The sequence below is a fragment of the Burkholderia sp. Leaf177 genome (genome assembly GCF_001424345.1).
Classification (GTDB): Bacteria; Pseudomonadota; Gammaproteobacteria; order Burkholderiales; family Burkholderiaceae; genus Caballeronia.
On the sequence record NZ_LMPF01000012.1, the window covers coordinates 115,344 to 229,865 of the forward strand.

Below are 114,522 nucleotides of genomic sequence, written 5' to 3' on the forward strand. Positions count from 1 at the left end.
AGATCTTGTCGAACATGGTTCTCGCCACAACTCGTCTCCCTTGCGTCTTTAATGACGGCTCAAGCCGTTCGTATGCCGCCCGCGCCCTGCCTCCTGCAACGCTACTTCGGCGGCTTGAGCGCTGGCAGCTTGACCAGCGCGTCCGCCGAATGCCACAGGTGTTGCTGCATGGCCTTGCTCGCGGCATCCGGGTCGCCGGCCAAAATTCCCGCGGCAATCGCCTCGTGCTCCGCAAGCGAGTTGCGCACGATCGCATCCACGCCAATGCGTTGACGCAACTGAATCATGAAAACGGGCAACTGGTATTTATCGATTAGTTCGCTTAACTGAGGGTTCTTGCACATGTCCACGATGATCCGATGGAACTGGCGGTTATCGACTACGAATGCCTGGAAATCCGGCTTCGTGAAATGCCGCCGTCCGCGCTCAAGCACTTCGGTGAAACGCGCGCGGTTGTCGCCTTCGTCGATGACCTCGGCGGCACGCCTCGCCGCGAACCCTTCGAGGGCTTCGCGTACCTGGTACAGGTTTGCGATTTCATCGACGGAAAGGTGGCGCACCACGGCGCCGCGATTCGGAATCAGATCGACGAGGCCATCCGCAACGAGTCGCCTGAATGCTTCGCGCAGCGAACCCCGGCTAATGCCGAGTTCCTCGATCAGGTCGCGCGAAATCAGCCGCTGCCCGGGGACGAGCCGCCCTTCGAGAATCTGCTGTTTCAGCAGATCCGCCGTCCGGTCGACCGTTTCCCCACTGCGCAACAAGGGTTCGATTGCGTTCTGTGCTGCTTCGTCGAAATGGTCGATTTCGTAGTTCATGGGTCGATGTTTGCAAGCCGTGCCGGCTCGCGCTGAATTTCGTAATCAAATGGAAAGCAAGCCGCGCTTCCAGAAAGTGTAGGACAAAAAGCCATTCCAACGATGAACCATTTGCGGTAGGAGCATGTGGCCTGCGGAGCAATCACCTTCAAAGCCTTATCTGCAAAGGAACGGTGCGTTTTTAGGTGTAAACAAGCATAGCGACCGATCAAGACCAGGAATAAAAGTATCCTACAATTTTTGGTGAAAATCGCCGATAAAAAGTTAAGACGAATCCCTCAGGAGACCCTCGATGAAGCTCTACCGCGCGCTGACGCGACTTGCCACGGTGACGACCCTACTTGGTTCCGTACTGGCCGCGCCCCAGGTCCAGGCCGCTACGCTGACAGTCACGCACTGGATCGACGGCATGTATGGCGTTCCCTTCGCGGTCGCGCTCGACAAGGGCTACTTCAAGCAAAACGGAGTGGATGTCACGGGATTCATTACGTCGGAAGGCGGTGGTACTTCGGTGCGAAATGCTATGGCGTCCGAAATACCCTACGGCGAAGTCGCATTGCCTGCGGCTATCGCGGCAATCAAGCAAGGCGTGCCGATCACGATTGTGCACAGCGGCGTCCAGAGCGTGGCGGATCTCTTGTGGGTACAGCTGAAAGCATCGAACGTGAATGGCATTGCGCAGATGAAAGGCAAGAGCATCGGCTATAGCAGCCCCAAGTCCATGACGGAGATGATCACGATCGTCGGCCTGGAACGTGCCGGATTGACGGGACAGGTGCAACGCAAACCCGTGGGCGCGTCAGGCACCATGATGATCGCGTTGCAGCAACATGCAGTCGATGTTGCCTACATGACCGAGCCTGCTTACAGCGCGCGCAAGGATGAGCTGAAGATTGCATTCCGCTCGACGGATATCGTTCCCGCCGAAACGCAGACTGTTGGCGTAGTGCGCACCGATTACCTGAAAGCGCATCCTGAAACGGTCAAGGCGATCATCGACGCACGCGCGAAGGGCGTGCAGTACATCGCCGCGCATCGTGAGGAGTCCGCTCAAATTCTCGCCAAGGCCTACAAGATCGACCTGTCGGTAGCGAAGTCGGCTATCGACAATTGTCTCGATACCGATCCGCACTACTGGAGCACCGGGCGTTTCAATTACACGAGCATGGACGAAGTGGTGAAAGGTCTCGTGCTGATCAAGGCGGTTGAACCGGGCACGTTCGACTGGCATACCATTGTCGATGAATCGATGCTGCCCGCGAGCGAGCGCTCAAAGTGAGGCAATCGATGAATCCCCTGCCCTTGTCCGTCGTACCGGCTGCCGGTGTCGAGCGCGTCGAGTCCGCGATTCACGCGACACTGACCGACGTCACGCGGTTCTATGCCGCCGAGCATGGCAAGCCGCCTTTTCACGCGCTCGGCCCGGTCAGTCTCAGCTTGCAGAAAGGCGAGTTCTTCTCGGTGGTCGGCCCGTCGGGCTGCGGAAAGTCGACGCTGCTCGATGTCATCGCTGGACTCAATGCGGCAAGCTCCGGCACGGTGACGTTCGAGGGCGCGCCGGTGCGGGGCAAGGTGCCGGAAGGCGTTGCGGTGGTGTTCCAGGAAGACGCCACTTTCCCCTGGCTCGATGTCTATGACAACGCCGCATTCGGTGCGCGCCGCGCGGGCGTATCTGAAAGCGAAATCCGCGAACGAGTCGAACACGCGCTTGCTTTCATGGGCCTGAAGGCGTTCACGCATTCATACCCAGTGCAGCTCTCGGGCGGCATGCGGCAGCGTGTTTGCATCGCGCGTGCAATGGTCGTGCGTCCGCGGCTCATGCTGCTCGACGAGCCTTTCGGCGCGCTCGATCAGCAAACGCGTCTGCTGATGGGCGAAGAGATGCTGAAGCTATGGCGCGAAACCGGCGCGACCGTGTTGCTGATCACTCATTCCATTGACGAAGCCGTGCTGCTTTCCGACCGGATCGGCATCATGTCGGCGTGTCCGGGACGTTTTATCGAAACGATCCACACCGGCTGGTCCCGGCATCGTGACAGCAATACCGCGCTCGATCCACGCTTCGGCGAGCTGACGGCGCGCGTGTGGGGACTGCTGCGCGCCGAAGCGCTCAAGGCGCTCGGGAGCCAGACATGAAGGTCGCCACGCGCTGGCGCTTCGCACTGGTCGTACTCTTCGTCGCGGCGCTGGAGGTGGCGAGCCGGCTCGCATGGATCGATCCGGTGTCGTTCATACCGCCATCGAAAATGGCCGAAGGTGCGTGGGCATTGCTGGCTTCCGGCGACTACACACACGACATTCTGCAGACGCTCGCGAACGCCACGCTCGCGGTATTGCTCGCGGTGACAGGCGGCTTCGCGTTCGGCGTGGGGTTGTTCCGGCTGCCGCGCTTGCGGCGTGTCATCGACCCCTTGCTGCTGTCGTATTACGCGGTGCCTATCTTTGTTGTGTATCCGGTCCTGATCGTGATCTTCGGCTTGAATCGCTGGCCGCTCGTTGCTATCGGCTTCCTGTTTGGCGTGGTTGCAATGGCAGCGAATACGCTCAATGGACTTGAACGTGTGCCGCGCGTGCTGCTGCGCTCCGCGCGCGCCATGCGCATGAGCGCGCTGGATGAAATTCGTCTGGTCACGCTGCCATCGAGCCTGCCGTTCGTATTCACCGGCATCAAGCTGACCGTGGTTTATGCGTTCATCGCCGTGATCGCCGGCGAATTCGTGCTGGCCGGATCGGGCTTTGGTTTTCGGATCGCTTACGCATACAACAACTTCGACAATCCCACCATGTACGGGCTGATGCTCTTGCTGCTGGTTTTTGTCGGCACACTGAACATGCTGCTGCATATGGCCGAACAACGGCTCTACAGCCGCACACGGAGGAGCCCGGCATGAGCACCATCGCGACGGCTGCGCTCAAGCCAAAACGTTCCGCCTCACGATGGAGCGACAGCGTGGTGTTGATCGTGGTTCTGCTCGCGTTGTGGCAGATCGCCAGTTCGTTGCTCGGCGACGACGTCTTGCCAGGTCCATGGGCCACCTCTGTCCGGCTCAAGGCAATCCTGCAAGACGAGGACTTTCCGGAGAACTTGCGGGTTACGTCGATTGCATTTTTACTTGGATTTGCGATCTCGTGCGTCGGCGGCATTTGCCTCGGTTTTGTCTTGGGCGTGAAGCGCTTGGCGGGTGACGTAATGGAGCCGATCCTGATGGCGTTTTATGCCATTCCGAAGATCACGCTCTATCCTGTCGTTCTCCTGATGTTTGGACTGGGACTCTACGCCAAGGTTACGTTCGGTGTGATCCACGGGATCATTCCCATCACGGTATTCACCATGGGCGCGGTGCGCAACATGCGGCCGGTTTTTGGCCGCACCGCGCGCGCCTGCCGATTATCGCCAGTTGCGTACGCGCGTTACGTGCTGCTCCCTGCCGCCATTCCTGAAGTGGTGGCGGGCCTGCGCATCGGTTTTTCGCTGACGCTGCTCGGTACGTTGATTGGCGAGATGTTCGCATCGCAAAGCGGAATAGGCCACATGCTGATGATCGCAATGGGACGCAACGACACGCGAACCATCATGGCGTTGGCCATTCTGTTATTTGTGTTCGCAACCGTAGTGAACCTGCTACTGCTGAGATGGCACCACAGCCTGGCAAAGTCGGACAACTGATTGATTGCCGGATTGATTGCCGGATTGATTTAACCCAATCGATTCCTGGGGAACGATGATGACCGAGACACTTAACGCAGCACGCATCAAGGTTTTCTGGCAGCCCGGATGTTCTTCCTGCTTGAGAACCAAGGAATTCCTGACAGAACAGGGCATCGAATTCGAATCGCTCGACGTGCACAACGATCCCGATGCGCGAGCGCAACTTCTCGAACTAGGCGTTCGCAGCGTGCCCATAGTGTCGATCGGCAAGCGTTATACGTTCTGCCAATCAATTAACGATGTCATCAAGTTCCTCGATCTCAAGACACGCGTGATGGACCCATTGCCTCCTGCGCAGCTTGTGGCGAAGCTCGACCTTCTCATGAGCGCGAACGCCCGCTACATTCGTCAGTTTACGCCCGATCAATTGAAGACGCCCTTTCGCAACAGGAACCGGACGCCGGCCGGATTGGGCTTTCATATGTTTCGTGTCGCCGAGATGGGCATGCAGGCCGCGCAGGGTATTCCATTGCGGTTCGAGTCGTTCGATGAACTTCCGCCCGACGACTGGAGCGGCGAAGACATTGCTGCCTGGGGCGAATCGGTGCACAGCAGATTCCTGGACTGGTGGGCCGCGCAAAGCGACCCCACGGTCAATTTCCGTGTCGAAACCTACTATGGCACCCGGCCGTTCCACGAGGTGCTGGAGCGCACCGCCTGGCATGCGGCGCAGCACACGCGCCAGGTGATGCTCATGCTGGAAAGTAACGGGATCGCGCCCAATGGACCGCTGAGCGAGGCGGACCTCGAAGGGCTGCCTGTGCCGCATGAGGTGTGGGACCGGTAGCATCCTCGGCCTGTCTGTCCGCGTTACGCAAGTTGGCATCGAGAATAAACGATGGCGCTCACAGGTGTTGAGACCTCGGCATCAGACAGGCGAGCGCATCACGCTCGCTCATTGGTTTGCCGAACAGGTAGCCTTGACCCGAGTTGCAGCCGAACGCCACCACGGCATCCCGCTGCTCATCGGTCTCGATGCCTTCAACCGTACATTCCACTTTCAATCTATGGCACATGTCGACAACCGTGCGGACAATATCCCGGCACGCCTTGTCAGACTCGATCCCTTCAATGAAGCTTCGATCGATCTTGATCTTGTCGAGCGGAAGCCGGTGCACGTAGCTCAGGCTCGAATGCCCCGAACCAAAATCATCGAGCGCAATACGCGCACCGAGTCTGCGCAAGGCGGCAATCGAAGCGCATGCCTGGTCGATGTCCGGCATGACCGTTGTCTCGGTCACTTCGAACTCGATGCGCTTCGCGTCGATGCCGCTTTCCCTGACAATGCCGATAATGCGATTCGTCTGCTCGCTCGACGAGAGATCGCGAACGGAAAGATTGAACGAAACGAAGATGTCCGACGGCCATGTCGCCAGCACCGCAAGCGCCTTGGTCAACAGATTCGTCGTCAGCCGATGAACGAGGTCGGAGCGCTCCGCGACAGGAATGAATTCGCCCGGGCTCACGACGCCGAGCTTGCAATTGGTCCAGCGCGCGAGCGCTTCGAATCCGACAATATGCGTAGTATGCAAATCCACGATAGGTTGAAACGCAAGCGTCATCTGGTCGTGATGCACTGCAAGCCGCAATTCCTGTTCGATGACACTTGCCCGTCGAATCTGCGTTTCGTGCATGGAGGAGAAAATCGCCGACGAACCACGAGCCGTTCGTTTGGCGAAATACATTGCGTAGTCCGCGCGTTCGAAAAGTTCTTCCGACGTCACGCCGGCATCGGGAAAAGTGGCGAAACCTACGGAGCCGAGCAGTCCGACCGTGGCATCCCGAATGAGTACGTCGTCCTTGAGCGTCGCGCAGATCAGGTTGCCGAGCATCAGCAGCTCTTCGCGCGTCATGTCCCGATCGATCAGGATGCCGAATTCATCGCCGCCCAATCTTGAAACCTGTGTATGGATGCACGCAATGCCGACCAGCCGGTTCGCCGCCTCCGAAAGCAACCGGTCACCGACCGAATGCCCATAGGCGTCGTTCACTTGCTTGAAACCGTCCAGGTCGATCAGACCCACGGCAAAACGGTTTCCCTGCGCCCGCGATCTGACAAGCATGGCGTCCAGCGACGAAAAGAAACTGCGCCGGTTAGGGAGGCCGGTCATGCTGTCGAGATTGGCAAGACGAAAATTGTCGTCGCTTAGTGTTTGTGTAGCGGCCTGTTGCCTGAGCAACTGCTTCTTCGAATCGATCAGGTTCGCAAAGTCGCGATAGTTGATGAACAAAATGACCATCATTGCAAATGCGACGAGCGCGATGTTCACGGCAATCGCGATGAATACCGGTTGTCCGCTCAGAACGAAGAAGATGGTCCACGGGATTACGACAATTGCCGTAAGGAGCAATGCGGCCGGTCGCAGGTGCATTAAGCAGAAAATACAGCCGATTACCGTGATCGACATATAAAACGCAATATGCGCTTGCGCGTAAGCGTCGCCATATTCGTACAGCTTTAGCGCCCAGGCGGTAAAGGCGATGCCAAACAGCGCAGTCAGGCGCACCGTTTTGCGCAGAAGTCCCACCGCTTTGTCGTGAGACAAACGAACCGCGCGCTGCTTCCACCAATGAATGGCGCGCCAGAAGCAGACGATGCAAAGCGATCCCGGTAAATACACGCTCAGCCAGATGGGCGCCAGACGAAAATGCGTGACGCACACCGCGATAGTATTAACCACGAGAATGAAGTACAGAAGCGGCAACTGTCGTCCAAGCGCCGAGAGTTGCGATCGGGTCAGTTCTGGATTGTCGTCGCAAACACGCAGCAGCGATCGAACCGAGTTCGAAGATCGCATGGGGTACTACCTCTCTCAGATTGCTTTATATATGTCGCCACTACTTTATGGCTTTCGATTGTGTTTACGGCAATTTCCGGCTTGATCTTGAGCGCCGCGGGCAGAATAGCCGTGTGGCAGGCGCTTAAAAGATGGCTGTGCATTCCCTTTGCTGCGTAGGCGGCCAAGCGCCGTGGCGCGTGTGTGATCCTTAGCCTGCTAGCTGAAAAATTGCGTAAAGGCTTCGACGTCTTGTCGTTCAGGGGCGAATCGGTTCACCACGGCCTCGGGGTCTGCGTAACCCAAAGCCATACCGCACAAGACCATTTCGTCACGCGGCACGTTCAGATGCTCATGCACGATTCCCGGCACTTCGGCTATGGAAGCCTGGGCGCACGTATGAAGGCCTCTGGCGCGCGCGGCCAAAGCGATGCTCTGCAGGAACATGCCGTAATCGATATAACTTCCCAACGCCATGCGCCTGTCGATGGTGAAGATCAGACCCACCGGCGCATCGAAGAAAACAAAGTTACGGGCGCGTTGCGCGGCCAGTCTGTCTTTTTCGTGCCGCTCGATGCCGAGAGTTGCATAAAGTCCCCAGCCGCAAGCGCGGCGCCGACTGAGGTACGGTTCTTCTACCGGGTTCATGTAGAAATCGTATTCGCGATTGACGTCGCCATCGTTTGACAGATAAGCATTTCGCATTGCCTGTGTCAGCTTGGCGAGCGACTCGCCCATCACGGCATAGACTCGCCACGGCTGGAAATTCGAACCGCTGGGTGCGTACGATGCCAGCCGCAAGATGTCTTCAATCTGCTCGCGCGTAACCGCCTCATTCAGAAAGGCACGCACCGAGCGTCGCGTCAGCAGCGCCTCGTCCACCGACGTAGCCGAATCCACCGATAACTTTTGGTGGTTCACTTCCATGATTTTCTCCTTTCCAGATTGCCGGCAGCGTGCAGGCCAGCCTAAAACGCGGTCAATAACAAAGCCCTTCCCGCAATAGTCCTTGGCGCCAGAAATACGCGAGGTGAAGCGCCATGCTAGCTAGTAGAAACGCGCCGTGCCACGCGCCAATTCAGGAAGGCGCCTAGCGAAAGCAGCACCGAGGTTCCAAGGAAAACCGCGCGCATGCCGATATGTCCGCCGACAAAGCCACCCATCAACGGCCCCGCGACTTGTCCGGCGAATTGCGCGGAGACGCAGTAGCCCAGGACGGTTCCCGCCATATGATCGGGCACGCAGCGCCGGATCGCCGCGATGACACAAGGCATCAGGCCGCCCAGCGCGAGTCCCATCAAAAACCGCAAGCCGATCAATTGCCAGCCGGCGGAAACAAACGCTTGTGGAATCATCAGCAACGCCGCCGTTACCAGTGCAAACACGATGACGCTGGAATATCCGATGCGGTCCGCCAGCTTGCCCAGCCGCGATGCCGACAAAATGCTCCCCAGTGCAGCGGCGGACATCGCAAGACCCGCAATCATGGTCACTTGCTTCGGATCACGTATCAATGTCCTCACATAAACCGTGATGATCGGTTCGATCGACATGTTGGCGAACATCAGCAATAGCGATGTCGCGAGCATGGCGATGACCACGGTCTTTGCAGAGATCTCGGACCAGCCGCGTTTCGGCTCCGCATGACTTTCCCTGGGGCGTCGTCTGGTTTCCTTGATCAGAAACGTGGTCGCTAGAAACGCGATAAAAATCATGGCGCCCGCACCCCAAAACGTTGCGCGGATGCCAATCAACGGCGGCAGCAGCCCACCAACCAAGGGTCCGAGCAGATTGCCCGCCATCACCCCAGACGACAGCATGCCGAGCGCCCATGCGGAGCGGTCACGCGGTGTCTGCGTAGCGACGAGAATCGTGGCGCCGGAAGAATATCCGCCTGCAACGCCCGCAAGCAGACGCAATCCGACAAGCTGCCAGACATTGGTGGAAAACCCGATCAGCGACATGACGATCGCCATGCCAAGGCTCGCGCGCACGAGCATTGGCTTGCGTCCGTAGCGGTCGCCGAGATATCCCCATAACGGCGCTACCACGCCCGCGGTCATGAACGTGGCGCTATAGGCGACCCCTGACCATTGCACGATTGCAGCATGCCCGTGCACGCCGAGTTGCTCCACGTAGATTGGCAAGAACGGCAGCATCAACGTCATGGCGAAGATGGTCGAGAACGATCCCAGAAGACACACGGTGAGGTTGCGCTGCCAATGTTCGTTGATTTCTGACATGAAGGTCGCGTGGACTAAGTCGTATCTGCCACAAGGGAAAGCCTAGGAAAGCCTTACTGGACTCTACTGGCAAGGCGCGCCAAAAAAAGTTATTCATTATCCACTGAATTAATTTCCCTAAGCAGGTAGGCTCGTCAGATTCGTCAGTTTCCTTTCAGAACCGTGAATGCGCCGATTCCCGATGCAAACGCATGCCGTGCCATACTTTCTGACCGTCACTTTCCATCGCCATATTGATGACCGCCCTTTCCGCGTCTATAGGCTTTAACTGCAACCCGCTCGACCGCCGCTCCGACAAACGCGACGATTCTTCCTTTATCGAGCGCCTGCGCAATGACGCAGCTTCGCGCTTTCTCGTCTTCAATGGCGACGTCCCGTTGCTTAAAAGCGCCCGCGAATATGACCCGTGGTTTCTTGCAAACGAAACCGCCGCTTTCGGCGATCCTCTTCAAAGCGTGTTCCTTGGAGAGGAAAGCGACGGAAGTGGACGCTTCGCACTCGGCTTCGCGCCCGTGCCGCAGGATTCATCGGCAAATCCGGATCATGAACGCATCGACCTCCGCTCTATCGCGACGCGTGGACTCGTTACCGATGCCACGCTCGGAATACTCGCTGAGGCGAAGTCGATGCTCGACTGGCATCGCCGCCACTCTTTTTGCGCGAACTGCGGTGCGGCCACCCGCATTGGTGCGGCCGGCTGGCAACGCATTTGCGATGTATGCGAAGCGCGCCATTTTCCGCGCGTCGATCCAGTCGTGATCATGCTCGTGATCGATGGCGATCGATGCCTGCTCGGACGCCAGCGCCAGTTCGCGCCGGGAATGTACTCGGCGCTTGCCGGCTTTGTCGAACCGGGCGAGACCTGGGAAGACGCCGTGGGTCGCGAAGTCATGGAAGAAGCACATGTGACGTGCGCGAAGGTTGTTTTCTTTGCATCGCAACCATGGCCCTTTCCTTCATCGCTGATGATTGGCTGCTTCGCGCAGGCGAGCGATACCCACATTGTGGTCGATACGAACGAACTCGAAGACGCCCGGTGGTTCTCACGCCAGGAGGCTGCGGCAATGCTCGCTGGAACACATGAAAGCGGCCTGTCAGCGCCCAAGCCATTCGCTATCGCTCATCATCTGCTGAAGGCCTACGTTGATAAAGGGGCGTCGGTCCTCGGCAGTTGAGCACATCGCCTCAACCTTGGCGTTGATCGTCACGGCACCAGCGCGCGGCGCGTTACGGCATGGGCCTGCTATTCACTATTCACGCGTCGCGCTTGTTCGGTGTCTCGCCCCGATGTGCCGGCATTCGCCATTGCACGTGCAGCAGATGGTCCCGCATACGTGCAGCAGCGGTTTCGCCATCGCGCTCGATCATTGCATCGACCACAACCAGATGCTGCTGGGCGAAGTGCCGCCGCGTTTCCTGATCGGCAGTTTTTTCACGCAGGTTCGGTTTTGCACGCATGCCGTTGACGGCTTCCATGAGCGCGATGATCGCCGCATTTCGCGTTGCCTGCGCAATAAGCAGATGAAAACGATGATCCCATTGCTGCCACTCGAGATCGTCGTTCGCAATGGCATTGCGCTTCGCGCACTTCTCCAGTTCGGCCAAATCCTCAGGGCTCGCCTTGCGCGTGGCGAGTTCAACGAGCGCCGGCTCGATCATGAGCCGCATTTCGGCAATATCGGCAGGACTCGAGCCTGTGCGCAAGCTGCGCATGGAGGTAGCGAACTTCAGCGGCCGTGAACCGAGATAAGTGCCGCGTCCGACACCGCGCCATACCCTTCCCGACGCCTCCAACGACGCCAGCGCACCGCGCAATTCGCGCCGGCTAATACCGAGCGCTTCGGCGAGTTCTCTTTCGGGCGGCAACGCGTCGCCGTCCCGCAAATTGCGTTTGACGATATAGCCAAGCACCGCGTCGAGTGTCTGATTTTCCATAGGCTTTTTGAACCAATTTTCATTGGTTCATTACATTAACACGCGCAAGAGCATTGCGTCTAAATTAACGGTGCAGTAATCTCGCAAAAAATCGCGCTTAAATGTTCTTCATTACATTGGATCCGCGGTTTTACTGAACCATCGTGCATTGGTTCGCACCGCTGGATCTTGATCCCGGAAACAGAAGTCTTATGGCTTTCACGACACGACCCGAGCTTATTGGCACCTTCGGCATGGTGGCATCGACACACTGGCTCGCCAGTGCATCTGCAATGGCTGTCCTCGAAAAAGGCGGCAATGCCTTCGATGCGGCGGCCGCCGCAGGCTTCGTGCTGCAGATCGTCGAACCGCATCTGAATGGCCCTGGCGGCGAGTTGCCGGCCGTGTTCTACAGCGCCAAAGAAGACCGCGTGCGCGTGCTCTGCGGTCAAGGCGTGACGCCCGCCACCATGACAATTGCGCGAATGCGCGAACTCGGACTCACGGTAATGCCGGGCACCGGACTGTTGCCCGCTGTCGTTCCCGGCGCGTTCGGCGGATGGATGACGATGCTTCGCGACTACGGACAATTGCCGCTCGAAGATGTCATGAGCTATGCAATCGGCTATGCGGAGAACGGTTATCCGGTGCTGCCGCGCATGGCGTCCTCGATTCTCGCGATCCAGGACTTCTTCAACACCGAATGGCACACATCCGCTGCGCAGTGGCTTCGCAACGGCGAGGCGCCCCGCCCCAATCATCTGTTCGCCAATCCCGCGATCGCCGAGACCTATCGGCGCATTTTGCGCGAGGCCGGCACGAGCGGCGATCGGGCGGAACAATGCGAGCGCGCGCGTGAAGTGTTTTATCGCGGATTTGTTGCCGAGGCGATCGATCAGTACTTCCGTACGACAGACGTGCTCGACACGTCGGGCCAGCGCAACCGCGGCTTGCTCGAAGGCTCGGACCTGGCGCGGTGGGAGCCGACGTATGAAGACGCGCTCTCGTACGAATATGAAGGATTCCAGGTGCACAAGACCGGGCCATGGGGACAAGGACCCATGTTCTTGCAGCAGCTTGCGTTGCTCAAGGGTTTTGATCTCGCGAGCATGGATCCTCTGGGTCCGGATTTCGTCCATACGGTGATTGAATGCGCCAAGCTCGCGTTCGCCGACCGGGACGTGTTCTACGGCGACCCCCGCTTCTCCGACGTTCCAATGGACATACTTTTGAGCGACACCTACAACGAAGCAAGGCGTCGCCAGATCGATCCGCGCCGTGCATCGTTCGAATTCCGGCCAGGGGAGTTGAACGACAGCGCCAGACGCAAAGCGCTTATTCTCGCCAATGCCGGACGCCAGCAGCCCGGTGGTTTTGGACAGGGCGAACCGACCTTCGCGCCGCTGCCCGAATTGCGCGGCGACACGGTGCATCTCGATGTCGTGGACCGGTGGGGCAACATGGTGTCGGCGACACCTTCGGGCGGCTGGCTGCAGGCATCGCCCGCAGTGCCTGGCCTTGGTTTCAACATCACCACGCGCGGGCAGATGTTCTGGATGGAGGAAGGCCTGCCTTCGTCGCTCGGTCCGGGACGCCGTCCCCGGACAACGCTTTCACCCACGCTCGTGACGCGCGACGGCAAACCCTATGCGGCATTCGGCACGCCGGGCGGCGACCAGCAGGATCAGTGGTCGGTCCAGCTCTTCCTGCGGCATGTGCACGGCGGCATGAACCTGCAGGCCGCGGTTGACTCGCCTTCGTTCCAGACCGCGCATTTTCCCGGTTCGTTCTACCCACGTGAAATGTCGCTCGGCAAGATGTCCGCCGAGGGCAGCTTTCCGCAATCCACACTCGATGAACTGCGGGCCCGCGGCCACGAGCTCACGATTGCGGAGCCCTGGACACTCGGGCGTGTGTGCGCCGTGGGTATTCGCCATGGCCTGATGCGCGGTGCGGCTACACCGCGCCAAATGCAGGCGTATGCAATCGGGCGCTGAAGCGAATTCCCGCTTTCCCTTTTCTGGAACCTCTCGACCATGTCTGCTATTGCCGCGCGACTCGAACGGCTGCCTCTTTCCGGTTTTCATCGAAAATTGCTGTTGATCGGCGGGCTGGGCTACATGTTCGATGGCCTCGACTCGTCGTCGCTCGCGTTCCTGCTGCCCGTTGTCAGCAAGCTGTGGCAGCTCAGCAGCGCGCAGACGGGACTGGTCGCGAGCAGTACCTACATCGGTTATTTCTTCGGCGCTTTTCTCTCAGGCGTGCTCGCCGATGTGATCGGCCGCCGCCGCATCATGATGAGCGCGCTTGCAATCTATTGCGTCGCTTCGCTCGGCAGCGCAACGGCACATGACTGGCACGTGTTTTTTGCATGGCGGGTTGCCGCGGGATTTGGTTCAGGCGCCGAGACGGTGGTGATCGCGCCGTTTCTCGCCGAGTTCGTGCCTCGCCGGTATCGCGGCATGTTCTGCGGCGCGCTTGTTGGCTTCATGTCGTTTGGCTATCTGAGCTCGTCGATACTCGGCTACACGGTGGTACGCACATTTCCGGATGGATGGCGCTACCTTGCCGTGATCACCGCACTTCCGGTGGTGATGCTGCTCTGGTGGCGGCGGACGCTCCCCGAATCGCCGCGATGGATGGAAAGCCAGGGGCAGACCGTGCAAGCCGGTCGCGTTCTGGACGAGATCGAGACGTGGTATTCACGTCGTGGCATCGCGCTCGCCCCGCTTGCGGCAGTTGAAAACGTCCCTACAGTCGCGCCGCGAAACGGCGGCGCGCTCGAAAACGTGATGATGCTCTGGTCGCGACCGCTCGCCAAGACAACGGCGGTAAGTTGGCTGATGTGGTTCTCGGTGGCGTTCGCCTACTACTCGTTCTTCTCATGGATCCCGAGCCTGCTACTCAAGGAAGGCTTGACGATGACCAAGAGCTTCGGCTTTTCCATCGCTATCTATGGTGCGCAGATTCCGGGCTATTTCTCGGCCGCGTGGCTCAACGAAAAGATCGGCCGCAAGGGCGTGGTCGCTTCGTACATGACACTGGGCGGCATTGCGGCCATCGTCCTTTCAATGGCGCATACGGGTCCCGAGATCATTGCGGCCGGCATCTTCCTGTCGTTCTTCATGAACGGCGCGTTTGCCGGCGTCTATGCCTATACGCCCGAGATTTTCCCGACCTCCGTGCGCACGACGGGCACCGGCTCGTCGTCGTCTTTCGGTCGAATAGGATCAGTCAGCGCTCCGATTCTGGTCGGCCTCGTGTACCCGGCATTCGGCTTTTTCGGCGTGTTCGCCATGACCACCGCCGTGCTGCTCGCGGGCGCTTGCGTGGTGTTTTTCCTCGGCATCGAAACACGCAACCGTTCGCTCGAAGACATCGAAGTCAATGGCGCAATTGAAGGCGAGGGACGCGGGGCACTTGCTTCTATCGACTTGCGCCGCTGACGCGTTGGTTGTCTCGTTAGTTACCCGAACAATTAGCCAAGCTTGATGACTCGTGCTTGCGAAACATCTCACATTGGAACGAACCGCACGTGACACGTCCGCTACAGATTCATGATCTCGAGCAGCTTTCAAGCGCCATGCGGCAACCCGGCCAGCCGATGACGCTATTTCGCGCGGTTGCGGCCGTCGCTGCGGAAACGATCGGCTATCGCCTTTTCACCATCATGGCTTACGACGCGCGTGAACACGAAGTGGAGCGTGTCTTTACCAACATGCCCGACGTATATCCGAACGGCGGCCGCAAGAAAAAGCACGGCACGCCGTGGTCGATGCAAATCCTGCAAGAGCTTCAACCGTTTCGCGGAGAGACGGTGCACGATATTCGCGCTGCCTTCGACGATCACACGGTGATGACGGAGCTGGGCCTCGGATCGATTCTCAACATACCCATCGCGTTCGATGGTCGATGTGTCGGCACCATGAACCTGACTCACGTCGAACACTGGTACAAGCGCGAGCACGAAGATGCGGGCTTGTTGCTCGGCTCGTTCCTGGCTTCTGCGCTGATCAACCTGGCCCATGGCATTTCATCGGGAAATCGACCATGAAACCGGTGTCGCGGGAAGCCCGGCGATGGCTCGTTGTCTTCGCGCTCGGTTATCTCGCGTTGCTGGTCGACGGAGCCGACGTGATGATGTACGGCCTCACGCTCACGCGCATCAAGAACGAGTTCGGGCTGAGCAACGTTGAGGCCGGCGCGCTTGGCAGTCTGACGCTCGTTGGAATGGCGGTGGGCGGAATTTTCGGCGGATGGGCCAGCGACGCGCTGGGGCGCGTGCGGGTCGTCGTATGGGCGCTCGCGCTGTTTTCGTTGGGCGCGGGCTTGCTGGGGTTCACGCACAGTTTCCTGCAGTTCGCCGTGGTGCGCTTCATCAGTTCGCTTGGTATTGGCTGCATGGTGCTTGTCACTACCCTGGTCGCCGAGTACGTGCCGACCGCGCGACGATCGCTGATACTCGGCATGCTGCAGACGGGCGTGTCGGCGGGTTATATCGTTGTCATTGCGCTAAGTAACTGGATACTCCCGGTCTACGGATGGCGAATGATGTTTTACATCGCGACGGTGCCGGTTCTGCTCGCATTCGTCATCTACCGGTTTGTACCCGAACCGCCGGGATGGCGTGCAAGCAAGATCGCGCGGCAACGCGGCCCGCGTCGTTGGCGCGATAACCGCTATTACCTCATTTTTTCGGATCGTCGTGCCCGCACCATGTTCGTGCTGTGGTCGCTCGCGTCGGTGTTTGCGTTATCGGGTTTCTACGGCTTGAACAACTGGCTGCCGACCTATCTGGAGAAGGAGCTGCATGTTCGCTTCGGCTCGATGGCAAGCTACATGATCGGCACTTACGTAGTTGCGTTCGTGGGCAAGATCGTCGCGGGATGGCTAGGCGATGTATGGAGCCGGCGCGCAGTGTACGTGCTCGGTTGTACGGGCGCGGCACTTTTCCTGCCGGTGATTGTCCTGTTCCACACGCGAGAAAACATAGTCTGGCTGATGCTTTTCTTCGGCTTCCTGTACGGATTTCCACTCGGCGCGATGGGCGCGTTCATGTCGGAAAGTTTCGCGACGCACGTGCGCGGCACCGCCGTGGGCGGTTCGTACAACATAGGCCGCTTCTGCTCGGGCGCTGCGCCCGTTGTGATCGGCTACATTGCCACGCAGTCATCGTTTGGCGTGGGTTTTCTCTTTGTCGGCGCGGTGTTTTTCATGAGCGGTATCTGCACGTTATTCATTCCAGATCGCCTATACGATGCAAGCGCGAAAGAGCCGGTTCCCGTCAATGTGCTGCCTGAACGCGATCTGACGGACACGGCCAAACCAGCGAACGCGCTGGATGCACGTTGATCGAAAGTCGAAGTCGCCGCGCAAGGCGAATGCCATGACGTCTGAACCTGGCGTAAGGCGCGAGCTTCGATACCTCGGTCATATTGCAATCGCTCGCGTGCGGCGCTCGTTCAATGGCGCAACTTGCTTCATTGATGCACGCGCCCGCTATTTCGTCTGCCTGCGCTGCGGCGTGCCGCGCTTCTCCGGCAGATCTTCGGTCGTGTTTGCGCGTGACGGTTTTGCGGTTGTTCGCGGCGGGATATTTACGAAAGCGACGATCTCGTTGTGATTCTGCCGGCCTCTGAACGGATAAATAACCTCCGCCTTCGAAAGTCGCAGAAACCGCTCGACCTTCACCTCTTTGCGCTCCCCGATAGCAACGGACTGATAGATAGTCCATTGCAAAGGCGCTGTTTTCTTGCAGATAAAAAAGATGCCCGATGCTGGGGCGATCAACTCGGGCTTCCAGTAATCGTTGATATTCTGCGAAGCATCCCCGCGCATTTTGTGCGCAGCGTTGTCGGCGTTAATACTTTGCAGATGCTGAAATCCCTGGGCCGCGTATGCAGCGTCGTTGGCATAGAGTCCGTTATTGTCGTGACAGAACTTGATCAGCCCTTGACCTGGATTGACGTAGATTCGCAGCGAACAACCATTCATGCCGGCGGTCAGCGCCGTAGCGCCTATACGCACGTCGTAGCCAATATCGCATTCACCGACACCGCTCTCAATGTACGGATACCAGTAGGTCGCGCCGTCACCACCCGGTGTAGTCGTCAAGGCCGAAACAGCAGTACCTATGCCATATTCAACTGATACATCAACATTCTTATTGCCGTTGCGGCCTATGGCGTCGATATGCCGGTCACCTTTGACAATACATGGGCCACCGACATTCGATGCGCCTAACTGCCGGAACACGAGGGATCTTTGCTTGAGCGTGCCGAGCGGCATGGCTTCGAACGTCCGCCAGTAAATCAAATTCTCCTCTTCTTCGCTCGGAGCGGGCATGGCGATTTCCTTACTAAGGTTTGGTTTGGATTTTCGCGTATCGCTTCGATAGTGCTCGCGCTCGCCTTCATCGCGTGAACGATGGGCGAGACGCAGCATGCAAGCATTTCAGGCGCGACTACGGAACAACAGCCGAAGCGTGCGTTCTATTCCATTCGCACGCAAAATTGATGAGCATGGAGCCAAGAGAGGCAAGTCAAGCGCAGCGGGATGCGCCCGATAAACCAGGCGGAGCCCAAAAACAAAACGAGCTCCGCCTATGTACCGCCAAGTTTTTAAGGCGCATCGGTCGAAAGTTCCAGGCGCATTTCACCGACGCTCAACACCTGCCCCGACGGTGAATTCGGCCCGTTCACACGCACGATCGAAATTACGACCTCACTAAGATTGGTCACACCGAGATTCTGCAGAACATCGGACGCAGGCAAGATCAGTACACCACCGTGATGATGGACCGCACTCGACACCTCGAACGGCCCGAACGTGCCCAGGAAATGCCCGGGGCTGTCAGCGTCCGCATCGCCTGCTGCTGGAAGATTCACGTAGATATTGTAGTAATACCCGCCGCCTTTCCCCGCGTTGGTCACAGCGACATTATCAAGAACAATGCTTGGATACTTGAACGCCTTCGTAGCGCCCTTGGCGTTCGGTGCGAGCGCATTGTTCTCGGATGCCGCGTTCGGCGACATTGCATCTTGCAACGAAGACATAGCCGATGCCTGCAACGGAATTCGCGCGCTGACCGACTTTTCGTTGAGCATCAGATTCGTGACGCCGCCAAGCGAACGCCGGTTCGTCGCGATGGAGCGCGCGGCGGTCGTTCCAAAGGTGCCGAGCGCAGGCCGCGCGAGGATCCGACCGGTTTGCGCCTGGACTCGGATGATGCGCCCTTCTTGTGCATTCATGGGCAACGAGGTCGGAACTTTATCGTTCGAATAATCATAGCCGAGCAACGACGGCATATACGTTTTCGATCTCGCCATGGTGAGGCCTGGCGCATAGTTGAACGTCCCCGCCCAATACGAACTGTTTTGCGCGGGCAGAATGGTAGGAGGCTGAAGCGCCCAGGCGTGCCAGAGCCGGTCGACATTGGCATGGTGAAGATAAAAGATCGGATCGGTTGGCGACTGCATATCAGCCATCCATCCGCCGATAATATTATGGACAGGGTTATGAGGCGCCGATTCGAAGAGGGCTTCGTACGAGTTCGACGTTCCTCGTTGGAAGTTGATGATGTTCTTCGCCCACGGCGCAATGGTCAGCGCCGAATAAACGTTCGAGTTGACCCGCCCCGCGACGTACAGCGGATTGCTGGTGGCGGGATCCGTGAATTCAGAGGGAATTGTCGGATATGTGAAGTAATCCCAATACGGCAAGGTGAGCGTGCTGTCACCGGAAACAGCGCGTAGTTGCTGTTCGAAGTAGTAGATGTATCCCCTGTGCCAAGCGAGAAAATACGGAGCCGTGTGCGGACAATAATTGACGTGCACATTCACCCAATAAGCCCAGGAGGTCGGCTTGGTTGCGTCTGTTACGGCTTTCATCAGTTTCACTGCGTTCAGAAACGCCGCATAGTGTGGCGTCGTCTTAAAAGCTTGCCACTCCAGACGAATAGACGTGGTGGTTGCGCTTATGGATGGTAGAGGAAGTGACATCAATGCAGCGGCAGACGCGGAACCTCTCAAGAAGGCGCGCCGATCAAACGGATTGGTTGTCATGCAAATTCTCCTCGGGTCGGAGAGGCGTTTGGGGAAGTTCCGGGATGGTGACCAAGGGATCGCTTTAGCCGGATCCCTTCTGCGTCGCTTCATAGCCCCCACGTACACGATAGGCGAGCACCTACTGAAGGCACTGAGCAATGTCTTGCGTTACGTGCGCAAGCTCACATAACGCCGCATCCAAACCACCATCGGCTGAATATACTTTTGCGACGTACCACCGTGACGCAATCGGCTAATACGGTTCCACTGGATGATCGATTAGTGCTTCTACTTATATTTGCTTTCTCACTAGGAAATGGTTGTCGCTAAGACGCACGTTCGAAGTTTGCGCGCCTTGCTTTTCTTCAGTTCAAAAACGGATTAACACCTGCTTTAACCGGGTTACCACTAATCAAAAAATATCCGTCTCGAATGCATAAGTGTTTTCGTTTGCGTGCGTTCGAGGCCAGTTATATTCTTGAGGAAAGAATCAAATTACATGGGGCCACGTCGATCTTCACTAGCGCCTCGAGCGTGAGATCGAAGAGGGCCAGCCACATCGTGCTGCTGCGAATACCAACAAGTGGAGAGGGAGATGCGCAACGCAAATCTGCGTGTGGAGGTTATCCGCGATGCGGAGCGCTTTCTCGCGTTGCGAACTGACTGGGAAGATTTGTGGACGAGATCGAACGGTCAGTACCACGAGTCGTTTCTGGTGTGCTGGCAGAGCTGGCTGAATATTGCGAAGCCGCGTGGCAGCCAGTTGCGGTGCATTGTTGCGTACGCAGACTTCCGGCTTGTCATGATCTGGCCGCTTGCGGTCTCAGCTCGCGGATTGTGGCGCGTGCTGCGTCCGTTGGGTCCCGAGGCTGCCGAATACACGAGCATTCTGATTGAACCGGACGCTGACAACCAGGCGCTGACGAGGCTCGCCTGGCGCACTGCAACGAAGCAGTGCGGGGCCGATGTCGTCAGGCTTCCCTATTTCGGCATCCAAACCGAAATGTATGATCTGGTATCGAAAGAGCGATATCACATATTCGGGGATGCGCATCCCGCTTCCGTTGCCAGGTTATCCAAAGAATCGGACTGGGCTGCATACGCCGGGTCTCTAGGCACCCTGTCGGGTAAAAAGCCTGGAGCGCTCGAACGGCGGCTTGCCAAGCAAGGTACGGTGAACGTCCGCGTTCTCACGCCGCTCGACGCAGAAGAAAACGCCAGGCTTGTTGAATGGACGCTCCTGCGTAAACGCGAATGGGCTTCACGCGTGGACAAGAAAGGCGCATGGCTATATTCGTCGAGCTATTTCGATTTTCTCGTTGCACTTTTGAACACCCACGAATCGCGGCCAATCGCGCGGCTTTGCTTGATCACGCTGAACGGCGAGCCGTTGGTGACGACAATCATCGGTATTGGTCAATCATCCATCAAGGGCATCATCACCGGCTTCGATGAGCGTTTCGCGAAATTCAGCCCGGGACAACTGGTTGTCGAATACATGGTGAAGTGGGCATTCGACAATCACTTCGACTTCGACTTCGGCGTGGGCGCGGAAAGCTTCAAGGCGTATTGGAGTCGTGGCAACACCGTAACCGTTGCTAGCGCGCAGATTGCAGCGACTACATGGGGACGTGTTGCGCTCAACGTCAAGGAACTTGTCGAGAAAGATGGCAAGCGACCGATGCGTATGCGACGAACGACGTTGGAAAGATTTGGAGCGTTACAAACCGCCGTGCTCGATAAGCTTAGTCGGCAGACCGTTGATGCAACGGAGGATGCGAGTTCCACGCGCACTAGGGATCGCGAACGTTGTTGATGTTCATAACGCTCTTAGCGTTGGCAACTCTTGGTTCGTTCGATACGCGCACTTGAGGCAGTGGCCGCGCAGTGGAATCTTGAAGCCCACAGGCCGCCTGTCGCGTCGTGTCCAGCACGCTTGATAGTCGAGGACTTTGGTATGAGCAAACCTCTGTCGTATTCGGCCTGGAAGTCGAGCGCAACGTGTCGCCGCTGCGGAAACCGCATTCAAAGTCATGACCAATGTTGCGATCTGTGCGGCGCATTTAACTTCGCGGAAATCAGCTATCAACGCGGCGCGGAATATACCGAGGACCGGCTGCCGCGTGGCAACGTGAATGTGCAGCTTCCACTGGATTTGAAACCGGGAGCGCTTCCGCCGGAGTTTCATAAATACAAAGCGAGTTCCTACTCCTCGCCGCAACCCTTCAGGCAGCGTACGCTAAGCCTGAAAGCCGCGTTACTGTTAGCGTGTGCGGTCGGCTTGATTGCGGGCGGCCTGACTTATCTACGCTTTGGAACATCGAGCTTGGAAAATGAACCTGCATATGACACACGACCAACTGTCGCTACAGCGGTGCAGACAGAACAAGTCGATGCGCGGCCAGACGAGCCCGCCAATGTTGCCTACATGAGCCCTAAAGCGCTGCACGAGATCCAGAACATGCTCGACGATAAACATGTTTCGGGATCTCAGGCGGCATCGACAATGCAAGAAGAAAACCCGTTGGAGGCCACGTTTGTGCCCAGCCCCAACCGTACCGTGTCGCCACCCACGTCCGGTTCCCACGCGCCAAACGTCCCAGCCGCGCGGCGCTCTTCGCCGATGATATCTGGGGCAGATGCGGAGCAGCAAGCCACCAAAACGCCAGCCTTCTCAGATTCACGCGATCCTGACGCGCTGGAACTAGCCATAAAACAATATGGGTGGAAGGCTGATTCGCATACCAAGACATCGCGTTAATTTAATAAGCGCTTAAGCATTTAGTATTGCGATTCACATCGGTTTCACTGCGCGCCGTGCGATCTGATCTCCCTACAGCGGGAATGGAATGCAGCAAAAAATCGCAAAAGATATAATTTTTCGCGCCGCAAATTTGCGACTTATTCCGTTGTGAACATAAGGCCTCCGTGAATAATCACGGACCTCTCAGCCGGTTCCTGTCTTCGTGATCCCGCGCTTACACTATTTCGATGCGTTACGCTTGGTTACGAATTACCACCTCTTGGCGCTTGAGTCAGGCATTCAGTCCGATATTATTCGCGGACATTACCTCTGCAAATCTACTTAAGTTGCCTTTGTCCTGATTACGCGCCTCCCGTTTTTCATCGAGTTCCGGAATTAATCTGAAGCGCAAGGCTTTCGCCTTGTACCTCGTCAAAGTCCCGTGATTCAAGAAACGTCTGCGTATCACACGCAAGGGATGCGCGCGCTTGCAAGAACGGCAAATCACGTTTCGGACTCCGTATCAGGTGTTCGGTTTTTCAATCCGCGATCGTTATTGTTCGCGCATATTCGCCTGCTCGACAGGCCCAGGCTAATGTCCAATATCGTTAAATCGAAATCTTATGCAAACATTCCATTTAATCAAATCACCACGCGGCGCAAGTTTTTAACCGGTCTTGCTTTGACCGGTGGCTCCGTTCTGCTCGCCGGCTGCGGCGGCGGAAGTGATGGCGCCAGCGGCTCGAGCGCCGTCGTCAACGATCAGGCCACCGCGGCCGCCGCTGTCACCCCTACCGTTGTTGTCAACGCATCGACGTTTGGCGTCAAAGCGGACGGCAATACCAACGACCGCGTGGCGCTGCAAAATGCCATCAACGGATCGGTCGGAAAGATTCTGCTGATTAGCGGGCAAGTTCGTATCGACGTTGCCGGTCTTGATTTGAAAACCAACAGCTATGTCCGCTTTGCGCAGGGCGCCACGATCAAGCTGCTGCCCCATAATTCAACGTTCTATCAAGTCATGCGGATCTGGGACGTGCAAAACGTGACGGTTGAAAACGCGACCCTCGATGGCAGCAAGGAACTGAACTCGGCCACGCCGAACGCGAACAGCGGCGGCGGGGGAATGGGCTTCTCGATTGCAGGAGCGACTAACGTCACGCTTACCGCACCCACCACGATCAACACCTGGGGCGATGGCATCTACATTGCGAACTCGTACAGTTCGAAGAAAACGGTACCGAGCAACATCAACGTTGCGCAGCACGTGGCTAACGGGTGCCGTCGGCAAGGTGTGTCGATCATTAGCGGCAACGGCATTACGTTCACCAGTCCGCTGTGGGAGAACATAGCGGGCACGAACCCTTCTGCAGGGCTCGACATTGAACCAAATTCGAATGCCGATGTGCTTCAGAACATCAAGATCATTAGTCCGACGACTCGCAACTGCCAGTTCGGTATCGACATCTATCTGGCAGCCCTTCCTGGTCCGATCGCGAAAACAGTCACCATCGATATTTCGAACCATACCGATTACGCCGCAAGCCATGTGGGCTTCAATGTCAGCGGTTTGCATTTGAACGGCAACACGGTCACCGGTCACATTGCAAGCAACTCTCCGACCTTCGTTGGCTCGAAGGTGGGTTACGCGTTGGGTGGATACGACATGGCAGGTCCGTCGGTGGAAGTGACCAATATCACCAAGACCAAGTAACGGCGTGCATCAACCTGCCGGGCTATGCAAAACGCCCGGCGGGAATGCGACTACCTTGCGGTTTTTCAGCCGTCTGCTAAACCACCGACCTTAGGCCGCGAAATGTCTAACTGTTGCTTGGGCGATGTACGCCTACAACACAAAAACGGTTGCTTTGCTATGCACGGCAACGCACATATCGGCGTGCTAACATGGTTTAGGAAAGATGCCGCGCGCGAGTCATCCGGCTCGCGCGTTGCCCTAAGCCTTTAATGCAAAGAAGGGAGCGACGGCAACTTTGCAACTGTCGGAGGAGGTATGTCACTACTTAGCATAGCCGGCACGGTTGTTTTTATCGGCGTCCTAGTGCTCTCGCTAGTCGCCGTGCTGGATATCGCGCTCTTCAAACCCAGTTCGAGGCGAGGTCGCAAGTCTCAACCAGAGCCAGGCGTCAATGCGCGAACGGCTAGCAAGCAGCCCCTCGCCTCCCACAAGTCCGATCGCAGTTCCTGAAGACTCCTCTGTTGCACCGCAACTAGCAAGCTCTCCACATTCTTTCTTCGCGTCTCACCTTCATATTTCTCTTTGTTAGCTGCCACTTCAAGTCGCGGGTAGCTGGCGTTTTGCCATCGTTTCGACGTAGGTTTTCTCGTAACGTTGCCAGCTCGCTTCCATCGAAAAAAAGCTAACAACGCGGTTTCTCGCAGCGCGCCCGAGTGCTATGCGTTCGGTACGTGGCTCGTTCAACATCGCGCTTAACGCGCGGCCGAGCGCTTGCGGATTTTCAGCGGGCACCACACGTCCAGTCGCTCCGATAAGAAATGCGGTGTCGCCCACGTCAGTCGCGACACAGGGCACTTCGCACGCCATCGCCTCGCCAATCACGGTAGGTAGCCCTTCACTTTTAGACGAGAGACAGAAGACATCGAGCGCTGCCAGCAATGTTTGCGGCTCCGGCAGAGGGCCGAGTAAATAGCATGCGTGTCTCAGACCCGCGGTATCGAGCAATGCGATCAACTCGGCGTTGCTCTGGTCTAGACCGTGGCCTGCCATCACAAAGCGGCAGTGCGGCATGGAATGGAGCACCTCGCGCATCGCGGAAATGAAAGTACCGTAATCCTTGACCAGGTGATATCGGCCGATCACTCCAACCAGCGGCACGTCGTCGCCAATACCGAGCGAGCGGCGCAAGGACGCACGGGCGGCCGGATTTGCGCGGAAGCGCTCCAGGTCGATGCCGTTGTGAATCACCGTCATGCGTCGAGGGCAGTAGCCGCCCTTGTGGTGAGACAACCTCGCCGCTTCGGCGCAACATACGATTGCGTCTGGAACGACAGACGACACCAGCGCACAACTTCGCGCGACCCAGCGCGTTGCCCGGCTGCTACCGGTGAGCCGCAAATCGGTATGGTGGATGCCCCAGACGAGCGCCGGCCGCCTGATGCGCGAGCCGCGATACCACCGGGCCAATTGTGCCGCGTAGGTCGCTGCGCCGCCCATGAAGTCCGCGTGATACATCCACGTCTGAACGACATCCGGTTCAAGTTCGTCCAGCCATTGCGCAAGCTTACGGAACAGCCGCGCGCTCGGCAAACCATTGTTCATGCCCAGAATGCGCACCTCGACACCAAGCATTGAAATGCGATTGGCGAGCGGCGCTTGCGGCGACAGTGAAATGACCACATGTTTGAGGCCGTCGCGTCTCGACGTGCGGATCAGTCGCACCAACATTGTCTCTGCGCCGCCAATAGACAAATCCGTGATGACGTGGACGATTTTCACGGAGCGATGCTCCCGCTCTGCGGCACGGTTCGCGGCGCAGGCTCGAGCAGTTCGCGATATACCGCAAGCGTACGTTCGATCACAATACGCTCGTCGAATTCGCGCAGCGCTTTTTGCCGTGCGGCCCGGCCGAGCTTGCGGCAAAGCACGCGGTCATCGTCGAGCAGCCGGATCGCGTCGGCAAGCGTTTTGCTGTCACCGACTGGAACAATGAGACCGTCCTCACCGTTGATGGAAACCACCTCGCGGCATCCAGGCGCGTCCGTAATGATGAGCGGCAATGCGCACGCTGCCGCTTCGATCATCGCCTTCGGCAAGCCTTCGCGGTAACTCGGAAGTACTGCAACGTCCGTGTGCGCGAAGAGTTCCGGCATGTCGCTGACGTGGCCAAGCCACTCGACCGAACCTTCCTTGATCCATTCTTGAAGCGACGCGTTGTCGACACTCGCCGGGTTTCCAGGGTCCGGTGCGCCAGCGAGAATGCAACGCACGCTGCGGCCCTCGCCTTTAAGGGTTCGCGCGGCATGGACGTATTCAGCAATACCCTTATCCCAAAGCAGCCGTCCTGCAAGCACCACGCGTAGCGGAGCGCTTCTGTCCGGCTCGGCTTCTTCCGGCCGTGGCTTGAAACGGGTCATGTTGACGCCCGATCCTTTGATAACTCGAATGGAATTTTCATCGATAATATTTGCCTCGCGGAACAACCGGAGATCGTCGGGATTTTGCAGGATCACGATGCTGCCCTTGCATCCCATCGCCATGCTCATGACGCTGCGCACAACTGGCCGCAGCACTCGCGCCCGCATGTCGCGGCTGCTGAATACGTAGCCCATGCCGGCGACCGCATTGACACGTGCGGCCACCCCGGCAAGCCGCGCGGAGAGTGACCCGTACACCGCGCATTTGATCGTGAAGCCGTGCACGAGATCCGGCCGCTCGCGCCGCAAGAAACGCACGAGCCACGCAATCAGCATCATCTCGCGCAACGGATTGAGACTTCGCCGGATCATTGGCACGGGCTGCCATTGAAACCCGAGAGTGCGCAGTCGAGGACCATATTCGCCGGGTGGCGAGAGAAGAACGACTTCGTGTCCTGCGTCGCGCAATGCACAGGCGAGCGAGAGCCGGAAGTTGTAGAGATACCAGTCGGTATTCGCGAAGAGAACGATCTTATTCATGTCGACTCCTTATTGAAATGCCGGCTGGTTCGGTTGCCAGCACGCGCGTCTCCGCATTCATCTGGTCACTGGATGCGCGTGGCGTCGTGCGGACGCCAACTTGCTGAAAGAGCGCGTCCCATTTTTGCAGCACCGTATCTACCGAATATCGGTTACGAATCGATTGCGCCGCCCTCGACCCGAGTTCCGTGCGCAAGGAGTCGTCGACGAAAAGCCGGCGAAGGCCTTGTTCCAGCGCGTCCTTGTTGCCCGTGGGAATCAGCAGCCCGTCGCTGCCGTCGCGCATCAATTCGCGCGGGCCGCTACGGCAATCGAACGAGATGGCTGCCACGCCGAGTGCCATGGCTTCCATGAGAGCCATTGGCAACCCTTCGAACCGCGATGTCAGAGCGAAGACGTCCGAACGCAGCATTTCGTTCCATGGCGAGTTTGTCTTGCCCGGGAGAAACACGCGCCCTGCAAGTCCTGCCGCCACGATCTGCGCCTCGAGCTCCGCACGCTTCACTCCTTCGCCCCATATCCACAGTTCCCAAAGCGGGAACTCGCGGGCGAGCGAAGCGAAAGCGGCAATCAACACGTCATACTGTTTTTGCTCGTGCAGCCGTCCGACCGAAACAAGCCGCCGTGCACGGTCTACTGGCGTGTTCATGTCAGTTTCGTCAAGCGCACTGGATGACTCCGACAGCGCAAACAATTCGCGCGGTAACGGATTGGGCATGACGGTCAACCGCCGCACTGCCGGATTCGTTTTCTCGAACCTCGCTGCGGCGCTTTCCGTGAGCAACGTCACCATGCTTGCTCGAGGATAAGCATTGCGACACGCAATGCGCCAGAATCGCGAGCGTCCATCCGCCGATGGGTCGTTGTGCTCGCAAACAACCACCGGAACATGCAGTCCCGCTGACGCCACGATTGCAGCAACGTTCACGTTCGTCAGAAATGAAATGACCACGTCGTAGTCGCCGTCGCGAATCAGATTACGCAACGCGAGCAGACGCGTGACGTAACCTCGGAATCCACGCCGGCGAACACCCGCCAGATCGGCGAGATAGACCAGACGCACACCATTTGCAAGGCGATAAAAACATTCGCCTCTTCCACTGAAGGTCAGGACCAGCGTCACGCTGTCGCCTCTTTGCGCCCACGCGTTGACAAGCGTCGAGGCGACCCGTTCCGCTCCGCCGCTACCCATCGAACTCACGAGCAACAGGATTTTCATGACCGGTTCGCCGGCGCTGGGGCCCAGCGGTTCGTGTAACAAATATAGCAAAGCAACGTGGTCGCATGCATCAGCGCAGTGCCGGCAAGAATGCCGGGCACGCCTAGCCAATGACTCATCGCCACGTTGCCGATTACCTTCACGACAAAGCTCACCAGCGCGATCAAAGCCATTTCCCGGTAACGGCTGGCGCTGGCGAAGAGCGTCAGCAATACGAGCCCGGAAAAATAAAATGGCACCTGCGCCAAGCCCCACCGGAATAACTCGGCCACCGCGGCTGTATCTTGCGCATTGAACGCGCCACGCTGGAACAGCAGCGCCACGAGATGCGGCGCCAGCAGCCATGCCACCAGCGCGACGGCCCCGCCAAGTAGAACCATCAGCAAGGTCCATTTAAGCGCGGTGCGTCGCGCGCGCAGTGAATCGCCGCTACCAATGATGTCCGACAGTATGGGCAACGTAGCCTGACTGATCGCCAGCGCTCCCATGCTCAGCAAAAGCGACAGCACACGGTTGGCATATCCGAGCGTGGCAATCGCGCCGTCGCCGAAACCGGCTACGAAATATTGGTCAAGTACGGGCGTGCAGCACATCACCATCTGTCCCAGCGCGAGCACGCGCACGGCCCTGAAAATCCGCGTCCATTGTGGTGCTTTGAACGTGAGCCGCGGTCTGGAGCGGACTGGATCGATCCGCACCGAGAGCGCGCGCACGACGAGCGTCTGAATGATGTATCCGCCCACTGTGCCGCAGATAAGTGGCAGCACTGCAGTGTGATCGCTTGCAAAGAGGACGAAGATCAGGACGAGACCGGCCGGCAGTCCGTCGAGCAGCGTATTGATATGCCGCTCTCGTGATTGCAGGCGCGACGCGTAAGCGCACGACAGAAGCATCAGCACGCCGATAGGTGCCATCGTCAGCATCATCTGGCGGCAGATGGCCCGTGTCTCAAGAGAGAGGTTCGTTGCAATGAGATGCAACGCAAGTGGCCAGAATACGTACAGGAGAATGGTGAACAGCACGCCGGCTGCGATTGCCCATGCTTCGAGCTCGCCGAGAAAACGCGCCTGATCATCGACTGATTGCTGATGCAGATTGACAAACACCGGCACCAGCACAATGCCGAACACGGTAGCCACTGCCACGGGCAGCCAGCTCACCAGCGCCATGGTCAGCTGGTAGGCATCGACTACGCCACCTGTTCCGTACCGGTAGGCGATCGCCATTTCCTTGAAGGCGCCCGCGCATCGGCCGGCGAGCACGAAGACCGATATGCGCATCGCTCCACGGGCGATCCGCAAGTGGTCAGGATGAATCTGCAGGAGCTTGACTCGCCACGCGCCGAATTGGGGAATCACACGCTCACCTCCCCGCCCTGCGCATGCCCGTACTTAAACCAATGTCTTCTTCCTCGAAACAAGCACGCTCCGCGACAAACCGCACGTACCATGGCATCGCCAACCGGATTCCTTCGAGAAGCGGTATCTTGCGTTCGTAGCCCAACAGCTGTTCAGCCTTATCCACATTCGCTTGCGAATGACGGATATCACCGGCGCGAGCAGGACCATACACGGGGCCATGCTCGCGCAATGCAACACCGTGACCGGCGAGCGTTTCTTTTAAGTAGTCATACAACTGGTTGAGCGTGGTGCGATCGCCGACCGCGACGTTATAGACCTGGTCGCGGCTCGAGTCGTCTGCCAAGGCTGCGAGCAAATTGGCCTGAACCGCATTGTCGATGAAACAGAAATCGCGGCTGGTCTCGCCATCGCCGTGGATCAGGACTTCGTCGCCGTTGATGAGCGCCGCCGTCCAGCGCGGAATCACGGCAGCGTACGCCCCTTCGGGGTCCTGGCGCTGTCCGAATACATTGAAGTAGCGAAGACCGATAGTACGGAGACCATAATTTCTAGCAAACACCGACGCATACAGTTCGTTTGCATACTTGGTGACTGCGTAGGGAGAAAGCGGCTGGCCAATGTGATCTTCCACTTTCGGCAAACCCGGATGGTCCCCGTAAGTGGAACTCGACGCCGCGTAGGTAAAACTTTTCACCTGCGCGTCGCGCGCTGCAACCAGCATGTTCAGATGGCCGCTGACATTGACTTCGTGCGTGGTGATCGGATCCTGTACCGAGCGCGGAACCGAGCCGAGCGCGGCCTGATGCAGCACGTGGTCCACATCGCGTACCGCAGCTTCGCAATCCCTAAGCCGTCTGATGTCGCCTTCCAAAAATGAAAAGCGCTGCCACTGGGCAGTGCTGACGAGCGAGCACACTTCATCGAGATTTCGACGATGCCCGGTTGCGAAGTTGTCCAAGCCTACGACGCGCTGATTCAACTTGAGCAGCGTTTCCAGCAGATTCGAGCCGATGAAACCCGCAACACCCGTCACCAGCCACGTTTGTGGGTATCGGGCAAGATCGCGCCGTATGCGTTCGTAGCGGTTTAACATCGACGGCTCCTACGGGTCACGTTGCTTTAATCTCGATCGTGGACATTCCGGACGTCACAGGCGCAGGTCGCTCGCCTCGGCAGGCAGCACATATTTCAGGTCGTACAGCACGTGCCGCGATTTGCCGAACGAGCGCAACTTCTCGGCGCCCCACTCCACGAACTGACGATGCGCAACGGCAACAACGGTTGCGTCATATATGCCTTGTGCGGGTTCATCGATAGGATCGAGCCCGTATTCGTGTCGAGCTTCCTCCTTCGATACCCATGGATCGAACACATCGACGAGCACTCCGTAGCGCTTCAGGCCGTTCACCACATCGACCACCCGCGTGTTGCGAAGATCAGGACAGTTTTCCTTGAACGAGAGGCCAAGCAGCAGCACCCGCGCGCCGGTGATGTGAATGTCGTGGCGCGTCAACGCCTGAATCAACTGCGCGACGACGTAGTCTCCCATGCTGTCGTTCAATCGCCGCCCCGCGAGGATGATCTCCGGGTGATAACCGATCGACTGGGCCATGTGCGTCAGATAATAAGGATCGACGCCAATGCAATGACCGCCTACAAGGCCGGGCCGGAAAGGCAGGAAATTCCACTTGGTGCCCGCTGCAAGCAACACCGCCTCCGTGTCCAGACCGAGCTTGTTGAAGATGATGGAGAGTTCATTGACAAGTGCAATGTTGAGATCGCGTTGCGTATTCTCGATCACCTTCGCGGCCTCGGCGACGCGAATGCTGCTCGCCTTGTGCGTGCCTGCCGTGATGATTTCCTGATAAAGCGCATCAACTACATCGGCAATTTCAGGCGTTGAGCCAGAGGTGATCTTGCGAATGTCGCTGACGCGATGCGCCTTGTCGCCCGGATTGATCCGCTCCGGGCTGTAGCCCGCGAAAAAATCCACGTTGTACTTCAGGCCGGACACGCGCTCGAGCAGCGGTACGCATTCATCTTCGGTCGCGCCGGGATAGACCGTCGATTCGTAGATCACGATATCGCCCGGCTTCAATACAGACCCTATGGTTTCAGTTGCCCTGATCAGCGGACCGAGGTCTGGCCGCTTGAAGCGATCTATTGGCGTAGGCACCGTCGCAATGAACACGTTGCACGCCCGGAGCTTTTCCATGTCGTACGTGAAAGTCAGGCCGCGTGAGGCAGCCAGTTCTTCCGGGCTGATCTCGAGCGTAGCGTCGCGTCCCTCGAGCAGACTCGAAATGCGCGCGCGGTTGATATCGAATCCAAGTACGGAACGGCGTTTTCCAAACTCCACCGCCAAAGGCAAGCCCACGTACCCCAAGCCGACCACCGCGACGCTCAGATCATGTGACGCACGCATAACCGATCTCCTTTAAAGCAAGCATGCCGTTCGAGCGGCCGTTGCGGCCGTCGCAATGAGGTGATTGCTGCCGTGAGGTATTTAGTGCGACGGACCGCCGTAGTCATATGCAGCGTATGAGCGGCTGCCATAGCGTCGCGCAAGTGCGTAGTCGGTCGTGTTCATGTTGGTCCCGTTCAACAGCACGCCATTCACTTTTGCACCGGTCTGCGCGAGCCGCTTGATCGACTCCTCGAGCTCGCCTGAACGCGTGTCGGCAAAACGCGCGACCAGGAACAGCAATCCGGCGGCGGGCACCATGATCCCCGCGTCGGAGACCACGAGCACAGGCGGCACGTCGATGATCACGACGTCGTAGCGCGCAGAGACGGTCGAAACGATCTCGCGGAATCTCGGCAACATCACCAGTTCAGATGGATCGGCCGGATACGGGCCCGTTTGCAGCACATCCAGACGCGGAAGCACGTCTTGCGCAATTGCGGCGTCGAGCGCGCACGTGTCCGCCAGAACGTCAGAGAGCCCAACGCCCGGCGTGAGTCCCACGTATCGATGTACGCGTCCCTTGCGCAGGTCCGCGTCGATAAGCAGAACGCGCTTGCCGCCCGATGCAAACAGCGCAGCCAGATTGACCGAGAGGAACGACTTGCCAATGCCGGGCAATGGACCCGTCAGCATCACCACGTTGTTCCGCGCGCCGATCAGCGCGAACTGGAGCGCCGAGCGCAGGATGCGCAGCGCTTCTATCGACGGATCTTTCGGGTCGATAGAGGCAAGCAGCAGATTCTCATAACTCTTCTCCTTCATCTTTCTATCCAGCATCTCTTGCTTGGCGCTTTGCGGAATGGTCGCGACCACGTTGAGTCCCGTCGCCACTTCGATTTCCCGCGAATCCGTCACGCCACGGAAGATATAGTCGCGCGCGAGCGCAAGTCCGATACCGGCGAACATGCCAAACACCGTCGAGACAAGTATGACCAGCCACTTCACCGGTTTGACCGGCCGCTCCGGGACATCGGCAATATCGATCAGTTGTGCGGACCCCGCTTTGCCTGCCTGAATGACGCGCAGCTGTTCAATGTTATTGCGAAGCGCCGTGTACAAGTCGGTATTGACACGCACGTCCCGCATTAGGCGCATGGCGCCCTGCTGCTCCGTTGGCATTGCCTTGACTTGCAGGCTCAGGTCATCGATATACCGCTGCGCTGCAGCGATCTGCTTGTCGAGCGAGATCACCGTTGGATAGGTGCGGGAAAACGTCGCCATCAAGGTGTCGCGCCGGCGCTGAAGGTCGATCATTTGCGTGGTTGCATCTGCACTGCGCTGCAAGAGCAGCCGCGCCTCTTCGTTCATGTCGAGCAGCGCGTGACCATTACGATAGTTGTTATAAGCGTCTTCGGCTTCCCTGACCTGACGCGCCATGGTCGGCAACTGGCTCTGCAAATAATCGAGGGAATTTTTCGCAATAACTGCCTTGCGTGCTGCATTCCATTGCTCGTACTGACGGCCGATCTCGTTGATTGTGTCCGACGCGCGAACCGCGTCGGGACTTTCTAGCGAGACTTTCAGCACACTTGATTTAGCCCCTTGCTCCTTGATCTTCACGCTTTTCTGCAGATGGTCGATCGTTAGTTGACGCGACTCACGCTTTAAGTCGAACGTGGCCCCGGAACGTCCATTCAGTGCGTCTACGCGCAGTGCAATCGGTCCCCGGCCAGTTTCAAAGTTGGCGAGCTCGCCTACCCGGCCCGTCGCGCCTTGCTCTGGAAGGCCTGGACCGCTGAGGGAATAACTTCCGTCAGAAAGCGCCTTGAGCGTGTAGTTTTCGCCCAGCATCTTTTGGGGAACTTCGAACGCGCTGACCTTGACGGACTCATTGCCCCATACATAGCCGCCCGTGCCCATCAGCCCAGGCTCGGAGAGCGAATCAGCGCGGCGTGCCAGCCACTCTCCGATCACCGGGAAGTAATGCGGCTTCACATAGACGCTGAGGTTGCGTGCTTCAACGGCGCGCGCCACTATGAAACGCGAGCCGATTACTTGCATTTCGCTTTCCGCGGACGACTTCTCGTCGAAACCCGGGGAGATGTTGTTGATGATCTCGTTGCCATCCTGCCGTGACGCTCCGCCGGCAGAGTCGTCCACCTTGATCAGCACACTGGCTTCATAGATAGACGGAGAGAGAAACGCATAAGCCACACCGAGCACCACGAAAATTACAGTAGTGACGATGATCATCACGCGATATTGAATGAGTGCGTCGAGGATCGAAGCAATGCGCGCTTGCTCCGTGTGATCGAAGCCCGGTTCTCCTGCGGAAGCTTGTCTCATACTTTCCCCGCCTTGTTTGTTACGGACTGCTAACCCGTACAAGCGTATCTCACCCTATCAGCAGCATTCGGCGTCATATGTGCGGGAGTGCACACTAGCGATCTGGAAGAACCGGACCTTAAAACTTCATGAATGCAGCGACTTTCGATTAACACTTTTAGATGTCATCTATTCAGATAACACGTCATCCAAAAGGCTCCCCTTCACGACATCCGCCGATGGTCCTGCCAATCCATATCGCGAAGCAACTTCGATTTACGCCCTGAGTAACAGGCGTTCAATCTTAGGAATTGTGTTCATCAAGACGAATACCACTCGAAACCTTCCAACTTCGACGGATTCCACCCGGCTTTAACCAAGCGCATCGGCATAGATCAACGATTCTTAAAACCGCGCCTAAGGAGAGAAAGCATATTCACGAAAATACCGCCCGAAAAACATCAGGCCATACCCTGTAATCGAGTTGGATAACTAGATTCGTCGAGCAATCCTAACTTCATATTTTTCATAACATTGCGATTACCAAACACCGTAGTTTTAGCGTCGTCTCCATGACTATCGACGCTATGTTCGATAGCCCACATTAAGCCGATCAGGTGTAAAAAAAATATGCTAAGGAGGCGGATTGAAAACGTTTTAGATAACCCAATGAATGGAGTTAGCGCTGCTAAGCGCTGCGAACAATGAAGGTAAACCGCAATATAGATCGGCGTTGAAACGGACAGTTTTTTGCCTATGATAAAAGACGCCTACAGGCACAACGTATCGCACGACGTCAATGACGGTTGTCAGTACCAACTAATACGATCTCCGTTGAACGCTGGAGCTCTCAATGCGATTTCAGGGACGTTAAACTCGCCAGGAGTTAAACGCCGAACGTCGAAAATCGACTCACCGCTGTGTCGCCGGGCTGGAAACCATGTTTAACCTTGCGCTAAGCTTTGTCAGTTCATTTCTCGTCACCATGCTGATAGTCCGATACGCCGGGCGATTCGGCAGCACGTTGATAGATTACGATCTCGACGCAGTGCAAAAGAATCACAAGTATCCCGTTCCTCGCGTTGGAGGGTTGGGGATAGTGTGTGCAACTTGCGTGACCTGTACGATAGGCGCGTTATTCGGATCAAATCCTCGCGGCGAAACCATGATGCTGATCTGCGCCGCAGCACCGCCGTTCTGTAGTGGTTTTCTGGAAGACACGACCAAGCGTGTGACCCCGCGCGCCCGCTTGTTCAGCGCATTGGGCGGCGCGGTGATTGGCGCTTATTTGCTTCAGGCAGTGATCGCGCGCGTGGATCTGCCAATGATCGACAACTGGCTCGCCATGTCGCCGCTGGCTATCGGCCTGACCATGGTGGCCGTTGCCGGTTTGACGAACGCCATGAATATTGTCGATGGAATGAACGGCCTTGCATCCGTGACGGCGATTCTTATCTTCGGGTCGATCGGTTATGTTGCACACGAGGTCGGTGACTGGTTTGCAATGAGCGTGGCGCTTACTATGGTTGGCGCGATCCTCGGCTTCGCGATCTGGAACTATCCAACGGCCTACATTTTCCTGGGGGATGGCGGCGCATACTTTGTGGGATTCGTGATGGCCGAACTTTTGGTCGTATTAATAGTAAGACATCCTAACGTCTGCTCCTGGTATGCCGCGGTGGTCGCAATCTATCCGCTCTTCGAAACGATCTTCTCGATTTATCGGCGGCGCATGCTCAAAGGACGCTCGGTCAGCCAACCAGACGGATTGCATCTGCATACAATCGTGTACAAACGCATTGCACGCCGAGGCGCGCGTTCAGAAGATACCGGCGTGCGTGATCGCGGAAACCCTAATACATCGCCTTACCTCTGGACGCTCGCGCTTGTTGGCATTGTTCCGGCTACGCTTTTTTATCAGAGTCCAACGGTCCTTGCCTGCGCGGCGCTCGCGTTCGTGATCACTTACCTTTGGTTATATCGCTGCGTTGTTCGTTTCAAAACACCGCACTGGATGATCCCGGGTCATGGCGGGGTAATCGAAGCGGCCGCTGCGGAGAAAACGCGGCATAGATAACCGTTACTTGTCCTTTGGCTTCACGACGCGTCGGCTTCGAGGACTTCCGGCGTCTGCCTGCCTGCAACACGTCCCGCCATAAGGCGCAGGCTCTTTACGCCTTGCTTCGCGGCATGGCCCGAACGCCCCCATACGGTTGGCAGCACGAGGAACGAGGCAGTCGTGTACGAAAGCCCGCCGGTCCACGAAAATTTGTAGCTCTGATCGCCCGGACCGAAATCGAAATCAAGCCCGCGATCGTAAGCCCACTTTACGCAGTCGTCGATCAGTACCGTGCCTGGCGAAAGCCGCGCAACCTCTCGGTCGTAAGTGTTGGCGAGAAGGTAAGCGCACGCGGCGTTCACTGCAATGATGTTCATGGCGCACGGCTCGCCGTTTAATGTCAGCACGAACAAGCGGAATTCGCCTGCATCGGGTGAGGCCTGGGACAACAAGGCATTCCAGAATGCGCGGCTGGATTCCGAAAACACCCACTGACTATTCAGACCGTTGTGGCGAGCCCATTCGCGCTTGTGCAGGACGAACCAGTCTATAAGCGGCTGGAGTCGTGCATCGTTTGCTTCGACCATATCGATACTGATCGCACCATGTGAAGCAAGCCGCTTTTTCAAGTACAGCGGGCGGGTTCTAGACCGGCCTGGCCGAGAGCGACAAAAGGCTTCCCAATCTTGCTCGCTTCGCAACATTGCATAAGGCGTCGGTTCTTCTTGCAAGCGGCGCGCAATATTCTCGCGAGTTGCATAGCGGTGCAATAAAGACGTCGCGCGAATACGCCATAGCTGGAAAACATCGGCGCCGGTTGATTTCAGCGCCGCGCGCCAGGTGGCCCTGACGAGTTCGTCTCTATCGTCGTCAGGTGCGGCAAGGATATCGCTGGGAGCGCGGTTTTCGGGGCCTAGCGGCGTCGCGTATTTCCAGCAGATATTCCTGAACGTAACGAGCGGCCAAATAGCGACGAGCCTTCCATCGCGTCGACCTGTCACACAATGAAGCTTTCGTCGAGCGACGGTGTCATCCGTCTCGAGCGCGCTGTTGCAAAAGGCAAACGACTGAAAGTATTCACCTTTCGCGCAGCGCCAGAGATCGTCCCATTCAGGCTGAAGTGCGCGGAAGCCATCGACCGTTCGCACGGTTTCAAACGCAAGGGCTTCGGTTGACATCGGTGTGCTCCTGAAAGAGCGAAACGATTGTTCCATAGCAAGCGTAGCGCTGCTTTCGATACATGGCCTTGTAAACATCGGCGCCACGAACTAGCCGATGAAGTAGGTGTACACCTCTTCGTAATAACTTTTCACGGCGTCGGCGGTCACCACGGACAGCAAGATTACGGTCAGCCAGACAACGATGGCGTTTCTAAACTTGATCTCAGGAACAAAGAATGGAACAAGCAAGGGAACGCAATACCAGACTCGTCCTTTCCCAAACGGAAAAACCAGAAACGCTGCGACCAGATAGACGACAAGTCCAATATGCATGATGCACATCTGGCGAATCGATTCGTCCCGCTGCGTACGCGCCTCGCGCCCGGAAGCGTAGAGGACGGCAACCGACGCAAACATGTATCCCACTAAAAGTGCGATCAAGCGGATGGTGAAATCGTCCTGGTAACCCGCATATTCTTCAAGCCTGCGGCCGCCGAAGTTCTGGAACAAAAAGCTTGCGGACGATGCCAATACGAGCGCCATTGCGCTAACGCCCGCCAGCGCGACCCACAGGCTGCGGTTGCATACGCGCACGGCGATAAGCAAAAGAGCCGGCACCGCGAACGTAGTGTGAACGGCGCTGGCAATGAGCGCGCCGAGAATGGGACGGTTGAGCCTGACGGCGAACAGCATGGTGATTGCAAACGCAAACCCTTGCCGGATCTGGAACAAGCCGACTGTAGCAAGCGCGGTCGGCATCACTATCCAAAGGATCAGACCAATCAATGGCCGGCGAAGATTGGCAAGCGAATACATGACAAGCAGGTTCAGGACAACGACCGTCAGACGAACGCCGGCTTCCGGTGTCATTCCTAACGAGTTGACGAGAACCACCCACACTCGCCAGCCTAATTCTTCCGTCACCAGGCTGATGGCAAAGCTGGAATGCGACGCGCTGTCCTGATAGAACTGCACGACCCAATCCCACGTTGTCACCTTGAAATAAGCGACGTAATTATCCTGATCCAGAACACCAATCGATCTGTCGCCAAAGCCTAGCGTGGCGAGCACGACAGCAGCGAGAAGCAGGAACACCCACCCCTGCGGCGTGCGGAAGTAAGCGCTCGCACGAGGCCTTCCGAGCGACGTCCGCAACGTGGATGTGCCGATCGCCGATGTCGATTTCATCGTTCTTTCCTGAAGATGACCGAATGCACTTCGTCAAGTACGCCGGATGCCTACGGCTCCCGATTTAACCTTGCACGATTTCACGGAACAAGTCTTCGGCCGGTTACAACGATCTCGGGCCCTGCGTTGTCGTATCCAACACTTTTGACCTCAGCTAGCCGAGGGTTGACCCAGGTCGGAGAAATACTGGCGATCCGGCCCGTGACCACATGACCTTCGGTCTTCAGTCCGGACACGCTGAACGCGGCGTCCGTTGACGACTCGTCCCGATGATTCATTATTTCAATCTGCACGTTCTTCGCAATCGGCCCGGGAATTTCTTTCAGGTAAACCAGGATTCCCGTACGGCAATTGCGGGTCGTCGGATTAAGGATGCGAATCTGTTCCAGCACGTCCTGATTGCTGTTCGGTTCTATGTCCAGACCCGCAGATGGATCCGTTCCGCCGATGTTTTCCCATACTGGATTTTCGAAGAGCACATCCCGGCCGCTAATAATCGATACCCCTTGCCGCCGGCAACGGCTTGCCCGATGATCGATCACACGAATTGCGGTACTGCATCTGTCCTTGTGACCATAACTGTTGGCGATATAAATTCCGTCGCCCCAGCAGTTCACTGTCGCAGTCGACAAGATAGCGACGTCTGAACTTCCGGCAATCGAAATCCCCATGCCGTACCCGCCTTGCACCGGATCCTTTTTTGCCGAATTCAATTCCTTGCTTCCGTCGAGCGTCGCGTTTTCCAGCACTACCTTTCGAACATCCCAGATGCGCAGAATCTGATAAAAAACCTCATTGTGCGGAAGCAATTTGATCGACGCATTGGGTGCGAATCGCAAATGACTTCCCGTTCGCATATCGAGGCCGCTTGCATCAATCCTGCTCCGGCCGGTGATCAGCAACGTCTTGCCGACTGACCTGTCGATGGCGTTCTGGAGGTTCGCTTTGTCGTTTGCCTTGCCGTCTCCCTTTACTCCGAACCACGTGTCGACCACAACGTCGGCAGAAGCGGATGTTGCCGCTTGTGCAGTGAGCACGCCTCGGGTTTCAAGCAGTGCGCCAAGCAGCAGCGTTTCAATAACGTGTCGCCGACACACCATATCGCCTCCCGGAAGACGCAGCGTCGCTGGCTGATTCGCTGGTTTCAAATAGATGAATGTCACGACGATCGCAGACAAATCTGCCATGAAATCCAGCGTCGAACTATTCGGCGATTCCCTTAAATCCTCATGCGGCGAATGCTGTTCGTTCCATCCACAAACATCCTGCGGACCATAAGGGATGCTATGCGAACAACGCAGCGTGCACTTGTCACAATCATGCATTGAATACAGTGCATTGATGCAAATGCAACTTGATTGGAAACGTGGGATAACACACATCCAGTGGCGTCATTACGGTGCAACGTAATTTATTGAGAATGCTCAGGAAGCTTTAGGAAGCTTTTCGAATTTCCACTCGACCCGGGGGACATCAGCAATGTCCAGAGACTTCGATCTTTCCGAAATTGCAAGCGTCCGTGGCCGCCTCCCGCTGATAGTTTACGAATTGAACGAAGTCCCCTGGCGCGTCGTAGATTGGTATGTTGCACTGCGACCCGATTCTTACCTCTCAAGACTGCTTCCGCAGTGTCTTTCGTACACGACGATGACTCACGATCAAGGCGAGTTGCACCCATGGTCGACGTGGCCGACCGTGCATCGCGGCGTGTACAACGAGGTCCACAAGATTCGTTTCATCAACCAGGACTTGTCCGCCGCCGAGCTTTTCCCGCCGGTTTGGGAAATTCTCTCCAGGCAAGGTTATTCGGTTGGAGTATTCGGCAGTCTTCAATCCTATCCAGTTCCGCATTCCGGAAGCTACAGTTTCTATATCCCCGACACGTTCGCTCGCTCGCCTGAAACTTACCCTTCCAAATATTCAGCATTCCAAAGGATCAACCTGCGGCAGACGGCATCTGACTCCGCGGTGGCCAGCGATGTTCATGTGGACACGAATCTTATTGTCGAGGCTGCGAAGCTGCCGTTTATCGGCGTTCGTCCCAGGACGCTTGCCAAGCTTGCGATCCAGCTTGGCAATGAACGCAGGGATCGGCGCTACCGGGCCAGACGTCCGCTGTTGCAGGCGCCGCTCGCGTTCGACGTGTTCCTCGACGCGTATCGTCATTCTAAGCCTGAGTTTTCGACCTTCTTCACGAATCATGTTGCAGGCGCCATGCACCGCTATTGGCGATACGCCTTCCCCGAAGACTTCGGGCAGGAGAACACGTCGGCCAGCGACAAATTCAAGGGCGAGACGGTCCTCGCTGCAATGGATATTGCGGATGCACAGATTGGCAAGCTCGCAACACTTGCGCGCCGCCGCGGCGGTACGTTGCTGATCTTGTCGTCGATGGGACAGGAAGCCATCAAACGCCCGCCGTATCACGGGGAGCTTCGTTTGCACGATCCAGCCAAACTTGCCGCTGCGATCGGCTTCAGTCAACCGTTCAAATCAAACCTCGCGATGCAGCCCGATTTCAATTTCGAATTCGAGTCACCCGCGTATGCAGCGGAATTCATCGAACGAGCGCAGCGACTGCGCGATGCCGATGGTCAATCTCTCTGGTTCCGGGTTCATCAGGAAGGATGTTCGGTGAATCTGGCGCTGGGCGAGCCGCAGTCCGTCATAGACGCGAATCTGGTCAATTTGCGAACCGACGATGGACTCGACGTTGAAATTCCACTATCGGATCTCGGAATGACGAAGATACACCGCGATCCCGGGACCGGCTATCACCAGCCCAAGGGCATCATGATCTGGCATGGCGTGACGGCACGCGCAGGCAATTCATCCCGGCCAATGGTTGAATCGGCCGCCGTAAAGGACATGATCCTCTATGCCATGGCGCGTCAGTAGTAATCGGCTACGAAGGGCCGTGCCGCCGCGTCAGAGCAAAACGGCTGCAATAGAAGTTTTAATGTCCGCTGCCGGACGGTTGCATGCCCGCGTGTACTTGTACGCTCGGGCGTCGGTATCGGCAATACGAGGGATCCGAGCGTCATGAACAGAGAAAACATTCCCGTGGTGACAGTGCCTGCACCGCTTAAACCGCAAACCGGCAAAGCGAAGGTGGCACCCGGCCAGTCTGCGGCGCCAAAGCACGTTCCCGTGATGTCGCCAGGGCTGACAGAGCGCTCGATCTTTCATGAACCATGGTGGCTCAACGCAACCGTCGGCGAACACTGGCATATGGCGGTGGTGAAGAATGGCGCCGATATCATCGGCGAGATGCCCTACACGCTGACAAAAAAGGGCTTGTGGCGGGTATCGACGCTGCCGCCGCTTACGCGAACGCTCGGTCCCGTCATCAAGCGCCAGGCAGCCGATGCAGGGGATCCGGAATGGTGTCACAGACTGGATGTAACGCGCGAGCTGATTGCGCAACTACCGGATTGCGCTCACTTTCATCAGATCGCGCATCCACTTGTTTCGGATGCCGAAGCAGCTGCTTTCTCTCTGCATGGCTTCAAGGTCGCGGTTGGATTCACACTTAAACTTCCGGCTGGCGCAGACGAAGCAAGTGTCTGGCGCGGCCTGCGGTGGAATACGCGCAACCGGGTGCGGCGATCGGCCGAGCGATTCGAAGTGCGCGAACTTCCAGGTGTCGAGTCGTTCGTCGACTTCTACGATTCGAATCTCGCCACCCGCAGGCTCGACAACGTCTACGGCTCCACCATCATGCGGCGGCTGCTGACGGAAGTCCTTCGGCACAACGCCGGCATGCTGCTCGGTACGTTTGACACCGACGGCACGCTCAACGCAGCGACCGCGCTCATTTGGGACAAATCGAACGTCTATTATTTCCTGACTACGCGCAAAGCCACTGCGCACAGCGGTGCCGTGGCCCTGCTCGTCTGGCAGGCAATGAAGGTCGCCCGGGAACGCGGGCTCGAGATCGACTTCGACGGTGTTTCGACAGCAGGCATTCTCAAGTTCCTCGCGGGCTTCGGCGGTCACCTCGTGCGGCGATATACGTTTGAACAGATGCGTGGAGATTTCGCATTCATGCACACCATGCGCGGGCATTCGCGCGTGCTTGTCAAGCGTGCCCGCAACCTCGGCGCGAAAAAAAGCGAGGCGGCGGACTAGCGGAATGTCGTCGCCAAATGCGAGAGCGCATCAAGTGGCGAGTATGTCGTTGATCGACTGCTGTTCGCGTCCTTGCATCAAGATCCATCGATGAAACGCGCGGCAGTGCGGATGATCGAATGCGCTCGGCTGCCATGTGACGAAGTACGGCGACAGCAGCGCCACGCCGGCGGGAAACGGAATGACAAGCCGCCCGGCGGCAACGTCCGCCGCGATCATGGACGTTTGCGCGAGCACAAACCCTTCGCCATCGATGGCCGCTTGTATTGCCAGGCTCGACAGCGAAAAGACAAGTTGAGCGTTGCGCATGCCACCGTCTTCAACGTCGTTCACCGCGCACCAGTCGCGCCAGGAAGGTGGCGACGAAAATTTTGGCAGCCAGTCGATCGATAACAACGGGTAGTCGAGTATGTCGCGCGGATGAGCGAGAGTTCTGCCGCTGATCAATGCGGGACTGCACGCGGGCACGACTTTGTCGTGGAACAATTCGGCACGGGTTCTGGACGGATCGATGCGCTCGCCATAGGTAATGCGAAAGTCGATGCGATTGCCATCGTGTGACGGTTCCGAATGCGTGCCGTCGAGAAAGATGTCGATCTCCGGATGCTCCCGCCGCCAGGTGTAAATTCGTGGCGCAAGCCACTTCGACAGAACGGACGGCAGCGCGCTGATGCACAGGCTGCGCGTCAGCTTGCCCCGCTCCAGTTCCGCACGCGCGAGCCGAAGACTCTCGAAAGCCTCTGCGCAACTGGCGTGATAAATCCGCCCGGCTTCAGTCAATCTCAAGCGTTTGCCTTCTTTGGCAAGCAGCCGCAGGCCGACCGCGTCCTCCAGTTGCTTGATCTGCTGACTGACGGCGCCCGGCGATACCCCGAGCCGCCGCGCGGTTTCGACCACGCCCTGACAACGCCCGAGCGTATCGAACACTTGCAGAGCGCGCAGAGGCGGCAGCGTATCCATGGGCGACTCCTATCGACTCGTTTTAGAAATTCTAAACAAACCAATAAAAACACTCCCCTATTCTTTTGAATATTGACTTCCTAAGCTTTCGACATAAACCGGGCTGACGGTCCGGTAAGAGGCTGGGGATGCATTCATGTTCGTCAGAAACGCTTGGTATGTCGCTGCGCGCAGCGAGGAAGTCGGTTCCGGGCTCCATGCAACGCGGTTGCTGGATGAACCGATCGTCGTGTATCGGAAGCCCGATGGGTCCTTAGCTGCACTCGAAGATGCGTGTCCGCATCGCAAGCTGCCTTTATCGATGGGACGCTTGAAAGGCGAGCACGTGGAATGCGGCTATCACGGACTGACATTCGATGGTGCCGGAACCTGCGTGCGCGCGCCCGGCAACGCGCGGATTCCGCCTGGCGCCCGGGTGCGCAGTTATCCGGCTCATGAGCGTTACGGGTTGGTATGGCTATGGATGGGTTCGCCGGAGGACGCCGATCCCGCTACGATCATCGACGTGCCGGAATGGGGCGACCCGGCGTGGGGCATCAATCAGGGCGATGCCATGACTGTCGATTGTCATTACCTGTATGTCACCGACAACCTTCTCGATCCGTCGCACGTCGCGTGGGTGCACCCGTCCTCGTTCGGCAACGCGGCGTGCGAGGGCGAACCGCTTGGCACCGTGGAAAGCGCGAACGGTGTCACGGTTTCGCGATGGATGCGCGACGTGGAGGTCGCGCCTTTCTACGCGCGCTACGTCAAGTTCAGCGGGCAATGCGATCGAAAACAGCAATACGAAGTGCGCTTTCCATCGCACGCCGTGATCAAGGCTATCTTCACGCCGGCGGGTACGGGTAGCGAGTCCGAACCCATGCATCCCGACGTGTTCCTCATGAATTCCTACAACTTCCTGACGCCGGTGGACGAATCGACCACGCGATATTACTGGTTTCAGGCGCGCAATTTCGATCAGACTGATGAGCGTGTATCGGAGCAATTCAATGAAGACGTGCGCCACGCCTTCGACGAAGACCGCGTGATCCTCGCCGCCGTGCACGCCGGGATGGCGAACCGGCGCACGCCCAACATCAACCTCGCGCTCGACGCCGGCCCGACGCGATTTCGCCGCGGCGTGCAGCGCCTGATCGATGCCGAGCAACGCGACAAAGCGGAACAACCCTCTCTTCACATATAGATCGCCGATGAATCCGCACTTTCTCGAAGCGCCCTCATTCGATCGCCAGCGCGAACGGTTTTTAAGCGCCGCCCGCCTCGCAAACGCATCGCTGACGGAGTGGTTGCATCCATTGAAAGGACCACGCCAGGAGACGCTTGCAACCGATGTCGCTGTTGTCGGCGATCCGCATGCACGCAACCGGCTGGTCGTGTTGTCGGGTACTCACGGCATTGAAGGCTTCTATGGTTCGGACTGCCAGATCGCGCTGCTCGACTCGCTACGGACGCACGGCGTCCCCGAAGGAGTGTGCGTTGTCGCTATTCATCTGGTGAATCCGTGGGGAACGGCGTGGCTGCGACGCGTGACGGAAGACAACGTCGACCTGAATCGAAACTATCTTGCGTTCGACAAACCCCTTCCGGCAAACGCTGGTTACGAGTCGCTGCACGAGATCTATCTTTGTCCCGAACTCGAAGGCCCGGCTCGCACTCTCGCCGACGCAAGCTTGGCGGCACGCATTGCGCGTGATGGACATGCCGCGGTAATGAGCGTGGTGGAAGCGGGACAGTACGTGCACCCCGACGGCCTGTTTTACGGCGGCCGCGAGCCGGCCTGGAGCAATCGCACTCTGCGCGCGATCATGGAGAAGCACGTTGCGACGGCGCGGACCGCGATGTGTTTCGACTTGCACACCGGCGCCGGCGCGTTTGGCCATCCCATGCTGATGGCTATCACAGAGGCCGCTTACCCGATGCTATCGCACATGCAGACGCTTTACGGGCCGTGGCTGCATACCATCGTCACGGGTCCAGCGTCCACCACCAACACGGGCATTGCCGCCACGGCCACGGGCTATACCTCGCAAGCCATGCTCGACCAGTTGAGCAGCGTGGACCTGATGCAGTTCGTCATTGAATGCGGCACGTACGACTCCGCGCGCTCGCATCGCTTGTTACGCGACGACCACTGGCTGCATATGTTTGGCGATCCATTCGACGCAACCGGCCGCCGCATAAAGGCCGAATTGCTGGAACAATTTTTCCCCGCCGATCCCCACTGGCGCGAAATGACGGCGTTGCGCGCACAGCAGGTCTTCTCTCGCGCGATGGCCTTTCTGAGTTCAACGCTCCCGGGCGATGACACATCGAACTAAAACCACCTACCCAGGAATCGCACCATGAAACGCCGTAGCCTTTTGAATTTCCTGCTTCTCGCAATGCTCCCGCTGGCCGCTCACGCGCAGGACCCGAAGGTGATTCGGTTTGGCGTTGATCCAACTTATGCGCCTTTTGAATCGAAGGCGCCGGACGGGACGCTGGTTGGTTTCGACATCGATCTGGGCAACGCGATTTGCGCAAATCTGCACGCGAAATGCGTCTGGGTCGAACAGAGTTTCGACGCCATCATCCCGGCTTTGAAAGCGCGAAAGTTCGATGCCATCTTGTCGGCAATGTCGGCCACGGCGGTGCGAAAACAGCAGATCGACTTCACCGACAAGATCTATAACGGCCCATCTCGTCTGGTGGCGGCAACAGGCTCGACGCTCGTGCCCGACGCCGCTTCGCTGAAGGGCAAGCGCATTGGCGTGGATCAGGGCTCGATGCAGGAAACCTTCGCCAAGGCCGTGTGGGCGCCGGAAGGTGTGACGGTCGTTTCATATCCGACGCAGGACGCGATCTATCAGGACCTGACCACGGGGCGCCTGGATGGAGCCTTCCAGTCTGCGGTGCAGGCGGACATCGGTTTTCTCAAGACACCGCGTGGCAAGGGTTATTCTTTCGCCGGCGATGAAGTCAAGGACAAGCGCGTGGCCGGCGATGGCGTGGCCATCGGCGTGCGCAAGGACGACTCCGCGTTGGCCGCACAGTTGAACGGCGCCATCAAAGCCATACGGCACGATGGAACCTACGACCGGCTGGCTCACAAGTACTTCGATTTCAACATCTATGGCGACTGAGGGGACCCGGCGATGGAATCAGACATAACAACGCGCGTGGCCAGGGCGATAACGCCGGACATGGCGCGGGAGTTTCGCCGCAACGGCGCGATATGCATCCGGGGTCTTTTCAATGCCGATGAAATCGCGCTGTTGCGCTCCGGCATCGATCACAACATCGCGGAACCGAGCACCCGCGCGAAAACTGCGAGCCGTCCCGATGACCCCGGATGGTTCTTCGAAGACTTTTGCAATTGGCAGGATAACGAAGCGTATCGGCGGTTCATATTCGAGTCGCCCGCGCCTTCCGCTGCTGCGGCGTTGATCGGCGGTCAGACGGTGCGGCTTTATCACGATCACGTGCTGGTGAAGGAACCGAACACGCGGCAGCGCACGCCGTGGCATCAGGACCAGCCCTACTACAACATTGCAGGTTCCAATAACGTCAGCATGTGGATTCCCGTCGATCCCGTTTCACGCGAGTCCACGCTGGAATTTGTCATCGGTTCACATCGCGGACCGTGGCTCATGCCGCGAACATTCATGGAAAACGAGGCGAAGTGGTTTCCCGAGGGAAGTCTCGCCGATCTGCCTGACATTGAAGGCGATCGTGATGCCTTCGACGTACGCGGCTGGACGCTCGAGCCCGGCGACATGGTGTGCTTCAACATGCTGACGTTGCATGCGTCGGGCGGCGTATCGGGCACGCATCGTCGCAGGGCGTTTTCGGTTCGCTTCATTGGCGACGATGTCCGGCATGCACCGAGGCAGTGGCGAACCTCGCCGGAGTTTCCAGGACTCGCGGGCGAATTGCCGGAAGGCGCCCCTATGGAACATCCGCTGTTTCCAGTTGTCTGGAACGTTCAGGAGGGACAAAGGGACGCCCCTTGAGGCGCCCCGTGCCCCCGGCAAACTATAAAAGCACCTTGTCCAGCGTAATAGGCAGGTCGCGAATCCGCTTGCCCGTCGCGTTGAAGACCGCGTTCGCGACGGCGGCTCCTACCCCGGTGATCCCGATTTCGCCAACGCCGCGCGCGCCCATCGGCGTGTGAGGATCGGCTTCTTCGCTCCAGATGATGTCGATCTTCGGCACGTCGAGATGAACAGGCACGTGATAGTCCGCGAGCGATGGGTTCATCACCCGGCCCGTTCTTTCGTCGAACTCGGTTTCCTCCATCAACGCAAGACCAAGACCCATGATGATGCCGCCGCGAAACTGGCTGGCAGCCGTCTTGGCATTGATGATCCGGCCGCAGTCGAAAGAACCGAGAAACCGGCTCACACGGACCTCGCCCGTGACTGCGTTGACGCGCACCTCGCAAAATAGCGCGCTGTGGCTGTGCATGGACCAGTGCTGCAGTTCGAACGGCATCGGAGCCTCTGCCTCGACAGTGACTTCTTCGCGCTTCGCCCGGGCGAGGATGGCACCGTAGGTTTCGAACTTGCTTTCGTCGTCCAGCGCGCACAGACCGCCATCCCGGCCGCCGACGTCTTCCGGCAACAAGCCAGAAAGTGGCGATGTGTTGCCCGCGAACCGCAGCAGTTCCCTGACGAGCTTGTGATGAGCGGCAATCACGGCTGCGCCAATCGCGGCCGTCTGTTGCGACCCGCCCGCGAGCACAACGCCCGGCAATTTCGAGTCGGCGTATTCGAAGTCGATGTCGTCCATCGACAGCCCGAGACGCTCCGCGGCAATCTGTGTTTGAGCGGTCGATGTGCCCATGCCCATTTCATGCGCGGCGATGCTGACCGTAGCGCGCCCTTTGTCGGTCAGCGTGATACGCGCCGCGCCGCCTGGCATCCGGTAGTACGGATACGTGCCCGTTGCACAGCCAATGCCTACCAGCCAGTCGCCGTCGCGCCGCGTGCCCGGCTCCCCACGCGCGTCCCAGCCGAATTGCTCGCGGCCGGTTTTCCAGGCATCGACAATGCCGCGCTGAGAGAACGGCAGCCCTGTCGTAGGATCCTTTTCGGGCTCATTCTTGATCCGCAACTCGATGGGGTCCATTCCCATTGCGTGCGCAAGCTCGTCGATGCCGGATTCCAGCCCGAACGTACCAACGGCCTCGCCAGGCGCGCGCATGAACGTGTTGGCCGTCATATTCATCTTGACGGTCTCGACATCGAGCAGGAAGCTTCGCGACGCATACGCGCTCTTGGCCGGCAAGATAAACGGTTCAGGCATGTTGTTATGCGGCGTCATTGCAACCGTGCCGGTGTGAATGAGGGCGTCGAGCGTACCGTCGGCCTGAGCGCCGAGCGCCACGCGCTGCTCGGTAAGCGTTCGGCCGCCGACAATGCGAAACACCCCTTCCCGCGACAACGTGATTCTCACAGGACGTTGCGCGAGCTTCGCCGCCGCCGCTGCCAGCACCTGGTGTTGCCACACCGTCTTCGAACCAAAACCCCCGCCAACGAACGGCGAAGTGACATGCACCTTTTTCTCGTCGATACCGAATACTTCCGCAATCGTCCACGCCTCGTGAGCGACGGCTTGCACCGTGTCGTGAATCCGAAGTTCATCGCCCGTCCATGCAAGCGTTGCTGCATGAAGTTCAATGGGGTTGTGGTTATGGCGAGGCGTCGTGTAGCGCACGTCGATCTTGTGGGGCGCAGCAGCCAGCATGGCCTCGGCGTCCTTGATCTCGAGCTTTAACGGCTCGCCCTGGAAGACGCCAGGTTCCGAACCATTCGCCTTGGCTGCGTCGAGAGAAGTCACACCGTCGTCGCCCGCCTCGTACGTCACGCGGATCAGGGACTGTGCATGATCGGCCTGCTCCTGCGTCTCGGCCAGCACCAGCGCGACCGGCTGGCCGTTCCAGTGAATCTGGTCGTCCTGCATGACCGGCAGGTTATCGCCGCCAGCCGCCTTTTGCTTGGTCATGAAGGCCGGCATGGGCTTGAGGCGCGGCGCGTTCTTGTAAGTCATCACCAGCGCCACTCCAGGCGCGGCTTCGGCGGCGGTCGTATCGATAGTGACAATACGTCCACGCGCAATCGATGAATACTTGAGCGCCGCGTACGTCATCCCTTCCATTGGGAACTCGGCCGCGAAAGTCGCTCGACCGGACACCTTCAACGGCCCGTCGATCCGGCTCACCGAAGCGCCGATGAGGCCATGCTTGTGACGAATCAGCGGGTCCGGCTTGCCGCCGGGAATGAAGCTATCGGGCGCAAGTGCGATGGCCTTTTTCATTACTGCCTGCATGGCGTCTTTGAGGATAGGCATCAGCGGATCTCCTGGAGAGCGGTCAGCTTGAGCAGCGTGTCGACAATCACGCGCTGAGCCAGTTCAATCTTGAAAGCGTTGTCGCTCAGACCGCGAGCGGAAGCGAGTTCCGTCTGCGCTGCTACGCGGAATGCCGCCTCGGTTGCCGGACCGCCTCTCAGGGCGGCCTCTGCCGCGTTCGCTCGCCACGGCTTGTGGGCAACGCCACCCAACGCAATCCGAACCTCCTTCACGGTGCCGTCCTGCACTTCAAGAATTGCGGCCACCGAAATCAGCGCGAAAGCATACGAAGCACGGTCCCGCACCTTGCGATAAATAGAGCGTCCTGACACAGGAGGCGGCAAGGTTACGGCAGTGATCAGCTCGCCCGGCTGCAGTACCGTTTCGACCTGGGGTGTAGCGCCGGGGAGGACGTGAAAGTCGACCAGAGGGATATCGCGTGCGCCGTTGGGACCTTCTACCGAGACGAGCGCATCCAGCGCGGCCAGCGCCACGGCCATATCGGAAGGATGGGTCGCCACGCATTCACTCGATGCACCCAGGATTGCGTGCATACGATTAAAGCCGTCGATAGCATCGCAACCGGTTCCGGGCGCGCGCTTGTTGCAGTGCGCGGCGTCATCGTAGAAATAGCCGCAACGGGTGCGTTGCAAAAGATTGCCGCCCACCGTCGCCATGTTGCGGATCTGGGCGGACGCGCCTGCAAGGATGGCTTGCGACAGGATCGGGAAGCGCTCGCGCACGCGCCGGTCAGCCGCCGCAGCGGTGTTCTTGACGCCGGCGCCGAGCCGCAGACCACCATCGTGCGTATCGTCTATCTCGCGGGAAATACCCGTCACGTCGATAAGCACCGCCGGATGCTCGATGGTCTCGCGCATCAGGTCAACAAGGTTGGTGCCTCCGCCGAGGTACTTGGCTCCCGACTGAGCGCCGAGCGTGAGCGCTGATTTCGGATCCGACGCGCGTTCATAGGTAAAGGGATTCATCAGGCAGCCTCCCTCGTACTGGGTTCGATTTCTGCCCCGGTCGTGCCGAAGGTGTCCTGGATTGCATCCACGATGCCGTTGTAGGCGCCGCAGCGGCAGAGATTGCCGCTCATCCGTTCGCGCAATTCCGTATCCGACAATGCAAAGCTTTCTGCAGCTACGTCAGCGCTGACGTAACTTGGCACGCCGCATTTGAGCTCCGCGACCATGCCAACGGCCGAGCAGATTTGCCCGGGCGTACAGTACCCGCACTGAAATCCGTCATGTTCGACGAAGGCCGCCTGCAGGGGATGAAGTTCGCCCGGCGCACCCAGCCCTTCAATTGTCGTGATCGCGCAGTCCTGGTACTGCACGGCAAGAGCAAGGCAACTGTTGATGCGTGTCCCATCTATCAGGACGGTGCAAGCGCCGCACGCGCCTTGATTGCACCCTTTTTTGACGCCGAACAGGTGCTGCTGCTCGCGCAACATATCGAGGAGCGATGTCCTGGGGTCGAACTCCAATTCAAATTCGTTTCCGTTGATAACGAAATGCATGTTCGCTCCTCTTAAGTCGGATGAGTGGACAATCCAACGCCGATTTTGCTGGCGACGTCTTGCTGGTTTGCGGTTGGAGCAATTACCGGGCCGCGCGGGCGGGTTTTACAACTGCAGGGCGTGTCCTCGCTGTCCTTTACGTACACATGTGCCTCGGTGGCTTCGCAGTGTCCAGGCTTGCTTGCTTGCGGAAGGCGCGTGTCAAATAGGTGAAGCCTTGCGTTCACCAAGGGGTCACACCACATTACCGATGTCGCAAGCACTTCCTACTGCAGATCACCCACGATTATTGTTATCTGGATCACTAAGGAAATTTCGATGGCGTAGTGTCATCTGCAGAAACGGAGATTTTTTGCATGGCGCGATAGCACCCCTGGCAAAGCCACAGCGCGGCCGAATAAAGAAATCCACGTTGGGGCGGAATAAGGCCGTCGCGCAGTACGTTATTTCCTTTCGTAGCAAGCAAGGAAGATCGCTTGAAAACCATAGGTGCGTATTGAATGTCACTCATCAGACGAATGAAGAAGTTGACCAAGTCGGCGTTGCCCGATTTGATATTCCTTAGTCTCCTACATAGGAAGTACGTCGGCCGTTTTCCTAACCTGCTGCGGCCAGCAACGTTCAACGAAAAAATCCTGCAGCGAAGCCTGAAACCCGATCCGCGTTATGTATCGCTCACTGACAAGCTGGCCGTTCGAAACTACGTCAGCGGCAAACTGCCATCAAAACATTTAGTCCCGTTGATCTGCGCACCCGTCGCGTTCACGCAGGCGATTTTCGACTCGTTACCCGGTTCGTTCGTGATGAAGGCGAATCATGGCAGCAGCTTCGTTGAAGTCGTCAGGGACAAGTCGCAAACCTCCTTCGAGAAACTACGGCAGCTCGCCGGGCAGTGGTTGCAAACTGACTTCTACCAGGTTTCAAGGGAGCGGCATTACAGCGGCATAAAACCGCAAATCTTCTTCGAGCAACTCCTTCTCGACACGCGCGGCAAGGTTCCAGCCGACTACAAAGTGCACTGTTTCAGAAGGAATGGTGAGCGCCCCGTCATGTACATCTCGGTCATCTCGGATCGATTCGGACTTTCCACGCGGGGCGATATCTTCGATGCGCAGTGGAACCGGCTTGATTTCGTGATCGGCTACTATCCCCGCAGCGAGCAACCGCCGCCTGCGCCGCCGAATCTCGCGGCAATACTCGACACCGCATCGACGTTGTCCGAAGGCTTCGATTACGTTCGCGTCGACCTGTATGCACCGAGCGACGAAATTTATTTCGGCGAGCTAACCTTCACGCCCGGAGCCGGTGTGTTGCCTTTCGTTCCAGACCAGATCGATTACGAGTGGGGGCGGCTCTTGCAGGGTTATTAGATGGCGCGCCCCGGTACATGCGTATGACATCCGCTCTCGAACGCCGCACGTCCTGCTTCAGCGAATTTCCCTCGCCACGTTCTGCAACTGCGTGAACGCCCGGAATCTGGCCTCATGCAAGGACGCGAGCTCTCCCGCCGCTGGCTCGTAGGTCGTGCTGATCTGCGACATGCTTCTCATCGCTGAACGCACATCCGCAAACTGGCCTCCCGCCACGCCTCCGAGAATAGCCGCGCCCAGCAGTACGGGTTCGTCCGCCTCCGTGGCGAGCACAGGCTTGCCGGTTGTATCGGCGAGGAGTTGCCGGACCAGGTCGAGCCGCCCCGCGCCGCCGCTGATCATGATCCGCTCGATCGGCGCACCGGCCGCGGCCTGCACTTCGATGATCTGGCGAAGGCCATATCCAATGCTGCAAATCCCCGCTATGTACAACGCGATCAGGCTGTCCAGATCGTTGTCCATGCCGAGTCCCGCGATCACGGCTCTCGCGTGCGGATCGGCAAAGGGAGCACGATTTCCCAGGAACTCGGGAACGATATGCAACCCCTTCGCCAGCTTCGCCGCCGCCGACAAACTTTCCGATGCCGTCACCGCCAGCCCCGCCAACATGACCGGCAGCGATTGCCCGGCCTGCTCCGCGCGATGCCGTGCATCGGGCGTTGCGGGGTGCATCGACACTAATTGTTCTATGGCCGCTCCAGCCACCGACTGGCCGCCTTCGTTGAGCCAAGTATCGGGCACCATCGCTGAAAAATACGGGCCCCACACGCCGGGCACGAAGACCGGCTCGCGGGTCGTGGTCATGGTGCAGGACGACGTACCAAACACGTAGGCGAGGCAAGACTCGGGTTCACCTTCGGCGCCGACGGTGCCAATGCCACCCGCGTGCGCATCGATCACACCGGTCGCGACCGGCGTTCCCGTGCGCAGTCCGAGTTCCGCTGCGGCTGCCGCCGTCAGCCCGCTTCCCAGCGGCGTTCCCGGATCGACCACCGTTTTGCCAATCCGCACGAACGCTTCGTCGGCCAGCGCGCCGAGACCTACGGCCTGGAAATACTTTTCATCCCAGCGCCGCTCGTGCGCGAGGTAAGTCCATTTGCACGTGACCGTGCAAGTGGATCTCGACAGATCGCCGGTCGCACGCCAGGTCAGGAAATCGGTCAGATCGAAGAACTGCCACGCCGCCGCGAAGATGTGCGGCCGGTTCTCGAGCAGCCACAACAGCTTCGGCGTCTCCATTTCCGGCGAGATCTTTCCGCCAACGTACTTCAGCACGTCGTGACCGCCGGCGTTGATGCGCTGCGCCTGATCCACGGCACGGTGATCCATCCACACGATAATGTCGCGCTCTGCCTGCTCCGATGGTCCCACGGGCAGCGGCCGGCCGCCTTCTCCCAGCACGACGAGCGAACAGGTGGCGTCGAAGCCGATGCCGGCGATCTCATCGGCCGATATTGCCGACTGCGATAACGCCGCTTTCACGGAGCTGCAGACAGCCTGCCAGATCTCGCTGCTCGACTGCTCGACGATAGAACCACTCGCATGGAACAAGGTGATGTCGTGCTTCGCCGCAGCGACCATGCGCCCGGCAAGATCGAAGATACCGGCGCGGGCGCTGCCCGTACCTACATCCACGCCAATGACATAGCGCGCGTTGCCTGCTGCGCCGGAATTCGCGTTTTCTGAAGTCATAGCTCACGGCCTGTTCTGGGAAGCGTTGCAGATGTTCAGGCGGACGCGAGTCAGCAACGCCCGCGTCCATCACAACTTAGTCGCGCGTCAAAGATCGACGCTGTTCGGAAGGATAACAAGATCGCGGATGGTCACGTTGCGCGGCCGGGTCAGCATGAACAGCACGGCATCGGCGACTTCCCTGGGCTGCATCAGGCTGCCTGAGGCGAGTGCGTCGTCCATCTTGGCTTTTGGCCAGTCATCGAGCAGCGCCGTGACGACCGGTCCCGGCGCCACCGCGCCCACGCGTATGCCATGTTTGGAGAGCTGCCGGCGGATGGTGTGCACGAACGCCTGCACCGCGAACTTGGAGGCCGTGTAAATGGGCTCCCACACGACCGGAACGATGCCCGCAATCGAACTCGTAAAGATGATGTCGCCGGATTTCTGCGCAATCATATGCGGCAGCACCGCGTGAACCGACCGGAACGCGGCGTTGATATTCAGGTTGAGCATGCGATCCCACTCGTCGGGGTCTCCATCCACAACCTCGCCGCCAACGTACGCACCCGCGTTGGCATGGAATACATCGAGGCCGCCCGCACGCTCGAGGATTTGCGGCAACAGCGTGGAGACTTCCGCCGGACGCAGCAGGTCCATCTGCAAAGGCAGCGCGTTCGGCCCGAGTTCTGCGCAAAGTTGCGCAAGCCGGTCGCCCGCGCGATCGACCAGCACGACCTTCGCGCCTTCAGCGAGCAGCACGCGCGCGCATTCCAGACCAATACCCGATGCCGCGCCCGTGATGGCGGCAACTTTTCCCTTCATCATGTCAGCCATTTACTGTCTCCTGGATTGCGTGATTTATTCGAGCCTTAGGCGCGTCCATGCGAAACGCGCGACTGACGTGCGAGCGAATCGACGACGACTGCAATAGCCAGCACCGCGCCGGTGATCATGAAGCGCAGCGAGGACGACAGGTTCAGCAAGGTCAGGCCGCTCGCGATCGACTGGATCACGATAATGCCCAGCACCGCCGAATAAGCGCTGCCGCGGCCGCCGAACAGACTGGTGCCGCCAATCACCGCTGCTGCGATGGCGTTCAGGTTGACGTCGCCGGTGCCGGCCTGCTGGCTGGCCGATGCAAGCCGCGCGGCAGTCAGCACGCCGCCGAGCGCTGCAAGCCCGGCGCACAGTACGAAGGCGCTGGTGTAGATCCGCCCGACGTTGATCCCGGCACGCCGCGCCGCCTCGTGATTGCCGCCGACGGCGTTCATCGAACGGCCCCATTGCGTGCGCTTGAGCGCGTAGTCCATGGCGACCGCGAGGCCGAGGAAGACGCCGAACATCAGCGGCACGCCGCGTCCCTGGTTGAGATAAGCGACCACGATCTCGAGCAGCACGGTGACCACGAGGCTGCGCACGAGCAGACCGCTCATCGACGAAGCCGAGAGATTCGATGCACGCCGGCGCTCGCGCGTGCGCATCCCTATGAACAGGATCACCGCACCCGGCACCAGCGCAAGAAGGTAGGAGATGACAGCGGGAATGATGATCAGTTGCCCCAGGTTCACCATTGCGGAGCCGTAAGGCAGGTTGATCGAGCCGGTGGCGCCGAGCACATACAGTTGCATGCCGAGAATGGCGAGCAGCCCGGCCAGCGTCGCAACGAAGCTCGGCATGCCGAGGCGGTTCAGCAGCAGCGCATAAAGCGCACCGACCAACGCACCCACGACAATCGCCGCCACGATCGCCAGCAGCACCGGCCAGCCGTGATTGACCCAGAGCGTGCCGACGAGCGCAGAAGCGAAGCCGCTCATCGAGCCCACCGATAAATCGATCTGCCCGACCATCAGCACACAGACAATACCGAGCGAGATCACGCCGACCGTCGAGCAATCGAAGAGCAGGTTCACGAGGTTGTCGGCGGAGAGAAAGACCGGGTTCAGGCTCGTGAATACCGTCCAGATGATGATCAGGCCTGCAACAACGGGCAGCGATCCCAGGTCGCCCGAGCGCACCCGGTCGACAAAAGCGCTGAGCGTGCCGCCAACGCCGGTAGCGTGCTTGACGCGGACATCGCTGCGATCGAGCAGCGTGGGCGGCGTCGAGCCGCCTTGCGTTTCGTTAATCATGATCGTTCCTTGGGTTTAAGCGCTTTGCCCGGCCTGCTGCCGGCCGGCGCGCCGTGATACGGCATTTTCGGTCGCGCCCGTGATCGCGGCCACGAGTTCCTGATTCGACGAATCGGGGTAGAACACGCCGTTGTTGCGCCCGAGGCGCAGCACGACGATCCGGTCCGCCACGGCGCGGACATCCTCCATGTTGTGGCTGATCATGATTACGGCATGGCCGCGGTCGCGCACCCGCTCGATCAGGTTCAGCACTTCGGCGGTCTGGGCGACGCCGAGCGCGGCCGTGGGTTCATCGAGCATGATCAGTTTTGGGTCCAGCAGCAGCGACCGCGCAATCGCCACGGTCTGCCGCTGTCCGCCGGAGAGCGACGCAACCACGTCGCGCACGCTGGGGATGCGCGCCGACAGCTCGTTGAGCAGCGTCCAGGCGCGGACTTCCATGGCTACCTCGTCGAGACGCAGCGGGCTCAGTTCGCGTCCGAGATAAATGTTCGCGACGACATCGAGGTTTTCGCACAGCGCGAGATCCTGGAACACCGTCGCGATGCCAAGATCGAGCGCCGCCCCCGGATCTGGCAGCGTGACCGGCTGGCCATCGAAGGTAATGGTGCCGGAGCTTGGTTGATGCACGCCCGCCAGCACTTTCACCAGCGTCGATTTACCGGCGCCGTTGTCGCCGACCAGCGCAACCACTTCGCCTGCGTGTACATCGAGTTCAATGTCGGTCAGCGCGGAAACCGCCCCGAAGTTTTTCGAAACGCCGCGCAGGCTGAGCACCAGCTTGCCGGGTTTGGATCGTGTGGTGAAATTGTCAGTCATGGAACGGGTACCTCGATGTAGGTGGAGGAATCCGGTTCGAGCCGGATCCGTCCTGATACGCGCCGGGTCAGTTCGAGATGCCCAGGGCCTTGCAGCCTTCGGCATAGCGGTCCGTGCACAGATCCTTTGCGCTGACGATGCCTTTGTCGACCACATCGGTTTTGATGTTTTTCGCGGTGACCACGGTCGGCGTGAAGAGCTGCGACGGCGTGTTGAAGAGCGTCGTCTGGGCTTTCGGGGCCTGGCCCGAGAGGAAGCCGACAGCCACTTTCGCCGCCGCCGCCGCGACGATCTCGCTCGGCTTCAGGATCGTGTTGTACTCGTCGCCCGCGACGATCAGTTGCAGGCCCGCAAGCGTCGCGTCGTTGCCGGTTACCGGCGGCACCGGGTTCACGCCGGCCGCCTTGAATGCCGCGACCGCGCCGCCGCCCGTGCCGTCATTGGCGGCGACCACGCCCACGATCTGCGAGCCGAAACGCGTGACCTGGCCGCTGACCCATTGCTGCGCCTTCGGCGGCGCCCAGTCGGGCGTGTCGTACTCGGCCAGCGTCTTGTAGCCGCTGCCCTGCAAGCCGGAATGAATGCCGTTCTTGATCAGTCCGGCAGCTGCGTCAGTGGGCGAGCCGTTGACCTGGAGCACACCGCCTTTGGTGGTCGGCACGCCCTTCTCTTTCAGGTGCGCGACGAGCGACTGGGCGATGGCCCGGCCGATGCCTTCGTTATCGAACGAAACATAGTAGTCGGCCGGCGTCGATGGCACCGGCCGGTCATACGCAATCACCTTGATGCCCTGGCTTTGTGCCAGATGAACCAGTGACGCCGCGGCCGTCGAATCGACCGGATCCAGGACGATGACCTTCGCGCCCTGCGAGATCACCGAATTAAATTGCTGCTGCTGGGTCGCGACGTCGGCATTGGCGTTCTGGTAAAGCACCTTGCAGTTGGGACAAAGCTTGGCCATTTCCGCCTTGAAGCCCGGGAAGTCGTGCTGTTCATAGCGTGTCGATGCCTGGTCCGGCATCAGGAAAGCCACCGTCCCGCTGGGCGCGGCCTGTGCCGCCGTGCTGCACATCAGGCTCAGGCCGAGGCTCAGGGTCAGCGCGCTCGCGCCGATCGTTTTTGTCGAAAGTCGGGTCATCGATTGTCTCCGTTTATTAGAAAAATACCGGCGCGATTGGCGCCGTGAATGCGCTGCGGATAAAACTGATTCCTGCGTGGTTTTCAATCGCCGGATCGAGCTCGTGAAAAATGCCAAAGCGTGAAGACGAGCGGGTCCCTCCCGATGCCTTGTTCAGCATCCGGTTCTTGTCCTGACGAGAATAAAGTTGCTAGCCGACCGCTTCCAGCGCGTGCGTGACCTCAGGCTCTTCGGTCGCGCTGGCCGCATTGAGTTGTTGATACGCGCGCCATCGAGACGGTGACATCTCTTTGAGCATCAGAAATTGCCGGTTGAAGTTCGACATGTTGTTGAAGCCGACCTGATAGCAGATATCGGTAATGCTCAGTTCGCCCGACATCAGCAACTGGCACGCGAGGTTGATGCGCAGCCGGTTCACATACTGGACGAACGGCACGCCTGTATGCCGCCGGAAATAGCGCGAAAAGGCGCTGGCGCTTTGCCCGGCGAGTTCCGCCAGTTCCGTCTCGCGCAGCTCTTGCGACAGGTTCTTGCCAATATACGAAAGCACATGATTGATGCGCGTCTCTGCGTAGTGCGCCGGGTCCGAGCAATATGCGGCGCTCGCCAGTTTCATCGGCTCGGGGCTTTGCACGAGCAAGTCGAGTAAGCCGATGAACAGGTTGACGCGCCGCATGCCCTGGGCACCCAGCATCTCGCGCATGATCGGCTCGGCTGCCGCGCCGGTTTTCGGCGTGAAAAGCACGCCCCAGTTCGCTGCATTGAGCAAGGGCTGCACGCGCCTGAGTTCCGGGAATATCTCGATGCCCCGTTCGACCAGGCCTGCATCGAATTGCAGGATCAGGCAGCGCTCATCCACACGATCCCCGGCGGGCACGTTGCTCACCCAGTTGTGCGGGAGATTGGGCCCGGTCATCACGAGGTTTCCCGGCTCGAACGTGCCGATGTAATCGCCGACAAAGTATTTTCCTGTCGTCGATGTAATCACCTGGATTTCGTATTCGGGATGAAAGTGCCAGCGCACCGTGCGATACGGGTAGCCATGCGACCAGACCTTGAAAGACTCGTCGCGCGGAACGGCCACCAGTTCGAGATCAGGCTGGACGATGTTGCCACGGCGAGCGCCCGTGCGCGCCGCACGGCAATAGCCGCACGTTCCGCATTGGCACGCCGTCGTACTCGGAGTGGTGGGCATCGTCTTCCTCCTGGACCGCTTTTGTTTTTGGACGCTTTTTAGGCGTTTGCACGAAATGCAATTGATCTGCATCGAGCGTCGCCATGCACGAACAATAGTCTTCTGGCGTTGTCAGCACTACCGAAATTGAGACCATCGACTGATACTATTTTGCATTCGGGTAAGCCCGAATGCCCCATGAGGTCAACTTTTGTGCAACGCAATAGCGGGTATCAGGCTGCGTTGTCGAATGTCGTGGACTGGCCAACAGGCGCGAGAGGGGACATTTCGCCGATATCCGCATCCGCCGTTTCCGCCTGAAGAAAATCGATCAGGGTATCGAGCATTCGATGTCGCCGCGTAGGCGCACGGCGCACGACAAAACGCCAGGATGCCGGCCGTGAAACCGCGGGAAAAAGACGCACCAGACGGCCGCTGCGCAATTCCGGGTCGATCAGCGGCGAGCGCCCGAGCGCCAGCCCCGCGCCTCCCACGGCCGCGCCGATCACCTGGCTGAAGCTGCTATACCGGACGATCTTCGTTTCGAAATCGCCGGGCAAGCCGAACTCGGCCGACCAGTTGCGCCAATCGATTTCGGGAGAATTCTCGTGTGCTTCCTGTAGCAGCCGGCAACGGCAAACAGCCGTGGATGCAAACGGATGCAGCTCGGGGCTGCATACAGGAAACACTTCTTCCTGCAGAAGGATGACGTCGTCGGGACGCAAGGCATGTTCGGCCACATGCACGATGGCGAGATCGATCTCATACCGCGAAAAGTCCGGCTCGCCTTCCTGAATGATGGCGTTAAGCGGCGTGTCCAGATAACGCGCGGAAAACTCGGCGAGGCGGCGTGCTAGCCACATCGACGAAAACGGCGCATTCGCGGAAACCGTCAGCATTCGCGCAACGCCCTTGATCTGTGAGCACGCCTCTTCGAGCAGCGATAGCGAACTGCTCACCGCGGGCAACAGACTGGACCCCGCCGCCGTCAGCTGAATCCCGCCAATGCCCGTGCTGCGCTCGAGCAGCCGGGCGCCCAGCGACTCTTCCAGGCTGCGAATCTGATGGCTCACCGCACTGGTCGATACGTTCAGCTCCGCAGCCGCGCGGGCAAAGCCGCCAAGCCGCACCGCTGCCTCGAAGGCGCGCAACGCCGAGATGGGAGGAATATTGGACATCGGGGTATTGTAGGAGATTCAACACCCCTTGAAAAAGCATCTTTTGCATCGCTCTCCGGGCACAGGTAACGTCCTGTACGCATAGCGAAAATGAACTCACCGGAGGCAGGAATGTATTTCGATCGAAAGTTGTGGATGATGATGGCAGGGCTTCGGCTTCGTGTTGCGGGAGCGGTCGCCCTCGGCCTGATCGCCATGGCTTTCGGCGTCCTGCGTTTTGTGTTCCTCGGCCGCGTTCTGGCGCTTGCCTACGCCGGGGCGCCATCGCAGGACATTGCCATGGCCGCGGCCGGCACCGTTGCCTGCATGATCTTGCGGGCGTGGCTCGATCATCGGCGGGTCGTGCTGGCGCAAGGCACGGCCGGAAAGGTTCAGTCGGTGCTGCGCGCGCGGCTGTTCGATCGCATCACCGCGCTTGGACCCGCGTGGTTCGGCGCCGAGCGAACTGGCGGCGTGATGCTCTCGGTCGTGGATGGTGTCGAACAGTTGCAGACCTTCTTCGGCACCTACGTGCCGCAACTCGTCATTGCTGCCTGCGCGCCGTTGGTGATCTTCGTGGTGCTTGCCTGGTGGGACGTGCCGACTGCGGCTGTGCTGCTGATCGCCGCGCTCGCCACGCTCGCGTTGCCCATGCTCGTTCACAACGCCGATAAACACGCGGCCATCGCCCGCGCTGCGGCGTTCAAATCCTTTGGCGAAGAGTTTCTCGATGCGGTGCAAGGCCTGCCGACGCTCAAGGCGTTCGGCCAGAGCGAAGCCTTTGCGCACAAGCTCGCCGGACGTGCACGGGCTCTTTCCGACAGCACTTTCTGGGTACTCGCACTCGGCCTGCTCACTCGCTTCTTCACCGACCTGGGCACTGGCCTGGGAGCCGCCGCCGCTATCGCGCTCGGCGCCTGGCGCGTGAGCCACGGCGAAATGAGCCTGGAAGCGCTGCTGATCATCCTCATGGCGGGAACCGAGATCTTCCGTCCCTTGCGCGATCTGCGTTCCGTGCTGCATCAAGGCATGGTCGGGCAGTCGGCGGCGAACGCCATCCATGCGCTGCTGGAAGCACGCAGCGACGCACCGGCCGCCGGCGCGGCACCGGTTCCGAAGCTTGCTGCCAGCATCGCGTTCGAGAATGTCGGCTTTGCTTATCCGGGCCGTCGCGCCGGTGCGCATGCCGCGCTGAGCTTCGAGATTGCCGCGGGCGAAACGGTCGGGATCGTCGGGCCGAGCGGCGCGGGCAAGTCGACTATCCTGCGTTTGCTGCTGCGCCAGCACGACGCTCAGGCGGGCGCAATCCGCATTGGCGGCCACGACATTCGCGCGCTCGATCCCGAGCAGGTACGCGGCATGATCGCGATCGTCGCCCAGGACACCACGCTTTTCGACGGCACGATCGCCGATAACCTGCGGCTCGGCCGGCACGATGCCAGTGACGCCGACATGATCGCCGCTGCCACCGCCGCCAACATTCACGACTTCATCTCCGCCTTGCCCGACGGCTACGCAACGCGCATAGGAGAACGCGGCGCGACGCTTTCCGGCGGCCAGCGGCAGCGTATCGCCATTGGTCGCGCACTGTTGCGCGATGCGCCCATCCTGGTGCTGGACGAGGCGCTTTCCTCAGTCGATGCCGAGAACGAAGCGGTCATCCAGGAGGCACTCAACCGCCTGATGCGCGGGCGTACCACGTTGATTCTGGCGCACCGCTTGTCGAGTGTGATCGGTGCGGACCGGATTCTCGTGCTGGACCACGGGCGGGTAGTCGAGAGCGGCACGCATGCCGAGCTGATGGCGCGTCCCGGGGCGTATCGCCGGTTGATGGGTCCCCAGGTTTCCGCAACCGCCGAACGCCCGGCCGCGATGCCACGGCCGAGCGCGGTCACCGCCTCGTCGGGACCGCAGACGCGTGCGCTCGCCGAGGACGCCGCCGAGATCGCGTGGAGCGACACGCTGCGCACCCTGTTGCGCTTCGTACGGCCTTGGCGATGGAAGCTCGCGCTGACCGTGCTGTGCGGGATTGGCCGCGTGCTGAGTTTCATCGGCGTTGGTGCGCTCGGCGCGCTCGTGGTTGCGGGCGTTGCTTCGGGACGGCCGGTTCTGGCGCTGACAGTCGGGCTGCTGATCGCGGCTCCGGTTGCAGCGACGCTGCACTGGCTGGAATCCTGGCTCTCGCATGACATGGCTTATCGGCTGCTGGCGGAAATGCGCATTGCGCTGTTCGCAAAGCTCGAGCGCCTCGCGCCCGCATATCTGCTGCGCCGGCGCTCGGGCGACCTCGTCGCGCTCGCAACCCAGGACGTGGAAACGGTCGAGTATTTTTATGCGCACACCGTGGCTCCGGCCTTCGTCGCGGTGCTGATTCCGGCCAGCGTGCTCACGCTGTTGGCGTTCGTGGCGTGGCCGCTCGCGCTGGTGCTGCTGCCCTTTCTGGCGTGCGCAGGCCTGACTCCCGTCTTCGCGCGCAGCAAGATCGACAAGCTTGGCAGCCAGGCCCGCGCCGCGTTGGGACAGCTTGGCGCGCATCTCACGGAGACAATCCAGGGCCTGGCCGAACTCACCGCGTTCCAGGCGACGGACCGGCGCCGCGCTGTCTTTCTCGCCGATGTCGCGGTTTATCAGAAGCAGCGATCAGCCCTGCTGGACGATCTGTCGCATCAAAGCGCGACCCTCGAAATTGCGACCGGTCTTGGCGGTCTTGCCGTGGCCTTGCTGGGCGCTGTGCTGGCTTCGCGGGGATGGTTTGCGCACGAATGGCTGCCGTTGCTCGTGCTGATTGCGGTCGCCGCCTTCATGCCGGTCACCGAAATAGGCCAGGTGGCACGCCAGCTGGCGGATACGATCGCGTCCACGCGTCGCCTGCACGTCGTTGAATCCGAGCCCGAGCCGGTAACCGATGGAAACCTGCCCGTTCCTCCGAACCCGCAAGTGCAGCTCCATGCAGTGAGGTTTGCGTATCCGGGCCGCACAGCGCCCGCGCTGGATCGGGTCAGCATTGCCGTGCGCCCGGGCAGCACCGTGGCGCTGGTCGGATCGTCCGGCGCGGGCAAGTCGACGGTGGCGAACCTGCTGCTCCGCTTTTGGGACCCGCAGCAAGGCACAATTACGCTGGGTGGCATCGACCTGCGGCAATTGCGTCTCGATGATCTGCGCAGTCATATTGCGCTGGTCGCGCAGGACACGTATTTGTTCAACGACACGCTGGAAGCAAACATCCGTCTAGCCGGCCGCGATGTTTCCAATGCCGACGTGCGCCGCGCACTGGATCGGGCAGCGTTGAGCGAATTCGTCGACCGCCTGCCCGATGGTCTTGCAACCCGGGTCGGCGAGCGCGGCGTGCAACTCTCGGGCGGGCAGCGCCAGCGGGTAGCGATCGCTCGCGCGTTCCTGAAGGACTCGCCGATCCTGATCATGGACGAAGCGACCTCGCACCTGGACACCATCAGCGAGCAGCAGATTCGTGCTGCCCTCGATGATCTGATGGCGCATCGCACGTCGATCATCATCGCGCATCGTTTGTCGACTATTCAGAACGCCGACACGATTGTGGTCATGGACGGCGGGAAGGTTGTCGAGGCAGGCAGTCATGCCGAACTTCTGGCCGCGCGCGGCGCGTACGCAAGGCTCGTGGCGCATCAATCCGGCGTGCTGGCTGCGTAGTCACGCATTCACTCCTTGACCCGGCGCCGCGCTTTCCTCGGCGGCGCCGTTGTTTCCGGCGGCGCTTGAAACACTGTCATCCGCTCCAGGATCCATTTGAGCAATTCATTGGCAGCCGCGGCGAGCGGCCTGCCCGATTTCACCAGAACCCGCGCCTTGGCCGCCTCGAAGATCGGATGCCGGATCGGCAATGCCACCAGTTCGCCCGCTGCAATCTCCCGATACACCGAGAACGCGCCAATCAGCGTGGCGCCATCGCCGCGTGTCACGAAGTGACGCAGCACCGCCAGCGAATTGGTCGTCAACGTCGGGCGAATCCGCAGATTCTCCGCATACGCGAGCAGTTCCACGACCTGACCGAGGCCGAATGCCGGCGGCATTAGCGCAAGTGGACATCGCAGCATTTCCTCGACGGTCACCGGGCCACCGCGCTGCGCCAGCGGATGCTGCGCGTGGACCAGCAGCACGACGGGCTGCGACGCGGTCGCCCGATAGTCGATATCCGCATGCGCGGGCGGGTTGTATGCCAGCCCGATGTGCGCGCGGCTTTCGGCGACCTCCACCTGCACGTTGTTGACCGGCAGGATATCGACGGTCACATCCAGGTTCGGGTACTGGATGCAGAAGTCCGTGAGCACCTGCTCCATCAAGCCATCTATGTATCCCTCGCTGATCGCGAGCCTGATCTGCCCGCGCTGCAGGCCACGCAGCTCCTGAAGATGGTCTTCGAGTTGTTCCTGTTGCGACTGACACCCGCGCCAGTACTCAAGCAAATGAGACGCCGCTTCGGTCGGCTGAACGCCACGTGCCTGGCGCTCGAAGAGCACCGCGCCGATCTCTTCCTCCAGCAGCCGGATCTGCCGCGTGATGACCGAAGGCGCTGTATTGAGGCTATCGGCGGCCGCGCGGATCGAGCCACAGGTGAGCACTTCGTAGAAATAGCGCATTCGGCGTTGATTCAGTTCGCGCATCGGCTCCTCGTGCCTGAAATGGTTTGCAGTGAAATTAGTGTTGCCTACTGTTGCCCTGTGAGCAACGATAGCCGACTTCAGTTGCTCTTGCTCGCCTAATTTTGGATGCCGACGATAAGTCCCGTCACGTTTTCGCGCTGTGCGCGCCACGTCCTCTGGAGACCGCCTTGTCCGCCATCCCTTCCATGCTGACCGCCGAAAGGCACGCGGCCTTGTATCGCAAGCTGAACTGGCGGCTGCTGCCATTCCTGCTGCTCTGCTATACCTTCGCGTATCTGGATCGCGTGAACATCGGCTTCGCCAAATTGCAGATGCAAAGCGATCTCGGTTTCTCCGATGCCGTCTACGGACTCGGCGCGGGCATCTTCTTCCTCGGCTACGTATTGTTCGAAGTGCCAAGCAATTTGCTGCTGCCGAAAATCGGCGCGCGCAAGACGATCAGCCGGATCATGGTGCTATGGGGTTTGACATCGGCGGCGATGCTGTTCGTGCACAGCGAACCAATGTTCTATGCAATGCGCTTTTTGCTCGGCGTGTTCGAAGCGGGTTTTGCGCCCGGCATGATCTTCTACCTGACGTACTGGTACAGCCGCGCGCGCATGGCGCAAGTGATGGCGATCGTGATGCTCGCCGGACCCATAGGCGGCATGTTCGGCGGCCCGCTTTCAACCTGGATCATGACGTCGTTTTCCGGTGCGCACGGCCTGGACGGCTGGCAGTGGATGTTCCTGGTCGAAGGCTTGCCGTGCGTGATCTTCGGCATCCTCGCGCTGTTCGTTCTCGATGATCGGCCCGCCGACGCGCGCTGGCTTAGCAGCGACGAGAAGCGCCTGCTTGCATCGGAAGTCGATTCGTCGAGCACCCATCATTCGTTCGCGCAAGTTGCGAAGGACCCGCGTGTTTATCTGATGGCCGTACCGTATTTTTGCTTCATCTGCGGGATCTATGCGGTGAGCTTCTGGCTTCCGACCATACTGAAAGCGGACGGCGTCACCGACACCATGCAGATCGGCCTGTATTCCGCGATTCCGTACATTGCATCGGCCATTGCGATGACTGTTGTCGGACGCAGTTCCGATCGTCACGGCGAGCGCCGTTATCACAGCGCCATTCCCGCGTTGATCGGGTCGGCGACGCTCGCGATCGCCACGTTCTACGGCGGCCAGCTTGCGATCTCGCTCACTTGCATCACCATTGCCACCGCGATGATGTGGGTTGCCTACACAGTGTTCTGGGCGATGCCGCCCGAGTACCTGAAGGGCGATGCGGCGTCGGGCGGGATCGCGCTCATCAACACGATCGGCCTGATTGGCGGCTTTCTTAGCCCGACGATCATAGGCTGGGCGCGCACCGCGACGGGCAACCTCCAGGCCGGTCTCTACGTGATGGTCGTGCTGCTAGCCATTGGCGCAATCGTGCTGATCATGATGCGCCCGGCGGCCACGCCGCAATCGCGCTGACAACAACGCGCCGCTTATTTTTCCACGAGGCTTACCGTGTCCCAGCAAAAACGCAGCATCCTGATTGCAGGTTTCCAGCACGAAACCAACACCTTCGCGCCATCGAAAGCGGCCTACGAAAACTTCGAGCGCGGCGAGGGTTTCCCGCAGATGTCGCGCGGCATGGATGTACTCGCGCTTCGCAACGTCAACATTCCGGCAGGCGGTTTCATCCGCGCGGCTGAAGCGGCGGGACATACGCTCGTGCCGGTGATCTGGACGGGTGCAAGTCCGTCCGCGCACGTCACACGCGATGCGTTCGAACGGATCTCCGGCGAGATCGTCGAGGCGGTCCGTAGACAGAAGTTCGATGCGGTCTATCTCGACCTGCATGGCGCAATGGTCGCCGAGCATGTCGATGACGGCGAAGGCGAACTGCTCGAGCGGGTGCGTAATGTGGTCGGCAAGGACGTGCCGCTTGTCGCGTCGCTCGACCTGCATGCAAACGTGACCGAACGCATGCTGCGCCACGCCGATGCGCTCGTCGCGTACCGGACTTATCCGCATGTGGACATGGCCGAAACCGGCGCGCGCGCGGCTGCGCTGCTCGAACGGTTGATGGCAGGCGAGACGCTTCACTGCGCATCGCGGCGTCTGCCGTTCCTGATTCCGATCAACGGCATGTGTACGTTGCTCGAACCATCGCGTGGCATGTATGAAAACGTCGGCGCGCTGGAAACCTTGGATGTTGTTTCTGTCTCGTTCGCGCCGGGCTTTCCGGCCGCCAATTTCCCCGAATGCGGCCCCGTCATCTGGGCGTACGCTCATTCGGCGGATGCCGCGCAGGCGGCCGTCGATACCCTTCATCAGCGCATGATCGACGAGGAAGCAGCGTGGCGTGTGCCGTTCCTCTCGCCCGATGAAGCCGTGCAGGAAGCCATGCGCGCAGCTACTGGCGCGAGACGTCCGGTCGTGATCGCCGATACGCAGGACAACCCCGGCGCCGGCGGTGACGCCAACACCATGGAGATGCTGCGCGCGCTCGTGCGCAACGGCGCGCGCGACGCCGCGTTCGGCCTTATCTGCGATCCCGATGCGGCAGCGGCCGCGCATCGCGCAGGCGTGGGCGCGCGGCTCGATTTATCGCTCGGTGGTCAGTCAGGCGTGCCGGGCGATGCGCCGTTCGCGGGCAATTTCGAAGTGATGTTTCTCTCCGATGGACGCTGCCGCTACGACGGTCCGATGATGAACGGCATGCAGGCCGAACTTGGTCCCGTTGCGTGCCTGCGCGTGGATGGCGTGCTGGTCGCGGTGAGTTCGAGCAAGGCGCAGATGCTCGATCGTAATCTGTACAGGGTCGCTGGCATTCAGCCGGAATCCATGAAGGTGCTCGTCAACAAGAGCTCGGTGCATTTTCGTGCGGATTTCGAACCGATCGCACATGCGGTGCTCGTTGCAAAGGCGCCCGGACCCATGACGGCCGATCCCGCCGACCTGCCGTGGACCCGTCTGGCGGACGGCATGCGTACGAGTCCATGCGGGCCGGTGTTCGCGCACGAGACGCTTCGCAAATAGGTCAGTGCGATAAGTCGGCAGGCAACTCGCCAATCTGCCGGAACATGCTGAGCCAGTCCTCAAGATGCCACGTCCGCGTGACCTTCCCGTTCTTCACTTCGTGGAACGCGTGGATGGCGAATTTGACTGGTTTCGACGTTGCCGCCACGCCCATTATCGGACCAGTTTGCGTTCCCGAGACGCTTGCACGAACTGCTACACGATCGTCGCTGACGAGAACATCGAGGAGATCGATTTTCATATCAGGCAATCCGATCGAAAGATTCCTGAACGCGGGAATCAACTGATCGGGACCAGACTGGCCTTCTGACAACGGGGGAATGTACTGCCAGTCGGCGGCTACAACCGCGCGTAATGAATCGATATCGTGCGCGGCGACTGCTTTATAGAAGTCGACAATCAGCTGTCGTTGCGCCGTGTGCGGCGTTTCATGCAGTTGTTCCATGTCGGCTCCTTTATCCGCGACGAACGAACGGTTGAACGTGCTTAATCGCGCTATCTTAGCGCCGGCATGGATTTCTCTGCTTGCGGCAATGCAGGTAAGACAACGACAAACGGCACACCGGTTATCAATACCGGTGCGCAACGCTCATGCATTTTGGAGAATTATCGATGCGCTAGACCGCGCTGACATTTGCAGTCGCGTCGGTCTGGACATGCAAGATTCTTGAAGTCGAACGCTCGTCAGGAGCCGGCTTCATCATCCGCTGGCGTGGCCTTGCTTTCATCTTCCTTGAGGTGAGGTTTCTTTCCGGGTTGCGGAGCGTGAACCGCTTCCGGCGCGATTTCCTCGCCGTGATGCTTCTTCTCTTGCTGCACTTTCTTGTCGTGCGCGACGTTGCGTGGATCGGTCATGAAAGCCTTTACGTATCGATGTTGGACAACCGGGCCTGCAAGAACACCGGACTATTGGGTGGCGTCGTGAACTACGACTCTTCCACCGCGTGCCTGGTGGAGCGCAAGGCGCATGCCTCCAAGACCAAGCGTCGCTCTCCCCAATCATCGAACCGACGATGCAATGAATCCGAAAGCTATGTCAGCCACAGTTCCAAGCGAACGTCTTGCGCAAAAATAAATTCCGTGTGCTAAGGTTAGTAAAAACCCTAGCACTGAATTTTCAGACAGGACGCGCCATGCAAACACGTTCCACTCTGCTCGAACCGCCATCGACAACCTTCCGCACTGCACACTCCCGCATTGAAGCCATGCTCGAGCAATTGCGGCCAACCAATGAAGCGGAGCGCGAAGCTTTCCAGATGGCTCGAGCGCTGGCCGAAGCCGGAGATGCCGAAGCCGCTGAACTGGAATTAAGTGAAGTGCTTGCAAGTCGTCGTTATCGCGTTGGCGGACCGCTCAACACATCGCGATAATTGAACGTCAGACGTTTAGCTTTCCTTCTTCAAATCACGCTCATTAAACTTCTTCGGTCTGGCGCATGCGCGGCAGCATGCGGTCGAACTCGCGCTTGACAATGCCGTAGCATTCGCATGCACGCGCTTCGAGGCCTGCCCGGTCGAGCACCTTGATGCAACCGCGGCTGTGGTGAATCAGGCCCGCGTCATGGAGCTTTCCCGCTGCTTCCGTCACACCTTCGCGACGCACGCCAAGCATGTCGGCAATCATCTGCTGCGTGATCTGCAGATTGTTCGTCGGCGCGCGGTCAATCTCGATCAACAACCAGCGGCAAAGCTGCTTGCTGAGCGAATGATGACGATTGCACGCGGCGGTTTGCGCCACTTGCGTCAACAGCGCTTGCATGTACAGCAGCATCAGGCGGCGCAGGAAATCTGAACGATTGAATTGTTCGCGCAAGGCGCTGGCGCTCATCCGGTAAGCGAACCCGGAGCACTGAACCTGAACACGCGTAGGCATTGTGTCGCCGCCCGTCAGAACCGGCACGCCCGTCATGCCTTCGCGTCCGATCGCGGCAATTTCGGCTGAGCCGCCGTCTTCCATCGTGTGGAGCAGCGAGATGATGGCGGTCGTCGGGAAATACACGAAGTGAATTTTTTGTCCCGAATCGCACAGCAGCTGGTCCGTACGCAATTGCACGAGTTCCAGGTGCGGCGTGAGCGCTTGCCATTCATGCGCCGGAAGGGCGCCCAACAAATGATTGCCGTGCAGGTCTGATTGAAGCGTCAACATGATGGTCTTCTCTTTTATTTTTTGCGCTGTGCGCCGTACTTTTTATTCCAGCCAGCTTTACGTTCCGTGGATGCATCTGTTGGCATCCATCTGGAACATAAAGCGGCCAGCCCCGAAAGCAGTTCCAATCACCGTCGTTTTACTTGCTTTGCCTTTCCGGCTTTTTCGACAGTAGCGAGTGCTGCACCACACATTTAGCGAGGACCGTGCCAGGAGGGTCCAAAGCCAATGCCAGCATGGCGCCGGCATGCATATGCCGCAGCGCACACAGGACCGGAAAAGATTTATGTTTCACTTCTGAACATTGGCGCGAAGTGAGAGCGCGAACCGTACGATGAATATCGTCAGCGGGTTTTGTCTGCCGAATGCCTTGCCAGAAGCGCGTCACGGAATTAAATGCCCGTTGAAACACGCGCAAATCGAGGGGGATAAACCCCTACAGACAGGGCATTCGTCGGGCGTTTTAAAAATGATGCAAATCTGTTTCATCGAACTTGAATGAGAAGCTCGAAGGTCGTTCTGCAGCTCGCCAGCGCCTGCTGACAGGCCTCCGGCCTAGGCGTAGGTTGACTGTGCAATGAATTTCGCACGCGCATTGCGGTGAACTGAAAATGTTGCGTTCTTGTCGCGAGGGGTGGGTATTGAACGTGTCGTGGCGAACACGATGGCGGTTCGGGCAGAAATGCCGGGATTAAGACAAAGCGGACGCGGCCTCGTGCCAAACGTTTGCGAAAAAAACTCGGATGTTGTCTGAGTGAAAAGTCAGGCGATCCACTCAGGAATGATCCGCAGCTTTCGCAACCGGGCGATACCACTTCGGATAAAACTCTCTGACCGCTTCACCGTCAGTCCGTAGCGCATGGCACCCGTCGAGCTGGAACGGTTGGTTGGCGTTCGATGCGTTGATCTCTTCGCTCATCGTCTGGAACGCGGCGGTCGCCACACCACCGATCAATTCAGTCAGATGCGTGCAGCCGTTCGTGCCGCCGAACAATTTCCGCGTCTCGCGCGTGAAGCCGGCTTTCAAAGTCAAGCCGATCAGCTTTTTGTATTCCGGCCCGATGACGTCGCAAAAGCCGGGATACGGAACGACTTCGGACTCGGCGTGGGCATCGACGATCAGGAAAGCCGTGTTGACCGTGATACGCAGACGCATCTGGTGAATGGCATCGCCCGCCAGACGCACCACGCCGCTCGAATGGCGATCGTAGGTCTTCGTGTCCTTGAGCACGCCCTCAATGTCGTAGAGGCCATCGTCGCGCCGGAATCCGCTCAGTTCAATTCGCCGTACGTGGAGAAGTTGACGTTCCATGGCTCAATGCGTGAAGCTCGCGACGATTCTTTTCGCGCGATCGACAATGGGTTTGTCGACGAGTTTTCCATCGACGGCAATCGCGCCTTGCGGATTTTCAGCGAGCTTCGCCAGAACGCGTTCGGCCCACGCGAGATCCACGTCGCTCGGCGCAAATCCCCGGTTTACAGGCTCCACCTGCTTCGGATGAATGCAAAGCTTGGCGCCAAAACCGAAGCGCCTTCCTGCGGCGACATCGGCGGCAATCACGGGCGCGTCGTCAATCGACAACGTCACGCCGTCAACGGGCGCCGCAAGCCCGGCAAAACGCGACTCGATGACAAACTGCGAGCGCACGTAATCAAGCTCGCGGCCCGTGTCTTCCACGTTGGCATCGACGCAATAATCGAACGAACCGAACGCCAGCCGCGTCACGGATTTTTCATGCGCGATGGCGCGCATTTGCACCACGCCGGCCACGCTTTCGATCAGCGCAATCAGCGACACATCCGCGCCGCAACGCGCGGCGATATCGGCCAGTTCATTCGGCGCTTCCGCCTTCGGCACCATCACGCGCGTAACGGATGACGCGCGCACCATCTGGACATCGTCCTCGTGCCATGGCGTGCCATATGCATTGATTCGGATCAGGATGCGCGGCTTGTCGATGTCCGGGAGACCGGCTTGCAGCCATTTCGCAAGCCCTTCGCGCGCCTGGATTTTTGCCTCGGGTGCAACCGCGTCTTCGAGGTCGATCACGACTTGATGCGCGGCGGTCGCAAGGGCTTTTGAAAAGCGTTCGGGACGATCGCCCGGAACGAACAGATAGCTGTTGAGCGACATGCGGAACTCCTGAAGTAAGGCGTTAGCCGGCGTTCCATTCGCGCTGGAACGTCTCCGAGTAACTGAATCTGTCGGCGGGATGGATGCTGAACGCGGCCTCGACAACCTCGCTGCGCCGGTTCAGATACCGGCGGCACAACCAGAGCGCCGGGGATCGCGCACGAGCGTTGACAAGCGTAGCGATAGCGGCCGGCATGGCGATAGCCCGTATCTCCTGCTGGACTTCGACAATGCGTTCGCCAAACTGCTTTTCGATCAACGTATAAATGGGCACATGCGTTTCGTTTTCGCTCACCACGAGCGACCGGAAGGCGGGCTGTATGAGAACCTCGGTATGACAGATCGGCTCGGGACTTTCGCCCGAGCGCCGCAAGCCCGTGATCCGCAGCCATGTTTCGCCAGGGCCGGCTTTCAGCAATTCGCAGACGGCGGGGTCACGAACCTCGGCTGTCTCCTTCGATAAAATCTGTAGCACCGTATCGGCGGTATAACGATGCAGATCGCTCAACTGCTGCATGACCTGCCGATACCCGCCTTCCGAGCGCAGAGCCTTCACTGTCGTACCCACGCCCGCCTGGCGCACGACCATTCCCAGTTGCACGAGTTGCTTGACCGCTTCGCGAACGGTAGATCGGCTCGCGCCGAACTGCTCGCACAACTCGAACTCGGTGGGGATGGTGGAGCCGACCGGAAACCGGCCGCTCTGAATTTCGTTGACGAGCGTCTGCGCCAATTGCATGTAACGCGGTTGCTGACCCAGGACTGTGACCATCGGCTCTTGCGTGAAGATAAGTGAACGGGACGAACGTGGCGGATGCGCCCGTCCAGATCCGTCACGCAAGGCTTCGGAGCTCATTGCACGACGGCCTTCTCGCGGAGCGAGGCGATCCGTTCAGCATCGTAACCGAGTTCAGCAAGCAGCCTGTCCGTGTCCTGGCCGAGATCCGGCGCCGCGCGCAATGGCAAGGCCTCGTCCACGCGAACGGGCGCGGCCACGCCGCGAATCTTGCCAAAGCGCGGATGCTCGGCATTGACCACGCCCTCGCGCTCTGCCAGAAATGGATTTTCGAGGGCCTGCTTGACGTCGTAGACCGGTGCAGCCGGGACTCGTCCGCCGAAACGCTTCAACCATTCATCGGTCGTGGCGGTGGAAAGTGCTGCGTCGAGTTCCTTTTCCAGCAGGTCGCGATTGGCGAGCCGCGCCTTGAAGTTGTTGAAACGCTCGTCCGTGACCCACGACGGTCTGTCGAGCACTTCCGCCAGCACGCCCCAGAATTTTTCCTTGTTGCACATCAGGAAGATCCAGCCGTCCTGCGTCTTGTACAACTGGCTCGGCGTAAGCGAAGGATGCGCCGACCGGCGATCACGTCCCGTCACGACATCGCCGTTCAAATACCAGGTCGCAACATACGCGAGATTGTGCACGGCGACATCGAAGAGACTGACGTCCATGTCCCGGCCAATGCCCGACGCGCGCGCCTGCACGATTCCTGCAAGCAACGCCATGGCGGCCGTGGTGCCCGTCATCAAGTCGATAATCGATAAACCGAAGCGCGCCGGCGGACTATCCGGCTCGCCCGTGACCGAAAGATATCCCGCCTCGGCCTGCATCAGATAGTCATACCCCGGCCATGACGCGCGGCTTCCGGTTCTGCCATAAGCCGAAAGATGGCCGCAGACAATGGCAGGATTCGCCTCCTTCAACTGGTCATAGGTCAGACCGAGTTTGGCAGGGAGATCGCCGCGAAGATTATTGAAAACCGCGTCGCTCTTTTTCACGAGATCGAGCAGCACGTCGCGCGCTTCCGGCTTTTTCAGATCGAGCGTCAGGCTGCATTTGTTGCGATTGAAAGCTTCGAAAAAATGGCTGTCGCCTTCGCCGAAAAAATATGGACCCACCGCGCGGCCAACGTCGCCGCCTTCACGGAAGTTCTCGACCTTGATGATCTCGGCGCCAAGATCGGCCAGATGCTGGGTGGCGAACGGACCCGCGCCATACTGTTCGACCGCGACAATACGCACGCCTGAGAGAGGCAAAGTCATACCGGATTCCTCGCGATCAGATTTTTGGCGATGATGATTCGCTGCATTTCATTGGTTCCTTCGCCAATACACAACAACGGTGCATCGCGATACAAACGCTCGACGTTGAACTCTTTCGAGTAGCCATATGCGCCGTGAATCCGCATTGCTTCAATGCTGTTTTCGAGCGCCGCTTCGGTAGCAAAATATTTCGCCATGCCGGCTTCCATGTCGCAACGCTCGCCCCGGTCGTAAGCCACCGCGGCCGCTTCGGTCAACAGCCGCGCAGCCTGCAAACGCGTCGCCATTTCGCCCAGCTTCAAGGCGATCGCCTGATGCTCGCAAATCGGCTTGCCAAAAGTCTTGCGTTGCTGCGAATAGGAAACGGATTCGTCGAGCGCTGCCTGAGCGATACCTACACCGCGCGCCGCCACGTTGATGCGTCCCAGTTCGAGGCCGCCCAGAATTTGCTTGAGCCCGAGTCCTTCCACGCCGCCAATGACTTGCGACACCGGTACGCGAAAATCCGTGAACGTCAGTTCGCAGGTATCGATACCTTTGTAGCCCAGCTTTTCAAGCTTGCGGCTGACCTCGAATCCGGGGCCTTTTTCGACTAGCAACAGCGTCATGCCTTTATGCCGAGGCTCGGCCTTCGGATCGGTTTTCACCAGCAGCGCGAGCACGTTGCCATGAAGACTGTTCGTGATCCAGGTCTTGCTGCCGTTGACTATGTACTCGTCGCCTTCACGGCGCGCAACCGTGCGGATAGCCTGCAAATCCGTGCCGCAGTCCGGTTCGGTCAAGCCGATACCGCCGCGCAATTCCCCCGTCGCCATGCGCGGAAGATAAGCCTGCTTCTGCTCCTCGGTGCCGTTTCGCTGCACCGTCATTGCCATGATCAGATGCGAATTGATGATTCCGCTCACCGACATCCACACGGCCGAGATGCGGTCGACAATCTTCGCGTAGGTCGACGTGGAAAGACCCAGGCCGCCGTATTCCTGGTTGATCAGGCATCCGAACAATCCCATGTCCTTCATCTTCTCCACGATCTCGTGCGGGTATTCGTCCGCAGCCTCGAGCGCGTGGACATACGGCTTCACTTCGGTCTTCAGAAACCGATCGAGCATATCGAGAATCAGGACCTCGTTTGCCTTCGCTTCTTCTGCTGTTTCTGCTTTTTCTACATCGATGGTAGCCATGAAGTCTCCTGCCCTAAGGCTTGCCGCGTTGATTTGACGCGGGATTAAGCGGGACGGCGCAACACGCTTGCAAGCGTTGCCACCGGTGTCTGTTCGAGATCGAGAATCGCGTCGCGGACTTGCGTGGCGCGTTCTTGCGTGACCGCGCGGCCGGCGTTGTCGAAGAACTTCGCGACGATGTCAGCGTTGCTCAGCGGCCTGTCCGACGACCCGCGATTGATCGCTTCACGGTGCGCAAGCCGCCGGCCGTCGCGTGTAAAGACGATCACCTCGCCGGTGTAATGGCGCGGAAAAGTAGATTCGTTATCGACTTCGTAGTTGACGCGTTGCGCCAGCGCCAGAACCGCCGGATCGGCAAGCGCGGCATCGTCAAGATCGTCGAGCGTGAAGCGTCCCTTGAGCAATCCCGTCGCGACGATGTACGGAATGCTGAACTGCGCGTCATAACTGTTCGCGGGCCGTTTCTTGTTCGATACCGGCTCGCAGACCACATCCACTGTCGGCCCCGGCACGCGCACGATTACGTTCTCGATTTCATCGAGTGTCAGGCCATGCTGTTTATGCAGCTCGACAGCCGCGTCCGATGAAGCATGCGTGAAATGGCACGCGGGAATCGGCTTGAGCGCGACATGATCGATTTCCCACTGATCGCCGAGTCCGGCCGTGGCGATGGAAAGATCGGGCGAAGCGGCATCGTTCAAATGCAGCGAATAGAGTCCATAGCGGCCTTCATAGGGCGCGCCCGGTCCCACGAAGCCATGCTTGGCAAGCGACGCCGCGATCGTGCCGCTGACGGCCGCCCAGCCAGGATGCAGACGCTTGGTCCACGCACCGTCCTGCAGGAATTCGAGACTGCCCGACGCCATGGACAAGGCAATTCCTTGCGCGTGGGTCGCGCGCGCCTCGTCGAGACCGAGCAGGCGAGCGGCCGCGAGCGTGCAGCCGAACGCGCCTGCGAGTCCCGTCGGATGGAAACCTGCCTTGTGAAAACCGCCTTGTGCAACCGCGCCCACTCGTGTCGAAACTTCCATGGCGCAAAGATATGCGGTGAGCAGATCGGCGCCGCTTGCGCTCTCGCGCTCGCCGAGGCCGAACACGCAAGGCAGCGCGCTTGCGGTCGAGTGGATCACGCCGCGTGCGTGGGTATCGTCGAAATCCAGGCCGTGGATCAGCAAGCCGTTGAACAGCATTGCGTCGCGCATGGCAAGGCGCTCCGTATGCGCGAATACCGACGCGTTGCCGCTGTCGAGTTCCTGCATGGCGGCGAGCGTTGCACGCGAATAATTGAATTCCGTGGTCGCGAATGCAAGGCCGATGCTATCCAGCATCAAGTGCTTGGCGCGCTCGCGAACCGCCTGGGGTACATCGGACAATTGCAGGTTTGTCGTGAAGCGCGCAAGCGTCGCGGAGATGGACATAGAGCTCATCGTGCAATTCCTCCTTGCTTGAAATCCAGATGGGTATCGAGCACATCTTCGTCAGGTGACGCCGCTTCGAGCGAGTATTGATTCGCATCGACCCCGAGCGACAAGACTGCCACGATCAACAGGATCAGAACGCCGGACACCATGCCTAGGACGCCGAACAATCCAAACTGCGCGTAGAGCAGCACGGCGACGTATGACGTGGTCATCGATGCAAGCCTGCCGCATACGCCCGCCGCGCCCGTTCCCCGCAAACGCAATGCCGTGGGAAACAACTCCGGCACGTAGCCGAAAAGACCGAGCGTGACGATCGCAAAGATGCAGCTCACGAGCACGAAACCAACACACGCAATCGCCGCGTTGGCGACCATCTGCGGATAGATGAAACCGAGCACGATGGTCAGCGCCGAGAAGAAAACGAGTCCCTTGGCGCGGCCAAGACGATCCGCGCTCAGGAAACCGAGCACCGCGCCGAACGGTGCGCCGAACGACATCAGCGTGGTGAAGCCGAGCGAGGTCACCACATCGCGCCCTTCCTTCACAAAGAAAGTCGGCAGCCACGCGACGAAACCGTACACCGCCACATTCACCGCGACAGCCGTCAAAGCCGCTGTCAGCGTGCGGCCGATCATGCCACGCCGGAACAAGGCGCTGAACGGCAGTTGCGGCACTTCGAGGTTCTGCGTACGCGCGCATTCGGGCAACGGACCACGCTGCTTTGCAACCTCCGCTTCGATCGCGCTCACCGTGCGCTCGGCTTCTTCGAGACGTCCAACCGACTCGAGCCAGCGCGGCGACTCCGGCATGCTGTGGCGCAACGCCCAGACGATCATCGCTCCAATTCCGGCAATGCCAAACATCCAGCGCCATCCGAGCGTAGGAATCACGACATATCCCACGCTCGTTGCAATGACGAGACCCGAATTGACGATGAGCCCAAGCAGCGATATCCATCGTCCGCGATAAGCCGGCGGGATGAATTCACACAGCGTTCCGGCCGCGACGACGAGTTCGGCGCCGAGTCCGATGCCCATCAGGAAGCGGCACCCGATCAGCCAGTAGATGCTCGGCGCAAACGCGGCTGCAATCGACATCACGCCGAATAGCGCGAGATTGAATTGATACGAAGAGCGGCGTCCGAACCGATCGCCAAGATAGCCGGACAATCCCGCGCCGATCACCATCCCGAAAAATCCCGCCGATACGAACAGCGCGTTGAGATGCAGCGTCGAAAATCCTTGCTTCATCATCGCGGCCGCGACGCCGCCGGCGAGATACACGTCGAAGGCATCGAGGCACGCGCCCGCGCTGATGAGGCCAAGGATCTTCCAGTGGAAGTTCGCCATCGGCAATCTGTCGAGGCGCGCGCCTGAGCTTACGAGTTGATTCACAGCTGTCTCCTTACTGTGAGGATGAAGTGAAATGCGTTCGTTCTTGGGCCGAATCAGCATTTCCTGCGGCATGTGACGCTGTGCTATTCGCCTGTTCCGTGGCCTTTCTTGGCGATCAACGCGGTACGCACAAAGTCCATGACGGCGCTTCCATCCTGCTTGAACGCGCGCGTATGAACCGTGACGATGCCTTGCGTCGGTCGCGATTTCGATTCACGCGTTTCAAGTACTTCGGACTCCGCATAGAGCGTATCGCCACAGAATACGGGACCTGTAAGCTTGATTTCTTTCCAGCCGAGATTGGCGATGGCCTTGCCGCTGACATCGTTCACGGACATGCCGAGCACGATTGCCACGGTCAGCCCGCTATTCACGAGCAACTGGCCGAATTCGCTTTTCGCAGCGTGGGCGGCGTCGCAGTGCATCGGATGAAAATTCATCGTCAGCAGCGAGAAATGGATGTTGTCGGCCTCGGTGATCGTGCGGCCCGGCCGATGTTCGTAAATATCGCCGACCGTGAATTCTTCGAAATAGCGGCCGTAGCTCGCCCGATAACGTTGCTTTCCCACTTCTTCGGCTTGCATGTGCGGTACTCCGTCTCATTTGTTTGTTTGTACGGACAAAGTATCTGCCGGACTTCTGGCGACGTCAATCGAGGGTATTTACCAAGAGGTTCGTCTTATGAGAGCGGCGGCGAAATCGCTTTTCAGCGTCTGCGGCGCGCCAGCGCAAAGGTGATTGCAATTGCGCCGCCAGTGGGAAGCGGCGTTCCCCCCGCTTCAACATATGGCTTATTCAGCGCATCGCGGTCCGCTAATGCAGGCGATTCACGCCGTACCATCGCTACGGAAATCGCTGCGTCGCCTTGAACAAGCCTAATTTTTGGATGACGCCGGGTCATGGTCGTTCCTCTTGCGAAGAACTCATTGGACCGCCATGGGGCCGATCCGTAAAATGAATGTTTTGATCAATATCTTCACTTTACGGAATGGAACTCAAACTTCTCCGTGCGTTCCTGACGGTCACCGAAGTGCGCCATTTCGGTCGCGCAGCCGATGCATTGCACGTAAGCCAGCCAGCGCTCAGCAAGCAGATCGCGGCGCTCGAAGGCATGCTCGGCGGCCGCCTCTTCGAGCGCGGCCGTCACGGCGCGGACCTGACGGCGTTCGGTGAAGCCTTCCGGCCAGGCGCGCTGTCGCTGGTTGGTGAGGCCGACGACCTGCTCATTCGCGCGCGCGAAGCAAGCAACGGGCGGCTGGGACACTTGCGGGTTGGCCTGGGGTTATCGGTGCTGAAAGTAGCGCCGCAGTGGCTTGCGAGCTTCCGGTCGATCAACCCGGGCGTCGGCGTGACAGTGAAAGACTTGTCGTCCTTCGATCAGACGCGCGCGCTGCTGTCCGGACAGCTCGATGCCGGGTTCCTGCGTCTGCCGGCCGATCCGGGACTGGCCTACATTCCCGTTCTGGCTGAGTCGCTGATTCTCGCCGTTCCCGAGCATGCAAAGTGGAAGCGCTTGCCAGCAGATCTCGACAAGCTCAACGCGCTCGGTATCGTTGCCCTTTCGCGGGGTATTGGGCCGGGACTGGCCGCGCAAATCGATCGATGGTGCGCCAGCCGCAATTTTGTTCCGCGGGTGATTCAGCGCGCTGACGACATACAGTCCGTGCTCGCGGCCGTGGCGGCCGGCGTGGGCGTCGCCTTCCTGCCTTCAGGCGCGCAGTATTTGCTACGCGACGCCACCATCATTGCGTTGCAGGGCGATCTCGCCAGATGGCAAGTGGGTCTCGCGTGGAACGTTATGCGCAGCGATCCGGTCGTGGACAACTTCGTCGCGCATGTCCGGACGTCGATCAAGCACTCTTTGTAGGCACGCGGATCACCACGGGATCGTTGCGCCTTCCCAGCGTGTGAACGTCCCTGTGGGACCGTCCGGGCCCAGCAGCGCAACGCGCACCGCCTCGCGAGCGCCTTGCTCGACGGTTTCAATGCCCGCATATCCGTTGAGATTCGTCTTGGTGAAACCCGGCGAGACGGCGTTCACCTTGATACCTTCCGGCTCCAGTTCGATAGCCATCGCAACGGTCAAAGCATTCATCGCCGTCTTGGACGCCGGGTAAACCGGACCGTAGATCGCACGATACGCAAAGGCCGGGTCCATGTTCGTCGCCAACGATCCAACACCGCTCGATACATTCACAATGCGTGCGCCCGGCGTCTTGCGCAAAAGCGGCAACATGGCCTGGTACACGGCAAGCACGCCGAATACGTTGGTATCCCACACCGCGCGCATTTCATCCATGGACACGACGCTCGGGCGTGTTGTCTTCGAATACTCATCGACTGATTGTCCGGGCTGCTTGTTCGTGTTCGATATCGCGGCGTTCTGAATGAGCACGTCGAGCCGGCCGAACTCTTTCTGGACGCGCTCCGCCGCGGATGCGACCGATGCCGGGTCGGTTACGTCGAGCTGAAGCGCGAACGCATTGGGCCCGACTTCCCGGGCCGCGGCCTCGCCGCGTTCCAGATTGCGCGATCCAACGAGCACCGTCAGGCCGTGCGCCACGAGATCCTTCGCGATCTGAAGACCGATGCCCTGATTGGCTCCAGTGACAAGCGCAACTTGTTTGTCCTGCATGGCAATTTCCTTGTCGTTTTGCGCCATGGCGCGTGAAGGTGATTTCGAGTTGTTCATCGAATTATTCAAGCCTTTCAGCGAGCTTCGGCTGCCCATGCCTCGGCATCGGCGCCGGCCGGGATGCGCATTGGAGCGGACGGGTCGGTCGCTGCACGCCATACGGCTTCGGCGACGTCTTGCGCCGTGGTGACGGGTGCGGAAGTGTCCTGAAATTGCGCGAATACCTGTTTGACGATATCGGCGTAATCCTCGTGATCGAGGCCGTGCATGTGAGCGTGCGCGTTGTCTGCGAACCGGGTGTCGGGCGCACGGCCCGGCAGCACAAGACGCGCTTGCACGCCGAACGGCGCGAGTTCCAGCGCCATGGACTCGGTGAACGCGTTCACTGCGGCCTTGCTCGCGCGATACGAGGCGATCAGAGGCAGCGCCCTCAGCGTGACGCTCGACGTCACGTTCACGATGACGCCAGCCTTGCGTTGCCGGAACTGCGGCAGCACCGCCTGCGTCAACGCGATCGTGCCGAAGGTGTTGGTCTCGAAGATCTCGCGCACCGTCGCGATCGGAGTGAATTCCGCCGGTGATGCCGCGCCGAAACCTGCGTTGTTGACGAGGACATCGATCGGGCCGGCCGCCTCGACAGCCTGGCGGATGCTTTCCGGATCGGTGACGTCGAGCGCCAGCACGCGCAGGCGCTCTGAAGACGGCAACACGTCGGCGCGGGGCGTGCGCATCGTGGCGATGACTTGCCAGTCGCGAGCCAGGAAATAGCGAGCGATTTCGAGGCCGAATCCGGAAGAACAGCCAGTGATAAGGACGGTTTTCATATGAGCTCCTTCGTTTGGTGGTTTGCGTGTGTCTCCTACGATAGACCGCTCATCCGCGACTTGCTACAATCAAAAGTCCAAATTTCATCTGCAGGAGTCCGGCGATGATCGATCCCTTGGCCGAAGTCGTGATGCTGTTGCAGCCGAGCGCCCGGTTTTCCAAGCTGGTTTTTGGCGCCAGTCCATGGCGCGTCAGCCGCCTGGATTCCGGCCATCCGTCTTATTGCGTGGTCCTCGAGGGCGGGTGCCACGTAGCCATCGACGGACACGAGCCAATCGAGCTCATCGCCGGCGATTTCATGCTGATCCCGGCCGCGTACGGCGTTGCAATGTCGAGCATCGTGCCGCCACCGCCGGGCGTCGAGACGCTGGCGCCTATCGCGCTGGGCAACAATGAATTCCGCATTGGAGATCCGGACAGCCCTGTCGATACGCGAATAATGGCGGGTCACTGCAGCTTCGGTTCGCCGGATGCGGCCCTGCTGGTCGCGTTGTTGCCGCGAATCGTTCATGTCCGAGGCGAGCAGCGTCTGGCGACTCTCGTGCAACTGGTACGGGACGAATCGCGCGAGCAACGGCCCGCGCGCGAGGTCGTGCTGTCGCGGCTGCTGGAAGTGTTGCTTATTGAAGCGCTGCGTTCCTCGGCGCAGACAACTGCGTCTCCGGGCCTGGTGCGCGGTCTGTCCGATGGCCGCCTCGCAGCCGCAATTCGCGGCATGCACGAACAGCCGACACGAGCGTGGACCGTTGCCGAACTTGCAAAACAGGCCGCGCTGTCGCGATCGACCTTCTTCGAGCGCTTTAATCGCGCGGTTGGCGTGGCACCGATGGAATATCTGCTCACATGGCGGATGGCGCTCGCGAAAGACCTGCTGCGCCGTAACGAAGGCCGTGTCGCCGAGATTGCACAACGCGTTGGTTACAGTTCCGCGAGCACGTTCAGCGTGGCCTTTACGCGGCATGTCGGGCGGCCGCCCTCGCAATATGCGCGCGAAGAACAGCCAGTCACCGACGACACGTGAGAATTGAAGGCAAAAAGGCGCATAGCCATGTGCTGGAATGTGTCGAATCTGTCCATGCTGATTTGTGTCCCGTGGGCTACAAATAAAGTCGAAATTATATTTTTAGTAGCCCGTGGGCTACAAAATTGATTTGAGTAAATGAGGCCCGTGGGCTACAATAAATGCAGAAATCACCATTTCTGATGCCCCGGGGCTACAAATGACCACTCTCGCCGATGTCGCCACCCTGCTGCGCGAAGCGCGGCGCGACGCGGACCTCTCGCAGGAACAACTGTCCGAACGTGCAGGCGTCTCCAGAACCACGCTGGCGCGCATGGAGACGCTGGCGCGCGGCGACATGAGCGTGTCAGCGCTCGTGCGCCTGCTCGAGGCCGCCGGCTACGACCTGCGCGCAGTCAAGCATGGCCACGGCCGCACGCTCGACGACATTCTTGCTGAACAGCGCGCCAGCGGAGCGAACCCGTGAAGCTCGACGTACAGGTCAAGGGCAAGACGATTGCGCAGTTGTATCGCGAGCGCGATGAATACCTGCTCCGGTATAACACCGACGCCACACCACAGGATTTCGTGAGCCTCGCCATGCCGGTGCGCGAAGCGCCGTGGGTGTGGCCACGCGACATGCATCCGTTCTTCCGGCAAAACCTGCCCGAAGGTTATTTGCTGTCGGTGATCCGCGAAGAATTCGGCCCGTACCTGGATGGCACCGACCTCTCGCTTCTGGCCGTCATCGGCGGCGCCGGCATTGGCCGCGTCACGGTCACGCCGGAAGGCACGCCGCCCGGCACCGAACTGCAGCCACTCGACATCGGCAACCTGCTGCATGGAGACAACACGACCGAGCATTTCGCGGCGCTGGTACATACCTACGCGCGCGCTGCCATCTCCGGCGCCGTACCAAAATTCATCGCCCCGGAAGTTTTACCGGGCACCATCGATCATCCGTTGGGCAAATCCACGATTCGCACCAGCCGCCACATCATCAAGGGCTCGGACGATAAAACCCCGTATCTTGGCTTCAACGAATACTTCTCAATGCGCGTGCTCGAGCGCGCAAACGTCGCGCGCGTGGCCAAGACCACTATGTCCGACGACGGACGCGTGCTCGTGGTCGAACGTTTCGATGTCGATGAAGCCGGCCTGCCGAACGCCGGCGTGGAAGATGCATGCGGATTGCTCGGCCTGCCGCCGCACGAGAAATACACGCCCTCGACCGAGCGCGTTCTTGCTGCAACGCGGGCTTACTTGCCTCAGGCCGACACGCGAAAACAGCTTGAACAACTCGGCTGGCTGCTGTTGACCAACTATGTGGTGCGCAATGCGGATTGCCACTCGAAGAACATCGCGCTTTACTACACCACGGCTACGGATGTGGCGTACACGCCTGCCTACGATATCGTGACCACGCAGGCGTATCCCGCTTACGCGGCTAATCCGCCGGGTCTTTCTATCGATGGAAGGAAGACGTGGACCGCAGGCAAGACGCTCGAACGGTTCTTCAACACACGCCTTGGAATTGCGCCGAGAACCTACCACTTGATGGTTGAACAGCTCTGCGATTCGGCGGTATCGGTTGCGCAGGAAATGGTTGAAGCGGCCAACGATGAAAAACAATGGCGCTGGATAGCACGGCAGATGTTGCATGCGTGGAACGACGGCATGGCGTCGCTGCGTAGCGCGAAACCGGTCGCTCGGTTGAGAAGCTTGACGCCTTTGATTGAGGCTGCGGGCTTTTCGGAGGCGGACAAAGCGGATGGAGTGAAGACGATTATCGGACGTTCGGAGCTTCTGGCGCCGCGCGATTAGGGTGGTGAGAGAGCGTGGGGCTTCGTGCTGATTTCGTGTTTCTGGTGAGCGCGCTTACGCGCCTGCTCTTTGAAACTTACGCCGCCCGCCCGGCCTAAAAAGCTCAATGCACGACCTGCGCAATCGGAAGACGCGTTGTGCTCCTTAGCGAAAAATCGCTTTGCATTATTTCGAAGAGAAATCGGTATCCATCAGTGACTCTGGATAGCCCGGCTTACCGTTACACCGCCGCGCCGCATGATGAAGTCGCGCAGGCGACCTTCGACATGTTTGCACAACACCTCGTTGCGGGTTTGCTAATTTGGGGATGCGTTGCGGGCTGACCGTTAGTCGCTTTTTTGTCGTAAAGCGCGACTTATGGCACTCGGCGCAGTTCAACCCGGAACGGCCCTGCGACCACTACAGTCACTCCGACCGCCTCAGAGGTACATCGGCCCTTTCACATCGCTTTGTTGACGGTTTGCTGCTGCAGAAGTTTCTTGACTAACAGGCTCGTGAGCCGCTGAGCTAAACGCCAAAGCGCGAGAAAACTCTCGGCGTCGTCCGAGCGAGTTGCGCCGCGAGCATTTGCAGCGGTACTGGGCGCAGAATCACCGCTCCCAAGCGCCTACCCGCAGTGTGAATAGGCCCTCGGATCTAAATTTGTCATCGTGCGCGTTCGGTTCCATTGACGTATGCGACAACACACTGCGCCCGGAAAGCGCAGCGATAAACAATGTCCGAAATACGTACTTTTACGCTGCCCGACCGGACCGCAACCTGTGCGCTTGCCATCGGGTTCGTGCGCGCAGCCGTCTCAAGCGGCGTCCAGCAAGTGGAATTCGACCTCGATCGCATGGCCGCGCTCGCACCAAGTGCGGAACCGCGCGCGTCGCTCGCCACCTTCGGCGACGCTCCGCTCGACAGCATCGACATCGCGGCGCAACGCCGTCATTTCGGGGAAGAATTGCGCTTCGAACTGATCGCTGTCGATGAGCACTAGCAGTTCATCACGTTGTCGCTTTAATTTCTCGGTCATGTTTGCGACCATCTCGCGAAACGCCTTTTCGCGCTTCATCTTGTCGTAAGAGTCCCACGCCTCCAGAGCCAGACCGATGAACGAAAGCGCGCCGTTAAATCCCTTTGCCAGTTTGACCGCGCCCCAAGGTTTGAATTTCAGCATCTGTCCGATATCCAGTCCGATGACCTTCGCGACGCCGACCATTCCATCGCGCGCCGCGAGCACCGAGGTATTGTTGATCAACCCGCTCTTGACGACGTACTTCAGCCCCTGCTTGCCGCATGCGAGCACAGTCTCGTTGAAGTGATTCACTTCCGCGACGAAGCCCACCGCCATCTTGTCGACTTCCAGCCTGGCGGAGCTCAGTTGCCGGTCGAACGCGTTTTGCAGGTTGGCATTCAGCACGACACCTCCCGAGCCGATCTGCCGCTCGAAGAATTCGGGAAATGTCTCGAGCGTCAGCCCCCCTGCCTGCAATATGAGATCGGCGAAGAACCGCACGTTGAATTCGCGCAGACCGATCTGCGACTCCGTAATACGACCGCTGGCCGTGCCGAGCTGTGTCTTCAACTGGCGGCTTATCGTCGCGAGCTGCAGAACCTCCTGCGCAATCTTGTCGTCCTGTTCCAATGCAATGGGCAACTGCTCGCCGAGCACATCGCGCACAATGCTTCGCTTCGCCTCGTCAACGACCGCCGCGATGCCGCCCGCCGCCGACACTTTCTTCGATGTCGCCTCCTGCAGCAACGCAATGCGCGACAGCGCGCGGAACCGATCGAGATCCGACAGCCAGTGTTCGGTGCCCATCTCGAACGGATCGGCGGCAACGGCCACGACGGCGAGGTTCGCCGCCTCCACGTCGTTCAGCGCGATCAGGTCGCGCAGGCGGCCAGCGACGTTTTCCTTCTTGATGGCCAGGTTGCGTCCATAATCGCGCTCGTCCTCGACGTCCGCGACGGCATCGAAGCGGCTGAGAACGAACACCGTGCGCGGCAGCAGGTTCAGTTCGCGAAAGAGCCAGTTCAGATCGTCGGCATGGCTTGCCTTGATCGGATTAGCTGGGTCCATCACGTACAGCACAAGGTGCGCCTCGCTCACGAATTTGCGAGTTAGCTCCTTGTATTTCTCAATGGCATGCGTCGTATCGTTCTCCTGTTCCTTGAAGCCGAACAGTCCGGGTGTGTCGATCAGCAGGCATTCCGGTCCTGCCTGGTACACGGTCACGGCATTCGACGACTCCTCGTGACTAATCTTCATCGTCGATTTGTCGAGCCGCTCGAGCCAGGCGGCCGCGATAGCGGTCTTGCCTTCGGAGAAGCCTCCGATCAAGGCAATACGCAACGTGTTGTCCTGAAAGCTCTCGATTGCATTGTCGAGCTTTGCCTTCAGGCTCGAATCGACATCAATGCCGAACGCTTCGCCTTCCGTCAGGAACTTCTCCAGCTCCTGGAGAACGCCCAACGTTTCGGATTGCCGTTCCTTGTGGGATTGCACGGTTTCTCTCATTTCACTGCCTCTTCTTCTTGTGTGATTGAATGGCGCCGCCCGGCTGGGCGATTGTCTTCGAGAATCGGTTGAGGTTTGCGCAAACCTTGATCATTGCGGAATTGACATCCGCCGCCTGATCGACGGATCGTTTGATGTCGGCCCTGATGACGCTCATGCGCTCGTCCACGTTCGTGCGCAGTTCGTCGCAGTTTGTTTTCATCGCGTCATGCATGGACTGAACGATGCGCTCCAGATTTTCGTTTGTCGCCTTGCGCTGCTGTCCTTTTTTGAAGTCCGAATCGACCAGCCCCCAAAGCGCCTTCGCAATGCCCACGATGAGCGTGAGGCCGCCGACAGCTAGCGAAAGCCAGCCTACCGGGTTCCAGAGCATCAGCACGCCACCCACGACGGCCGCGATAAGCGGCGCGTATTGCACGCCGCTGTCGAACTGCATATCGAACTCGAAGTCACGCCCGACGCCGCGATCCCCATGCGAACTATAAACATCCTGAAGTTGGGCGACACGCTCGCGAAAGCGGTCGAGCAAACCGGCCACATCGTCCCGAAAGCGGTCGAGCTTATTTCCAATCTTTTGTCTCAGCCCGCTTCCGAGCTTGGTCTGCTCCGTGAGGACCGTTTTCTTGAGCAGCGATTTGAGATCATCGTTGTCGATGCCGGCTTCGATCTTTTCATACACGCTGGCGCGCACACGATTCTCGAATGAGGAGATGGCGTCCGTCGCGAGGTTCAGTACGGTTTGACTGAGTCCGCTGACCGCCAGATCGAGTTGCTGCTCGACATGCGTCCAGTCTTTTCTGCAGGCTTCCGCGAGTGGTCCGATCGTTTCTTTCCGCGCGGACATCAGCGCGGCCTCCGCGCCCTTCACGGCAAAATGCACCTTGTTGACGTTCGCGGCGCGCATACGTGTTTCGCAGTCCGCAATCATCGAGTTAGTCAAACGGTCGACGAACTGGCGAAAGCCGGACTTTGCCAATGCTTCCTCGACGCTGAACCTGGCGAGGAACTTGGCGCGGTTGCGCAGGAGGTCCGAGCCCGGCACGAGGCATTCGGAGGCCGCGAGAAATGCGGGCTGCGAACTCAGCGCGATACACCCGCGATACCGCGATCCCAGATGCTCACGCATCGTTGCGTCGAGTGCAACCAGACCGTCGCGTTCGCTATCGTTCAGCAACTCCGCCTTTTCAAGCGAAATCGGATTGGTGATCCGCTTGTTGTAGATCGACCATATTTCCGTGTGATCGCCAAGGTGCGCACGGACTTTTTCAAGCGTGCCCTCTCCGTCCTCGTCGCGCGTCTGGGGCGGTGCGGCCTTGCCAGTGATATAGAAGACTGCGTGCGCCGACCGCACCGCGCCGAGAATGCTGTCTATAACATCCGCTTCCTTGCCTTCAATGCCGGGCAGGTCGAGCAACTCGAAATGCTGGCCGTTTGCCTCGAATGTATAGGCTTGCGTGTCGCGCGTGAAGTCGGAACGGCCCGTGCCGACGATATGTCCATCGGCGAAAGGTTCGAGATCGGCGATTCTCAACAGGACCTCGGCCTGCCGATCTCTGCCTTCCTTAAGGACATCCTGCACGGCTTCGATGTCCGCCTGCCGGGCAGCGTGCTCGGCCGCGTGCGTCGCCGCAAGCGCGCAATGCTGGTGAGTCAACCCCGTGAGCGCGAGTTCTTCCGGCATCTTGCGCCAGAGATGCACAAGCTTCCGCCGCAGCGACGCCGAACGCGTCTTCGAGTCGATCTGTCCGCGCAGACTCTGCATCTCGTCTTCCAGCGCCTTACGCTCGACATCGCGACGGGCCGCGTCTTCGACCTCCTGCGAGCACAGCTTAGCGAGATGCGTCTCGTGGTGCAGGATCGACTCCATCAGCGCGGACCACGCGGGTTCGCTGAGGCCGTGCTCCTTCTGTAGCGCATGAAATTTGGCGTGCGCATCGCGCTTGGTCCTCTCGCCAAGAAGGATGCGCAGCGTTTCGATGGTCGTCGATTTGCCCGCATTTGTCTCGCCATAGAACGCAATCGTAAATCTGTCCCATCGCGCGTGATCACGCAACGATTCGATGCGCGTGACAAGTTCGTCGTGAATTGGCCTGATCGACTGCTCGACATACCGAAGCGCTTTCGAGACGCGTTCATCGTCGGTTTCACGGCCGAGTCGCGCGAGCAGACCCTCGATATCATTTAGTACGTCGAGATACAGCTTGTTGCTGACCTCGCGTGTCGTCGTGCGGTGTTGCATGGATGGACTGTTTGTTGTTTCTTGTTAGTTGAATTGTGCTTAGGCGGGCTTGAACGCTAGCATCGATCCTTGGTCAAGACCCATCCCATTTAAAATTGACCACCGAACTTCCAAAGACTAAGTATGGTTTGCATTGTCCTGCGTTCCGGGCGTGGATCGACAGCAATGCTAAAAGAAACGTCTCCTAAACACCTGCTTGGCTGACATGGATCATGTCTCCTCCGAAAATGACAAAAAAGAACAATTCGAAGTGGGCGCCATGCGCGGGGTGCAACATATTGCTGGCTAAGGGCGTTGGCTGTCATGAGACCAATGGGCCAGCACTTCAAGTAGTGGAAGGTCGGGTTCCTTATTACAAAGGCCGCCAACAGCGCGGAAGAACTACTCCGGCCTCTGGGTCGAGTTCCCGATGAATGATCGCCACCCGGATGCCCATGCAGACATCACGCACGCGCAACTTTGTGCTGACAGTTGCTGCCATCACAACTCTCCTTTCGGGAGAAGGGAGAGCCTGAGCTCCCAATGCGCTTGGCGATACCCGACCCGCAAGGGACAATCGCCATTTCCTGAAACGGACCGGCAAACGGAAGCAGCGGTGCTCGACGCGAGAACACTTGGCGTCCTCCGACTTTCATCTATATTAACGTCGATCTGAACGTCAGCTATGAGTTCTCCACAGTGCCACTGTGCCTCCACCAACTATTGCCTCCATCGATCGAGCCGCTTTACCGCTTGGTGAAATTGTCACGGCCGGCGCGTAGACCTTCACACACTGCCGATTCGTAGGCTGAACGTCAGCCACGTCATACTCATGTGGCTTTGTACACATTGACTTGCAGCGAGCACCACTCCTTCATAAATACAATCGAATTCATGTTCGACGCCTAAGGAGGTGCGAAAAAAACGTAAAGTATTCCTCGACGTGGCCGTTATAAAGAGCGAAGCAATTTTTCTTGACGACAACCATGAAAACTCGATTTATCTTAGCCGCCGTGTTGGTCGCAGGCTCCCTATCTGGTTGTCTGGCGACAGTCCCAAGCATCGACGCTCAACGTTCAATCAATGCACAGACCAGAGCACAAGTGGCTAAGGCTATCCAGCGTCCGAAGATCGAGGCCGACGGTACGTTAGTAAGCCCGTGGATCCGCGCTGCAATGATGTCAGCATTTTCGATGCGGGCTGAACACCTCGGACTTCGCATTGATCCAAACGGCGTGCCCGTTACCATTCATATTACAAGCGTGCGTTCGCGTTCAGATGGCGCAAGAATGGCGTTTAATTTCTTCGATGGTGCCGACTATGTTTCAGGAACCGTCGATGTCGGTGACGCAACTTTTGAGGTCGGTGAGAATACGTGGCTGTATTGGGCACCGACAGGCTTTCGAAGCATTCAAGATGTTGCTGAAGCAGTCGGTAAGCAAGTCGCGAACGGTGTTGCGATTGTCGCCGGTGAGCCAATCGAAGAGTAGCATTTCGGGGTCCAAACAAATAACTCGGGTGCCTTTCGGCGCTTCGTTTATTAGATCATTTGCGTGACTGCCATACGGCCTTATGAGACGTAACGGTCACCACTTTATTATGGTGATGAACTCGTCGGTAATACCGAACTGCCTGATGTCGCTGCGTTAGTGAACGTCGACGCACTGCAGCGCGCGTCCGTAATGCTAGTCGGACATCCCTACGTTACGTCATTTCTCCGCCAACGACCGATTAGATCGGAGCCGCCCAGATAAAGAGAAGTGATGCCCGTGCCTTCACTCACCGGCAGCCTCAACCCTTGCACGATTTGCCTTTCATATGTCGGCCAGTCTCTTCCTGAATTTTCAATTGCGAGCTTGGCTAACGGGAGTTCTTGAAATAAGTCGTCGGTTACTCGGCGGTAATCACGGTACAGCGAGATCAGTCCGTCCAGTCCCATGAAGCCATTGCGCACACAGTAGGGCGCTGCGAGCTTCCAATTAACCTGATAGTCGATCCACTCGGGGCCGCGTTCTGCACAGACCGTTCTGATTGCTTCTTCGACATCTTCCTGCCAGAAGTAAAGGACGAACGGATTCAGCGGGGCAATGACTGCTGCCAGCTTCCGTATATAGGCGAAAATCAGTGCTGATGCGGCTTCCATCAGCAACAGGTGCGTCAAATCTCCGTGGAAAAGTTGACCGTCAAATACACGGATCGTGGTGTCCGCCCGCATGTCCTCGACCAAAGCGGCCCATCTAGCTAATGCTCTATCCGCAAGGTTCTCTGGTGTTGCGTCCCGCCACGGTTCGAACCAGTGTTCGAGTTCGTCTGTCGCGCGCACCGGATGTGGGTTGGTCCTTTCGTGGATAGGCACAGCCAGCTGCCCCGCAGCTTGCAGCCGATTCGCGATGAAGCGCACAGCCGTCGACTTGCCAGACCCCATGATGCCCTCGACAATCACAAGTCGATGAACATAGGAAGGATTCAGAATACCGAGCTTCCTCGGATTTGCCATATCGCTCACGCTCGCGGTTAGTCGAAAGAGGCCGGCATTCGACCGCGCCAACCAAGATTGTCGGCGGTTCACGTATGATTGTTGAAGGGCCGTTTGGCCGATCACCGTCTCATGCAAATAGCTTTCACCTCTGAATCCTATGCGTCCGATACCGAAATCACACAATCCGACGCTAACCTCAGCAGACCGCGACATCAGCCACTAGATGCGCGTATCGCCAACAATAGATAATCTCCACAGACCGCCCTGATCCGGACCCACCATGATCTTCAAGACAGCCGAGGCGACAATGTGGGACCTTGTGCAACGTCACACAGGGCGGGTCGGATACCAACGAGGTGTCAAAGCGGAAGGTTTATCGGCCGGCGCTCCAGTCATTGACTGCTCAGGATGGGTTAGCGTGCTTCTTACGAATGCGATGCGAGCAGAGAACCTCGCCGCCGGCCGCACAGTCCTTAATGCCGATGATATGAAAGCCCTGCAAGGATGGTCCGATCGGATCATTCAGGAGATCGAGACCCGGACAGGATTCGTTCTGGAGGGGAAAGAGATCACCGCCCTCAGCCTCCCACGTTGCGCGACCATTGGGCTAAAAATGGGAGCGCCTGAATGGGCGAGTAATTATCCCCGTCCACGTGGCATCACTCACATTGTCCAGATCGTTCGTCGTCCGGAAGATGCCGCGCCATTCGTCTCCGAGTCCTTTGGCGGATCGATCCCACCTGGAATAAATCTCACATCACTCGATAAGTGGCTTGCCCTGTCAGAGCCGCATCGTTTAGCTGGAGAGATGTGGGCCGTCGATCCATTTCGGTTGGCTATGAAAAGCTAAGCGATACCCACACACGTTTCCTCGCGCCCCAAAGCCGGCTCTTCGAAATAGCCAAGAAGCAAGCACGATAGCCGCGAACGTGGAGAGTCGTACGACTCACCGGTTCTCCATCGTCCTGCTAAAGCGCGCGGTCGCGCTCAACGAGCACGTCCACCATATCTGCCATGTTCTCGGTTCCCCAGGTGCACAGCGGGACAATCTTGTCGGCGAGACTGCGGCCAAGCGGAGTCAGCGCGTAGTCCACGCGCGGTGGCACCTCCTTGTAGTCGGTCCGCGCCAGCACTCGATCAGCCTCCAGCTCCTTCAACTGCTGGATCAGCACTTTGGCGCTGACGCCGTGGACGTTGCGCTTGAGCTCGCCGTATCGCTTCGGGCCATCGCGCAGGAAGTACAGGATCAGCGGCTTCCACTTGCCCGCGATGATGCTGAGCGTGGCAGCGAGTCCGTAGGAATAACGCCCACCGCATTGTTCTGAACAGTCAGTCATTTTTCATGGTTACCAAAAGGTGCATACTTGTCCTTAGGTTATCAGAACTGCATACTTGTCTCAAGCAAGCAGTTTCCTGCTTCCGTACTACTCATAGGAAGGATGCACGACATGACCAGACTGAATGGAAAGACCGCTGTGATAACCGGCGGCGCTACCGGCATCGGCCGCGCGGCGGCAAAGCGCTTTATCGAGGAAGGTGCCTTCGTCTACATCTATGGCCGCCGGCAAGACGCACTCGACGCCGCCGTGGCCGAGCTCGGTCCCAATGCTCGCGCGGTGAAGGGCTCAGTCTCGGATGAGGCCGACCTCGACCGGCTCTACGGAGCGGTGACGGCCGAACGCGGAACTATCGATATTGTCTTCGCCAATGCCGGTGCGGGAAGCCCGCTTGCGCTCGGCAAGATCACCGCTGATCATATCGACGAAACCTTCGATACCAACGTGAAGGGTACGATCTTCACGGTCCAGAAGGCGCTGCCACTAATGGGCAAAGGCGGATCGATCATCCTGACCGGATCGAGCGCCGGCACCACGGGCGCCCCGGCAATGAGCGCCTACAGCGCAAGCAAGGCGGCAGTGCGCAACCTCGCGCGGACCTGGGCGGAGGACTTGAAGGGCACCGGCATCCGGGTGAACGTGCTGTCGCCCGGCGCGACGGCGACCGAACTCGCGAAGGCGGCGCTCGGCGAGGAAGGCCAGAAGGTTTTCGCTTCGATGACCCCACTCCAGCGCATGGCCGATCCCGCAGAGATCGGAGCCGTGGCCGCGTTTCTCGCATCGTCGGACAGCAGCTTCATGACCGCCAGCGAAGTCGCCGTCGACGGCGGCCTGGCGCAACTCTGACGCTACTTACGGCGCTCCATTCATTTTCGAAGCGCCGTAAGGCTCGGCTAGTGAAAGGAAAATAGACGAGCTACGCAATTACACCCGCACCTCGCACATTGCAGGTTCAAGCCAATATCGAACGCATCGAGAAAGGCAAGCGAAGCTCACTCCAGAGTCCTCTCCCAGCCCCATCACCCTTCATCACGTTCGATAGACGCCGCAACCGCACGCACGGCAAGCAGGTATCCATCGACACCCAGCCCGCATATCACGCCCCGCGCCGCCAGCGAGATCAGCGAGTGCCGATACTGTTCGTCCCGCTGATGAATGTTGGTGATATGCACCTCGATCACCGGCTGGCGAATAAGCTTGACTGCATCCAGCACAGGTATCGACGCGAACGAAAATCCCGCCGGATTGATGACGACGGCCGCGTCCTTTTCAAACGCTTCCTGCAACCAGTCGACCATCACCCCTTCATGGTTCGTCTGGCGAAAAACGCATTCCAGATCGAGCTCGGCGGCGAGCGCTTCAGTACGCTCCTTCACTTGAGCCAAAGTGGTCGTGCCGTACAAATGCGGTTCACGCTTGCCGAGCATGTTCAGGTTCGAACCGTTCAAGACATAAACAAGTGGTTTCATCTGCAATGCCTGCGTTCAGTGAGAATGGGATTGAGTGGGCACGTGTCCTGATGGGCCGATTACTTCATCGGTGGAATCGACCCGATTCATGTCGATACCCAGAGTCTCAGGCGCGGTAAGAATCGCGACGAGAGAAATGACGTTGAACGTGACGCACACCGCGACGACGCCCCACGGCGAGCCATTGCACAAGGCAAAAAGCCAGACGGCGACTACAGGCATGGGACCGCCCGCGATCAGATTGGCGCCGGTATAAGCCAGCGCCGAGCCCGAGTAGCGCACGTTGGTCGGGAATGCTTCGGCGAATGCGACGGGCTGGATACCGCTCTGGAATTGCGTGAAGCCGAGAAAGAAACCCATTGCTGCGAGCATGGGCACGAAGCTCTTCGTATCGAGGATCTGGAAGTACACGAACAGCATCAGCAAGGTCGCGATCGAACCAATCGCAAGCGCCTTTTTGCGGCCAATCCGGTCGCTCAGCATGCCGCCGGCCAGCGCGCCGACGATCGCGCACACGTTCGCGCCCATCAACAGCAGGAAGCCTGTTTGCTTCGGCACGCCGAGAGTCTTCGTGACGTAGCTCAACGAGAACACCACGATCAGATAAAAGATCGCCGCAGGGCCGCAGAAGAACAACATCCATCGCAGCACGGTGCGCCAGTGCAGACGCAATGCGTCGCGCAGCGGACTGCCCACACGCACGACTTCGGTTTTACGAAGCGCGACGAATGCGGGCGTCTCGCTGACACGCAGCCGGATGTAGATACCGACGATCACGAGCACGAAGCTCATGATGAACGGAATGCGCCATCCGTATGCATCGAACGCTTGCGCCGACATCGCCGATGAAAGCGCGAGCAAGACACCGTTCGCCATGATCTGGCTGAGCGGCGAACACAAGCCGAGAAGGCCGGAGTATTTGCCACGACGATCGGGACTCGCGTGCTCGATTGCCATCAGTTGCGCACCCGTCGATTCGCCGCCCAGCGCGAAGCCTTGCAGGATACGAAGTAGTACTAGCAATGTCGGCGCCCAAACGCCGATGCTCGCGTAGGTTGGAAGGAAGCCCATCAACATGGAGCAGACGCCCATGATGGTGACGGTGCCGAGCATCAGGTTTCGCCGTCCCAGCTTGTCGCCGAGGTAGCCGCAAATGATGGCGCCCAGCGGTCTCGCCGCGAGTCCGACGCCGAACGTGGCGAGCGAAGCGAGCAACGCGGAGGTGGGATCCATCGAAGGAAAAAAGAGCTTGGGCAGCACGGTGGCGGCCAACGCGCCATACAGCGTGAAGTCAAACCATTCGAGTGCGGTTCCAATGGCGGCGGCGGTCACTGCGCGGGTGCGCATCGCCTGCTGCGCGGGTAGGTGCGATTGCTGGTCCATGTCGTCTCCGGTTCCAAACCTGTGTCGGCTTCACGTCGCGGCTGACGTTGAACATATCGGCCTGCGCGTGGTGCGTCTTTTGTCATGCGTATTTGTCATGCGTCTCGTGCATTGACGGCGATCGACGCGTGCGGCGAGACAGCATGTGAGGCAGATTAACAGCGCTGCCGGGACGGTGTTCCAGGGTGGAATCTCGTTCCATATCGTGCAATCATGGTGCTTCATCGAGGCGAGGAGCGTTCATGCCGGGCGTGACCGAAAGAACTTTGGCGGTGCTGGAATTTCTGGCCACACAAATGGAAGGTACGCCGCTCGCGCTGATATCGGACCAGCTCGAGATTCCTCGCAGCGCGTGCCACCGGCTGCTTGTCGATCTCAAGCAATGCGGCTACGTGCGTCAACTACGCGAGCACGGCGACTATGTGCTGACCACGAAACTCGCGGGGCTGGGGCTCAGTTACCTGGCGACTTCCGGCATCATCGATATTGCGCAGACCATGCTCGACCGTCTGGCGGAGACCTCCGGCGAGCTCGTGCGGCTCGCAATAGTCGACGGTGACAGGCTGACGTGGGTTGCCAAGGCGCAAGGCGCGCCAAAAGGGCTTCGATACGACCCGGACATGGGCATGGATACCGTCCTGTCGTGCAGCGCGACCGGACACGCCTGGATGATGACGATGACCGACGAACGCGCGCTCGAACTGGTGACGCGCCAGGGTTTTGGGCAGCCGAAGCAATACGGACCGAAGGCGCCCACGACGGTGAAGGCGCTGCTGGGATTTATCGATGCCGCCCGCGACCGGGGTTACGCGACCATCAACGAAGTTTTCGCACCGGGAATGACGGCGATGGCGGCGCCGGTCCAACGACGAAATCACCCTGCCATAGGCATCATCAGCATTGCGGGACCCGCCGTCAGATTGACGGAGAAGCGCATGGCCGCGCTCGGTCCTGCGCTTGTGGCGGCGGCCAACGAACTCGCAGCCGCGAGCCTGGCGTCTCCGCTTTTTGGCCGGATGCGTTAGGGTCTGGCGCGTGACTGAAGCACATGCGCACGTTTCCATTCGACCTGAAACCAAGCGATTTCCGACGTCCGACAAACCGCGCCCCGTTGTTCAATCCGGGCTATGAATAAACATCCCTAATCACCGGCGCGCGCGAGCGTTTTTTCATCGGGCCTGGCATTTGCATTAACATTCGTACACTAACGTATTAAATGCAACTGTCCCGACCAGTCGTACTGGTCAGATATTTCGTTATGAGAGAGGAAGGCTATCGTGGCAAATGAGAAAATGCTGGCGCAAGTTCGTGAAAAGCAGGGATTTTTTGCCGCCCTGGACCAGAGCGGCGGATCGACACCCGGCGCCCTGAAGCTGTACGGCATTCCGGAGACTGCCTACAGCAACGACTCCGAGATGTTCAAACTGATCCACGAAATGCGGGTGCGCATCATCACGGCGCCTGCCTTTACGGGGGAAAAGGTTATCGGGGCCATCCTGTTCGAAGCCACCATGGACGGGCAGGCACAAGGGAAACAGGTTCCGGCTTTCCTGTGGGAAGAACGCGGGGTCGTGCCTTTCCTGAAGGTCGATAAAGGCCTGGAAACCGAGGCCGACGGTGTTCAACTGATGAAGCCGATCCCCGGTTTGGACACGCTGCTCGAACGTGCCACGAAGCTGGGTATTTTCGGCACGAAGATGCGGTCTGTCATCAACCTGAATTCAGCAACGGGTATTGCGGCAATCGTCAAGCAGCAGTTCGAATTGGGCGCGCAGATCAATTCGCACGGCCTCATGCCAATCCTGGAGCCTGAGGTTTCAATCAAGAGCCCTGACAAGTCGGGCGCGGAAGCCACCCTGCTCGCGGAATTGACCAAGGGTCTCGATGCACTGCCGGAAAGCCAAAGCGTCATGCTCAAGCTGACCATTCCCGACGTGGCCGATTTGTATCGTCCGCTGACCGAGCACCCGCGCGTTGCACGCGTCGTCGCACTTTCCGGCGGCTATTCGCGAACCGACGCATGCGAACGGCTTTCCTTGAATCACGGCATGATCGCCAGCTTTTCGAGGGCTTTGATCAACGAGCTCAAGGCGCCGATGAGCGACAGTGAATTCGACGAGACGCTTGCGAAGGCCATCGACGAGATTTATCAGGCCTCTGTGAAAAAGGCCTGAAGCAGCTTTCAGAACGGCGGCTTAGGGTGAGTCAAATGGCCGCGAGTCGCCGTTCAAGGTGTTACGCATAAGTCGCGAGAAACATATCGGCAGCAGATTCTGCCACTTGCCGTTGCTCAGCCACGCTGAGCGGCGGCTGTCCCATGGTCACCTGAGGCCAGAACGCAAACGCTTTCACCAAGCCCTGCAACTGTTGCGAAGCGAACGCCGGATCGGTCGTCTTCAAACGGCCATCGGCAGCAGCAGCCCGTATCCAGCACGTCAAGTCTTCCTCACGCTCACCCATGCGCGCCACCATATCGCGTGCGCGCTCTGGCGAATGAATGCCCGCCGCGATCGCCACCCGGGCAAGAGACAGAAACGCTTCATCGTTCAAAAGGCTCAGCTTCTTTAATAGAAGCTGGAGCAGTTGCCCGCGCAAAGGTTGAACGGACGAATACGCAGGCGCTTCCTCTGCATCGCTCGATTCCCATAATTGCCGCAGGATCGCCGCGAACAGCGCTTCCTTGCTCGGAAAATGGTTGTAGACCGTCCGTTTCGAGACGCCCGCGCGCGCCGCGACGCGATCCATGCTGGTCGCGTCGAAACCCGCCGCAAGGAACTCCTGGATGGCAGCGGCAATGACCGCGGCACGTTTGCGGTCGGTCAGGCGTAAAGACGTAGTGCTGGTGTTCATAGCCAAATTTTACACCACACAGTTTACTTTTCTCCGAAATAAACTACTTTAGGCGGTCTACTTCTTAAATCGAGGCGTCACAAATGGCATCGATCATCGGTTCAATTCGGCGCACCCTTGGCCTCACAGCGGCACAACGCGGGCGTGATCTGTTCGACGCTTCTGCCCAGCATGACGGCACGCGCTTTCGCAACGTCAAGCCGCGTCCCGCCGAAGGTCTGCGCAAGACGCTCGGCATCGTATGGAACATCCTGTTCAATAAGCCGGATGGAACCACGCCAGGCCGCGCCCTTCCCGTTGACGCGCTGTCACGCGAGCAGCTCTACGCGGCGCCGGACCGGAGCTTGTATCGCCTTGGCCATTCGACCATGCTGCTCAAGCTGCGCGGCCAGTTCTGGCTGACCGATCCCGTCTTCGCCGAACGTGCATCTCCGTTCAAGCGCTTTGGCCCAAAACGCTTTCACGCCCCGCCCATTGCGCTCGAAGACCTGCCTGCGCTTCGCGGCGTGATTCTCTCGCACGACCACTACGACCATCTGGACCGCGAAACGGTGCTCGCGCTCGCGGCGAAAACCGGCGTGTTTCTAACGCCGTTGGGCGTGGGCGATCGCCTGATCGAATGGGGTATCGATGCGTCCAAGATTCAGCAATTCGACTGGTGGCAAAACGCCGAAATCGACGGCCTGACGTTCACGGCCACGCCGGGGCAGCATTTCTCCGGCCGCAGTCTGTTCGATGGCAACAGCACCTTGTGGGCGTCGTGGGTAATCGTCGATGACAATCTGCGTCTGTTCTTCAGCGGCGACACGGGCTACTTCGACGGCTTCAAGACCATTGGCGAACGGCTCGGTCCATTCGACGTGACGATGCTCGAAACAGGCGCTTATGACGCGCAATGGCCGTACGTCCACATGCAGCCCGAAGAAACCATACAAGCGCATGTGGATCTGCGTGGACGATGGCTCGTGCCGGTTCACAACGGCACGTTCGATCTGGCGATGCATCGCTGGCAAGAACCCTACGAACGTGCCGCCGCGCTGGCTGCCACGCGCGGCATTCCGCTCGCGACGCCCCGCATGGGAGAGCGGCTGGATCTCTCGGAGCCGCACGCCGGTGAGCGGTGGTGGCGTGACACTGCGGAAGCCGCGCACGTGTCCGCGACCCCGCGCCGCTGGTACGCCTGCGGACGCACGCGGCAAACGACTCCGTAATGCTGCGGCCGCATCAAGGGTCCATCTCGAGCAAGCGCATGCGACGTTCGAGATCGCCCATATCGGCGGCCGAAGCGAGATAAGCATCGCGACGGCCGTGCTCGGCGCGTTCGAGCACCTTGGTCAAAAGCAGAAACAAATAGACGAACATGATGTCCTCCGATCGGCGTACACGGCATGCACGAGTGTCATGCGCACCCTCCGCATGCAAATCTGAATGCTTCAGGCAAGCACGCCGAACGCCGACAGCGTGAACCGGAACGCAAAAAAGCATATCGACGAGCACAACGGCAGCGCCATCAACACCGGGCCGTAACGTAGCCCTGTCAGGCAGACCAGAGACCACATACGCAAGCCGGCGTCCAAAAAGGCGCTGACTGTCCATTTGAAGCGCGTCATTTTCGCTCCACCACTACTTCGAGATATTCGCTGGGCAGCACGAGCGTCGCGTCGCCGGAGCGATTGCGGTTATCTATCAGCGTCATCAGATCGCCGAGAAACGCGGCTTGCTTCTCGCCTTCGAGCGCGGCGATGGCCTTGTTCATCGGGCCATAATAGGTGCGGAAAATTTCGACGAAATGCGCCGGCGACCGATAGCGGAACGTGAAGTCGCGGCTCTTCGCTGCCATGCTGCGAGCGTTGTCGCCGAAGAGTTCATTGAGCCTCGCCTGAGTGCCCCAGAGCGCCGGCGATCTCACACCCGCGAGCGGAGGAATGTACTTGCCGATCGTCTTGAAGACCTGGCCGATAAAACTGTCCGGCGTCCAGTTCGCCAGGCCGATCCGGCCGCCCGGTTTGCATACGCGCATGAGTTCGCTCGCCGCCTGCGCCTGGTTTGGCGTAAACATCACGCCGAACGTCGACATGACGATGTCGAACGACGCGTCCGCGTAGGGCAGCGCTTCGGCATCCGCTTCCTCGAATTGCACGGCGAGCCCTTCGGCCATGGCACGTGCGCGTCCGGCTTCGAGCAACGAGCCCACGTAATCGGTCGATGTCACGTCGCACCAGCGGCGCGCAGCGGCGAGCGTCGCGTTGCCGTTGCCCGCGGCGACGTCGAGTACGCGGCTGCCGGCGCGTAGATCGAGCGCCTCGCAAAGATTTTCGCCGACGATTTGCAACGTGGTGCCGACGACAGCATAGTTGCCCGTCGACCAGGCTGATTGTTGGCGTGCCTTGACGGCGGCAAGGTCGGTGACAGATGAGAAAGCGATATCCGATGCGGACATGAGATTGCTCCTTGAACCTTAAGTGACGGCAATCCGACGATGCAGATCCATGCCGCCTGTTTTAAATTAGCCGCGAATTCTCCTGCGTCGAGCGGCCCGCGCGGCGACCGGGCATCTCGACCAAAACGGCGGGAATTATTCCGGCACGCGCAATCCTGAGCCGCCCATGTCCTTCGGCAAATCTCTCAGTTTGGGCAGGCCGTCCCTCATCGCCAACCTCGTTTCTGCGTAGTGAACATGCATGCTGGCTTCATGCGCAAAGTCGGCAATCACGGACGCGTAGACGTCGGTGAGCCCGAATCCAGGATGCTCGGTAAAGAGATGACCGCCGCACGTCGTGCACCACTTGCGATAGCTTTGGTCAGTCTTGTTATACGTGCCGATATGATCCGCGCCCTGCGTCACCCTCACTGCTTCTGGCTTCCAGAGCGTGAACGCGTTCACAGGTCCCGCCGACCAGCTTCGGCACGATTCGCAATGGCAATAACCCATTCCTTCAGGCTTGCCGCTTAGAGTGAATTGCACTGCACCGCAAAAACACCGGGCTTGGTAAGTATCTATGTGAGTCATTGCTGTATCCCTCGATGATCAGGGTTGGCGATTCGCCCAACTGCGCTTAACCTTTTGTCGAAGTGGTTACGCGTGAGTGCAAGTATTGGCGCGAGACCTGTTTCTTTGAATGACCGGACGTCCAGATGTTTTGCGCAGGACGCCGAAACTTACGGACTTGCCATGGATGCTCTTTCCGACGTACTTCGCCTCTTGCGTCTTAGCGGCGCGGTGTATTTAAACGGTGAATTCACCGCGCCCTGGTGCGTGGTCGGGCATGTTTCCAGGGCGCTGTGTGCCACGTTCCTGCCGCGCGCCGAACGCGTCGTGTCGTATCACCTGATTGTCGAAGGAAGCTGCTGGGCGGCTTTGACCGACGATCCCGCGTCGGCCATTCGCGTCGATGCCGGAGAACTGCTTGTCGTGCCACAAGGCGAAGCGCATTTGATGGGCAGCTCGCTCGAAATCGCGCCTGTTCCCGCCGAAGAAATGGTGTCGAGATATTTGAGTACATCGCCTGGAGAGGTGATGCGTTTGAGTTATGGTGCCGGGGGCGCTGAGGACGTCGAGAGCGCGAAAGCGGATGGCCGACGCACGCGCATCATCTGCGGGTTTCTCGCTTGCGACGACATGCTTGCAGATCCAGTGCTGTCGTCGCTGCCGCGTATCTTCAAAATCGATATGCGTCACGATCCGCAATCGGCGTGGCTGGAGTCGTCGCTAAAGTTCGCCGCTGCAGAAGCCGCGGAGTGGCGCCCTGGAAGCGCAACCGTGCTCGCGCGGCTCTCCGAATTGCTCTTTGTGGAAGCGGTGCGCCGCTGTATTGAAGCCTTGCCCGCCGATCGCCGCGGCTGGCTTGCGGGCGTTGGCGACCGGTTTGTTGGAAAAGCGCTCGCATTGCTGCACGCGCAGTCCGCGCATGGCTGGACCGTGGATGAACTTGCACGCCGCGTCGGCCTCTCGCGCTCCGCATTTGCGCAGCGTTTCACGCAGTTGCTCGGTCAGGCGCCGATGCAGTATCTCGCGTGCTGGCGTCTTCAGGTTGCGGCGCAGGACCTGCTTTCGGGATCGCACTCGATTGCCGCGGTTGCCGAGCGCGTAGGTTACGAATCGGAGGCGGCATTCAATCGCGCGTTCAAACGTCAATTCGGGCTGCCACCTGCTGCCTGGCGACGGAATCGGGGAAAGCTGTCTAGCGGCGAGTCCTTATCCGAAGAGGTTGAAGTGCGGGCTGGTTCGGATGGAGAACGGGAGTATGTTGCGCACGTGGGCTGAGTCGGGATTACCGCGTGGGGAGCAGAACGCGTATTTCGGCGGTATCGAAAGTAATCGGTTCTTTGGTCCATGCGTGCAAAGCAGCTGAAAGGCACGAAGCAAAAATCCGATCGAGTTCGATAATCGCTTACATTCCGAGGCCGCAAAAACCGGAGTCGCGCGGGCATGGCACGGCCGCCTAACGGGGAAAACGACTATGGAGCGCCCCTCAGCGAAATTTAAACGTCCTGGCCGCACAACGCCGTGATGCCGGGAGGAACCCGATAACCCACAAGGCTCACGGGCCGTCGAAATGACTCTGAGCGATTCCCGGACTGGCAGGAATGATTATTGTTTGCGCTTAGCAACTCAACTTCTATTGCGCATCATGAAAGCGACCATTTGCGGCCATCACGAACTGCCCGAAGGGCACGAAGAAATCCATCGGTTCACATTCAAACTCGAAGAAGGTGGAAGCCATGCGCCGTCAGAAGAAACGATTTCGCTGCGAACGGCACGGGTGATCGTCTCTCATCTCGAGGATGGTAACGCACTCATACAAATGCTCCGCGCCGTGGCAGCTGCCAAGCCGGAGGAGTTCGATAGCCTCATTGGTCAAGTTTTCGAGGACGCGTTTCTCGAGAACGGTCCGAGCGAACGCCTTCCCGAGCACGGTATTGCGTTTAATAACGCTTCGAAAAACGATTCTCCGCACGATGTTTGAGCGACACACTCAGCGAGCACGAGAATACCGTTGGCTGACCGCCGCCCTCCCCGCATTTTCAGGCCAAGGCTGCGATACCGTCGCCGTTCGTTGATTACACCTACTTCGCTTGTGACCGTCTCGACTGACGAATGAGACGCTGAGGCCAACAATGGGGACGCTGAGGCAAATTCGTCAATTAGGCAACTGCTAACATCTCCTCGCCTGATTCTTCAGGTGAGTACGACTGCGCTACTGGAACCGTTGGTCATGCGGCTCTGAACCTGTGACGCGGTCGCTCCAAAGAACTCTCCGACATGTCCGTGTTTGCCGATCAATCGGCCGACGGGGTAAGTCACGCGCGTTCGCAAATAAATCCAACTACAGATGTTTATAACGAGGGAGGTGGTGCGCAAATGAATAACCCACGTGTCTATATATTTAAATGGTCGATGCCGCTTATATTCACCGCCTTCGCTCTTGCGGCCTGTGGCGGAGACGACTCGAAGACATCGAGCAACCCGCCCGATTCCGGTAATGGCGGACCACCGAACACGGCGCCTGATACGCCACCTTCGTCGCCTGCAATCTCGGCTTTTGTCTATGAAGGCCTGACGCCCGACACGAGCCGCGCGCAGTTCCTTTCCAGTCTGAACACGCAAGGCGCGCAGGGCTTTCGCTATCTGAGCGACTTCGCTTTCACGGCAACGACACCGCCCGATCAAACCTCGGCCTTTGTCAAAGACCAGTCGACAACATACAGCTACGAGCTTCAGAACGTCACTTCCGGCAGCGCTGCTTTCCTGACTCAAGCGAACAGTGAAGGCGCAAGAGGTTTCCGTTGGGCCGGGGAACTCGCGGTGGGTACGGACATTTTCTTTGTTTATCGAAAAGACAATAACTCGGCAGCTACTTATTCGTATCAGGTGCTCGCTCAGCCGACGAGTAAAGCAGACGCGCTGAACCAGGCGAATGCGCAAGGCGCGCAGGGTTACTACAGTCTCGCGCCCGCATTCATGCTCGGCGATGCAAGCACGTCGTCAATTTACGAAAAGAGCTCGCAAGGTAATGCCACATACGGCTATGAGATCGCTGCGGTGCCGACCGACGATACGTCTTTCCTGGCGCAATTGAATAGCGAAGGTGCGCGTGGTTATCGTTTTCGCGGAACGTTTGTGTTCTCCGATGGAACCGGTGCGGTCTTCGCGAAGGATCTGTCGCAATCCGCCACGTTTAGTTTCTACGGTCTCGATCCGGCAACCACCAGCGCGGCATTCATCCAGCAGGCGAACGTCGAGGGCGCTAAGGGGAACGGTCTGATCGGCGAGTTCGGGTTGCCCAGTGGAAAGGTCCAGACGCTTTATTTCGTACCGGGGAACTGCAAAGGCCTGCTGTGCACGCCGGTGTCTTTGTTTGGCATCTAAAGCGCGGCGCTTAAACGGCAAACCGCAAGCATTCGATAACCACATTTATGGGGATACTCTTGAACAAGAACAACTTGAAAGTCGCCACAATCTCGGCCCTGTTAGTGACCGGATTGTCTGCCTGCGGCACGACGCAACTCAACATGATCGAAGTGCAAAAGACCACGGCGAAGACAATAGGATTAGCGTCCTCCGATGAACTAAGCATTACCAATATCAAATACGGACAACGTAATGCGCTCGGCGGAACGCCCGTGAACTACGATGCGACTACCACGAAGGGGCGTCGATTCGGTTGCACCGTATTCATGATTCCCGGGCTGACTCCGCTCGACAAGCCCGCTTATAACGATTGGGAATGTCACCCGCGTTAGGCCTTTTATATTCCCGCCCGAGCTTGATTGTCGGCGAATACGTTTGACGGGAATCTCGGCATCACTTCGCTGGATCATGTCCCCAGTTCATCAGCGAATAACGCCAGTTCGAGTGCTCGACGTCGTGCGGACGCTGTGCAAGATGTCGTTTTATATAACCGATAACCTTGCGCATATGCGCGTAATCCGCATCCGTCAGCTCGGACTTTTTCTTGCCGAGAATATCGATGATATGCCGCCCCGATTGGTGACCAACCGATTCGTTTCCACCAGACTTCTGTCCGACCTCCCGCGACTCGTTGGTCTGCAGCCACTTCTCGAGTTGACCAGGCGTCATGTTGACGAGGTCCTTGAACGCCTTGAGAGTCTCATCGGCGTCGCTGTCTTGCGATTGTCCAGGCTTGTCGGTTTGCGAGCGGGAATGATGTTGAACGGTCATTGGATCTTCCTCCACCAGAGAGCGGTTTGCACAATTGCATGAAAGCAAGCAATGCTCCCGGCCTGCGTTTCGAGTAGAAGAGCACTCGACCCATTTGAGTCCCTGACGTCTAGTCACCTCGTGTCCGCTGCTGTGCATTCTTGTTGAGAAAAACAATCGCTGCCCCGCCCCGTCATTGATAAGTGAACGCTGTTTCCATCCACCATTCGCGAAGAATGCCAATCCATCGTCAGGACGCTACCGCATTCCGGCCCGGAGTTCCCGCACCCCACGGCCGAGCCTCCGACGCAACAAAGTCCGCAATGTCGCCGTATCGGCATAGCCAACCTCGCTTGCAATCGTGTCGAGGTCATAGCCGATCGACACGAGGTTTTGCGCCCGTTCAATTCGAAGGTCCTGGAAAAACGCCAAGGGCGATTTGCCCAGCACTGCCTCGGTACGGCGCTGCAAGGTGCGTGGTCCAATGGACAACGCAGCAGCCGCTGCCTGAAGCGAAAACCCGGAGGAAAGATTCTCGCGAGACCATCGCTCGAAGCGTGCAACCAGGGGATCGGCGTGGGCGAGGTAATCGGGAATGATGTATTCGGCCTGGGACGAACGCTTGTCGATAAGCATGAAGCGGGCGACGAGCGTCGCAAGTTCGGGACTTGCCTGACGCAGCAACCATAACGCAAGGTCGAGGTGGCCCATTGCCGACCCTGCCGTGACCACGCGATCCGAGGCGACGACCATCCGTGAATCGTCCAGATTGACAGCCGGATAACGCTGGCGAAAGAACGGCGCCAGTGACCAGGTGGTCGTAGCCTCTCGGTTATCCAGAAGCCCGGCTTCGGCCAAGATGTATGTACCGATGCAAGCGGCCGCGACTCCAACGCCTTCAGCATGCCAGTGACGAAGGTGAGCCACCGCTTCGCGCACGTCCCGACTTTCCAACGCCTCGATCAGACGATCGGGCTGCCTGACACCTGGCGCCGGCACCACCACCCAATCCGGGCGGCAAACGGTGCTTGCCGGCTCGACCATGGTCGACAACCCATGCGCAGTACGAATGCGTCTGCGCACGCCCACAACGCTTACGTCGAAAGGCGACGTGGCAAAACCATGAGGCGCGGCCAGTTCGTTGGCCATCGCAAAGGTATCGAGCAACACCGTTAGCCCGGTGTCGAAAAGACCATCGAGCGCGAAAATGGCTATCTTCATGTCGTAAATGCACCTAATAATGTCTTTTACGACTATAGCAAACTGCGGGGTAGAGGGCCTAGACTGCCCAGCAAGGCAGCGAAAATGCGCTGGCTAGCCAAGGAGAGAGCATGAGCATTCCGATACACGCTGACCTCGATCGTCCGATCTGGAACGCCCTTACAACGAAGCAGTCCCACCTTGGGCAAGGCGACGCCCTTGCCCGCCGATACCACCCCGACGTAGCGCCTTTTGCTGCGCTAGCCTCCGAGACGCCCGAGGCATATCGCGCACTCCGCGATCTTCTGCGGCCTGACGAGCAGGTCGCGCTGCTGTCCGCGGAGCGGATTTGTCCGATCGATGGTCTACAAATGACGTATCTGGGCGTGATCCATCAAATGGTCGCTCCACACCACGAAGCAGGAAGCGCGGACGATTCGGACGTGATCCGACTAAGCCACGAGGACACGAACGACATGCTCGATCTGGTCCAGAAGACCCGGCCCGGACCTTTCGGCAAGCGGACTCGCGAGATGGGCAATTACATCGGGATTCGTGACCGGGGACGTCTTATTGCGATGGCCGGCGAACGGATGCACCTCGACGGATACGTTGAGATCAGCGCCGTTTGCGTGGATGGAGACCATCGCGGAAAAGGTCTTGCTGAGCGGCTCATGACGCTCTTGCGCAAGGACATCGAGCAACGCGGGGAAACGCCGTTTCTACATGTATTCAGTGACAACCTTTCAGCGATCCAACTGTACGAACGGCTGGGTTTCCAGTTGCATCGCACGTTTCATCTCCGCCGTATCGAACATGCCGCTTCGGATTCTGCTGCGGTGATTTAAACCCCGTTTAAACGCCCGTTAAACCCCTTCAATCCATTCCGCAAAACCAAACCGATCATGTCTAAAAGTATTTTGATAACCGGGGCCAGCAGTGGTTTTGGCCGCGACACTACAGAGACGCTCGCACGCGCTGGGTACGAGGTGTACGCATCCATGCGTGATATCGCCGGCCGCAACCGGCCGCATGCCGATACCCTGCAAGCCCAGGGCATCCATGTCATCGAGCTGGACGTAACGGACGATGCATCCGTGCAGCGCGGCGTGGCTTCCGTGCTGGACACGTCCGGACGCCTTGACGTCCTCATCAACAACGCGGGTATCGGCGCGGCGGGAATTTCCGAAACGTTCACAACGGAACAGGTACAAGCGCTATTCAATGTGAACGTGTTCGGCGTCCAGCGAACCCTGCGGGCCGTATTGCCGACGTTCAGGAAACAGCGTGACGGCCTGGTGGTAAATATCGGCTCGATCCTCGGACGCGTGACGTTTCCTTTTTTCGGCCTCTATGGCGCGTCGAAGTTCGCGATCGAGGCATTAACCGACAGCTATCGCTATGAGTTGTCAAAACTGGGCATTGGCGTGGTTCTCGTCCAACCCAGCAACTATCCGACAAATATTTTCGCCAGCGCCCAACAGCCCGCCGATGCATCGCGAGGTCTCGGTTACGGCGACATCGGCGCAATTCCGAACAAGATGGTCGAAACATTGATGGAGCAGTTCGCGGGTGACAACGCTCCGGACCGGCACGACGTTGCCAAAGCAATTGCGCGGATAGTTGCGCAACCGAACGGCACACGCCCCTCACGTTTGGTCGTCGGACAGTCATTCGGCACTGACGCCATCAACGCTCAAGCCGCTTCAATTCAAGCCCAGTTGATGGACGGTCTGGGTCTTACAGAACTCGCCTAAAGATAAATGCGTAACGCGACGGCTTGAAAATACGTCTCGGCCGGATGCCTGCTGGCCAACTCACCGCTACATTGGCTAACGGACATAAGGTGTGCTGGCAGCCAGTGACCGCTCGTAGCCTATCTGAACCGTGCACCACGACATTCCGGTCGCATCGGGCCGAACGTGGCCAATGCGACCTTCGCTACCTGCGCGGAATCTCAAGTATTCTTCCAATCGCAACCTGAAAAATTCTCGTCGCGGGATGCGCATGCAACTACGGCGAGACGCCGATACCAACACGCAAAGGTGTACAGCGTCCCGCAGTGCCGACGCGCGGCTCAAGTCGATCTATGCCAAAAGCATGGAGCAGACTATTTCACCCATCGAAGGCGCCCTTTATGAACCTGACCGACCGTGGGAACAGCGAAACTCAAGACGAAATCCGACGCAAACCACGGGTCATGATCTATGGCGTCGGTTTCTATGGCATGGAGGCAGTGCGCATCCTGGCTAAAAAAGGCTGGCCGATCGTCGCCGCCGTGAACCGGGCAGGTCCCAAGATTGGCCAGGATCTGGGACACCTCGCCGGTCTGAACGAAGATCTGGGGATCATCGTCCAGGATTGCGAAACCGCCGACTATGCTGCCTTGGGAGCGGACATCGCGCTTGTTGTTCAGACCGAAAGGCTCAGTCTGAATCTGATGGCCTACCAGCGTCTTCTAGGCGCTGGCATCAACGTTATCTGCCACGGTTCCGAGTCCTACTTCCCGCAAGGTGCAAATCCAGAGTTGGCCGAGACAATCGACTCCCTGGCCAAGCAAGGCGGCGTCACGTTCACGGGCACCGGCATCTGGGACTTCTCGCGTATCTGGCCGGGCATCCTGATCGCCGGGCCGTGCAGTGAACTTCGCTCGCTCAATCATCACAGCCTCACAAACGCGGAGCTGGCGAACGAACGCATGATGCGAGCTTATGGCGTAGACATGACACAAACCGAGTTCGCACAAAAGGTGACAAACGTGCCCGGCCAACTTGGCGAGTTGTATAAGGGCATTCCGCACCACGTGATGCATGCGCTCGGCTTCACCATCACGAATGTGACCGAGCGGCGCGAGCCGGTTCTCTCGGATCAACCGGTATGGTGCGGCATCCTGAACAAGTCGCTCGACCCCGGCACTTCGCTCGGCCTGAGGATCATCGCGTCAGTCGAAACCGCCGAAGGGCCAACGGCGAGCGCGCATATTGAATTGCGCATCCTCGCCAAAGGCGAAACCGAACACATGATGTGGACGGTCGACGGAAGACCGGCATCGAAAATCCGCGTCGACCGCGCGGACGGAGTGCACAGCTCGGCTGCATGCATGGTGAATCGCATACCCGACGTGATAGCCGCTCCGCCGGGCGTGCGATTGATCTCGCAGCTTGGACCGTTGCGGCATTCACTCGCCCGGCTGCGGCCATCCGACTCGGCATGACGATCTAGCGAAGCCAGCCCTTGATCGTATCGACCATGACGTTGGTCGAGATGCCATAACGATCGTGCAAGGTCGGCAATGCGCCGGCCGCAAGAAACTCATCAGGCAGAGCGATCTGACGATATGTCGGAGTGACGCCGGCAGTGAGCAATGTGGTCGCGACCGCTTCGCCGAGGCCGCCGATCACCGAATGATTCTCGGCGACCACCACCATCCGGCCCGTGCGTCGGGCTTCGCGCAAGATTGTTTCCGTGTCCAGCGGCTTGATGGTCGGCACATGCAGAACGCCAACGCCGACATTGTCGGCTGCGAGCTGCTTCGCCACCTCAAGCGACCGCATCGTCATGATGCCGGATGAAATGATCAGGACCTCGGCGCCGTCCCGCAGCAGCTTGGCCTTGCCCAGTTCAAACTGATAGTCGTATTCGTCGAGTACCGCCGGAACATTCCCCCGTAGCAGGCGCGCGTACACGGGGCCTTTATGCGCGGCGATGGCGGGCACCATCTGCTCGGTATCGAGTGCGTCGCATGGATCGATAACCGTCATGTTCGGCATCGCGCGCATGAGGGCGAGGTCCTCGGCTGCCTGGTGGCTCGGGCCGTAGCCGGTCGTCAGGCCCGGCAGCGCGCAGATAATCTTTACGTCCAGGTTGTCCTCGGCAATGGCCTGATGCATGAAGTCGTACGCGCGGCGCGTCGCGAAAACCGCGTAAGTGGTCACGAACGGTTGCGCACCTTCATGCGCCATCCCGGCCGCCGCGCCCATCAGCAGTTGCTCGGCCATGCCCATCTGGTAGTAACGCTCGGGGAACTCTTTTCCGAAGATGTGCAAATCGGTGTATTTGCCGAGATCGGCCGTCATGCCGACGATGTTTGTCTTTTCCCGAGCCAGTTGAGCGAGCGCATGGCCGAATGGCGCGGAGCGCGTGACCTGGCCGTCGCCTGCTATGGAAGCGATCATTGCCGAGGTCTTGAGGCGCGGTTTCTTGACTGTGGTGGTGTCGCTCATGCTTGTCTCCCTGCTTCGAGTGCGGCGAGCGCCAGTTGCCATTCGTGGGCATCGACGCGAATAAAATGGTTCTTCTCCCGTTCTTCGAGGAACGGTACGCCGCAGCCCATGCGGGTGTCGCACACAATGATCCGTGGCTTCGCAAAGGGATGATTGCGGGCGTTATCGAAGGCTTCTTTCACAGCATTAATATTGTTGCCGTCGATCCGTTGCGTGTACCAGCCGAACGCTTCCAGCTTTTCGACAAGTGGCTCGAACGCCATGACCTGCGAAGACGGGCCGTCGGCCTGCTGGTTGTTGACATCGACCATGGCAATCAGATTGTCCAGCTTCCAGTGCGCGGCAGACATCAGGCCTTCCCAGATTGCGCCTTCGTCCAGTTCGCCATCGGAAAAAAGCGTGTAGACGAATGCGTCGGAACCCTTGCGTTTCAGCCCCAGGCAGCGGCCCACTGCAATCGTCAAACCGTGGCCGAGCGAGCCGCCCGACATCTCCATGCCAGGCGTATAGCTCGCCATTCCGGACATCGGCAAACGGCTGTCGTCGCTGCCGTATGTCTCCAGTTCTTCGGGCGGGAGAAAGCCCGCTTCGAACAGCGCCGCGTAGAGCGCGATCGCATAGTGACCGTTGGACAAGAGAAAACGGTCGCGTCCTTCCCATTCAGGGTTGCCGGCGTCGTAGCGCATCGCGCCGAAGTAACAGACGGCGAGTACGTCGGCAATATCCAGTGCCTGGCCGATATAACCTTGACCCTGGACTTCGCCCATCAACAAGGCGTTTCGTCGAATACGGTATGCGCGCTCGGCGAGCGTCACCGTTGGTAAAGTCAATTGATCCATCATGTCTCCTTAGTTGGAAAGTTGCGTGATGCGAACGGTGTCAGCGGTTCACCGACTTGGCGGGCACGAGGAAGACAAGCCCCGACCCGATGACAATTGCGACCGAAATGAAGATGAGTCCGGCCGTCGACTTGCCGGTCAGGTCGTTCAGCCAGCCAACGATTGCCGGCGAGAAGAAGCCCGCCAGGTTCGCGAAGCAGTTGACCGCGGCAATTCCCGCTGCCGCCGACATGCCGCCGAGAAGCGCGGTTGGCAACGACCAGAACTGGGACGACGAAGCCAGAATGCCGGCAGCGGCCACGCTGACACACACTAGCGACGCGCCCACTCCGCCCAGCATTGGCAGCGTCGCAAAGCCTGTCGCGGCTATGAGCATGGGGATTGCAAGATGCAGACGCCGTTCGCGATGACGGTCTGCGCTCGCCCCCACCAGCGGCAGCGCAATGATTGCGCACAGATACGGAATGGCCGTGAAGATGCCTACCCACAGCGGATCGGCAACACCGGATTTGCGAATGATCGTCGGCAGCCAGAATGTAAGACCGTACTGGCCGAGCACCACACAGAAATAGATCGCGGCCATCAACCAGAGACGTCGGTCGCCAATGAAAGACTTGATCGATACGTGCGCAATTTTCTGGGCGTTATCGCTTGCAACATTGCGGGCGAGAAGCGCCTTCTCTTCATCGGTCAGCCATTTCGCCGCTGCAATGCCGTTGTCGAGATACAAGAGGATGGCAAAGCCCAGAATGAGCGACGGCAGCGCCTCGAGAATGAACAACCACTTCCAGCCTGCAAGGCCATGCGTTCCCTGGAACGCATGCATGATGTAGCCGGACAGCGGACCTCCGACAATGCCGGCAAGCGGTATTGCCATGAAGAAGATCGAGAGCGCCTTGGCACGTCGCGCCGATGGAAACCAATACGTCAAATAAAGGATGACGCCCGGCGCAAAACCGGCTTCGGCAACGCCGAGTAGAAAGCGCAGAACGTAAAAAGTGGCGGGCGACTTGACGAATACGAAACACGCGGAGATGACCGCCCAGGTCAGCATGATTCGAGCAAGCCAATTCCGTGCGCCGACTTTATGCAACATGAGGTTGCTCGGAACTTCGAACAGGAAATAGCCGAGAAAGAAAATGCCTGCGCCTAAACCATAGATAGTTTCGCTGAACCGCAGGTCGTTGAGCATTTGCAGTTTCGCAAAACCCACGTTCACGCGATCAAGATAGGCGCCGAGATAGCACAGCATCAGAAACGGGATCAAGCGCCGCGCGACCTTCGCGTAGGTCTTCGATTCAAAGCTTGCCGAGCCGGTGAACGACGTGACGTCGCCCACCATGGTCGGCGCAGTGGACTTTAATTTCATGGATGTCTCCTGCCATGTTGCCCCGGCTTTGGCACCGGGTGCGTTGACTCATCCGCCGCGATTTCGGCGAATGTCGTTATCAGTGAATCAACATGCCGCCGTTGACGTCGAGCGTGATGCCCGTGAGGTAGGTCGACAGGTCGCTCGACAAGAAGAGGCACGCGTTCGCAACATCCGCTGCATCGCCCAGCCGGCCGAGCGGA

General features: G+C 59.0%; 103 protein-coding genes (2 of these 103 running past the window's edge). 43 read left to right on the forward strand and 60 right to left on the reverse strand.

Going from position 1 to position 114,522, the window contains the following annotated elements:
• Positions 1 to 16: the 5' portion of a 3-isopropylmalate dehydratase large subunit gene (gene leuC, locus ASG35_RS11405; RefSeq protein ID WP_056356625.1), read on the reverse strand. Its footprint begins 1,379 nt before the window's first position; only the first 16 of its 1,395 coding nucleotides appear in the window; the start codon lies at positions 14 to 16; its stop codon lies beyond the left edge, outside the window.
• Positions 17 to 101: 85 nt separating this feature from the next.
• Positions 102 to 818 (reverse strand): GntR family transcriptional regulator, encoded by a 717-nt coding sequence (locus ASG35_RS11410; RefSeq protein WP_056356628.1) that lies wholly within the window; start codon positions 816 to 818, stop codon positions 102 to 104.
• 292 nt (positions 819 to 1,110) lie between these two features.
• Between ASG35_RS11410 and ASG35_RS11415 the strand changes: the two genes are divergently transcribed.
• Genes ASG35_RS11415 through ASG35_RS11435 form a run of 5 tightly spaced genes read left to right on the forward strand, consistent with a single transcriptional unit; the run spans position 1,111 to position 5,314 of the window.
• Positions 1,111 to 2,097 carry an ABC transporter substrate-binding protein gene (locus tag ASG35_RS11415; RefSeq protein WP_056356630.1) on the forward strand — a complete coding sequence of 329 codons (987 nt, stop codon included), beginning with the start codon at positions 1,111 to 1,113 and terminating at the stop codon, positions 2,095 to 2,097.
• 8 nt (positions 2,098 to 2,105) lie between these two features.
• Complete coding sequence (locus ASG35_RS11420) at positions 2,106 to 2,954, forward strand: ABC transporter ATP-binding protein (protein WP_056357428.1); 849 nt, start codon at positions 2,106 to 2,108, stop codon at positions 2,952 to 2,954.
• On the forward strand, positions 2,951 to 3,709 hold the full coding sequence (locus tag ASG35_RS11425; protein ID WP_056356632.1) for an ABC transporter permease: 759 nt from the start codon (positions 2,951 to 2,953) through the stop codon (positions 3,707 to 3,709). The genes ASG35_RS11420 and ASG35_RS11425 overlap by 4 nt, the downstream gene beginning before the upstream one ends.
• On the forward strand, positions 3,706 to 4,485 hold the full coding sequence (locus ASG35_RS11430; protein WP_056356635.1) for an ABC transporter permease: 780 nt from the start codon (positions 3,706 to 3,708) through the stop codon (positions 4,483 to 4,485). Before ASG35_RS11425 ends, ASG35_RS11430 begins: the two co-directional genes overlap by 4 nt.
• A gap of 58 nt (positions 4,486 to 4,543) precedes the next feature.
• Positions 4,544 to 5,314 (forward strand): glutaredoxin domain-containing protein, encoded by a 771-nt coding sequence (locus ASG35_RS11435; protein ID WP_056357431.1) that lies wholly within the window; start codon positions 4,544 to 4,546, stop codon positions 5,312 to 5,314.
• A 58-nt stretch (positions 5,315 to 5,372) separates the two neighbouring features.
• Here the strand turns inward: ASG35_RS11435 and ASG35_RS11440 are convergent, their stop codons facing one another.
• The 3 genes from ASG35_RS11440 to ASG35_RS11450 all read right to left on the reverse strand — a co-directional run bounded on the left by ASG35_RS11440 (position 5,373) and on the right by ASG35_RS11450 (position 9,547).
• The gene (locus ASG35_RS11440; RefSeq protein ID WP_056356637.1) at positions 5,373 to 7,325 is read right to left on the reverse strand and encodes a putative bifunctional diguanylate cyclase/phosphodiesterase; all 1,953 of its coding nucleotides are present in this window, start codon (positions 7,323 to 7,325) and stop codon (positions 5,373 to 5,375) included.
• Positions 7,326 to 7,523: 198 nt separating this feature from the next.
• Positions 7,524 to 8,231: a nitroreductase gene (locus ASG35_RS11445; protein ID WP_056356639.1), complete on the reverse strand. Its 708-nt coding sequence runs from the start codon at positions 8,229 to 8,231 to the stop codon at positions 7,524 to 7,526.
• Between the two features lie 116 nt (positions 8,232 to 8,347).
• Positions 8,348 to 9,547 (reverse strand): MFS transporter, encoded by a 1,200-nt coding sequence (locus tag ASG35_RS11450; RefSeq protein ID WP_056356641.1) that lies wholly within the window; start codon positions 9,545 to 9,547, stop codon positions 8,348 to 8,350.
• A 236-nt stretch (positions 9,548 to 9,783) separates the two neighbouring features.
• On the opposite strand from ASG35_RS11450, the gene nudC reads away from it, so the two are divergent.
• Positions 9,784 to 10,722: an NAD(+) diphosphatase gene (gene nudC, locus ASG35_RS11455; protein WP_056356643.1), complete on the forward strand. Its 939-nt coding sequence runs from the start codon at positions 9,784 to 9,786 to the stop codon at positions 10,720 to 10,722.
• Positions 10,723 to 10,801: 79 nt separating this feature from the next.
• On the opposite strand, the gene ASG35_RS11460 is transcribed toward nudC, so the two are convergent.
• Positions 10,802 to 11,482 carry a FadR/GntR family transcriptional regulator gene (locus ASG35_RS11460; protein ID WP_056356645.1) on the reverse strand — a complete coding sequence of 227 codons (681 nt, stop codon included), beginning with the start codon at positions 11,480 to 11,482 and terminating at the stop codon, positions 10,802 to 10,804.
• A gap of 191 nt (positions 11,483 to 11,673) precedes the next feature.
• Between ASG35_RS11460 and ASG35_RS11465 the strand changes: the two genes are divergently transcribed.
• From ASG35_RS11465 to ASG35_RS11480, 4 genes are all read left to right on the forward strand, one after another.
• The gene (locus ASG35_RS11465; RefSeq protein ID WP_056356647.1) at positions 11,674 to 13,458 is read left to right on the forward strand and encodes a gamma-glutamyltransferase family protein; all 1,785 of its coding nucleotides are present in this window, start codon (positions 11,674 to 11,676) and stop codon (positions 13,456 to 13,458) included.
• A gap of 39 nt (positions 13,459 to 13,497) precedes the next feature.
• Positions 13,498 to 14,907 carry an MFS transporter gene (locus tag ASG35_RS11470; RefSeq protein ID WP_056356649.1) on the forward strand — a complete coding sequence of 470 codons (1,410 nt, stop codon included), beginning with the start codon at positions 13,498 to 13,500 and terminating at the stop codon, positions 14,905 to 14,907.
• A 137-nt stretch (positions 14,908 to 15,044) separates the two neighbouring features.
• Entirely contained in the window at positions 15,045 to 15,515 is a 471-nt protein-coding gene (locus ASG35_RS11475) for a GAF domain-containing protein (RefSeq protein ID WP_235527536.1), read from the forward strand.
• Positions 15,512 to 16,813, forward strand: a complete 1,302-nt coding sequence (locus ASG35_RS11480; protein ID WP_082508324.1) for an MFS transporter — start codon at positions 15,512 to 15,514, stop codon at positions 16,811 to 16,813. The genes ASG35_RS11475 and ASG35_RS11480 overlap by 4 nt, the downstream gene beginning before the upstream one ends.
• 147 nt (positions 16,814 to 16,960) lie before the next feature.
• On the opposite strand, the gene ASG35_RS11485 is transcribed toward ASG35_RS11480, so the two are convergent.
• Both ASG35_RS11485 and ASG35_RS11490 read right to left on the reverse strand, forming a co-directional pair.
• Complete coding sequence (locus ASG35_RS11485; RefSeq protein WP_056356654.1) at positions 16,961 to 17,905, reverse strand: hypothetical protein; 945 nt, start codon at positions 17,903 to 17,905, stop codon at positions 16,961 to 16,963.
• A 176-nt stretch (positions 17,906 to 18,081) separates the two neighbouring features.
• Entirely contained in the window at positions 18,082 to 19,350 is a 1,269-nt protein-coding gene (locus ASG35_RS11490; protein WP_235527513.1) for a tyrosinase family protein, read from the reverse strand.
• Positions 19,351 to 20,101: 751 nt separating this feature from the next.
• Here ASG35_RS11490 and ASG35_RS11495 point away from each other — a divergent pair.
• The 3 genes from ASG35_RS11495 to ASG35_RS11505 all read left to right on the forward strand — a co-directional run bounded on the left by ASG35_RS11495 (position 20,102) and on the right by ASG35_RS11505 (position 23,963).
• A complete protein-coding gene (locus ASG35_RS11495; RefSeq protein WP_056356658.1) occupies positions 20,102 to 21,322 on the forward strand; it encodes a GNAT family N-acetyltransferase in 1,221 nt (406 codons plus the stop codon).
• A gap of 141 nt (positions 21,323 to 21,463) precedes the next feature.
• Positions 21,464 to 22,267: a hypothetical protein gene (locus ASG35_RS11500; RefSeq protein WP_056356660.1), complete on the forward strand. Its 804-nt coding sequence runs from the start codon at positions 21,464 to 21,466 to the stop codon at positions 22,265 to 22,267.
• A gap of 460 nt (positions 22,268 to 22,727) precedes the next feature.
• A complete protein-coding gene (locus ASG35_RS11505; protein ID WP_235527514.1) occupies positions 22,728 to 23,963 on the forward strand; it encodes a hypothetical protein in 1,236 nt (411 codons plus the stop codon).
• 579 nt (positions 23,964 to 24,542) lie between these two features.
• On the opposite strand, the gene ASG35_RS11510 is transcribed toward ASG35_RS11505, so the two are convergent.
• The 7 genes from ASG35_RS11510 to ASG35_RS11540 all read right to left on the reverse strand — a co-directional run bounded on the left by ASG35_RS11510 (position 24,543) and on the right by ASG35_RS11540 (position 34,235).
• Positions 24,543 to 25,724 (reverse strand): glycosyltransferase family 4 protein, encoded by a 1,182-nt coding sequence (locus tag ASG35_RS11510; RefSeq protein ID WP_156393112.1) that lies wholly within the window; start codon positions 25,722 to 25,724, stop codon positions 24,543 to 24,545.
• Positions 25,721 to 26,902, reverse strand: coding sequence for a glycosyltransferase family 4 protein (locus ASG35_RS11515; RefSeq protein WP_056356663.1), 1,182 nt, complete (start codon positions 26,900 to 26,902; stop codon positions 25,721 to 25,723). The genes ASG35_RS11510 and ASG35_RS11515 overlap by 4 nt, the downstream gene beginning before the upstream one ends.
• On the reverse strand, positions 26,895 to 28,121 hold the full coding sequence (locus ASG35_RS11520) for a glycosyltransferase family 4 protein (RefSeq protein WP_082508361.1): 1,227 nt from the start codon (positions 28,119 to 28,121) through the stop codon (positions 26,895 to 26,897). The genes ASG35_RS11515 and ASG35_RS11520 overlap by 8 nt, the downstream gene beginning before the upstream one ends.
• Complete coding sequence (murJ, locus tag ASG35_RS11525) at positions 28,118 to 29,479, reverse strand: murein biosynthesis integral membrane protein MurJ (protein WP_235527515.1); 1,362 nt, start codon at positions 29,477 to 29,479, stop codon at positions 28,118 to 28,120. Before murJ ends, ASG35_RS11520 begins: the two co-directional genes overlap by 4 nt.
• Before the next feature lie 4 nt (positions 29,480 to 29,483).
• Positions 29,484 to 30,575 carry an SDR family oxidoreductase gene (locus tag ASG35_RS11530; RefSeq protein WP_056356665.1) on the reverse strand — a complete coding sequence of 364 codons (1,092 nt, stop codon included), beginning with the start codon at positions 30,573 to 30,575 and terminating at the stop codon, positions 29,484 to 29,486.
• Between the two features lie 54 nt (positions 30,576 to 30,629).
• The gene (tviB, locus tag ASG35_RS11535) at positions 30,630 to 31,907 is read right to left on the reverse strand and encodes a Vi polysaccharide biosynthesis UDP-N-acetylglucosamine C-6 dehydrogenase TviB (RefSeq protein ID WP_056356667.1); all 1,278 of its coding nucleotides are present in this window, start codon (positions 31,905 to 31,907) and stop codon (positions 30,630 to 30,632) included.
• 81 nt (positions 31,908 to 31,988) lie between these two features.
• A complete protein-coding gene (locus ASG35_RS11540) occupies positions 31,989 to 34,235 on the reverse strand; it encodes a polysaccharide biosynthesis tyrosine autokinase (protein WP_056356669.1) in 2,247 nt (748 codons plus the stop codon).
• Positions 34,236 to 35,379: 1,144 nt separating this feature from the next.
• Here ASG35_RS11540 and ASG35_RS11545 point away from each other — a divergent pair.
• A complete protein-coding gene (locus ASG35_RS11545) occupies positions 35,380 to 36,291 on the forward strand; it encodes an MraY family glycosyltransferase (protein ID WP_235527516.1) in 912 nt (303 codons plus the stop codon).
• 20 nt (positions 36,292 to 36,311) lie between these two features.
• Here the strand turns inward: ASG35_RS11545 and ASG35_RS32520 are convergent, their stop codons facing one another.
• The 3 genes from ASG35_RS32520 to ASG35_RS11560 all read right to left on the reverse strand — a co-directional run bounded on the left by ASG35_RS32520 (position 36,312) and on the right by ASG35_RS11560 (position 40,003).
• Complete coding sequence (locus ASG35_RS32520; RefSeq protein ID WP_156393114.1) at positions 36,312 to 37,529, reverse strand: GNAT family N-acetyltransferase; 1,218 nt, start codon at positions 37,527 to 37,529, stop codon at positions 36,312 to 36,314.
• A 12-nt stretch (positions 37,530 to 37,541) separates the two neighbouring features.
• The gene (locus ASG35_RS11555) at positions 37,542 to 38,621 is read right to left on the reverse strand and encodes an EpsG family protein (RefSeq protein WP_056356675.1); all 1,080 of its coding nucleotides are present in this window, start codon (positions 38,619 to 38,621) and stop codon (positions 37,542 to 37,544) included.
• Positions 38,622 to 38,701: 80 nt separating this feature from the next.
• The gene (locus ASG35_RS11560) at positions 38,702 to 40,003 is read right to left on the reverse strand and encodes a hypothetical protein (protein WP_235527517.1); all 1,302 of its coding nucleotides are present in this window, start codon (positions 40,001 to 40,003) and stop codon (positions 38,702 to 38,704) included.
• Between the two features lie 265 nt (positions 40,004 to 40,268).
• On the opposite strand from ASG35_RS11560, the gene ASG35_RS11565 reads away from it, so the two are divergent.
• Positions 40,269 to 41,519 (forward strand): hypothetical protein, encoded by a 1,251-nt coding sequence (locus ASG35_RS11565; protein WP_156393116.1) that lies wholly within the window; start codon positions 40,269 to 40,271, stop codon positions 41,517 to 41,519.
• Between the two features lie 144 nt (positions 41,520 to 41,663).
• A complete protein-coding gene (locus ASG35_RS11570; protein ID WP_056356679.1) occupies positions 41,664 to 42,752 on the forward strand; it encodes a GNAT family N-acetyltransferase in 1,089 nt (362 codons plus the stop codon).
• Positions 42,753 to 42,782: 30 nt separating this feature from the next.
• Here ASG35_RS11570 and ASG35_RS11575 read toward each other — a convergent pair whose 3' ends face one another.
• Positions 42,783 to 43,712 (reverse strand): LysR substrate-binding domain-containing protein, encoded by a 930-nt coding sequence (locus tag ASG35_RS11575; protein ID WP_056356681.1) that lies wholly within the window; start codon positions 43,710 to 43,712, stop codon positions 42,783 to 42,785.
• Positions 43,713 to 43,848: 136 nt separating this feature from the next.
• Here ASG35_RS11575 and ASG35_RS11580 point away from each other — a divergent pair, with 136 nt between their 5' ends.
• The 4 genes from ASG35_RS11580 to ASG35_RS11595 are packed head-to-tail and all read left to right on the forward strand — an operon-like array spanning position 43,849 to position 47,707.
• On the forward strand, positions 43,849 to 44,898 hold the full coding sequence (locus ASG35_RS11580; protein WP_056356683.1) for an aromatic ring-hydroxylating dioxygenase subunit alpha: 1,050 nt from the start codon (positions 43,849 to 43,851) through the stop codon (positions 44,896 to 44,898).
• A 7-nt stretch (positions 44,899 to 44,905) separates the two neighbouring features.
• Positions 44,906 to 46,033 carry a DUF2817 domain-containing protein gene (locus ASG35_RS11585; protein ID WP_056356685.1) on the forward strand — a complete coding sequence of 376 codons (1,128 nt, stop codon included), beginning with the start codon at positions 44,906 to 44,908 and terminating at the stop codon, positions 46,031 to 46,033.
• A 24-nt stretch (positions 46,034 to 46,057) separates the two neighbouring features.
• Complete coding sequence (locus tag ASG35_RS11590; RefSeq protein ID WP_056356688.1) at positions 46,058 to 46,837, forward strand: ABC transporter substrate-binding protein; 780 nt, start codon at positions 46,058 to 46,060, stop codon at positions 46,835 to 46,837.
• 12 nt (positions 46,838 to 46,849) lie between these two features.
• Positions 46,850 to 47,707 carry a phytanoyl-CoA dioxygenase family protein gene (locus ASG35_RS11595; RefSeq protein ID WP_056356690.1) on the forward strand — a complete coding sequence of 286 codons (858 nt, stop codon included), beginning with the start codon at positions 46,850 to 46,852 and terminating at the stop codon, positions 47,705 to 47,707.
• Positions 47,708 to 47,729: 22 nt separating this feature from the next.
• Here the strand turns inward: ASG35_RS11595 and ASG35_RS11600 are convergent, their stop codons facing one another.
• The 3 genes from ASG35_RS11600 to ASG35_RS11610 are packed head-to-tail and all read right to left on the reverse strand — an operon-like array spanning position 47,730 to position 51,567.
• The gene (locus ASG35_RS11600; protein ID WP_056356692.1) at positions 47,730 to 50,045 is read right to left on the reverse strand and encodes a xanthine dehydrogenase family protein molybdopterin-binding subunit; all 2,316 of its coding nucleotides are present in this window, start codon (positions 50,043 to 50,045) and stop codon (positions 47,730 to 47,732) included.
• Positions 50,045 to 51,031: an FAD binding domain-containing protein gene (locus ASG35_RS11605; RefSeq protein ID WP_056356694.1), complete on the reverse strand. Its 987-nt coding sequence runs from the start codon at positions 51,029 to 51,031 to the stop codon at positions 50,045 to 50,047. The genes ASG35_RS11600 and ASG35_RS11605 overlap by 1 nt, the downstream gene beginning before the upstream one ends.
• Positions 51,031 to 51,567 (reverse strand): 2Fe-2S iron-sulfur cluster-binding protein, encoded by a 537-nt coding sequence (locus ASG35_RS11610; protein WP_082508328.1) that lies wholly within the window; start codon positions 51,565 to 51,567, stop codon positions 51,031 to 51,033. Before ASG35_RS11610 ends, ASG35_RS11605 begins: the two co-directional genes overlap by 1 nt.
• Positions 51,568 to 52,067: 500 nt before the next feature.
• Between ASG35_RS11610 and ASG35_RS11615 the strand changes: the two genes are divergently transcribed.
• On the forward strand, positions 52,068 to 52,937 hold the full coding sequence (locus ASG35_RS11615) for an ATP-grasp fold amidoligase family protein (RefSeq protein WP_056356696.1): 870 nt from the start codon (positions 52,068 to 52,070) through the stop codon (positions 52,935 to 52,937).
• Positions 52,938 to 52,994: 57 nt separating this feature from the next.
• Here the strand turns inward: ASG35_RS11615 and ASG35_RS11620 are convergent, their stop codons facing one another.
• The 7 genes from ASG35_RS11620 to ASG35_RS11650 form a co-directional block, all read right to left on the reverse strand.
• Entirely contained in the window at positions 52,995 to 54,629 is a 1,635-nt protein-coding gene (locus tag ASG35_RS11620) for an FGGY-family carbohydrate kinase (RefSeq protein WP_056356698.1), read from the reverse strand.
• An 87-nt stretch (positions 54,630 to 54,716) separates the two neighbouring features.
• Positions 54,717 to 55,445: an SDR family oxidoreductase gene (locus tag ASG35_RS11625; RefSeq protein WP_056356701.1), complete on the reverse strand. Its 729-nt coding sequence runs from the start codon at positions 55,443 to 55,445 to the stop codon at positions 54,717 to 54,719.
• Positions 55,446 to 55,480: 35 nt separating this feature from the next.
• On the reverse strand, positions 55,481 to 56,740 hold the full coding sequence (locus tag ASG35_RS11630) for a sugar ABC transporter permease (RefSeq protein WP_056356703.1): 1,260 nt from the start codon (positions 56,738 to 56,740) through the stop codon (positions 55,481 to 55,483).
• A gap of 15 nt (positions 56,741 to 56,755) precedes the next feature.
• Positions 56,756 to 57,559, reverse strand: a complete 804-nt coding sequence (locus ASG35_RS11635) for an ATP-binding cassette domain-containing protein (protein WP_056356704.1) — start codon at positions 57,557 to 57,559, stop codon at positions 56,756 to 56,758.
• Between the two features lie 67 nt (positions 57,560 to 57,626).
• Entirely contained in the window at positions 57,627 to 58,697 is a 1,071-nt protein-coding gene (locus tag ASG35_RS11640) for an ABC transporter substrate-binding protein (RefSeq protein ID WP_056356706.1), read from the reverse strand.
• Positions 58,698 to 58,887: 190 nt separating this feature from the next.
• Complete coding sequence (locus ASG35_RS11645; protein ID WP_082508329.1) at positions 58,888 to 59,892, reverse strand: AraC family transcriptional regulator; 1,005 nt, start codon at positions 59,890 to 59,892, stop codon at positions 58,888 to 58,890.
• A gap of 212 nt (positions 59,893 to 60,104) precedes the next feature.
• A complete protein-coding gene (locus ASG35_RS11650) occupies positions 60,105 to 61,049 on the reverse strand; it encodes a LysR family transcriptional regulator (protein WP_056356709.1) in 945 nt (314 codons plus the stop codon).
• A gap of 111 nt (positions 61,050 to 61,160) precedes the next feature.
• Between ASG35_RS11650 and ASG35_RS11655 the strand changes: the two genes are divergently transcribed.
• The gene (locus ASG35_RS11655; protein WP_056356711.1) at positions 61,161 to 64,697 is read left to right on the forward strand and encodes an ABC transporter ATP-binding protein; all 3,537 of its coding nucleotides are present in this window, start codon (positions 61,161 to 61,163) and stop codon (positions 64,695 to 64,697) included.
• Between the two features lie 8 nt (positions 64,698 to 64,705).
• Here ASG35_RS11655 and ASG35_RS11660 read toward each other — a convergent pair whose 3' ends face one another.
• Positions 64,706 to 65,668 carry a LysR family transcriptional regulator gene (locus ASG35_RS11660; protein WP_056356714.1) on the reverse strand — a complete coding sequence of 321 codons (963 nt, stop codon included), beginning with the start codon at positions 65,666 to 65,668 and terminating at the stop codon, positions 64,706 to 64,708.
• 185 nt (positions 65,669 to 65,853) lie between these two features.
• Here ASG35_RS11660 and ASG35_RS11665 point away from each other — a divergent pair, with 185 nt between their 5' ends.
• Positions 65,854 to 67,128 carry an MFS transporter gene (locus ASG35_RS11665; RefSeq protein ID WP_056356716.1) on the forward strand — a complete coding sequence of 425 codons (1,275 nt, stop codon included), beginning with the start codon at positions 65,854 to 65,856 and terminating at the stop codon, positions 67,126 to 67,128.
• Between the two features lie 36 nt (positions 67,129 to 67,164).
• Positions 67,165 to 68,682, forward strand: a complete 1,518-nt coding sequence (locus ASG35_RS11670; protein ID WP_056356718.1) for a M81 family metallopeptidase — start codon at positions 67,165 to 67,167, stop codon at positions 68,680 to 68,682.
• Between the two features lies 1 nt (position 68,683).
• On the opposite strand, the gene ASG35_RS11675 is transcribed toward ASG35_RS11670, so the two are convergent.
• Together ASG35_RS11675 and ASG35_RS31915 are read right to left on the reverse strand one after the other, a co-directional pair.
• The gene (locus ASG35_RS11675) at positions 68,684 to 69,127 is read right to left on the reverse strand and encodes an ester cyclase (RefSeq protein ID WP_056356721.1); all 444 of its coding nucleotides are present in this window, start codon (positions 69,125 to 69,127) and stop codon (positions 68,684 to 68,686) included.
• 239 nt (positions 69,128 to 69,366) lie between these two features.
• Positions 69,367 to 69,537, reverse strand: a complete 171-nt coding sequence (locus ASG35_RS31915) for a hypothetical protein (RefSeq protein WP_200945711.1) — start codon at positions 69,535 to 69,537, stop codon at positions 69,367 to 69,369.
• Positions 69,538 to 69,815: 278 nt separating this feature from the next.
• Here ASG35_RS31915 and ASG35_RS31775 point away from each other — a divergent pair, with 278 nt between their 5' ends.
• Entirely contained in the window at positions 69,816 to 70,052 is a 237-nt protein-coding gene (locus ASG35_RS31775) for a hypothetical protein (RefSeq protein WP_056356723.1), read from the forward strand.
• A 43-nt stretch (positions 70,053 to 70,095) separates the two neighbouring features.
• On the opposite strand, the gene ASG35_RS11685 is transcribed toward ASG35_RS31775, so the two are convergent.
• On the reverse strand, positions 70,096 to 70,827 hold the full coding sequence (locus ASG35_RS11685; RefSeq protein ID WP_056356725.1) for a Crp/Fnr family transcriptional regulator: 732 nt from the start codon (positions 70,825 to 70,827) through the stop codon (positions 70,096 to 70,098).
• 334 nt (positions 70,828 to 71,161) lie between these two features.
• Between ASG35_RS11685 and ASG35_RS31320 the strand changes: the two genes are divergently transcribed.
• A complete protein-coding gene (locus ASG35_RS31320; protein ID WP_156393118.1) occupies positions 71,162 to 71,329 on the forward strand; it encodes a hypothetical protein in 168 nt (55 codons plus the stop codon).
• Between the two features lie 273 nt (positions 71,330 to 71,602).
• Here ASG35_RS31320 and ASG35_RS11690 read toward each other — a convergent pair whose 3' ends face one another.
• The 8 genes from ASG35_RS11690 to ASG35_RS11725 all read right to left on the reverse strand — a co-directional run bounded on the left by ASG35_RS11690 (position 71,603) and on the right by ASG35_RS11725 (position 79,584).
• The gene (locus ASG35_RS11690) at positions 71,603 to 72,139 is read right to left on the reverse strand and encodes a DUF2889 domain-containing protein (protein ID WP_056356726.1); all 537 of its coding nucleotides are present in this window, start codon (positions 72,137 to 72,139) and stop codon (positions 71,603 to 71,605) included.
• Between the two features lie 3 nt (positions 72,140 to 72,142).
• Positions 72,143 to 72,961: an HpcH/HpaI aldolase/citrate lyase family protein gene (locus ASG35_RS11695; RefSeq protein WP_056356729.1), complete on the reverse strand. Its 819-nt coding sequence runs from the start codon at positions 72,959 to 72,961 to the stop codon at positions 72,143 to 72,145.
• A gap of 22 nt (positions 72,962 to 72,983) precedes the next feature.
• Positions 72,984 to 73,733 (reverse strand): GntR family transcriptional regulator, encoded by a 750-nt coding sequence (locus ASG35_RS11700; protein ID WP_056356731.1) that lies wholly within the window; start codon positions 73,731 to 73,733, stop codon positions 72,984 to 72,986.
• Between the two features lie 80 nt (positions 73,734 to 73,813).
• Positions 73,814 to 75,004, reverse strand: coding sequence for a CaiB/BaiF CoA transferase family protein (locus tag ASG35_RS11705; RefSeq protein ID WP_056356733.1), 1,191 nt, complete (start codon positions 75,002 to 75,004; stop codon positions 73,814 to 73,816).
• Entirely contained in the window at positions 75,001 to 76,185 is a 1,185-nt protein-coding gene (locus tag ASG35_RS11710; RefSeq protein WP_056356736.1) for an acyl-CoA dehydrogenase family protein, read from the reverse strand. Before ASG35_RS11710 ends, ASG35_RS11705 begins: the two co-directional genes overlap by 4 nt.
• Before the next feature lie 44 nt (positions 76,186 to 76,229).
• Positions 76,230 to 77,612, reverse strand: a complete 1,383-nt coding sequence (locus ASG35_RS11715; protein WP_056356737.1) for an MmgE/PrpD family protein — start codon at positions 77,610 to 77,612, stop codon at positions 76,230 to 76,232.
• Entirely contained in the window at positions 77,609 to 78,955 is a 1,347-nt protein-coding gene (locus ASG35_RS11720; RefSeq protein ID WP_056356740.1) for an MFS transporter, read from the reverse strand. Before ASG35_RS11720 ends, ASG35_RS11715 begins: the two co-directional genes overlap by 4 nt.
• Before the next feature lie 128 nt (positions 78,956 to 79,083).
• The gene (locus ASG35_RS11725) at positions 79,084 to 79,584 is read right to left on the reverse strand and encodes a MaoC family dehydratase (RefSeq protein ID WP_056356742.1); all 501 of its coding nucleotides are present in this window, start codon (positions 79,582 to 79,584) and stop codon (positions 79,084 to 79,086) included.
• 404 nt (positions 79,585 to 79,988) lie between these two features.
• On the opposite strand from ASG35_RS11725, the gene ASG35_RS11730 reads away from it, so the two are divergent.
• Positions 79,989 to 80,867: a LysR family transcriptional regulator gene (locus ASG35_RS11730; protein ID WP_056356745.1), complete on the forward strand. Its 879-nt coding sequence runs from the start codon at positions 79,989 to 79,991 to the stop codon at positions 80,865 to 80,867.
• 9 nt (positions 80,868 to 80,876) lie between these two features.
• Here ASG35_RS11730 and ASG35_RS11735 read toward each other — a convergent pair whose 3' ends face one another.
• Both ASG35_RS11735 and ASG35_RS11740 read right to left on the reverse strand, forming a co-directional pair.
• On the reverse strand, positions 80,877 to 81,635 hold the full coding sequence (locus tag ASG35_RS11735) for an SDR family oxidoreductase (RefSeq protein ID WP_056357448.1): 759 nt from the start codon (positions 81,633 to 81,635) through the stop codon (positions 80,877 to 80,879).
• A gap of 74 nt (positions 81,636 to 81,709) precedes the next feature.
• Complete coding sequence (locus ASG35_RS11740; RefSeq protein ID WP_056356747.1) at positions 81,710 to 82,459, reverse strand: SDR family oxidoreductase; 750 nt, start codon at positions 82,457 to 82,459, stop codon at positions 81,710 to 81,712.
• Positions 82,460 to 82,563: 104 nt separating this feature from the next.
• On the opposite strand from ASG35_RS11740, the gene ASG35_RS11745 reads away from it, so the two are divergent.
• The 3 genes from ASG35_RS11745 to ASG35_RS11755 all read left to right on the forward strand — a co-directional run bounded on the left by ASG35_RS11745 (position 82,564) and on the right by ASG35_RS11755 (position 85,284).
• A complete protein-coding gene (locus tag ASG35_RS11745) occupies positions 82,564 to 83,481 on the forward strand; it encodes an AraC family transcriptional regulator (protein WP_056356749.1) in 918 nt (305 codons plus the stop codon).
• A 199-nt stretch (positions 83,482 to 83,680) separates the two neighbouring features.
• Positions 83,681 to 83,947: a helix-turn-helix domain-containing protein gene (locus ASG35_RS11750; protein ID WP_056356752.1), complete on the forward strand. Its 267-nt coding sequence runs from the start codon at positions 83,681 to 83,683 to the stop codon at positions 83,945 to 83,947.
• Positions 83,944 to 85,284 (forward strand): type II toxin-antitoxin system HipA family toxin, encoded by a 1,341-nt coding sequence (locus ASG35_RS11755; protein WP_056356753.1) that lies wholly within the window; start codon positions 83,944 to 83,946, stop codon positions 85,282 to 85,284. Before ASG35_RS11750 ends, ASG35_RS11755 begins: the two co-directional genes overlap by 4 nt.
• Positions 85,285 to 86,080: 796 nt before the next feature.
• Here ASG35_RS11755 and ASG35_RS11760 read toward each other — a convergent pair.
• A complete protein-coding gene (locus ASG35_RS11760; protein ID WP_056356756.1) occupies positions 86,081 to 87,790 on the reverse strand; it encodes a LeoA/HP0731 family dynamin-like GTPase in 1,710 nt (569 codons plus the stop codon).
• Position 87,791: 1 nt separating this feature from the next.
• Complete coding sequence (locus ASG35_RS11765; RefSeq protein WP_056356758.1) at positions 87,792 to 90,029, reverse strand: hypothetical protein; 2,238 nt, start codon at positions 90,027 to 90,029, stop codon at positions 87,792 to 87,794.
• Positions 90,030 to 90,982: 953 nt separating this feature from the next.
• On the opposite strand from ASG35_RS11765, the gene ASG35_RS11770 reads away from it, so the two are divergent.
• Complete coding sequence (locus ASG35_RS11770) at positions 90,983 to 91,498, forward strand: hypothetical protein (RefSeq protein ID WP_235527518.1); 516 nt, start codon at positions 90,983 to 90,985, stop codon at positions 91,496 to 91,498.
• A gap of 209 nt (positions 91,499 to 91,707) precedes the next feature.
• On the opposite strand, the gene ASG35_RS11775 is transcribed toward ASG35_RS11770, so the two are convergent.
• Positions 91,708 to 92,505 (reverse strand): hypothetical protein, encoded by a 798-nt coding sequence (locus ASG35_RS11775; protein WP_235527537.1) that lies wholly within the window; start codon positions 92,503 to 92,505, stop codon positions 91,708 to 91,710.
• A 262-nt stretch (positions 92,506 to 92,767) separates the two neighbouring features.
• Between ASG35_RS11775 and ASG35_RS11780 the strand changes: the two genes are divergently transcribed.
• Positions 92,768 to 93,337 carry a hypothetical protein gene (locus tag ASG35_RS11780; protein ID WP_056356762.1) on the forward strand — a complete coding sequence of 190 codons (570 nt, stop codon included), beginning with the start codon at positions 92,768 to 92,770 and terminating at the stop codon, positions 93,335 to 93,337.
• Positions 93,338 to 93,455: 118 nt separating this feature from the next.
• Here ASG35_RS11780 and ASG35_RS11785 read toward each other — a convergent pair whose 3' ends face one another.
• On the reverse strand, positions 93,456 to 93,824 hold the full coding sequence (locus ASG35_RS11785) for a winged helix-turn-helix transcriptional regulator (RefSeq protein WP_056356764.1): 369 nt from the start codon (positions 93,822 to 93,824) through the stop codon (positions 93,456 to 93,458).
• Between the two features lie 111 nt (positions 93,825 to 93,935).
• On the opposite strand from ASG35_RS11785, the gene ASG35_RS11790 reads away from it, so the two are divergent.
• Positions 93,936 to 94,670, forward strand: coding sequence for an SDR family NAD(P)-dependent oxidoreductase (locus tag ASG35_RS11790; RefSeq protein ID WP_056357450.1), 735 nt, complete (start codon positions 93,936 to 93,938; stop codon positions 94,668 to 94,670).
• Between the two features lie 173 nt (positions 94,671 to 94,843).
• Here ASG35_RS11790 and ASG35_RS11795 read toward each other — a convergent pair whose 3' ends face one another.
• Positions 94,844 to 95,293: a type II 3-dehydroquinate dehydratase gene (locus tag ASG35_RS11795; RefSeq protein ID WP_056356766.1), complete on the reverse strand. Its 450-nt coding sequence runs from the start codon at positions 95,291 to 95,293 to the stop codon at positions 94,844 to 94,846.
• Positions 95,294 to 95,308: 15 nt separating this feature from the next.
• A complete protein-coding gene (locus tag ASG35_RS11800; RefSeq protein ID WP_056356767.1) occupies positions 95,309 to 96,676 on the reverse strand; it encodes an MFS transporter in 1,368 nt (455 codons plus the stop codon).
• 242 nt (positions 96,677 to 96,918) lie between these two features.
• Here ASG35_RS11800 and ASG35_RS11805 point away from each other — a divergent pair, with 242 nt between their 5' ends.
• Both ASG35_RS11805 and ASG35_RS11810 read left to right on the forward strand, forming a co-directional pair.
• Positions 96,919 to 97,701 carry an IclR family transcriptional regulator gene (locus ASG35_RS11805; RefSeq protein WP_056356769.1) on the forward strand — a complete coding sequence of 261 codons (783 nt, stop codon included), beginning with the start codon at positions 96,919 to 96,921 and terminating at the stop codon, positions 97,699 to 97,701.
• A 252-nt stretch (positions 97,702 to 97,953) separates the two neighbouring features.
• Entirely contained in the window at positions 97,954 to 98,850 is an 897-nt protein-coding gene (locus tag ASG35_RS11810) for a fructose bisphosphate aldolase (RefSeq protein ID WP_056356771.1), read from the forward strand.
• Positions 98,851 to 98,911: 61 nt separating this feature from the next.
• On the opposite strand, the gene ASG35_RS11815 is transcribed toward ASG35_RS11810, so the two are convergent.
• Positions 98,912 to 99,526, reverse strand: a complete 615-nt coding sequence (locus ASG35_RS11815) for a TetR/AcrR family transcriptional regulator (RefSeq protein WP_056356773.1) — start codon at positions 99,524 to 99,526, stop codon at positions 98,912 to 98,914.
• An 83-nt stretch (positions 99,527 to 99,609) separates the two neighbouring features.
• Here ASG35_RS11815 and ASG35_RS11820 point away from each other — a divergent pair, with 83 nt between their 5' ends.
• Positions 99,610 to 100,737, forward strand: coding sequence for an MBL fold metallo-hydrolase (locus ASG35_RS11820; RefSeq protein WP_056356775.1), 1,128 nt, complete (start codon positions 99,610 to 99,612; stop codon positions 100,735 to 100,737).
• A 13-nt stretch (positions 100,738 to 100,750) separates the two neighbouring features.
• On the opposite strand, the gene ASG35_RS30730 is transcribed toward ASG35_RS11820, so the two are convergent.
• The 4 genes from ASG35_RS30730 to ASG35_RS11830 form a co-directional block, all read right to left on the reverse strand.
• Positions 100,751 to 100,888, reverse strand: a complete 138-nt coding sequence (locus ASG35_RS30730) for a DUF3563 family protein (protein ID WP_082508330.1) — start codon at positions 100,886 to 100,888, stop codon at positions 100,751 to 100,753.
• Between the two features lie 71 nt (positions 100,889 to 100,959).
• On the reverse strand, positions 100,960 to 101,136 hold the full coding sequence (locus tag ASG35_RS31325; RefSeq protein WP_156393122.1) for a hypothetical protein: 177 nt from the start codon (positions 101,134 to 101,136) through the stop codon (positions 100,960 to 100,962).
• Entirely contained in the window at positions 101,133 to 101,966 is an 834-nt protein-coding gene (locus ASG35_RS11825) for a class I SAM-dependent methyltransferase (RefSeq protein ID WP_056356778.1), read from the reverse strand. The genes ASG35_RS31325 and ASG35_RS11825 overlap by 4 nt, the downstream gene beginning before the upstream one ends.
• A 135-nt stretch (positions 101,967 to 102,101) precedes the next feature.
• Positions 102,102 to 102,536, reverse strand: a complete 435-nt coding sequence (locus tag ASG35_RS11830) for a GFA family protein (protein WP_056356780.1) — start codon at positions 102,534 to 102,536, stop codon at positions 102,102 to 102,104.
• 162 nt (positions 102,537 to 102,698) lie between these two features.
• On the opposite strand from ASG35_RS11830, the gene ASG35_RS11835 reads away from it, so the two are divergent.
• The 4 genes from ASG35_RS11835 (at position 102,699) to ASG35_RS11850 (ending at position 106,270) form a co-directional block, all read left to right on the forward strand.
• Positions 102,699 to 103,790 carry an AraC family transcriptional regulator gene (locus tag ASG35_RS11835; protein WP_056356782.1) on the forward strand — a complete coding sequence of 364 codons (1,092 nt, stop codon included), beginning with the start codon at positions 102,699 to 102,701 and terminating at the stop codon, positions 103,788 to 103,790.
• A 367-nt stretch (positions 103,791 to 104,157) separates the two neighbouring features.
• Positions 104,158 to 104,493: a hypothetical protein gene (locus tag ASG35_RS11840; protein WP_056356785.1), complete on the forward strand. Its 336-nt coding sequence runs from the start codon at positions 104,158 to 104,160 to the stop codon at positions 104,491 to 104,493.
• A 395-nt stretch (positions 104,494 to 104,888) separates the two neighbouring features.
• Entirely contained in the window at positions 104,889 to 105,896 is a 1,008-nt protein-coding gene (locus ASG35_RS11845) for a hypothetical protein (protein WP_156393123.1), read from the forward strand.
• A 59-nt stretch (positions 105,897 to 105,955) separates the two neighbouring features.
• Positions 105,956 to 106,270, forward strand: coding sequence for a hypothetical protein (locus ASG35_RS11850; protein ID WP_200945724.1), 315 nt, complete (start codon positions 105,956 to 105,958; stop codon positions 106,268 to 106,270).
• Between the two features lie 61 nt (positions 106,271 to 106,331).
• Here ASG35_RS11850 and ASG35_RS11855 read toward each other — a convergent pair whose 3' ends face one another.
• Complete coding sequence (locus tag ASG35_RS11855; RefSeq protein WP_082508331.1) at positions 106,332 to 106,709, reverse strand: DUF3140 domain-containing protein; 378 nt, start codon at positions 106,707 to 106,709, stop codon at positions 106,332 to 106,334.
• A gap of 237 nt (positions 106,710 to 106,946) precedes the next feature.
• A complete protein-coding gene (locus ASG35_RS11860) occupies positions 106,947 to 107,909 on the reverse strand; it encodes a GlxA family transcriptional regulator (RefSeq protein ID WP_056356794.1) in 963 nt (320 codons plus the stop codon).
• Positions 107,910 to 108,019: 110 nt separating this feature from the next.
• Between ASG35_RS11860 and ASG35_RS11865 the strand changes: the two genes are divergently transcribed.
• From ASG35_RS11865 to ASG35_RS11875, 3 genes are all read left to right on the forward strand, one after another.
• The gene (locus tag ASG35_RS11865; RefSeq protein WP_056356797.1) at positions 108,020 to 108,736 is read left to right on the forward strand and encodes a GNAT family N-acetyltransferase; all 717 of its coding nucleotides are present in this window, start codon (positions 108,020 to 108,022) and stop codon (positions 108,734 to 108,736) included.
• Positions 108,737 to 108,793: 57 nt separating this feature from the next.
• Positions 108,794 to 109,645: an SDR family oxidoreductase gene (locus ASG35_RS11870; RefSeq protein WP_056356801.1), complete on the forward strand. Its 852-nt coding sequence runs from the start codon at positions 108,794 to 108,796 to the stop codon at positions 109,643 to 109,645.
• A gap of 380 nt (positions 109,646 to 110,025) precedes the next feature.
• Complete coding sequence (locus ASG35_RS11875) at positions 110,026 to 111,102, forward strand: NAD(P)H-dependent amine dehydrogenase family protein (RefSeq protein ID WP_056356803.1); 1,077 nt, start codon at positions 110,026 to 110,028, stop codon at positions 111,100 to 111,102.
• 4 nt (positions 111,103 to 111,106) lie between these two features.
• On the opposite strand, the gene ASG35_RS11880 is transcribed toward ASG35_RS11875, so the two are convergent.
• From ASG35_RS11880 to ASG35_RS11895, 4 genes are all read right to left on the reverse strand, one after another.
• Entirely contained in the window at positions 111,107 to 112,111 is a 1,005-nt protein-coding gene (locus ASG35_RS11880; protein ID WP_056356806.1) for a transketolase family protein, read from the reverse strand.
• Positions 112,108 to 112,950, reverse strand: coding sequence for a transketolase (locus tag ASG35_RS11885; protein ID WP_056357456.1), 843 nt, complete (start codon positions 112,948 to 112,950; stop codon positions 112,108 to 112,110). Before ASG35_RS11885 ends, ASG35_RS11880 begins: the two co-directional genes overlap by 4 nt.
• A gap of 40 nt (positions 112,951 to 112,990) precedes the next feature.
• On the reverse strand, positions 112,991 to 114,319 hold the full coding sequence (locus tag ASG35_RS11890) for an MFS transporter (protein ID WP_056356808.1): 1,329 nt from the start codon (positions 114,317 to 114,319) through the stop codon (positions 112,991 to 112,993).
• Between the two features lie 79 nt (positions 114,320 to 114,398).
• On the reverse strand, positions 114,399 to 114,522 hold the 3' end of the coding sequence (locus ASG35_RS11895) for an SDR family NAD(P)-dependent oxidoreductase (RefSeq protein WP_056356812.1). It continues 626 nt past the right edge of the window; the window shows 124 of its 750 coding nt (coding positions 627–750); the start codon falls outside the window, past its right edge; the stop codon is at positions 114,399 to 114,401.

Excerpts from the sequence above, each read along its gene's own strand:
- ASG35_RS11690 (WP_056356726.1), bottom strand. The coding sequence starts at position 72,139 with ATGGAACGTCAACTTCTCCACGTACGGCGAATTGAACTGAGCGGATTC.
- ASG35_RS11620 (WP_056356698.1), bottom strand. The coding sequence starts at position 54,629 with ATGACTTCAGAAAACGCGAATTCCGGCGCAGCAGGCAACGCGCGCTAT.
- ASG35_RS11530 (WP_056356665.1), bottom strand. The coding sequence starts at position 30,575 with ATGTTAAACCGCTACGAACGCATACGGCGCGATCTTGCCCGATACCCA.
- ASG35_RS11645 (WP_082508329.1), bottom strand. The coding sequence starts at position 59,892 with ATGCCCACCACTCCGAGTACGACGGCGTGCCAATGCGGAACGTGCGGC.
- ASG35_RS11425 (WP_056356632.1), top strand. The coding sequence starts at position 2,951 with ATGAAGGTCGCCACGCGCTGGCGCTTCGCACTGGTCGTACTCTTCGTC.
- ASG35_RS11420 (WP_056357428.1), top strand. The coding sequence starts at position 2,106 with ATGAATCCCCTGCCCTTGTCCGTCGTACCGGCTGCCGGTGTCGAGCGC.
- ASG35_RS11660 (WP_056356714.1), bottom strand. The coding sequence starts at position 65,668 with ATGCGCGAACTGAATCAACGCCGAATGCGCTATTTCTACGAAGTGCTC.
- ASG35_RS11800 (WP_056356767.1), bottom strand. The coding sequence starts at position 96,676 with ATGGACCAGCAATCGCACCTACCCGCGCAGCAGGCGATGCGCACCCGC.
- ASG35_RS11570 (WP_056356679.1), top strand. The coding sequence starts at position 41,664 with ATGAACAGAGAAAACATTCCCGTGGTGACAGTGCCTGCACCGCTTAAA.
- ASG35_RS11695 (WP_056356729.1), bottom strand. The coding sequence starts at position 72,961 with ATGTCGCTCAACAGCTATCTGTTCGTTCCGGGCGATCGTCCCGAACGC.
- ASG35_RS11795 (WP_056356766.1), bottom strand. The coding sequence starts at position 95,293 with ATGAAACCACTTGTTTATGTCTTGAACGGTTCGAACCTGAACATGCTC.
- ASG35_RS11545 (WP_235527516.1), top strand. The coding sequence starts at position 35,380 with ATGATGCTGATCTGCGCCGCAGCACCGCCGTTCTGTAGTGGTTTTCTG.
- ASG35_RS11725 (WP_056356742.1), bottom strand. The coding sequence starts at position 79,584 with ATGCAAGCCGAAGAAGTGGGAAAGCAACGTTATCGGGCGAGCTACGGC.
- ASG35_RS11600 (WP_056356692.1), bottom strand. The coding sequence starts at position 50,045 with ATGCCTATCCTCAAAGACGCCATGCAGGCAGTAATGAAAAAGGCCATC.
- ASG35_RS11750 (WP_056356752.1), top strand. The coding sequence starts at position 83,681 with ATGACCACTCTCGCCGATGTCGCCACCCTGCTGCGCGAAGCGCGGCGC.
- ASG35_RS11735 (WP_056357448.1), bottom strand. The coding sequence starts at position 81,635 with ATGCAGGACAAACAAGTTGCGCTTGTCACTGGAGCCAATCAGGGCATC.
- ASG35_RS11615 (WP_056356696.1), top strand. The coding sequence starts at position 52,068 with ATGTCACTCATCAGACGAATGAAGAAGTTGACCAAGTCGGCGTTGCCC.
- ASG35_RS11555 (WP_056356675.1), bottom strand. The coding sequence starts at position 38,621 with ATGAAATCGACATCGGCGATCGGCACATCCACGTTGCGGACGTCGCTC.
- ASG35_RS11700 (WP_056356731.1), bottom strand. The coding sequence starts at position 73,733 with ATGGTCACAGTCCTGGGTCAGCAACCGCGTTACATGCAATTGGCGCAG.
- ASG35_RS11775 (WP_235527537.1), bottom strand. The coding sequence starts at position 92,505 with ATGGCAAATCCGAGGAAGCTCGGTATTCTGAATCCTTCCTATGTTCAT.
- ASG35_RS31775 (WP_056356723.1), top strand. The coding sequence starts at position 69,816 with ATGCAAACACGTTCCACTCTGCTCGAACCGCCATCGACAACCTTCCGC.
- ASG35_RS11855 (WP_082508331.1), bottom strand. The coding sequence starts at position 106,709 with ATGACCGTTCAACATCATTCCCGCTCGCAAACCGACAAGCCTGGACAA.
- ASG35_RS11585 (WP_056356685.1), top strand. The coding sequence starts at position 44,906 with ATGAATCCGCACTTTCTCGAAGCGCCCTCATTCGATCGCCAGCGCGAA.
- ASG35_RS31325 (WP_156393122.1), bottom strand. The coding sequence starts at position 101,136 with ATGACGCGCTTCAAATGGACAGTCAGCGCCTTTTTGGACGCCGGCTTG.
- ASG35_RS11440 (WP_056356637.1), bottom strand. The coding sequence starts at position 7,325 with ATGCGATCTTCGAACTCGGTTCGATCGCTGCTGCGTGTTTGCGACGAC.
- tviB (WP_056356667.1), bottom strand. The coding sequence starts at position 31,907 with ATGCGTGCGTCACATGATCTGAGCGTCGCGGTGGTCGGCTTGGGGTAC.
- ASG35_RS11630 (WP_056356703.1), bottom strand. The coding sequence starts at position 56,740 with ATGATTAACGAAACGCAAGGCGGCTCGACGCCGCCCACGCTGCTCGAT.
- ASG35_RS11730 (WP_056356745.1), top strand. The coding sequence starts at position 79,989 with ATGGAACTCAAACTTCTCCGTGCGTTCCTGACGGTCACCGAAGTGCGC.
- ASG35_RS11880 (WP_056356806.1), bottom strand. The coding sequence starts at position 112,111 with ATGAGCGACACCACCACAGTCAAGAAACCGCGCCTCAAGACCTCGGCA.
- ASG35_RS11430 (WP_056356635.1), top strand. The coding sequence starts at position 3,706 with ATGAGCACCATCGCGACGGCTGCGCTCAAGCCAAAACGTTCCGCCTCA.
- ASG35_RS11445 (WP_056356639.1), bottom strand. The coding sequence starts at position 8,231 with ATGGAAGTGAACCACCAAAAGTTATCGGTGGATTCGGCTACGTCGGTG.
- ASG35_RS11745 (WP_056356749.1), top strand. The coding sequence starts at position 82,564 with ATGATCGATCCCTTGGCCGAAGTCGTGATGCTGTTGCAGCCGAGCGCC.
- ASG35_RS11820 (WP_056356775.1), top strand. The coding sequence starts at position 99,610 with ATGGCATCGATCATCGGTTCAATTCGGCGCACCCTTGGCCTCACAGCG.
- ASG35_RS11665 (WP_056356716.1), top strand. The coding sequence starts at position 65,854 with ATGCTGACCGCCGAAAGGCACGCGGCCTTGTATCGCAAGCTGAACTGG.
- ASG35_RS11780 (WP_056356762.1), top strand. The coding sequence starts at position 92,768 with ATGATCTTCAAGACAGCCGAGGCGACAATGTGGGACCTTGTGCAACGT.
- ASG35_RS11765 (WP_056356758.1), bottom strand. The coding sequence starts at position 90,029 with ATGCAACACCGCACGACGACACGCGAGGTCAGCAACAAGCTGTATCTC.
- ASG35_RS11605 (WP_056356694.1), bottom strand. The coding sequence starts at position 51,031 with ATGAATCCCTTTACCTATGAACGCGCGTCGGATCCGAAATCAGCGCTC.
- ASG35_RS11470 (WP_056356649.1), top strand. The coding sequence starts at position 13,498 with ATGTCTGCTATTGCCGCGCGACTCGAACGGCTGCCTCTTTCCGGTTTT.
- ASG35_RS11805 (WP_056356769.1), top strand. The coding sequence starts at position 96,919 with ATGCCGGGCGTGACCGAAAGAACTTTGGCGGTGCTGGAATTTCTGGCC.
- ASG35_RS11580 (WP_056356683.1), top strand. The coding sequence starts at position 43,849 with ATGTTCGTCAGAAACGCTTGGTATGTCGCTGCGCGCAGCGAGGAAGTC.
- ASG35_RS31320 (WP_156393118.1), top strand. The coding sequence starts at position 71,162 with ATGAATATCGTCAGCGGGTTTTGTCTGCCGAATGCCTTGCCAGAAGCG.
- ASG35_RS11705 (WP_056356733.1), bottom strand. The coding sequence starts at position 75,004 with ATGACTTTGCCTCTCTCAGGCGTGCGTATTGTCGCGGTCGAACAGTAT.
- ASG35_RS11865 (WP_056356797.1), top strand. The coding sequence starts at position 108,020 with ATGAGCATTCCGATACACGCTGACCTCGATCGTCCGATCTGGAACGCC.
- ASG35_RS11460 (WP_056356645.1), bottom strand. The coding sequence starts at position 11,482 with ATGGAAAATCAGACACTCGACGCGGTGCTTGGCTATATCGTCAAACGC.
- ASG35_RS11475 (WP_235527536.1), top strand. The coding sequence starts at position 15,045 with ATGCGGCAACCCGGCCAGCCGATGACGCTATTTCGCGCGGTTGCGGCC.
- ASG35_RS11435 (WP_056357431.1), top strand. The coding sequence starts at position 4,544 with ATGACCGAGACACTTAACGCAGCACGCATCAAGGTTTTCTGGCAGCCC.
- ASG35_RS11590 (WP_056356688.1), top strand. The coding sequence starts at position 46,058 with ATGAAACGCCGTAGCCTTTTGAATTTCCTGCTTCTCGCAATGCTCCCG.
- ASG35_RS11485 (WP_056356654.1), bottom strand. The coding sequence starts at position 17,905 with ATGCTGCGTCTCGCCCATCGTTCACGCGATGAAGGCGAGCGCGAGCAC.
- ASG35_RS11785 (WP_056356764.1), bottom strand. The coding sequence starts at position 93,824 with ATGACTGACTGTTCAGAACAATGCGGTGGGCGTTATTCCTACGGACTC.
- ASG35_RS11790 (WP_056357450.1), top strand. The coding sequence starts at position 93,936 with ATGACCAGACTGAATGGAAAGACCGCTGTGATAACCGGCGGCGCTACC.
- ASG35_RS11500 (WP_056356660.1), top strand. The coding sequence starts at position 21,464 with ATGAGCAAACCTCTGTCGTATTCGGCCTGGAAGTCGAGCGCAACGTGT.
- ASG35_RS11715 (WP_056356737.1), bottom strand. The coding sequence starts at position 77,612 with ATGAGCTCTATGTCCATCTCCGCGACGCTTGCGCGCTTCACGACAAAC.
- ASG35_RS11870 (WP_056356801.1), top strand. The coding sequence starts at position 108,794 with ATGTCTAAAAGTATTTTGATAACCGGGGCCAGCAGTGGTTTTGGCCGC.
- ASG35_RS11505 (WP_235527514.1), top strand. The coding sequence starts at position 22,728 with ATGCGCGCGCTTGCAAGAACGGCAAATCACGTTTCGGACTCCGTATCA.
- ASG35_RS11830 (WP_056356780.1), bottom strand. The coding sequence starts at position 102,536 with ATGACTCACATAGATACTTACCAAGCCCGGTGTTTTTGCGGTGCAGTG.
- ASG35_RS11890 (WP_056356808.1), bottom strand. The coding sequence starts at position 114,319 with ATGAAATTAAAGTCCACTGCGCCGACCATGGTGGGCGACGTCACGTCG.
- ASG35_RS11515 (WP_056356663.1), bottom strand. The coding sequence starts at position 26,902 with ATGAATAAGATCGTTCTCTTCGCGAATACCGACTGGTATCTCTACAAC.
- nudC (WP_056356643.1), top strand. The coding sequence starts at position 9,784 with ATGACCGCCCTTTCCGCGTCTATAGGCTTTAACTGCAACCCGCTCGAC.
- ASG35_RS11640 (WP_056356706.1), bottom strand. The coding sequence starts at position 58,697 with ATGACCCGACTTTCGACAAAAACGATCGGCGCGAGCGCGCTGACCCTG.
- ASG35_RS11635 (WP_056356704.1), bottom strand. The coding sequence starts at position 57,559 with ATGACTGACAATTTCACCACACGATCCAAACCCGGCAAGCTGGTGCTC.
- ASG35_RS11490 (WP_235527513.1), bottom strand. The coding sequence starts at position 19,350 with ATGAAAGCCGTAACAGACGCAACCAAGCCGACCTCCTGGGCTTATTGG.
- ASG35_RS11595 (WP_056356690.1), top strand. The coding sequence starts at position 46,850 with ATGGAATCAGACATAACAACGCGCGTGGCCAGGGCGATAACGCCGGAC.
- ASG35_RS11560 (WP_235527517.1), bottom strand. The coding sequence starts at position 40,003 with ATGTGTGTTATCCCACGTTTCCAATCAAGTTGCATTTGCATCAATGCA.
- ASG35_RS11760 (WP_056356756.1), bottom strand. The coding sequence starts at position 87,790 with ATGAGAGAAACCGTGCAATCCCACAAGGAACGGCAATCCGAAACGTTG.
- ASG35_RS11840 (WP_056356785.1), top strand. The coding sequence starts at position 104,158 with ATGAAAGCGACCATTTGCGGCCATCACGAACTGCCCGAAGGGCACGAA.
- ASG35_RS11520 (WP_082508361.1), bottom strand. The coding sequence starts at position 28,121 with ATGAAAATCCTGTTGCTCGTGAGTTCGATGGGTAGCGGCGGAGCGGAA.
- ASG35_RS11465 (WP_056356647.1), top strand. The coding sequence starts at position 11,674 with ATGGCTTTCACGACACGACCCGAGCTTATTGGCACCTTCGGCATGGTG.
- ASG35_RS11450 (WP_056356641.1), bottom strand. The coding sequence starts at position 9,547 with ATGTCAGAAATCAACGAACATTGGCAGCGCAACCTCACCGTGTGTCTT.
- ASG35_RS11740 (WP_056356747.1), bottom strand. The coding sequence starts at position 82,459 with ATGAAAACCGTCCTTATCACTGGCTGTTCTTCCGGATTCGGCCTCGAA.
- ASG35_RS11610 (WP_082508328.1), bottom strand. The coding sequence starts at position 51,567 with ATGCATTTCGTTATCAACGGAAACGAATTTGAATTGGAGTTCGACCCC.
- ASG35_RS11565 (WP_156393116.1), top strand. The coding sequence starts at position 40,269 with ATGACTCACGATCAAGGCGAGTTGCACCCATGGTCGACGTGGCCGACC.
- ASG35_RS11815 (WP_056356773.1), bottom strand. The coding sequence starts at position 99,526 with ATGAACACCAGCACTACGTCTTTACGCCTGACCGACCGCAAACGTGCC.
- ASG35_RS11675 (WP_056356721.1), bottom strand. The coding sequence starts at position 69,127 with ATGGAACAACTGCATGAAACGCCGCACACGGCGCAACGACAGCTGATT.
- ASG35_RS11835 (WP_056356782.1), top strand. The coding sequence starts at position 102,699 with ATGGATGCTCTTTCCGACGTACTTCGCCTCTTGCGTCTTAGCGGCGCG.
- ASG35_RS11860 (WP_056356794.1), bottom strand. The coding sequence starts at position 107,909 with ATGAAGATAGCCATTTTCGCGCTCGATGGTCTTTTCGACACCGGGCTA.
- ASG35_RS11825 (WP_056356778.1), bottom strand. The coding sequence starts at position 101,966 with ATGTCCGCATCGGATATCGCTTTCTCATCTGTCACCGACCTTGCCGCC.
- ASG35_RS11655 (WP_056356711.1), top strand. The coding sequence starts at position 61,161 with ATGTATTTCGATCGAAAGTTGTGGATGATGATGGCAGGGCTTCGGCTT.
- ASG35_RS11410 (WP_056356628.1), bottom strand. The coding sequence starts at position 818 with ATGAACTACGAAATCGACCATTTCGACGAAGCAGCACAGAACGCAATC.
- ASG35_RS11720 (WP_056356740.1), bottom strand. The coding sequence starts at position 78,955 with ATGGCGAACTTCCACTGGAAGATCCTTGGCCTCATCAGCGCGGGCGCG.
- ASG35_RS11875 (WP_056356803.1), top strand. The coding sequence starts at position 110,026 with ATGAACCTGACCGACCGTGGGAACAGCGAAACTCAAGACGAAATCCGA.
- ASG35_RS11540 (WP_056356669.1), bottom strand. The coding sequence starts at position 34,235 with ATGAGACAAGCTTCCGCAGGAGAACCGGGCTTCGATCACACGGAGCAA.
- ASG35_RS11845 (WP_156393123.1), top strand. The coding sequence starts at position 104,889 with ATGAATAACCCACGTGTCTATATATTTAAATGGTCGATGCCGCTTATA.
- ASG35_RS11415 (WP_056356630.1), top strand. The coding sequence starts at position 1,111 with ATGAAGCTCTACCGCGCGCTGACGCGACTTGCCACGGTGACGACCCTA.
- ASG35_RS11480 (WP_082508324.1), top strand. The coding sequence starts at position 15,512 with ATGAAACCGGTGTCGCGGGAAGCCCGGCGATGGCTCGTTGTCTTCGCG.
- ASG35_RS32520 (WP_156393114.1), bottom strand. The coding sequence starts at position 37,529 with ATGTTTACAAGGCCATGTATCGAAAGCAGCGCTACGCTTGCTATGGAA.
- ASG35_RS11885 (WP_056357456.1), bottom strand. The coding sequence starts at position 112,950 with ATGGATCAATTGACTTTACCAACGGTGACGCTCGCCGAGCGCGCATAC.
- ASG35_RS11650 (WP_056356709.1), bottom strand. The coding sequence starts at position 61,049 with ATGTCCAATATTCCTCCCATCTCGGCGTTGCGCGCCTTCGAGGCAGCG.
- ASG35_RS11575 (WP_056356681.1), bottom strand. The coding sequence starts at position 43,712 with ATGGATACGCTGCCGCCTCTGCGCGCTCTGCAAGTGTTCGATACGCTC.
- ASG35_RS11685 (WP_056356725.1), bottom strand. The coding sequence starts at position 70,827 with ATGTTGACGCTTCAATCAGACCTGCACGGCAATCATTTGTTGGGCGCC.
- ASG35_RS30730 (WP_082508330.1), bottom strand. The coding sequence starts at position 100,888 with ATGTTCGTCTATTTGTTTCTGCTTTTGACCAAGGTGCTCGAACGCGCC.
- ASG35_RS11710 (WP_056356736.1), bottom strand. The coding sequence starts at position 76,185 with ATGGCTACCATCGATGTAGAAAAAGCAGAAACAGCAGAAGAAGCGAAG.
- ASG35_RS11495 (WP_056356658.1), top strand. The coding sequence starts at position 20,102 with ATGCGCAACGCAAATCTGCGTGTGGAGGTTATCCGCGATGCGGAGCGC.
- ASG35_RS31915 (WP_200945711.1), bottom strand. The coding sequence starts at position 69,537 with ATGACCGATCCACGCAACGTCGCGCACGACAAGAAAGTGCAGCAAGAG.
- ASG35_RS11625 (WP_056356701.1), bottom strand. The coding sequence starts at position 55,445 with ATGGCTGACATGATGAAGGGAAAAGTTGCCGCCATCACGGGCGCGGCA.